The organism is Pseudomonas sp. NFR16 (assembly GCF_900108875.1).
GTDB lineage: Bacteria > Pseudomonadota > Gammaproteobacteria > Pseudomonadales > Pseudomonadaceae > Aquipseudomonas.
On the sequence record NZ_FNYJ01000004.1, the window covers coordinates 309,056 to 424,398 of the forward strand.

Annotated in this window: 91 protein-coding genes, 2 tRNA genes, 2 pseudogenes and 1 riboswitch (1 of these 96 cut by a window edge); of the genes and pseudogenes, 29 read left to right on the forward strand and 66 right to left on the reverse strand. The window is 59.9% G+C overall.

Annotated elements, in window-relative coordinates:
- Positions 1-176: 176 nt before the first annotated feature.
- The 8 genes from BMZ10_RS17515 to BMZ10_RS17550 form a co-directional block, all read right to left on the reverse strand.
- Complete coding sequence (locus BMZ10_RS17515) at positions 177-947, reverse strand: SDR family oxidoreductase (protein WP_093464982.1); 771 nt, start codon at positions 945-947, stop codon at positions 177-179.
- An 803-nt stretch (positions 948-1,750) separates the two neighbouring features.
- On the reverse strand, positions 1,751-2,467 hold the full coding sequence (locus BMZ10_RS17520; protein WP_062378956.1) for an ABC transporter ATP-binding protein: 717 nt from the start codon (positions 2,465-2,467) through the stop codon (positions 1,751-1,753).
- Complete coding sequence (locus BMZ10_RS17525) at positions 2,464-3,339, reverse strand: ABC transporter ATP-binding protein (RefSeq protein ID WP_093464985.1); 876 nt, start codon at positions 3,337-3,339, stop codon at positions 2,464-2,466. Before BMZ10_RS17525 ends, BMZ10_RS17520 begins: the two co-directional genes overlap by 4 nt.
- Positions 3,339-4,634 carry a high-affinity branched-chain amino acid ABC transporter permease LivM gene (gene livM, locus BMZ10_RS17530; protein WP_093464988.1) on the reverse strand — a complete coding sequence of 432 codons (1,296 nt, stop codon included), beginning with the start codon at positions 4,632-4,634 and terminating at the stop codon, positions 3,339-3,341. The genes BMZ10_RS17525 and livM overlap by 1 nt, the downstream gene beginning before the upstream one ends.
- 2 nt (positions 4,635-4,636) lie before the next feature.
- A complete protein-coding gene (locus BMZ10_RS17535) occupies positions 4,637-5,551 on the reverse strand; it encodes an ABC transporter permease subunit (RefSeq protein ID WP_093464991.1) in 915 nt (304 codons plus the stop codon).
- Positions 5,552-5,737: 186 nt separating this feature from the next.
- Positions 5,738-6,871 (reverse strand): ABC transporter substrate-binding protein, encoded by a 1,134-nt coding sequence (locus tag BMZ10_RS17540; protein WP_093464994.1) that lies wholly within the window; start codon positions 6,869-6,871, stop codon positions 5,738-5,740.
- Positions 6,872-7,228: 357 nt separating this feature from the next.
- Positions 7,229-8,512, reverse strand: a complete 1,284-nt coding sequence (locus BMZ10_RS17545) for an L-pipecolate oxidase (RefSeq protein ID WP_093464997.1) — start codon at positions 8,510-8,512, stop codon at positions 7,229-7,231.
- A 178-nt stretch (positions 8,513-8,690) separates the two neighbouring features.
- Positions 8,691-10,181 (reverse strand): L-piperidine-6-carboxylate dehydrogenase, encoded by a 1,491-nt coding sequence (locus BMZ10_RS17550; protein ID WP_093464999.1) that lies wholly within the window; start codon positions 10,179-10,181, stop codon positions 8,691-8,693.
- A gap of 174 nt (positions 10,182-10,355) precedes the next feature.
- Here BMZ10_RS17550 and BMZ10_RS17555 point away from each other — a divergent pair, with 174 nt between their 5' ends.
- The 4 genes from BMZ10_RS17555 to BMZ10_RS17570 all read left to right on the forward strand — a co-directional run bounded on the left by BMZ10_RS17555 (position 10,356) and on the right by BMZ10_RS17570 (position 15,027).
- Positions 10,356-11,261 (forward strand): LysR family transcriptional regulator, encoded by a 906-nt coding sequence (locus tag BMZ10_RS17555; protein WP_093465001.1) that lies wholly within the window; start codon positions 10,356-10,358, stop codon positions 11,259-11,261.
- A 378-nt stretch (positions 11,262-11,639) separates the two neighbouring features.
- Entirely contained in the window at positions 11,640-12,839 is a 1,200-nt protein-coding gene (gene pncB, locus BMZ10_RS17560; RefSeq protein ID WP_093465003.1) for a nicotinate phosphoribosyltransferase, read from the forward strand.
- A 63-nt stretch (positions 12,840-12,902) separates the two neighbouring features.
- Entirely contained in the window at positions 12,903-13,730 is an 828-nt protein-coding gene (gene nadE, locus BMZ10_RS17565; RefSeq protein ID WP_093465005.1) for an ammonia-dependent NAD(+) synthetase, read from the forward strand.
- Between the two features lie 280 nt (positions 13,731-14,010).
- Positions 14,011-15,027: a DUF1338 domain-containing protein gene (locus BMZ10_RS17570; RefSeq protein ID WP_093465007.1), complete on the forward strand. Its 1,017-nt coding sequence runs from the start codon at positions 14,011-14,013 to the stop codon at positions 15,025-15,027.
- A gap of 130 nt (positions 15,028-15,157) precedes the next feature.
- On the opposite strand, the gene azu is transcribed toward BMZ10_RS17570, so the two are convergent.
- The gene (gene azu / locus BMZ10_RS17575; RefSeq protein ID WP_093465009.1) at positions 15,158-15,604 is read right to left on the reverse strand and encodes an azurin; all 447 of its coding nucleotides are present in this window, start codon (positions 15,602-15,604) and stop codon (positions 15,158-15,160) included.
- Between the two features lie 427 nt (positions 15,605-16,031).
- On the opposite strand from azu, the gene BMZ10_RS27745 reads away from it, so the two are divergent.
- Positions 16,032-16,208, forward strand: a complete 177-nt coding sequence (locus tag BMZ10_RS27745) for a hypothetical protein (protein WP_177182151.1) — start codon at positions 16,032-16,034, stop codon at positions 16,206-16,208.
- Between the two features lie 151 nt (positions 16,209-16,359).
- On the opposite strand, the gene BMZ10_RS17580 is transcribed toward BMZ10_RS27745, so the two are convergent.
- The 11 genes from BMZ10_RS17580 to rnr form a co-directional block, all read right to left on the reverse strand.
- Entirely contained in the window at positions 16,360-17,256 is an 897-nt protein-coding gene (locus BMZ10_RS17580; protein ID WP_093465011.1) for a transglutaminase family protein, read from the reverse strand.
- Complete coding sequence (locus BMZ10_RS17585) at positions 17,256-19,757, reverse strand: circularly permuted type 2 ATP-grasp protein (RefSeq protein ID WP_093465013.1); 2,502 nt, start codon at positions 19,755-19,757, stop codon at positions 17,256-17,258. The genes BMZ10_RS17580 and BMZ10_RS17585 overlap by 1 nt, the downstream gene beginning before the upstream one ends.
- Positions 19,758-19,891: 134 nt before the next feature.
- Entirely contained in the window at positions 19,892-23,185 is a 3,294-nt protein-coding gene (locus BMZ10_RS17590) for a transglutaminase family protein (RefSeq protein ID WP_093465015.1), read from the reverse strand.
- A 296-nt stretch (positions 23,186-23,481) separates the two neighbouring features.
- On the reverse strand, positions 23,482-25,791 hold the full coding sequence (locus tag BMZ10_RS17595; RefSeq protein ID WP_093465017.1) for a YgiQ family radical SAM protein: 2,310 nt from the start codon (positions 25,789-25,791) through the stop codon (positions 23,482-23,484).
- A gap of 104 nt (positions 25,792-25,895) precedes the next feature.
- On the reverse strand, positions 25,896-27,293 hold the full coding sequence (gene dnaB / locus BMZ10_RS17600; RefSeq protein ID WP_093465019.1) for a replicative DNA helicase: 1,398 nt from the start codon (positions 27,291-27,293) through the stop codon (positions 25,896-25,898).
- 149 nt (positions 27,294-27,442) lie between these two features.
- Entirely contained in the window at positions 27,443-27,889 is a 447-nt protein-coding gene (gene rplI, locus BMZ10_RS17605) for a 50S ribosomal protein L9 (protein ID WP_062379016.1), read from the reverse strand.
- Positions 27,890-27,909: 20 nt separating this feature from the next.
- On the reverse strand, positions 27,910-28,806 hold the full coding sequence (locus BMZ10_RS17610; RefSeq protein WP_093465021.1) for a YybS family protein: 897 nt from the start codon (positions 28,804-28,806) through the stop codon (positions 27,910-27,912).
- A gap of 41 nt (positions 28,807-28,847) precedes the next feature.
- Entirely contained in the window at positions 28,848-29,078 is a 231-nt protein-coding gene (gene rpsR / locus BMZ10_RS17615; RefSeq protein ID WP_037015707.1) for a 30S ribosomal protein S18, read from the reverse strand.
- 28 nt (positions 29,079-29,106) lie between these two features.
- Positions 29,107-29,529, reverse strand: a complete 423-nt coding sequence (rpsF, locus tag BMZ10_RS17620) for a 30S ribosomal protein S6 (RefSeq protein WP_062379020.1) — start codon at positions 29,527-29,529, stop codon at positions 29,107-29,109.
- Between the two features lie 250 nt (positions 29,530-29,779).
- Positions 29,780-30,541 (reverse strand): 23S rRNA (guanosine(2251)-2'-O)-methyltransferase RlmB, encoded by a 762-nt coding sequence (rlmB, locus tag BMZ10_RS17625; protein WP_093465024.1) that lies wholly within the window; start codon positions 30,539-30,541, stop codon positions 29,780-29,782.
- Positions 30,538-33,171 (reverse strand): ribonuclease R, encoded by a 2,634-nt coding sequence (rnr, locus tag BMZ10_RS17630; protein ID WP_093465027.1) that lies wholly within the window; start codon positions 33,169-33,171, stop codon positions 30,538-30,540. The genes rlmB and rnr overlap by 4 nt, the downstream gene beginning before the upstream one ends.
- A gap of 227 nt (positions 33,172-33,398) precedes the next feature.
- On the opposite strand from rnr, the gene BMZ10_RS17635 reads away from it, so the two are divergent.
- Both BMZ10_RS17635 and BMZ10_RS17640 read left to right on the forward strand, forming a co-directional pair.
- Positions 33,399-33,485, forward strand: a tRNA-Leu gene (locus BMZ10_RS17635).
- A gap of 273 nt (positions 33,486-33,758) precedes the next feature.
- Positions 33,759-33,845: transfer RNA gene (locus tag BMZ10_RS17640), tRNA-Leu, on the forward strand.
- A gap of 174 nt (positions 33,846-34,019) precedes the next feature.
- On the opposite strand, the gene BMZ10_RS17645 is transcribed toward BMZ10_RS17640, so the two are convergent.
- The 12 genes from BMZ10_RS17645 to BMZ10_RS17700 form a co-directional block, all read right to left on the reverse strand.
- Positions 34,020-35,954 (reverse strand): methyl-accepting chemotaxis protein, encoded by a 1,935-nt coding sequence (locus BMZ10_RS17645; protein WP_093465030.1) that lies wholly within the window; start codon positions 35,952-35,954, stop codon positions 34,020-34,022.
- A 149-nt stretch (positions 35,955-36,103) separates the two neighbouring features.
- Complete coding sequence (locus BMZ10_RS17650) at positions 36,104-37,396, reverse strand: adenylosuccinate synthase (protein ID WP_093465033.1); 1,293 nt, start codon at positions 37,394-37,396, stop codon at positions 36,104-36,106.
- A gap of 53 nt (positions 37,397-37,449) precedes the next feature.
- Entirely contained in the window at positions 37,450-38,637 is a 1,188-nt protein-coding gene (locus BMZ10_RS17655; RefSeq protein ID WP_093465036.1) for an ATP phosphoribosyltransferase regulatory subunit, read from the reverse strand.
- A 293-nt stretch (positions 38,638-38,930) separates the two neighbouring features.
- Positions 38,931-39,800: a protease modulator HflC gene (hflC, locus tag BMZ10_RS17660; RefSeq protein ID WP_093465039.1), complete on the reverse strand. Its 870-nt coding sequence runs from the start codon at positions 39,798-39,800 to the stop codon at positions 38,931-38,933.
- Positions 39,800-40,975: an FtsH protease activity modulator HflK gene (gene hflK, locus BMZ10_RS17665; RefSeq protein ID WP_093465041.1), complete on the reverse strand. Its 1,176-nt coding sequence runs from the start codon at positions 40,973-40,975 to the stop codon at positions 39,800-39,802. Before hflK ends, hflC begins: the two co-directional genes overlap by 1 nt.
- Positions 40,976-41,071: 96 nt before the next feature.
- Positions 41,072-42,373 carry a ribosome rescue GTPase HflX gene (hflX, locus tag BMZ10_RS17670; RefSeq protein WP_093465044.1) on the reverse strand — a complete coding sequence of 434 codons (1,302 nt, stop codon included), beginning with the start codon at positions 42,371-42,373 and terminating at the stop codon, positions 41,072-41,074.
- 12 nt (positions 42,374-42,385) lie between these two features.
- The gene (gene hfq / locus BMZ10_RS17675) at positions 42,386-42,646 is read right to left on the reverse strand and encodes an RNA chaperone Hfq (RefSeq protein WP_093465047.1); all 261 of its coding nucleotides are present in this window, start codon (positions 42,644-42,646) and stop codon (positions 42,386-42,388) included.
- A 90-nt stretch (positions 42,647-42,736) separates the two neighbouring features.
- Positions 42,737-43,708 (reverse strand): tRNA (adenosine(37)-N6)-dimethylallyltransferase MiaA, encoded by a 972-nt coding sequence (miaA, locus tag BMZ10_RS17680; RefSeq protein WP_093465050.1) that lies wholly within the window; start codon positions 43,706-43,708, stop codon positions 42,737-42,739.
- A complete protein-coding gene (mutL, locus tag BMZ10_RS17685; protein WP_093465053.1) occupies positions 43,708-45,690 on the reverse strand; it encodes a DNA mismatch repair endonuclease MutL in 1,983 nt (660 codons plus the stop codon). Before mutL ends, miaA begins: the two co-directional genes overlap by 1 nt.
- Positions 45,687-47,126: an N-acetylmuramoyl-L-alanine amidase gene (locus tag BMZ10_RS17690; RefSeq protein WP_218147243.1), complete on the reverse strand. Its 1,440-nt coding sequence runs from the start codon at positions 47,124-47,126 to the stop codon at positions 45,687-45,689. The genes mutL and BMZ10_RS17690 overlap by 4 nt, the downstream gene beginning before the upstream one ends.
- A 2-nt stretch (positions 47,127-47,128) precedes the next feature.
- Entirely contained in the window at positions 47,129-47,599 is a 471-nt protein-coding gene (gene tsaE, locus BMZ10_RS17695; RefSeq protein ID WP_093465059.1) for a tRNA (adenosine(37)-N6)-threonylcarbamoyltransferase complex ATPase subunit type 1 TsaE, read from the reverse strand.
- Entirely contained in the window at positions 47,587-49,083 is a 1,497-nt protein-coding gene (locus BMZ10_RS17700; RefSeq protein WP_093465061.1) for an NAD(P)H-hydrate dehydratase, read from the reverse strand. The genes tsaE and BMZ10_RS17700 overlap by 13 nt, the downstream gene beginning before the upstream one ends.
- A 62-nt stretch (positions 49,084-49,145) precedes the next feature.
- On the opposite strand from BMZ10_RS17700, the gene queG reads away from it, so the two are divergent.
- Entirely contained in the window at positions 49,146-50,264 is a 1,119-nt protein-coding gene (gene queG, locus BMZ10_RS17705) for a tRNA epoxyqueuosine(34) reductase QueG (protein WP_093465064.1), read from the forward strand.
- Between the two features lie 10 nt (positions 50,265-50,274).
- On the opposite strand, the gene BMZ10_RS17710 is transcribed toward queG, so the two are convergent.
- Together BMZ10_RS17710 and orn are read right to left on the reverse strand one after the other, a co-directional pair.
- The gene (locus tag BMZ10_RS17710) at positions 50,275-50,886 is read right to left on the reverse strand and encodes a trimeric intracellular cation channel family protein (protein ID WP_093465067.1); all 612 of its coding nucleotides are present in this window, start codon (positions 50,884-50,886) and stop codon (positions 50,275-50,277) included.
- 111 nt (positions 50,887-50,997) lie between these two features.
- On the reverse strand, positions 50,998-51,534 hold the full coding sequence (gene orn / locus BMZ10_RS17715) for an oligoribonuclease (RefSeq protein ID WP_093465070.1): 537 nt from the start codon (positions 51,532-51,534) through the stop codon (positions 50,998-51,000).
- A 113-nt stretch (positions 51,535-51,647) separates the two neighbouring features.
- Here orn and rsgA point away from each other — a divergent pair, with 113 nt between their 5' ends.
- Complete coding sequence (rsgA, locus tag BMZ10_RS17720; protein WP_093465077.1) at positions 51,648-52,679, forward strand: small ribosomal subunit biogenesis GTPase RsgA; 1,032 nt, start codon at positions 51,648-51,650, stop codon at positions 52,677-52,679.
- Positions 52,680-52,987: 308 nt separating this feature from the next.
- Here rsgA and motB read toward each other — a convergent pair whose 3' ends face one another.
- Both motB and motA read right to left on the reverse strand, forming a co-directional pair.
- Complete coding sequence (gene motB, locus BMZ10_RS17725) at positions 52,988-54,025, reverse strand: flagellar motor protein MotB (RefSeq protein ID WP_093465079.1); 1,038 nt, start codon at positions 54,023-54,025, stop codon at positions 52,988-52,990.
- Between the two features lie 3 nt (positions 54,026-54,028).
- Positions 54,029-54,880: a flagellar motor stator protein MotA gene (motA, locus tag BMZ10_RS17730; RefSeq protein WP_093465081.1), complete on the reverse strand. Its 852-nt coding sequence runs from the start codon at positions 54,878-54,880 to the stop codon at positions 54,029-54,031.
- A gap of 212 nt (positions 54,881-55,092) precedes the next feature.
- Between motA and BMZ10_RS17735 the strand changes: the two genes are divergently transcribed.
- The 4 genes from BMZ10_RS17735 (at position 55,093) to BMZ10_RS17750 (ending at position 60,482) form a co-directional block, all read left to right on the forward strand.
- Positions 55,093-56,628 (forward strand): HDOD domain-containing protein, encoded by a 1,536-nt coding sequence (locus BMZ10_RS17735; RefSeq protein ID WP_093465083.1) that lies wholly within the window; start codon positions 55,093-55,095, stop codon positions 56,626-56,628.
- A 45-nt stretch (positions 56,629-56,673) separates the two neighbouring features.
- Positions 56,674-57,489 carry a thiosulfate sulfurtransferase gene (rhdA, locus tag BMZ10_RS17740; protein ID WP_093465085.1) on the forward strand — a complete coding sequence of 272 codons (816 nt, stop codon included), beginning with the start codon at positions 56,674-56,676 and terminating at the stop codon, positions 57,487-57,489.
- Positions 57,490-57,542: 53 nt separating this feature from the next.
- Positions 57,543-58,412, forward strand: coding sequence for an archaetidylserine decarboxylase (gene asd / locus BMZ10_RS17745; protein ID WP_177182162.1), 870 nt, complete (start codon positions 57,543-57,545; stop codon positions 58,410-58,412).
- A gap of 282 nt (positions 58,413-58,694) precedes the next feature.
- Positions 58,695-60,482 (forward strand): molecular chaperone, encoded by a 1,788-nt coding sequence (locus BMZ10_RS17750; RefSeq protein WP_093465089.1) that lies wholly within the window; start codon positions 58,695-58,697, stop codon positions 60,480-60,482.
- 69 nt (positions 60,483-60,551) lie between these two features.
- On the opposite strand, the gene serB is transcribed toward BMZ10_RS17750, so the two are convergent.
- Positions 60,552-61,769: a phosphoserine phosphatase SerB gene (gene serB / locus BMZ10_RS17755; protein WP_218147245.1), complete on the reverse strand. Its 1,218-nt coding sequence runs from the start codon at positions 61,767-61,769 to the stop codon at positions 60,552-60,554.
- Positions 61,770-61,899: 130 nt separating this feature from the next.
- On the opposite strand from serB, the pseudogene BMZ10_RS28345 reads away from it, so the two are divergent.
- Positions 61,900-62,628, forward strand: a pseudogene (locus tag BMZ10_RS28345) (histidine kinase); the annotation flags it as partial.
- A gap of 66 nt (positions 62,629-62,694) precedes the next feature.
- Positions 62,695-63,423 (forward strand): annotated as a pseudogene (locus BMZ10_RS28350) (histidine kinase); the annotation flags it as partial.
- A gap of 216 nt (positions 63,424-63,639) precedes the next feature.
- Here BMZ10_RS28350 and BMZ10_RS17765 read toward each other — a convergent pair.
- The 10 genes from BMZ10_RS17765 to BMZ10_RS17805 form a co-directional block, all read right to left on the reverse strand.
- On the reverse strand, positions 63,640-64,347 hold the full coding sequence (locus BMZ10_RS17765) for a PqiC family protein (RefSeq protein WP_093465095.1): 708 nt from the start codon (positions 64,345-64,347) through the stop codon (positions 63,640-63,642).
- Positions 64,348-64,527: 180 nt separating this feature from the next.
- The gene (parC, locus tag BMZ10_RS17770; protein WP_093465097.1) at positions 64,528-66,786 is read right to left on the reverse strand and encodes a DNA topoisomerase IV subunit A; all 2,259 of its coding nucleotides are present in this window, start codon (positions 66,784-66,786) and stop codon (positions 64,528-64,530) included.
- A 10-nt stretch (positions 66,787-66,796) separates the two neighbouring features.
- On the reverse strand, positions 66,797-67,279 hold the full coding sequence (locus tag BMZ10_RS17775; RefSeq protein ID WP_177182152.1) for a retropepsin-like aspartic protease family protein: 483 nt from the start codon (positions 67,277-67,279) through the stop codon (positions 66,797-66,799).
- 35 nt (positions 67,280-67,314) lie between these two features.
- Entirely contained in the window at positions 67,315-68,292 is a 978-nt protein-coding gene (locus BMZ10_RS17780) for an esterase-like activity of phytase family protein (protein ID WP_177182153.1), read from the reverse strand.
- Positions 68,292-70,196: a DNA topoisomerase IV subunit B gene (gene parE, locus BMZ10_RS17785; protein ID WP_093465103.1), complete on the reverse strand. Its 1,905-nt coding sequence runs from the start codon at positions 70,194-70,196 to the stop codon at positions 68,292-68,294. Before parE ends, BMZ10_RS17780 begins: the two co-directional genes overlap by 1 nt.
- Before the next feature lie 86 nt (positions 70,197-70,282).
- Entirely contained in the window at positions 70,283-70,849 is a 567-nt protein-coding gene (locus BMZ10_RS17790; RefSeq protein ID WP_256214529.1) for a YqiA/YcfP family alpha/beta fold hydrolase, read from the reverse strand.
- A 163-nt stretch (positions 70,850-71,012) separates the two neighbouring features.
- Positions 71,013-71,822: a 3',5'-cyclic-AMP phosphodiesterase gene (gene cpdA, locus BMZ10_RS17795; RefSeq protein WP_093465107.1), complete on the reverse strand. Its 810-nt coding sequence runs from the start codon at positions 71,820-71,822 to the stop codon at positions 71,013-71,015.
- An 80-nt stretch (positions 71,823-71,902) separates the two neighbouring features.
- Positions 71,903-72,289, reverse strand: a complete 387-nt coding sequence (locus BMZ10_RS27500; protein WP_143070305.1) for a hypothetical protein — start codon at positions 72,287-72,289, stop codon at positions 71,903-71,905.
- Positions 72,290-72,836: 547 nt separating this feature from the next.
- Entirely contained in the window at positions 72,837-73,289 is a 453-nt protein-coding gene (locus BMZ10_RS17800; RefSeq protein WP_093465109.1) for a DUF1249 domain-containing protein, read from the reverse strand.
- Positions 73,280-73,897 (reverse strand): NUDIX domain-containing protein, encoded by a 618-nt coding sequence (locus BMZ10_RS17805; protein ID WP_093465111.1) that lies wholly within the window; start codon positions 73,895-73,897, stop codon positions 73,280-73,282. Before BMZ10_RS17805 ends, BMZ10_RS17800 begins: the two co-directional genes overlap by 10 nt.
- A gap of 220 nt (positions 73,898-74,117) precedes the next feature.
- On the opposite strand from BMZ10_RS17805, the gene BMZ10_RS17810 reads away from it, so the two are divergent.
- The 7 genes from BMZ10_RS17810 (at position 74,118) to BMZ10_RS17840 (ending at position 79,757) form a co-directional block, all read left to right on the forward strand.
- Entirely contained in the window at positions 74,118-74,864 is a 747-nt protein-coding gene (locus BMZ10_RS17810; protein ID WP_093465113.1) for an RsiV family protein, read from the forward strand.
- Positions 74,865-75,098: 234 nt separating this feature from the next.
- Entirely contained in the window at positions 75,099-76,457 is a 1,359-nt protein-coding gene (locus tag BMZ10_RS17815; protein WP_093465115.1) for a DUF6861 domain-containing protein, read from the forward strand.
- A gap of 8 nt (positions 76,458-76,465) precedes the next feature.
- Positions 76,466-77,092 (forward strand): GAD-like domain-containing protein, encoded by a 627-nt coding sequence (locus tag BMZ10_RS17820; protein ID WP_093465117.1) that lies wholly within the window; start codon positions 76,466-76,468, stop codon positions 77,090-77,092.
- A gap of 83 nt (positions 77,093-77,175) precedes the next feature.
- Positions 77,176-77,637, forward strand: a complete 462-nt coding sequence (locus tag BMZ10_RS17825; RefSeq protein ID WP_177182154.1) for a polymorphic toxin type 15 domain-containing protein — start codon at positions 77,176-77,178, stop codon at positions 77,635-77,637.
- Between the two features lie 4 nt (positions 77,638-77,641).
- Positions 77,642-78,268, forward strand: a complete 627-nt coding sequence (locus BMZ10_RS17830; protein WP_093465121.1) for a GAD-like domain-containing protein — start codon at positions 77,642-77,644, stop codon at positions 78,266-78,268.
- A 188-nt stretch (positions 78,269-78,456) separates the two neighbouring features.
- On the forward strand, positions 78,457-79,065 hold the full coding sequence (locus BMZ10_RS17835; protein WP_093465125.1) for a GAD-like domain-containing protein: 609 nt from the start codon (positions 78,457-78,459) through the stop codon (positions 79,063-79,065).
- A gap of 65 nt (positions 79,066-79,130) precedes the next feature.
- Entirely contained in the window at positions 79,131-79,757 is a 627-nt protein-coding gene (locus BMZ10_RS17840) for a GAD-like domain-containing protein (RefSeq protein ID WP_093465128.1), read from the forward strand.
- 53 nt (positions 79,758-79,810) lie between these two features.
- Here the strand turns inward: BMZ10_RS17840 and cytX are convergent, their stop codons facing one another.
- The gene (gene cytX / locus BMZ10_RS17845; protein WP_093465131.1) at positions 79,811-81,103 is read right to left on the reverse strand and encodes a putative hydroxymethylpyrimidine transporter CytX; all 1,293 of its coding nucleotides are present in this window, start codon (positions 81,101-81,103) and stop codon (positions 79,811-79,813) included.
- Between the two features lie 150 nt (positions 81,104-81,253).
- On the reverse strand, positions 81,254-83,140 hold the full coding sequence (gene thiC / locus BMZ10_RS17850; protein WP_093465133.1) for a phosphomethylpyrimidine synthase ThiC: 1,887 nt from the start codon (positions 83,138-83,140) through the stop codon (positions 81,254-81,256).
- Positions 83,141-83,310: 170 nt separating this feature from the next.
- A riboswitch (TPP riboswitch) is annotated at positions 83,311-83,415 on the reverse strand.
- A gap of 166 nt (positions 83,416-83,581) precedes the next feature.
- On the opposite strand from thiC, the gene BMZ10_RS17855 reads away from it, so the two are divergent.
- A complete protein-coding gene (locus BMZ10_RS17855) occupies positions 83,582-85,021 on the forward strand; it encodes a TolC family outer membrane protein (RefSeq protein WP_093465136.1) in 1,440 nt (479 codons plus the stop codon).
- Between the two features lie 539 nt (positions 85,022-85,560).
- On the opposite strand, the gene waaA is transcribed toward BMZ10_RS17855, so the two are convergent.
- Positions 85,561-86,835 carry a lipid IV(A) 3-deoxy-D-manno-octulosonic acid transferase gene (gene waaA, locus BMZ10_RS17860; protein ID WP_093465139.1) on the reverse strand — a complete coding sequence of 425 codons (1,275 nt, stop codon included), beginning with the start codon at positions 86,833-86,835 and terminating at the stop codon, positions 85,561-85,563.
- Positions 86,836-86,849: 14 nt separating this feature from the next.
- Complete coding sequence (locus BMZ10_RS17865; RefSeq protein ID WP_093465142.1) at positions 86,850-87,734, reverse strand: LysR family transcriptional regulator; 885 nt, start codon at positions 87,732-87,734, stop codon at positions 86,850-86,852.
- 106 nt (positions 87,735-87,840) lie between these two features.
- Between BMZ10_RS17865 and BMZ10_RS17870 the strand changes: the two genes are divergently transcribed.
- The 4 genes from BMZ10_RS17870 (at position 87,841) to BMZ10_RS17885 (ending at position 91,216) form a co-directional block, all read left to right on the forward strand.
- On the forward strand, positions 87,841-88,173 hold the full coding sequence (locus BMZ10_RS17870) for a DMT family transporter (RefSeq protein ID WP_093465145.1): 333 nt from the start codon (positions 87,841-87,843) through the stop codon (positions 88,171-88,173).
- Between the two features lie 62 nt (positions 88,174-88,235).
- Positions 88,236-89,411, forward strand: a complete 1,176-nt coding sequence (locus tag BMZ10_RS17875) for an NAD(P)/FAD-dependent oxidoreductase (RefSeq protein ID WP_093465614.1) — start codon at positions 88,236-88,238, stop codon at positions 89,409-89,411.
- The gene (locus tag BMZ10_RS17880; RefSeq protein WP_093465148.1) at positions 89,408-90,217 is read left to right on the forward strand and encodes an aldo/keto reductase; all 810 of its coding nucleotides are present in this window, start codon (positions 89,408-89,410) and stop codon (positions 90,215-90,217) included. The genes BMZ10_RS17875 and BMZ10_RS17880 overlap by 4 nt, the downstream gene beginning before the upstream one ends.
- A 36-nt stretch (positions 90,218-90,253) precedes the next feature.
- The gene (locus BMZ10_RS17885; RefSeq protein WP_093465151.1) at positions 90,254-91,216 is read left to right on the forward strand and encodes a metal ABC transporter ATPase; all 963 of its coding nucleotides are present in this window, start codon (positions 90,254-90,256) and stop codon (positions 91,214-91,216) included.
- A gap of 10 nt (positions 91,217-91,226) precedes the next feature.
- Here BMZ10_RS17885 and BMZ10_RS17890 read toward each other — a convergent pair whose 3' ends face one another.
- The 7 genes from BMZ10_RS17890 to msbA all read right to left on the reverse strand — a co-directional run bounded on the left by BMZ10_RS17890 (position 91,227) and on the right by msbA (position 99,493).
- Positions 91,227-92,045 carry a hypothetical protein gene (locus BMZ10_RS17890; protein ID WP_093465154.1) on the reverse strand — a complete coding sequence of 273 codons (819 nt, stop codon included), beginning with the start codon at positions 92,043-92,045 and terminating at the stop codon, positions 91,227-91,229.
- A 66-nt stretch (positions 92,046-92,111) separates the two neighbouring features.
- The gene (locus BMZ10_RS17895; RefSeq protein ID WP_093465157.1) at positions 92,112-92,834 is read right to left on the reverse strand and encodes a hypothetical protein; all 723 of its coding nucleotides are present in this window, start codon (positions 92,832-92,834) and stop codon (positions 92,112-92,114) included.
- A complete protein-coding gene (locus BMZ10_RS17900) occupies positions 92,835-93,809 on the reverse strand; it encodes a glycosyltransferase (RefSeq protein WP_093465160.1) in 975 nt (324 codons plus the stop codon).
- Positions 93,810-93,857: 48 nt separating this feature from the next.
- Positions 93,858-95,279, reverse strand: a complete 1,422-nt coding sequence (hldE, locus tag BMZ10_RS17905) for a bifunctional D-glycero-beta-D-manno-heptose-7-phosphate kinase/D-glycero-beta-D-manno-heptose 1-phosphate adenylyltransferase HldE (RefSeq protein ID WP_093465163.1) — start codon at positions 95,277-95,279, stop codon at positions 93,858-93,860.
- A 96-nt stretch (positions 95,280-95,375) separates the two neighbouring features.
- Entirely contained in the window at positions 95,376-96,776 is a 1,401-nt protein-coding gene (locus BMZ10_RS17910) for a PIG-L family deacetylase (protein WP_093465166.1), read from the reverse strand.
- A gap of 6 nt (positions 96,777-96,782) precedes the next feature.
- Complete coding sequence (locus BMZ10_RS17915; protein ID WP_093465169.1) at positions 96,783-97,679, reverse strand: GNAT family N-acetyltransferase; 897 nt, start codon at positions 97,677-97,679, stop codon at positions 96,783-96,785.
- Positions 97,673-99,493 (reverse strand): lipid A export permease/ATP-binding protein MsbA, encoded by a 1,821-nt coding sequence (msbA, locus tag BMZ10_RS17920; RefSeq protein WP_093465172.1) that lies wholly within the window; start codon positions 99,491-99,493, stop codon positions 97,673-97,675. Before msbA ends, BMZ10_RS17915 begins: the two co-directional genes overlap by 7 nt.
- Positions 99,494-99,610: 117 nt before the next feature.
- Here msbA and BMZ10_RS17925 point away from each other — a divergent pair, with 117 nt between their 5' ends.
- A complete protein-coding gene (locus tag BMZ10_RS17925) occupies positions 99,611-100,267 on the forward strand; it encodes a lipopolysaccharide kinase InaA family protein (protein ID WP_093465175.1) in 657 nt (218 codons plus the stop codon).
- Positions 100,268-100,274: 7 nt separating this feature from the next.
- On the opposite strand, the gene BMZ10_RS17930 is transcribed toward BMZ10_RS17925, so the two are convergent.
- From BMZ10_RS17930 to BMZ10_RS17945, 4 genes are all read right to left on the reverse strand, one after another.
- A complete protein-coding gene (locus BMZ10_RS17930; RefSeq protein ID WP_093465178.1) occupies positions 100,275-101,126 on the reverse strand; it encodes a hypothetical protein in 852 nt (283 codons plus the stop codon).
- A complete protein-coding gene (locus tag BMZ10_RS17935) occupies positions 101,116-102,252 on the reverse strand; it encodes an O-antigen ligase family protein (RefSeq protein ID WP_177182155.1) in 1,137 nt (378 codons plus the stop codon). The genes BMZ10_RS17930 and BMZ10_RS17935 overlap by 11 nt, the downstream gene beginning before the upstream one ends.
- Positions 102,253-102,412: 160 nt before the next feature.
- Positions 102,413-103,543 carry a glycosyltransferase gene (locus BMZ10_RS17940; RefSeq protein ID WP_093465184.1) on the reverse strand — a complete coding sequence of 377 codons (1,131 nt, stop codon included), beginning with the start codon at positions 103,541-103,543 and terminating at the stop codon, positions 102,413-102,415.
- On the reverse strand, positions 103,527-105,284 hold the full coding sequence (locus BMZ10_RS17945; protein ID WP_093465187.1) for a carbamoyltransferase family protein: 1,758 nt from the start codon (positions 105,282-105,284) through the stop codon (positions 103,527-103,529). The genes BMZ10_RS17940 and BMZ10_RS17945 overlap by 17 nt, the downstream gene beginning before the upstream one ends.
- Before the next feature lie 306 nt (positions 105,285-105,590).
- On the opposite strand from BMZ10_RS17945, the gene BMZ10_RS17950 reads away from it, so the two are divergent.
- Positions 105,591-111,608, forward strand: coding sequence for a membrane-targeted effector domain-containing toxin (locus BMZ10_RS17950; RefSeq protein WP_177182156.1), 6,018 nt, complete (start codon positions 105,591-105,593; stop codon positions 111,606-111,608).
- A gap of 46 nt (positions 111,609-111,654) precedes the next feature.
- On the opposite strand, the gene BMZ10_RS17955 is transcribed toward BMZ10_RS17950, so the two are convergent.
- From BMZ10_RS17955 to rfaP, 4 genes are all read right to left on the reverse strand, one after another.
- On the reverse strand, positions 111,655-113,106 hold the full coding sequence (locus BMZ10_RS17955; RefSeq protein ID WP_093465192.1) for a lipopolysaccharide kinase InaA family protein: 1,452 nt from the start codon (positions 113,104-113,106) through the stop codon (positions 111,655-111,657).
- Positions 113,107-113,198: 92 nt separating this feature from the next.
- Entirely contained in the window at positions 113,199-113,954 is a 756-nt protein-coding gene (locus BMZ10_RS17960) for a lipopolysaccharide kinase InaA family protein (RefSeq protein WP_093465194.1), read from the reverse strand.
- Positions 113,951-114,685, reverse strand: coding sequence for a lipopolysaccharide kinase InaA family protein (locus BMZ10_RS17965; protein ID WP_093465197.1), 735 nt, complete (start codon positions 114,683-114,685; stop codon positions 113,951-113,953). The genes BMZ10_RS17960 and BMZ10_RS17965 overlap by 4 nt, the downstream gene beginning before the upstream one ends.
- Positions 114,685-115,343 carry the 3' portion of a lipopolysaccharide core heptose(I) kinase RfaP gene (gene rfaP, locus BMZ10_RS17970; RefSeq protein WP_093465200.1) on the reverse strand. It continues 148 nt past the right edge of the window, so 659 of the gene's 807 nt are visible here — the last part of the coding sequence; its start codon lies beyond the right edge, outside the window; its stop codon occupies positions 114,685-114,687. Before rfaP ends, BMZ10_RS17965 begins: the two co-directional genes overlap by 1 nt.

A 115,343-nucleotide genomic window follows, 5' to 3' on the forward strand; every position in this document is an offset into this window, starting at 1 on the left:
GTGTTCGACGCCTGATTCTGCGCCTCGCCCGGCCCCCTGTAGGAGCGAGCTTGCTCGCGAAGAGGCAATCACATCCGCTAAAGATTCAGCGGTTGCCCCCCCTCCTCGTAAGCAACTCACTCCCACACGAACGTACTCTGAACCCTCCCGGCGCGAGAAACGGTCGGGGAAACGGCTTACTTCTCACCGCGACTGCGATCAATTGAGAAACCTGCCCAGGTCTGGCTGACAGGCATCAGTTCCAGGCTGTTGACGTTGACGTGCGCCGGGGTGTTCATGATCCAGAAAATCGTTTCGGCGATGTCATGCGGCTGGATCGGCTCTGCGCCTGCGTAAGTCGCGTCGTACTTGGACTGATCGCCACCGAAACGCACCAGCGAAAACTCGCTTTCGCACAAGCCAGGCTCAAGATTGGTCACGCGCACGCCGGTGCCGACCAGGTCGTTGCGCAGGTTCAGCGAGAACTGCCCGACAAATGCCTTGGTACCGCCGTATACGTTACCGCCCGGATACGGATAATTGCCCGCGACCGATCCCAGGTTGACGATGCTGGCGCCGCGTCCGTAAGCGATCAGACGAGACAGCAGCGTGCGGGTGGTGTAGACGAGCCCTTTGACGTTGGTGTCGATCATCGTGTCCCAGTCGTCCAGATCGCATTTGGGCGCAGGATCGATACCCAACGCCAGACCGGCGTTGTTGATCAGGCCTCGGATCTTCGCGAACTCGGCGGGCAGACCGTCGACAGCCTTCTCGACCGCCTCACGATCGCGCACATCCAGTGTCAGGGTGTGAACCTTGGTCTGCTTCGACAACTCAGCGCTCAGCGCCTGCAGACGCTCCTCACGGCGACCGGTCAACACCAGTGACCAGCCGGCCTCTGCGAAACGGCGCGCGCAGGCTTCGCCAAACCCGGAAGTAGCACCGGTAATGAACACGGTAGAAGTCATATCGTTCTCCTGACTGAGGGTTGCGGCTTATGGGATAAGCGTTGGTTAACGCAATCTGCGTTTGATGTAGGAAAGTTCTGGAGAATGCCCGCGCGGGCGGCTCTGGATCAAGTCTTCGCGCAACCATCGTCGTACAACATGACGCAGTACAAAAAACGTACAGAAGCAGCGAAGCCTTGCAACATAAGGCCTGCACGCGGTTTTGCCCACGTTATCCACAGCCAGACTCACAAAATCCGGGGGCAACTCATTATGTTTGCATGCCCCGTCATACACAGCCTGTGGGCGACCCCCGAGAGAGTTTCGCTTGACCTGCACGGACGTATCTGACGCCTGACTGCATTCAGACCTGCTCAAGTGGACAGGATCAAGAGCCACAAGCCAGAGATTGCGCTACCTGCGGCGGCCTTTCCAAGGGTTGCGCACAGAGTTATCCACAGGCCGTCAGACACAGTGAACTGTATAAAAAACCAGCTTATCAAGCGTTGACAAACACCCTCGAAATACCGGCGGAAATCACCGATCAAAAATCAACCAACCCTCTGAAAGCCCCGTAATCAAAGGCTTGTAGCCAACTGCCACCAACTTATTCACAGTCAGTTCCACAGTAAAACTGAACAAGTCAAAACCGTGACAAAACAACCGTTTGCAGCGGCTAACTGTCGCGTTTTGAGAGCACTTCAAAATTGTTTTCCACAATTGGCTGACGCTGTGCAAAACGATGCCTCAAACCATTGGCGGAAAAACAAAACGCCCCGGGCGTAGTGCCCAGGGCGTCAGGGATCAAACCGTACAATCTGAAATCAATGCCCGCCAAGGTAGGCGTTCCGGACCTCCTCGTTGGTCAGCAGCTCCTTACCGGTGCCCGTCAGACGAATCTCGCCGTTCACCATCACATAGGCGCGATCCGACAGCTTCAACGCATGGTTCGCGTTCTGCTCGACCAGAAAAATCGTCATCCCAGTCTGCGCCAACTCACGCAGCGTGGAGAAGATCTGCTTCACGATGATCGGCGCCAGGCCAAGGCTCGGCTCATCCAACAGCAACAACTTGGGGCGACTCATCAATGCACGGGCGATGGCAAGCATCTGCTGCTCGCCGCCGGACATGGTCATCGCCCGCTGATTACGACGCTCCTTGAGCCGCGGAAACAGCTCGAACATGCGCTGCATGTCCTCGCTGGCGTACTTATCCCCAATCGGGATCGTGCCCATCATCAGGTTTTCTTCCACCGACATGTCGGGGAATACGCGGCGGCCTTCGGGCGATTGCGCGATGCCGTTGGACGCGATGTAGTGCGACGACTTGTGGGTGATGTCGGTGCCCTGATAGATGATCTGCCCGCTGGCCGCCCTTGGCTGGCCGAAGATCGACATCAGCAGCGTGGATTTACCCGCGCCGTTAGAGCCGATCAGGCTGACGGTTTCGCCCTCGTCGATGTGCAGCGATACTTTCTTGAGGGCCTGGATCGGCCCGTAGTACACGTCGATCTCTTTCAGTTCGAGGATCGGCTTACTCATACCAACTCCTCTTCATCAGCACCCAGGTACGCGGCGATCACTTTCGGATCGTTGCGAATCTGCTCCGGCTTGCCTTTGGCGATCACGTTGCCGTGGTCGAGCACGACGATATCGTCGGAAATCCCCATGACCATGCCCATGTCGTGCTCGATCAGCACGATGGTCATGTCGTGTTCATCACGCAGATGGCGAATCATGCCGCTCAGCGCTTCGGTTTCCTGTGGGTTGAGGCCTGCGGCCGGTTCGTCCAGACAGATGACCTGCGGACGCGTACACATGGCGCGGGCGATCTCCAGTCGGCGCTGCTGGCCGTAGGACAATTCGCCGGCCAGGCGGTTGGCGCAGTCCACCAGATCCACCACTTCAAGCCAGTAAAAGGCCGTATTCATGGCGTCTTCTTCGGCCTTGCGGTAGCCCTTGGTATTGAGAATGCCGGCAATCATGTTGCGATTGACCCACATGTGTTGGGCAACCAGCAGGTTCTCGACGACCGACATTTCCTTGAACAGACGAATGTTCTGGAACGTGCGCGCCAGACCCGCCCGGTTCACCAGATGCGTGCCGCCGAACATTTTGTAGAACAGACGGCTGCCGAAACGCTTGGGCGACGCGAAGTCGCTGGCGCGGAACTGCTCGCCCAGCAGCTGGATGACGTTGGTCTTCTTGCCGCGGGCGTTCAACTCGATGCGCCCGCCGGTGGCTTTGTAGAAGCCGGTCAGGCAGTTGAACACCGTGGTCTTGCCGGCTCCGTTGGGGCCGATCAGGGCGAAGATCGAATTGCGGCGTACCTCGAGGCTGACGTCGCTGAGTGCCTTGATGCCACCGAAATGCATCATCAGGTTTTCGACGGAAAGAACGATTTCGTCGCTCATCACGCGCCCTCCACTTTTGCCAGCACGCCTTTGCGTGGTTGTACGCCGGTACGGCTGATGCGAATCAGGCCACGTGGGCGCCAGATCATCATGAGCACCATCAGGATGCCGAACAGCAGCACGCGGTATTCAGCGAAGCTGCGCAGCATTTCCGGCGCGACGGTCAGCACGAACGCGGCGATCACTACGCCCACGGTGGAGCCCATGCCGCCGAGCACGACGATGGCCAGGATCAGCGCGGATTCGAAAAAGGTGAACGACGTCGGGTTGACGAAGCCTTGGTAACTGGCGAAGAACACCCCCGCCAGACCCGCCGTCGACGCACCGATGGTAAACGCCGAAAGCTTGACCAGCACGTGATTCAGGCCCATGGAGCGACAGGCGATCTCGTCTTCACGCAATGCTTCCCAGGCGCGGCCAACCGGCATGCGGGTCAGGCGGTGCTTGATGTACAGCACGGCCAGCACGACGAGGAACAGCACGGCGTAGATGAAGATGAATTTCAGGTCCGGGTTGTATTCGAAACCGAAATATTCGTGAATGGGAACGCCGCCGTCTTTGGCACGCCGACCGAACTCCAGGCCGAAGAACGTTGGCGAAGGCACCGGCACGCCGTTCGGGCCACCGGTGAACGACAGCCAGTTGTTGAGCACCAGACGAATGATTTCGCCGAAACCCAGGGTCACGATCGCCAGATAGTCGCCATGCATGCGCAAGACCGGGAAGCCGAGAATGCAGCCTGCAAACGCCGCAGCGATGGCCGCCAATGGCAATGCCGACCAGAAACCCAGGCCCAGATACTGATAACCCAGCGCCAGACCGTAGGCGCCAATGGCGTAGAACGCCACGTAGCCCAGATCGAGCAGACCGGCCAGGCCCACCACGATGTTCAGACCCAGACCGAGCAATACGTAGATCAGCCCGAGGATGACCACGGTCAGCAGGTACTTGTCGGCGAACACCGGGAAAATCACCGCGATCAGAATCATCAGCGGAATGATGAAGCGCAGTCGTGTTTTGTAGCCTGGCGGCAGTACATGCACGCCTGAACCCGAGCTTTCGAAACTCTGAGCGATGGCCACGCCCTTGGGCGTCTGCAGAAACAGACTCATGAGGAAGCGGCCGACCACTACCACGCCGACCAGCGCCGCGACGCGACCCGGTTGCATGTTGAAGCCATAGCCGTCCAGCACGATGCCGACGATGGGACCGAACACGATCAGCGCCAGCAAGCCGGCGACTACTGCGTCGATCAGGCTTTGTTTGATATCGATGGGTTTAGTAGGAGCAGACATGGTTATACCTTCGCCACGAGTGGGCGACCCAGCAGGCCTTGAGGACGGAAGATCAGAATCACTACCAGCAGGCCGAAACTGAACACGTCTTTGTAGTCAGAGTTGATCAGACCGGAGAATTGCGACTCGGCAACCCCCAGGATCAACCCGCCGAGCATCGCACCCGGCAACGAGCCAATGCCGCCCAAAACCGCGGCGGTGAAGGCCTTGATGCCGATGACGAAACCGGCGAAGAAGTCGAAGGTGCCGTAGTTCATGGTGATCAACACGCCGGCCAGCGCCGCCATGGCTGCACCGATGACAAATACGTAGGAGATGATCCGGTCAGTGTTGATGCCCAGAATCGACGCCATTTTGCGGTCCTGCTGCGTCGCGCGGCACATGCGGCCCAGCTTGGTGTACTTGATGATGTAGGTCAGTACGCCCATGCCGATGAATGCGGCAATCAGGATGAAGATCTTGGTGTAGGTGATCTGCACGAAACCGCTGCCCACTTCGAAGCGCATGGCGCCTTCGAGCAGGGTGGGAACGCCTTGCTGGCGAGGGCCCTGGGCAATCTGTGCGTAGTTTTGAAGAATCAGGGAAATACCGATGGCACTGATCAGCGGCGCCAGACGGGTCGAGTTACGCAGCGGCTTGTAAGCCACGCGCTCGATGACGAAACCGTACACACCGGTCACCACGATGGTGAAGATCAGCGTGCCGAGAATCAGGAACGGGAACGACTCGATGCCGAAGAAGGACAGCACGGCCAGGCCGATCGCTGCGAGGTAGGCGGAGATCATGTACACGTCGCCGTGGGCGAAGTTGATCATGCCGATGATGCCGTAAACCATCGTGTAACCGATGGCGATCAGGCCGTAAACCGAACCGAGGGTCAGGCCGTTGACCATTTGCTGCAGGAAAATACCATCCATCACGCACGCTCACGAACTTGAAAGGCCAACCTGGCGCATACCGGTCTGTCTCCTCGTGAGAGACAGCGGGACGGCACGATGGCAACAGAAGAAATCCGGGGCAGCGCCTGCGCAGCCCCGATTACCGGAGAGCGTCGAGTCGAGGTCCGAAGTCCGGGACACGACGCTTCCGACTAGGAGCTCAACTCACTTCTGCTTTTCGAGCTGGTGATATTTGCCGTCCTTGTCCCACTGGTAAACCACGTAGTCGGAGACTTTCAGGTCGCCTTTGGTGTCCCAGGCTTTCTCGCCCATGACGGTTTTCACCGGGTGGGCTTTCAGGAACTTGGCAGCGTCTTCGCCTTTGTTGGACTTGGCGCCGTTGAAGCCGGCGGCCAGGGCCTGAACCGAAGCGTATGCATACAGGGTGTAGCCTTCAGGCTCGTAACCGGACTTGCGGAACTGCTCCACCACAGCCTTGCTGTCTGGCAGCAGGCGCGGGTCGGCACCGAAGGTCATGTACACGCCATCAACGTATTGTGCGCCACCGGCGGTAGTGACCAGTTCGTCGGTCACAACGCCGTCGTCGGACATGAACTTGACGTCTTTCAGACCTTGCTCACGCAGTTGGCGGACCAGAGGACCGGCTTCCGGGTGCAGGCCGCCGAAGTAGACGACATCAGCGCCGGTAGAGCGGATTTTGGTGACCAGGGCGCTGAAGTCTTTCTCGCCACGGGTCAGACCTTCTTCCAGCACAGGCTTCACACCGCGAGCGGTCAGCTGTTTGGCGGTGGCGTCAGCCAGGCCTTTGCCGTAGGTGTCTTTGTCGTTGATGACCGCGACTTTCTTGGCTTTGAGCACATCGACGATGTAGTCACCGGCAACGACGCCCTGCTGGTCGTCACGACCGCACATACGGAACATGGCGCTCAGACCGCGTTCGGTAACGGTCGGGTTCGTGGAGCCTGGGGTGATCGCGATGATGCCGGCTTCATCATAGACTTCAGAAGCTGGAATGGTGGATGAGGAGCAGAAGTGACCGACGACGCCGGCTACCTTGTCCGACGCCGCCTTGTTGGCGACCGCTACGGCCTGCTTGGGCTCGCAAGCGTCATCGTATGCGGTAATTGCGATCTTCTCGCCGTTGACGCCGCCAGCGGCGTTGATCGCGTCGGCTGCTGCTTGAGCGCCTTTCATGTACTGCTCGCCAAACGAGGCGTTCGCACCGGTCATCGGGCCCGCGACGCCGATCTTGATGTCAGCCTGCGCAAAAGTAGCCGCACCCATTGCAGTAGCAACTGCGAGTGCCAGAAAGCCTTTCCTGTAAAACGTCTGCGACATGAGTTGGTGCTCCTAGGTTTTTTAATTAGCACTGCGACCACAGAGTTGCTCTGAGCAAGTGGCGTGCCATCGGTTTTTTATTCTGAAAAAAGTCATCGTTTTGTTGTTATGCGACTGATTCGAGCCCTTTTTAACTGGGCGTGCAACCGTCTAAACCGCGCAAGGTGCAACCCTGCGACATTGAAAGAGCAACCCTCCCGAATAATGCGCGCAACCGCGCCAACCTGACCTGTACAACCCTGTTGTTACAGCCTGCGTCACCGAACTGCACACCGCCGGTGCGGGGCCGCTACGGGACGCACCATTTCAGGTTAGTGGATGCGCGGCTACGCGTTGGTCCAAGACAGACATCTGGCCTCAGATGACAACTCTGAGGCACTGACCGGCATGGTATAGCGAAAAGCCAGCTTCGTACAAAGCACTGCGCAAACCAATAGCCGAGAGCGGCTGCATGTCGGCGAAAGGAATGGGCAGGACGGACCTGTCACCGGTGCACAGGTAATCGGCGAACGCTTTGCCCACCACTGTGCCGGTGGTATTGCCGCGCCCGTTGAAACCGGTGACCGCGACCAATCCTGGTGCAGGTTCGAACACCCGCAGCAGATGATCGGGCGTAAACGCAATGCAGCCCGTCCAGGTGCATTCCCACTCGACCTTCTTCAGATACGGAAAGTAGTGCTGCTGGACCCGATCGGCCCAGGCCTTGAGGAACCAGCCCGGTTTCTGATTGCCATTGCCCAGACTGCCCAGCAACAGGCGTCCGTCGGCGTCGCGGCGAATACTGCTTAACACCTGGCGGGTATCCCAGGACCCCTGGCCCCCCGGCAAAATCTGCTGAGCCGCCTCTTCGGTCAAAGGCGCCGAAGCCACCTGATAGTAATAGCCGGGGAAGAAATGCCGACGCAGCTCGGTCCACTCACCCTCGGTGTAGGCATTGGAAGCGATGACCACCTGATCGGCGAGGACCGAGCCGTTTTCCGTGATCACGCACCAGCGTTGGCCCTGTCGCTCCAGCTGCTTGACCGGCGAATGATCGAATCGCAGCCCGCCCAGTTTGGTGACGGCAGCGGCCAACCCGCTGGTGTACGCCATCGGGTTGATGGTGCCCGCGCGCATGTCCAATAGGGCCGACGTGATTTGTCGGGTGCCGGTGGCCTCCTGACAGGCTTTGCCGGTGAGCAGCTCGACCGGGGCACCGCGGCGCTTCCACTGCTCCTCGCGGCTGCGCAGGTCCAGTTCGCCTTTGCCGTTGTGTGCCATGTGCAAAGTGCCTTTGCGCGTGGCCTGGCATTCGATGCCATATTTTTCGATCAGGCTGAACACCAGAGATGGCGCGTTGCCGAGCATGGTGTTGAGTTGACTGCCGACTTTCTCACCGAAACCGGCTTCGATCTCGTCAGGCGGAATCCACAGGCCAGCGTTCACCAGTCCTACGTTGCGCCCCGAACCGCCCTGCCCCGTACGATGAGCCTCGACGATAACCACGCTCTTGCCTTGCTCGAGCAAATGAATTGCTGCCGACAACCCGGTAATCCCTGCGCCGATCACGCAGACATCAGCCGTAACCTCCCCTTTCAACGCCGACGCCTCAGGCCTCTGCGGTGTCAGCGTTTCCCACAAGCATTCTTCGTGTAACGGCATCGCACAACCTCGGAAAGAGACAACGATGATTCAAATTCGGTGTTGTTTGTTCTGACGCTATCGCGAGCAAGCTCGCTCCCACAAAGTGGATACGGCCGGAAGGTGCGCACCATTTTTTGTGGGAGCGAGCTTGCTCGCGAATAAGGTCAACGCGGCACTTTTATTGACCGCGCCTCAATCAATCAAACGTAATGCCTTGCGCCAACGGCAGTTCGCGGGAGTAGTTCACAGTAGCGGTCTGGCGACGCATGTAGCCTTTCCAGGAATCGGAGCCCGACTCACGGCCGCCGCCGGTTTCCTTCTCTCCGCCGAATGCGCCGCCGATCTCTGCACCACTCGGGCCAATGTTGACGTTGGCGATGCCGCAATCGCTGCCCAGCGCCGAAATGAACTGCTCCGCTTCACGTACGTCGGTAGTGAAGATGCACGAGGACAAGCCTTGCGGCACGTCGTTGTTCAAGCGCACCGCCTCCTCGAACTCGTCGTAGCCGACCACATAGAGGATCGGTGCGAACGTCTCGCTGCGCACCACGTCGCTCTGCTCCGGCATCTCGACGATGGCAGGCGACACGTAATAGGCGTTCGGGAACTTGTCGTCCAGCTGGCGCTTGCCACCGAAGACCTTGCCGCCTTCGCTCAGTGCCTGCTCCAGCGCTTCCTGCATGTTTTCGTAGCTTTGTTTGTCGATCAGCGGGCCCACCAGATTGCCTTCCAGCGGGTGGCCGATGCGCACTTTGGCGTACGCGGTTTTCAGGCGCTCGACGAACTCGGCCTTGACCGAGTTGTGCGCGATCAGACGACGCAGGGTGGTGCAACGTTGACCGGCGGTGCCAACGGCACTGAACAACACGGCGCGAACGGCCAGATCCAGATCGGCACTCGGGGTCAGGATCATGGCGTTATTGCCGCCCAGTTCGAGGATGCTGCGAGCGAAACGCGCGGCGATTTTCGGCGCCACTTCCCGGCCCATGCGCGTACTGCCCGTTGCACTGATCAGCGCAACGCGGGCGTCGTCGACCAGGGTTTCTCCGGCTTCACGGCCCCCGACAACGCACTGAGCAAGGTAGGGCGGAGCGTCGGAAAACTCAGCGGCAACGCGATCGAACAACGCCTGGCATGCCAAGGCGGTCAGCGGGGTCTTTTCCGAAGGTTTCCAGATCACCGAGTTACCGCACACCAGCGCCAGCGCGGTGTTCCATGACCAGACCGCCACCGGGAAGTTGAACGCACTGATCACACCCACGACGCCCAGCGGGTGCCAGGTTTCACGCATGTGGTGGCCAAGACGTTCGGACGCGATGGTCAGGCCGTAGATCTGACGGGACAGCCCGACAGCGAAGTCGCAGATGTCGATCATTTCCTGCACTTCGCCCAGGCCTTCCTGGGTGATCTTGCCGGCTTCCCAGGAAACCAGTTCGCCCAGATCGGCCTTGTGCTTGCGCAGGGCCTCGCCGAACAGGCGAATCAACTCGCCACGGCGCGGTGCAGGCACTTTGCGCCAGGCCTGAAAAGCATGTTCGGCGCGGGTGATGCGCTGCTCGACTTCAGCGGCGCCTTCCCAGCTTACCGACGCAACCTGACTGCCATCGATCGGGGTGTGCACAGGCTTGTCGCCCTTCTGATAAAGAGCAGGGTCGACGCCGAGGCGGGTGAGCAGGTCGTTTAGCATGATATCTCCTGAGGTCGGATGGGCCGTAAACGCGAATGCGCAATACTGAAGTGGGTGCGGCCATACGGTGATAGCGTCAGCCTGTAGTAATAGCTGGATGGAAGTGCCTGAACAAACGACGATTAAGCGAGATATCATTCCGTTTTTTCATGCTGACTGCGGGCAAGCCTGAATATGCTGAACAAACGCCACCTCCCCTCGGTGACCGCGCTGCAATGTTTCGAAGCGGTCACCCGCCATCTGAGTTTCACTCGCGCCGCCGAGGAGCTGAACCTGACCCAGAGCGCTGTCAGCAAACAGGTCGCGCAGCTTGAGGAACTGGTGCAGCACCTGTTGTTCCGGCGCGTGCGGCGCCGTTTGCAGCTGACGCCCGCCGGCGCGTTGTACCTGAGCGAAGTTCGCAAGGTCCTGACGCAGATGGAGATGTCGACGCATTTTCTGCGTTCCTACGGCGGCGAAACCGAAGTACTGCGTGTATCGACACCTTCAACCTTCGGGGCGCGCTGGCTTGTGCCGCGGTTGAAGGGTTGGCGATTGCGGCATCCGCACATTCATCTGGATCTGGTCAATGAACAGGAGAGCGACGACCTGGCGCAGAGTCGCTGTGACATGTCGTTCTACTTTGGCCAAGGGGCCCGTCCGGGCGCTGAAAGCGTCAAGCTGTTCAGCGAAGAACTGGTTGCCGTCTGCGCGCCTGACATCCTGCCGGACAAACCTTTCACCGATCCGACGCAATTGGCCGAACTGGTGCTGCTGCAGAACGCTCACCGACCGCAAGCCTGGCATGACTGGTTCGACAGCCAGGGCCATCAGACTGAACACAGCTATCACGGCCCGCGCTTTGAAACGTTCTACATGTGCATACGTGCGGCGCAGGTCGGCTGCGGCGTGGCGCTCCTGCCGCGCTTTCTGGTGGAAGAAGAGCTGGCTGACGGCAAGCTGATCATCCCTTGGCAGCACGCACTTCCCAGCCACGACGCTTACTACCTGGCGTACCCGGAACATGCGGCGGAAGTCCCGAAAATTCGTGTGTTCGTGGAGTGGATGCTGGAGCAGCTCAACGAGCCCACACCGCAGTGACAACTCGCGTTCGTGTCAAACACCGCAATAACAACGCACACTCGTAGGACCGGCTTCAGCCGGGAAGCAGCCGGTATGAGCACCATCGATTCTGCAGCATGCCTCCTGACGCATTCCCGGCTGAAGCCGGTCCTACAAATTGGAGCTTCGGCAGTCCACGCATAGGCGTTTCAGCCCGTGTTTATCAGGTGCACGCAATCAATGGCTGAAACATTTCTGCCCCTCTCGCACGACGACTGGCATTATGTCCGCCATCGTCAATGACAGGCTGGACGTAGTGGCAGGACGCCAATATTGCTGCTGCCACAAGGCTGTATGCGACATCGACCCGATTCCACGGCCGCACCCTGGGCGGCCGCTGCTGGCTGGAGCGACACAATGAGTGAGAGCGCTTTCGCGGATCGCATCGTGCAAAACCTGCTCGATACCGACCTCTACAAGCTGAGCATGATGCAGGCTGTGCTGCACAACTACCCGAACGTGGATGTGGAGTGGGAGTTTCGCTGCCGCAACAACGAAGATCTTCGCCCTTATCTGACACAAATCCGTCAGCAGATCGAACAGCTCTGCGATCTGTCCCTGAGCGTGGAAGAAACCGGTTTTCTGGAACGCATCAACTTCATGAAGCCGGATTTCCTGCGCTTTCTCGGCCTGTTCCGCTTCAACCTTCGCTACGTGCACACCAGTATCGAAAACGACGAACTGTGCATCCGTCTTGCCGGTCCCTGGTTGCACGTGATCCTGTTTGAAGTGCCGATCCTGGCCATCGTCAGCGAAGTGCGCAACCGCCACCGCAATCCTGAAACGCTGCTCAGTCAGGCGCGCGATCAGCTGTATCGCAAGTTCGACTGGCTGACCGCGGCCGCCACGGCTGACGAACTCGCCGAGCTGAAGGTTGCCGATTTCGGCACGCGTCGACGCTTCTCTTTTGCCGTGCAGGAAGACGTTGTCTCGGTCCTGAAAAAGGACTTCCCCGGCCAGTTCGTCGGCACCAGCAATGTCCATCTGGCGCGAAAGTTCGACCTCAAGCCGCTGGGCACAATGGCCCATGAATGGATCATGGCGCACCAGCAACTGGGGCCGCGCCTGATCGACAGCCAGATCGCCGCGCTCGATTGCTGGGTCCGCGAATACCGGGGGCTGCTGGGCATCGCCCTGACCGATTGCATCACCACCGACGCCTTCCTGAATGACTTCGATCTGTTCTTCGCCAAGCTCTTCGACGGCCTGCGCCACGACTCGGGCGATCCGGTGCAGTGGGCGGAAAAATGCATCCGGCATTACCAGAAACTCGGCATCGATCCGATGAGCAAGACCCTGGTGTTTTCCGACGGCCTGAACCTGCCCAAAGCGCTGGAAATATTTCGGGCATTGCGTGGTCGGATCAATGTCAGCTTTGGCATCGGCACCAACCTGACCGCCGACGTTCCCGGTATCGCACCGATGAGCATCGTGCTGAAGATGACTGCCTGCGCTGGCCAGCCTGTTGCGAAGATTTCCGACGAGCCCGGGAAAACGCAGTGCAAGGACCCGGAGTTCGTGTCCTACCTGCGTCACGTATTCAAGGTGCCAGCCTGAGTCGAGCACCGCTTTTCACTTTCTTGAATGCCTCTTTTTCTTCTTCCTCATGAGGAGTAAATCATGCAAGCCGTACAGCTCGAGATCGCCAGGGAACTCAAGGTTCAGGCCCCCTTCGCCACTCAGGGCGAGCTAGAAACCGAAGTTGCCCGTCGCATTCAGTTCATCAAGGACTGCCTGCAAAACGCTCGCCTGAAGGTGCTGGTGCTGGGCATCAGCGGCGGCGTCGACTCGCTGACCGCCGGCCTGATGGCCCAACGCGCCGTGAAGGAGTTGCGCGACAGCACCGGCGACAACGCCTATCAGTTCATCGCCGTACGCCTGCCGTACCACATTCAGTATGACGAGCATGAGGCCACAGCTTCGGTGGACTTCATCAATCCGGACGAACGCCACACCGTCGACATCGCGCCGTCGGTGAAGGCACTGGTCGAGCAGGTCAAAGCGTTCGAGGGTCAGCCCGACGCTGCGGTCGACTTCGTCAAAGGCAACGTCAAGGCCCGCACGCGAATGGTCGCGCAGTACACCATCGCAGGCGTACGCGGCGGTCTGGTGATTGGCACCGATCATGCCGCCGAAGCCGTCATGGGCTTCTTTACCAAGTTCGGCGACGGCGCCTGCGACCTGGCGCCTTTGAGCGGTCTGGTGAAAAACCAGGTGCGCGCGATCGCCCGCAGCTTCGGCGCGCCGGAGTACCTGGTCGAAAAAGTCCCGACGGCCGACCTCGAGGACCTCGTACCGGGCAAGCCAGACGAGGCATCCCACGGCGTGACCTATGCCGAGATCGATGCATTCCTGCACGGCCAGCCGTTGCGTCAGGAGGCCTTCGACATCATCGTCAACACCTATCGCAAAACTCAGCACAAACGCGACTTGCCCTACGCGCCGTAAGCAACCGCGTTGATTCACCCGAAACGTGCGAAAGCCGAGGAGCGAGCGGTGTCCTGGCCGCATCTCGAGGAAGGGGCCAGTCATCCAATACATTTGGGTGGCTGAGCCGTACTCCTCGTGGGCGAGTTAGCTCCCGCAGTTGATTCAGAGGATGTCAGCTCGTCGGCATGTGAGGGCATTCAATAGAAAACGGAATGAACCCGTCGTTTTTTTTCGCTTGATGGCGCTCGTCATCGCAGCTTACATAGCGTCCTGACATTCTTGCCCAGAGCCGCTATCCATGACCGCTTTCCAAGGCCTTTTCAATCTTGTTGCGTCCACCGTTGGCCAGCCCGCTGCTGACTGGCTCGAACACCGTGTCGAGGTCCCTCAGGGCTTGCAGGACTTCTCCTGGTCGCAAGACGCGATCCATCGCGTCTGGATCGCACAGGCCCTGAACCTGTGCCTGTTCCACAAGCTGGTGGAAGCCGTGCCGGACGGTCTGCGTTATGTGAACGAACAATTCGAATCGGGCCGCAAGGTGGTGTTCGACCACGGCGCGATCCGCACCGTCGACTGGGCTGACAACGGCGAACTGCCGCGAGGCCGCCTGGCGTTTTCCCGCCTGCTGGAGCCGCTGGGTTTCACCGACGTGCGCACCTATCCGCTGACAAAACTGAACATGACCGGTTGGGGCTATCGTCAGATGGACCTGCCCGAGCATATCGCGCAGTTCTTCGTCTCCGAATTGCATCCCGGCCGCCTGAGCGAAGCGTTCCAGCAGGCAGTCGGTCGCGTGGTCAGTTCAAGCCGCGACCCGCTGGGCACCGAGGACCTGAGCACCCTCAAACGTCTGCATGTCACTCGCCACTGCAGCCTGGACGAAGCGAGGCGTCTGCTACCCGGCCTCTATCGCGCCTTTGCCCGCCAACACGGCGTCGTCAGCGAAGCCGACTATCGCCAACTGCTCAGCGAAAGTGCAGAAATGGCCTGGATTGCAACCGAGGGCAACAGCTTCAACCACCTCACCGATCGAGTCGCCGATCTGGAAGCAACGGTCGAGGAACAGATTCGCCGCGAGCGGCCCATGAAGGACAGCATCGAGGTATCGGGTTCGGGACGCGTCATGCAGACGGCCTACAAGGCCTGCACCGTCAGCCGGGATCTGCTCGATGCATCGGGCACGCTCAAGACGCATCAGGTGCCAGGCTCGTTCGTTGAGTTCATCCAGCGCAAGGTCGATCCGGAAAGCGGCAAGATCGACCTGAACTTCGACAGCAGCAACGCGCAGGGCATTTTCAAGATGACGGCGTCTTGAAGACGTCAGTAACGCTGTAGGAGCACGCTCGCCCGCGATGCGTATTTGAATCCAACACATCTTCGTCGCCGGATGCATCTGTCGCGGGCGAGCGCGCTCCTGCACAGGATGAAGCCTTAGAAGGCCTGCATCACTTCAGCGTGATCGTGCCTTTCATCATGCTGATGTGGCCGGGGAACGAGCAGAAGAAGCCGTATTTCTCGGCCGGATCGAGTTTCGAGACATCGAGCGTCACCTTATCGGTTTCGCCTGCGCCAATGATTTTGGTGTGGGCGATGACACGCGCATCGCCTTCTTTCAGATATTGCTTGTCGATACCGGCGCTCAGGCCATCGGTGGCGATTGGTTGCATATCGGCTTCTTTGCTGATCACCAGGTTATGGCCCATGACGTTCTTGGGCAGGCTGCCGGAATGTTTCAGGTTGACGGTGAACTCCTTGCAGCTCTTGTCGATTTCGATGGCCTTGGTGGAAAAGGTCATCTGGTCAGTGGAGTCGACCTCGACCGAACATTCCGCCGCCAGCAAATGCCCGCTGGCCAGGGTCAGGAAGGATGCGACTACAAGCTTGCGAATCATGGTACGTCTCCTAGTGGGTACTGCTGATTTTTGTATACAAAGACTGCCCTAACTTTAAACAATTTATCAACACCTGATTATGAAACTGTTCAGAAGGGCTCTATCAGGGCCATCGAGACAATCAAGCGGCGGGCAGCACTGTGGCCTTCTATGATCGCTCTGTCACTCATCTATCAGGACGATCATCATGCAACTCAACCACTTTTTCCGCAGCCTGCTCGCGGCCTATGCCTGTGGCGCTGGCGGCGATTACGACAGCGCGCGTCAGGACTATAGCCAGTACGCCCAGGCCGGTCGCCATGCCTGACCACGCGACGCTCGCAGGTCTTTTGCCAGACAGCACATTGGCTCCGCGAAAATACAGGCCCGAGTGAGCGCCGAACTCAGGCAGAATGAACGGACTTATCGCCCGACTTGAGGACTGCCCATGGCCAAACCCAACTATTCTTTCGCCAAACGCCAACGCGATCTGGCCAAGGAGCAGAAGAAAGAGGAAAAGGCTCAACGCAAACAGGCTGAGAAAGCCGAAGCGCTGACCGAGGGTGACATGGCGGACGAACATACCGCCGAGCAGCAGCCAGGCGAAGAAAAACCGGCTGAATGAATTGATTGCAGACCGCTGACCTGCCTGCTGCGGGTCAGAAGCCCTTGCTGAATGCGCTTGTCCGCGATGGACCTGTCCGGCGATACAGATGTGCCGGACTCACCTGCGCATCGCGGGCAAGTCCGCGACTGCAACCGATATCACGCCCGCGTTACTCTGCAATCGGCATCACGGTAACCCGGACTTCGGGGTCGTGATTACCCCCTCCCAGAATCACGCCACGCAGCGGCGAGACGTCAGAAAAGTCTCTGCCCCACGCCAGACTGATGTGTTCCAGCGCAGGCTGAATGTTGTTGGTCGGATCAAAATCCACCCAGCCGAGCAACGGACAGAAAACCGAAACCCAGGCATGCGACGCGTCAGCGCCGATCAGCCGGGGCTGGCCCGGAGGCGGCTGTGTGAGCAGATAGCCGCTGACGTAACGCGCCGCCAGCCCGCGAGAGCGCAGGCACGCCAGCATCAGATGGGCAAAGTCCTGACACACGCCACGGCGCGTTTCCAGCACTTGCACCAAAGGGGTCGCGACCTGGGTCGCTTCGCTATCGAACGTGAACTCGTCGAAGATTTTCTCCATCAATGCCTGCGCGCACTGCAGCATCGGGCGCCCCGCCGGGAAGCAGCTTTCCGAGAACGCCACGAAAGACTGCTTCAGGTGCACATAGGGCGATTCGAAGCGATAACGACAGGCGTCGAGAATGTCCGGCGACATTTTCGACGCGCTGTAGGTCAAGGTGCCACGCGTGTGATCCCACGAAGCCGACTGCTGGAAATCCAGCGCGGGACGCTCCAGCACTTCGACGCGCAGTCGCGCATTGACCTGCAGTTCATCGTGGGGACGCTCGAATGCAAGGCGCGTCAGCGGATTGCCGAAGACGTCCAGCTCATCGCGGCGCGTGGTCGGTGTCGGGCTGATCTGCAGATCCTGTTCGAGGCATCGCTGCCACGGGCTGCATCTGGGCCACAGATGCGCGAGCTGCTGAGCGAGCGAAACCGGACTGTCGTATTTGTAGTGAGTGTCGTGAAGGATCTGGTAATGAGCGCTGTTCATCAGACGGACACCGTGCGCTGGCTGACATCATCGACATGGGCGAAATGGCGCAACGCCAGCCGGTCAGACACCTGACCGCTGATATCACCAACGCTTTGCAGCAGATCGGCCAGCCCGTGCAGCGCAGCCTGGACACTGCTCTCGCCGAACAGGCCATTTTCCAGGCATCCCAGATCAAACACCGCCAGACGCTGGGTCAGCACAGTCAGGCTGTTGTCCGCAGGCGCACCGAAATCGTCGTTCAGGCGTTTGAGTGATCGCGCCACCAGCTTGAGCTGGAACAGCACGGCATGCGGGTTCTGGTCATCGAGCAGCAGCAGGTCGAGCACAGGAATCAGCTGCGGCAGCGCCAGGTAACGCGAGCGGTACGTGATGCTACTGTTGCCCAGCTCAAGCAGCCAGTCCAGTGCGTCCTGATCGAACACGGCATCGCTGCGCAGAAAAGCCGCCAGCGTCGTGCTGAGGAATTGCAGGCGCTCGATGCGACGCCCGATCATCAAGAAGCGCCAGCCCTCGTCGCGGGTCATGTCATCCAGCGCGAAGCCAGACAACGCGGCCAGCGACATCACCAGCCGATTGAGAAAGTCCAGCAGCTCACCGAAGTCCGGGGCGTCGGTTTCAAGGCTCATCGCTTCGCGCTGCAGCTCGACCAGCGCCTGCCAGTTCTCGCGGGACAACTTGCCACGCACCTGAGAGGCCGCCCACTGCAGCCGCTGCAGGTTTGAACGAAGACTGAACGGCCACTCGTCGCCGAGCAACGCGGCCAGCAGACGCTCGTGCAGCGCCGTGCCTGTTTCCTCGTCCTCGCGGGGCAGCAGGTTCAACCGCTCGCCCAGTTCGACGGCGGCTTGCAGCGCAGCGGGGTCATCGCCATCGACATAACGCGCCAGCATAATGCGCAGCAGCCGCGCACTGTCGTCGCAACGTTCGCAATAACGGCCGAACCAGAACAGGTTCTCGACGACACGCGAGGGCAGATAGGGATCGCGGCGAATCAGGTCATGCACGCCCAGCGACCGGCGACCTTTCCACGGCTCGCTGCCCAGCGTCCGCTCACCCAGCACCCACGTGTCCTTGCTGGCCCCGCCGCGTTGCATCGACACCACGTCGGCATCGGCATCGGCGGCGACGCGGGTCAGCCCGCCCGGCAGCACGCGGTATCCGTCTGCCGTCGCCACGGCATAGACGCGCATGCCGATGGCACGAGGTTGCAGCTGGCCGTCCTCGCCCTGCCAGACCGGCGCGTGGGACAGCTGCGCCAATTCCTGAGCGACGTAGGCGTAGGGCCTGGCCTGCATGCGCGCGGCCAATGCCTGACGCTGACCCTCGTCAAGATCGCGACCGAAGACCGGGGCAAAACTCTGAGACGGGAAAGCCGGTTTGATCAACAGCTCAGGCAGCTTCTCAAGTGCCTGAGCGAGCACCGGCGGCTCGCCGCACCACCACGTTGCAATGGACGGCAGGAGCAATTCTTCGCCGAACAGGTGTTCATTGATTTTCGGTAGGAAACCCAGCAAGCCCGGCGACTCCAGCACGCCGCTGCCCAGCGCATTCGCCACCAGTACCCGGCCTTGACGCACGGCTTCGAGCAGGCCCGGCACACCGAGCGCGGAATCCGTACGCAGCTCCAGCGGGTCACAGAAGTCATCGTCCAGACGCCGCATGATGGCGTGCACCCGGCGCAGTCCGCTGAGGGTCTTGAGGTACACCGTAGCGTCGCGCACGGTCAGGTCACTGCCCTCTACCAGCGGATAGCCCAGCTGCCCTGCCAGGTAAAGATGTTCGAAATAGCTTTCGTTGAAACGACCCGGCGTCAGCAGCACAACCAGTGGCGCTTCGTGGCTGCTCGGCGCCTGACGCGCAAGGGTTTCTTGCAGCGAGCGGAAAAAGCCGGACAGGTGCTGCACTTCCAGATCGCGGTACAACTCCGGGAAAGCCCGCGACACGATGAGGCGGTTCTCCAGCGCGTAGCCTGCGCCCGATGGAGCCTGAGTCCGGTCGGCGGTGACCCACCAGCGTCCATCCGGCGTGCGCGCCAGATCCACCGCATACACATGCAGAAACGTGCCTTCCGGTGGCTTCATCCCTTGGCAAGGCCAAAGGAAATTGTTGTGGCCAAAGACCAGTTCAGCCGGCAGCAAACCGTCGGCAATGAGTTGCTGCGGGCCGTAGAGATCAGCCAGCACGGCGTTGAGCAATCGCGCGCGCTGGGCAATTCCGGCAGCGACCTGTTGCCACTCGTCGACCGGAATCAGATGCGGCAGCAGATCCAGTTCCCACGGACGATCTGCGCCCTTGGGGTCGGCGTAGACGTTGTAGGTGACACCATTTTCCTGAATCTGCCGGGCGAGCAATGCCTGACGCTGGATCAATTGCGCGGGCGTGCTGCGCTGCAAGTGCTCGTACAGGCGCAGCCAATGCGGCCGAACCGCGCCGCTGGCGTCGAGCATTTCGTGATAAGTACCCGCAGAAAGCGGATATCGGTCAAGCAGGTCAGGCATGGAAGGCTCGGCAGACAACTAAAGGAGTCAGATTAGCGCAGACACAATGACACGCAGAGGCTCGCTTCCTTGCGGCCGCTTGCGGTGCCGGATCGCCTGACGTTCGGGTCAGGCGATCGGTCCGGGCCGTGATCTTATCGGTGCAGACGCAGATCCAGCGTCATGGGCAGTTCATCGTTGATGGTCAGCGCAGGGACGGACAGCTTGCCGGGCGTGTGGCCGACGCGGAAGAACCGCGACAGGCGTCGGCTTTCGGCCTCGTTGGCGTTCACCGGCAGGGTCTCGTAATTGCGACCTCCAGGATGCGCGACATGATACTCGCAGCCGCCCAGAGAACGCTGCATCCAGGTGTCGAGGATGTCGAATACCAGCGGCGCATGAACCGGAATCGTTGGCTGCAAGGCGTTGAAGGGTTGCCAGGCCCGATAGCGCACGCCGGCCACGAATTCACCCACTCGCCCGGTGGGCTGCAGCGGCACGGGAACGCCGTTGCAGGTCAGCATGTAGCGCTGCGGCGGCAGACCGGTGACCTTCAACTGCAGGCGTTCCAGAGACGAGTCGACATAACGCACCGCGCCACCGGCGGCGCCCTCTTCGCCCAACACATGCCAGGGTTCCAGGGCCTGACGCAGCTCCAGTTCGATGCCGCTGACTGCGTAATCACCGACTTTGGGGAATCGAAACTCCAGATGCGCGGCGAACCACTCGGCGCGCACCGGGTAACCCGCAGCGTTGAGTTCGACGATCACATCGGCAAAATCCTGCTCGATGAAGTGAGGCAGCATGAAGCGGTCATGCAACTCAGTGCCCCAACGTGCCAGCTTCGCCGGGGCATAAGGCTCACGCCAGAAGCGCGCCACCAGCGCGCGCAACAACAACTGCTGCGCAAGGCTCATTCGCGCGTGGGGCGGCATCTCGAATGCACGAAGCTCCAGCAGCCCCAGCCTCCCCGTGGCGCCGTCCGGCGAATAGAGCTTGTCGATGCAGAACTCGGCGCGGTGCGTGTTGCCGGTCACGTCGATGAGCAGGTTGCGCAGCAGCCGGTCCACCAGCCATGGCGAACATTCCTCGCCAGGCGCTGGCATCTGTGAGAAGGCGATCTCCAGCTCGTAAAGCGAGTCGTTGCGCGCCTCATCGACACGCGGCGCCTGCGAGGTCGGCCCGATGAACAGCCCGGAAAACAGATAGGACAGCGAGGGATGGTTGTGCCAATAGCTCAACAGACTGCGCAGCAGATCAGGCCGGCGCAGGAAAGGCGAGTCGCCTGGTGTCGCGCCGCCGAGCACGAAATGGTTGCCGCCGCCGGTGCCGGTGTGGCGCCCGTCGATCATGAATTTTTCGGTGGTCAGGCGGGTCAGCCGCGCCTGCTCGTACAGGAACTCCGTGCGCTCGACCAACTCGTCCCACGTGGACGACGGCTGCACGTTGACCTCGATCACACCTGGATCCGGCGTGATGCGGAAGTTGGCCAGACGCGGATCGCTCGGCGGCTCATAGCCTTCCAGCAGCAGCGGACAATGCAGTTCCTGCGCAGTCGATTCGATGGCCGCGACCAGCTCCAGATAGGCCTCGAGCGACTGCAATGGCGGCATGAACACATAAAGCCGGCCGCCGCGCACCTCGGCACTCAACGCCGTACGGGTCAGCCAGTCGGCGGACTCGTCGATGACCGGCGCCCGCTCGGCTTCAGGGTCCGCCTGCTCGGTCAGCCCGTCCAGCCGGGATTGAAGCGCTTCACGGTCCGGCAGGTCCGGGAATTCCTGATTGGGGTCATTCGGGTGAATGTACGGATACTCGGCCGCCTTGACCCAGGGCTGCGAGGCGAGCGGAAGGCGGTAGCCCAGGGCCGAATCGCCCGGCACCAGCCGACAATGCTCGTCACGCAGATACCAGCGGCCGCTTTGCCAGCGATCATCGGCCGCCGTGCGGGCCAGTGGCAGCACGTGCCCCACGACCTTGTCGAGCCCTTGGGAAAACACTTTGTTCAGCCGCGCACGCTCGAGTTCGTCGCCGAGCCGGGAGTCTTCGGCGGTGACGTTCTGCGGCAGCGTGCCCTCGCGCCACAGATAGTAGAAGTTGTCTTCGTAAGCGGGGAACACGTAGCGCGCAGGCAATTTCAGCCGTTCGGCAACGCTGCGCAGGAAGCGCCCGGCCGTTTCGCTGTCGGCGCCGTAGTCTTCGTTCTCATCGGCAATCAAGGCGTCGTTGCGCCATACCGGCTCGCCGTCACGTCGCCAGAAGCAGTTCAGCGACCAGCGCGGCAACTGCTCGCCCGGATACCATTTGCCCTGGCCAAAGTGGACGATGCCCTTAGGCGCATAATGCTTGCGCATACGCTGGAACAGCTCAGCCGACAACGCCCGTTTCTTCGGGCCGAGCGCGGCAGTGTTCCATTCGCTGCCGTCACGATCGTCAATCGACACGAACGTCGGCTCGCCGCCCATGGTCAGGCGCACGTCATGGGCGCACAGGTCAGTGTCGATCTGACGGCCCAGCGCCTGAATCTCCAGCCACTGCTCTTCGGTATAAGGTTTGGTGACACGCGGCGCTTCCCAGATGCGCTCCACCGACATGTCATGACTGAATTGGGTTTCGCACGGTTCGACCAGACCACTGATCGGCGCTGCAGAAGACGGCTCGGGACTGCAGGCCAGCGGAATGTGGCCCTCGCCTGCGAAAAGTCCCGACGTCGCGTCCAGACCGATCCATCCCGCACCCGGCAGATAGACCTCGCACCAGGCGTGCAAATCGGTGAAGTCGACATCGGTACCAGAAGGACCGTCCAGCGCCGCAACGTCGGCTTTGAGTTGGATCAGATAGCCGGACACGAAACGCGCCGCCAACCCCAGATGACGCAGCAATTGCACCAGCAGCCAGGCGGAATCGCGGCAGGAACCGGAAGCGTTTTCGAGCGTGAACTCAGGCGTCTGAATGCCCGGCTCCATACGAATCAGATAACCGATGTCGTTGGCCAGCCGCTGATTGAGATTGACCAGAAAGTCGATGGCCGGAATCGGCGTGCGGTCGATGCTGTTCAAGTACGCCTCAAACTTCGGCGTCAGCGGGAGTTTTTCCAGATACGGCAACAGCTCGTGATGCTCTTCCCTGGCGTAGGTGAACGGGATGTACTCAGCGTATGGCTCAAGGAAGAAATCGAAAGGGTTGAACACCGCCATTTCGGCGACAAGGTCGACCTCGATGCGCAACTCGTTGGTCTTTTCCGGAAACACCAGGCGGGCCAGGTAATTACCCTGCGGATCCTGTTGCCAGTTGATGAAGTGATTGTCAGGCAGGACTTTCAGCGAATAGGACAACACACGCGTGCGGCTGTGAGCCGCAGGACGCAAGCGCACGATCTGCGGACCCAGTTCTACCGCTCGTTCGTAGCGGTAATGCGTGACGTGGTGCAAGGCAATGTGAATCGACACGGCGTGCCTCCTGCGAGCCTGGACGGTAGCGGAACCGCGCAAGACTTATGCCATCCAGGCAAGTCAGGCGCCTTCGGCGTTGATGATGCTCGCTCAGCTAAGCACAGCACCAAAATCGCGCCAGCTTCGGCGGACGGTGCAAGGGTCGCACGGAAATGAGGCGGGTGGGGTTATTTACGCGGGAACCGCCAATTTGCCGGGGGTCACGGTGCGAATCGTGGTCATTGGAGCGCAGGTGTGAAAAGGAGAAAGTAAAACGCCAGCTCGAAAGCTGGCGTATTTCACTGCGGCATCATTCAGCGTGGAAACACCGGCTGACGGGACGGTTTCTTGCTCTTGCCGCCCTTCCCGCCTTTCGCAGCGTCAGCGCGCTCCTTGGCCGCCTGCTTGTTGCGAGCAGCCGCAGCGGCCTTGGCCTCTTCACGCTTGTCCCACGGTTTGCTGCCGTCGCTGCCACGCTGGGGCAGGCCGGTATGCTGGGTGAGAATCTTAGTAGTCTTGGCGACCTTGTGGCTTCCCACCGGCGTCGAGTTCTTGCGACGCGCGCTCTGGTAGCTGTCGGTTTCCGGCTGATGCAGCGGGATCAACTGGTTTTTGCCCGGACCAATGAGGTCTGAACGGCCCATGCGCTCAAGCGCTTCGCGCAGCATTGGCCAGCCTTTCGGATCGTGATAGCGCAGGAACGCCTTATGCAGACGGCGCTGCTCCTCGCTCTTGACGATGGTGACCGCGTCGCTCTTGTACGTGACCTTGCGCAGCGGGTTCTTGCCCGAGTGATACATGGCGGTCGCACTGGCCATCGGCGACGGGTAGAACGCCTGCACCTGGTCGGCGCGGAAGCCGTTACCTTTGAGCCACAGCGCCAGATTCATCATGTCCTCATCGGTCGTGCCAGGGTGGGCCGCGATGAAGTACGGGATCAGGTATTGCTCCTTGCCCGCTTCTTTCGAGTACTTCTCGAACATGCGCTTGAACTTGTCATAGCTGCCAATGCCCGGCTTCATCATCTGGTTGAGCGGACCTTCCTCGGTGTGTTCCGGGGCGATCTTCAGGTAACCACCGACGTGGTGGGTCACAAGCTCTTTAACGTATTCCGGCGACTCAACCGCAAGGTCGTAGCGCAGGCCGGACGCGATGAGGATCTTCTTCACGCCCGGCAGATCACGGGCGCTGCGGTAGAGCTGAATCAGCGCCGAATGGTCGGTGTTCAGATTCGGGCAGATGCCAGGGAACACACACGACGGCTTGCGGCATGCGGATTCGATTTCAGTGCTCTTGCACGCAATGCGGTACATGTTCGCGGTCGGACCGCCGAGATCGGAAATGACGCCGGTGAAGCCAGGCACCTTGTCACGAATCTCTTCGATCTCACGAATGATCGAGTCATGGGAGCGGTTCTGGATGATCCGGCCTTCGTGTTCGGTGATTGAGCAGAAGGTGCAGCCACCAAAGCAGCCCCGCATGATATTCACCGAAAAACGGATCATGTCGTAAGCGGGAATTTTCTCCTTGCCGTACGCAGGATGCGGAATACGTGCGTAAGGCATGCCGAACACGTAGTCCATTTCTTCGGTGGTCATCGGAATGGGCGGCGGATTGAACCAGACATCGACCTCGCCATGCCGCTGTACCAGCGCACGGGCGTTGCCGGGGTTGGTTTCCAGGTGCAGCACCCGGTTGGCATGGGCGTACAACACCGGGTCATTACGCACTTTTTCCATGGACGGCAAACGAATGACCGTCTTGTCGCGGGTCATGCGTGGGCTCGCCAGAATCTGCACGACCTTGGCTTCATTCGGGTCTTCGACCGGCCCTTTTTCCTGCTCGATGGCGCAGGCTTGGGTGTCCTGCGTATTGACGTATGGGTTGATGATCTTGTCGATCTTGCCCGGACGGTCAATGCGCGTGGAGTCGACCTCGTACCAGCCTTCCGGCGTGTCGCGACGAATGAACGCCGTGCCGCGCACGTCGGTGATGCTTTCGATCGACTCACCATAAGAAAGACGATTGGCGACCTCGACGATGGCCCGCTCGGCGTTGCCGTACAGCAGGATGTCAGCGCAGGCGTCGATCAGGATGGAGTTGCGGACCTTGTCCTGCCAATAGTCGTAATGCGCGATGCGACGCAGGGAGGCCTCGATGCCGCCGAGCACGATCGGCACATTTTTGTACGCTTCCTTGCAGCGCTGGCTGTAGACCAGGCTGGCGCGATCGGGACGCTTGCCCGCCATGCCACCCGGCGTATAGGCATCGTCCGAACGGATTTTCTTGTCGGCGGTGTAGCGGTTGATCATCGAATCCATGTTGCCAGCCGCGACGCCGAAGAACAGATTCGGCTCGCCCAGCTTCATGAAGTCGTCTTTGGATTTCCAGTCCGGCTGAGCAATGATGCCGACACGAAAGCCTTGCGACTCCAGCAGCCGGCCAATGATCGCCATGCCGAACGACGGATGGTCGACGTAGGCATCGCCGGTGACGATGATGATGTCGCAGGAATCCCAGCCAAGCTGATCCATTTCTTCCCGGCTCATCGGCAGGAAAGGCGCTGGCCCGAAACATTCGGCCCAGTACTTCGGATAGTCAAATAACGGCTTGGCTGCTTGCATGTCGATGACCAGTGTTCGTAATCAGGGAGGCGAGTTTCTCGTGGAAAATCGCGGGCGCGGAGAATAGCACAAAAAATAACCAATTCCGACCATTCGGCTAGGTTTTACTCGTCATCATCAAAGTTGTAACTGCCCGGCGCCAGGTTCTCGAAGCGCGTGTATTTACCAATGAAGGCCAGCCGCACGAAGCCGATCGGACCGTTCCGCTGTTTACCGATGATGATTTCAGCGATGCCCTTGTGCTCGGTCTCCGGGTGATACACCTCATCCCGGTACACGAACATGATGACGTCGGCGTCCTGCTCGATCGCTCCGGATTCACGCAAGTCGGAGTTGACCGGCCGCTTGTTCGGGCGCTGTTCAAGCGAGCGGTTCAGCTGAGAAAGGGCGACCACCGGGCAGTTGAACTCTTTGGCCAACGCTTTGAGGGATCGCGAAATTTCGGAAATTTCGTTGGTCCGGTTGTCACCACTCGAGCCCGGAATCTGCATCAGTTGCAGGTAGTCGATCATGATCAGCCCGACATCGCCATGCTCGCGCACTAGGCGCCGGGTGCGCGCCCGCATCTCGGACGGGCTGATGCCTGCGGTATCGTCGATGAACAGTTTGCGGTCATTGAGCAGATTGACCGCCGACGTCAGCCGCGGCCAATCGTCGTCGTCCAACTGACCGGAACGCACCTTGGTCTGGTCGATACGCCCGAGCGAAGACAGCATACGCATGATCAGCGATTCACCTGGCATCTCAAGCGAGTAGACCAGAACCGCCTTTTCGCTGCGCAACACCGCGTTCTCGACCAGGTTCATCGCGAACGTGGTCTTACCCATCGACGGTCGTCCGGCGACGATGATCAAGTCCGAAGGCTGCAGGCCGCTGGTCTTCTCGTCCAGATCGGTGTAACCGGTGGACAGGCCGGTGATGCCCTCGCCCAGGTTAAACAGCGTGTCGATGCGATCGATGGCTTTGGTCAGCAGATCGTTGACGCCGACCGGCCCGCCCGTCTTGGGCCTTGCCTCGGCGATCTGGAAAATCTGCCGCTCGGCCTCATCGAGGATCTCCTCCGCGGTGCGCCCTTCGGGATTGAACGCGCTGTCGGCAATCTCGTTACTGATGCCGATCAACTGACGCAACGTCGCGCGCTGGCGCACGATTTGGGCGTAGGCCTTGATGTTGGCGACCGAGGGAATGTTTTTCGCCAGTTCCGACAGATAACCGAGACCACCGACCTGAGAAGTCTGGCCTTCTTTGTCCAGTTGCTCGGACAGCGTCACGACGTCGATTGGCAGGTTCTGATCAGCCAGCTTGGCGATGGCGCGGAAGATCAGACGGTGGTCATGACGATAGAAGTCGCCATCCGAAACCTGATCCAGCACGCGTTCCCAGGCGTTATTGTCCAGCATCAGACCACCGAGCACGGCCTGTTCGGCCTCGATGGAATGCGGAGGCACCTTGAGGGCAGCGGTTTGCAGATCGTATTGCTCGGGAGCGGAAATATCGTTCATGGCCACACGGAATCAGGGGGTTTGAATCAGGATACTCAGAAATGACAAAGGGCACGACCTGCGAACAGGATCGTGCCCAATGCTAACCGGCTGACAAGCGCGTCGCCAACCGGTCAGACGCCCGCACCGAAGCGCGGGAATCGAACGGCTTAAGCAGCCACCACAACAACGCGAACGGTAGCTTCAACATCGCTGTGCAGGTGCACGGCAACGTCGTATTCGCCGACGTTACGGATGGTGCCGTTCGGCAGACGAACTTCAGCTTTGGCAACTTCGACGCCGGAGGCGGTCAGTGCATCAGCGATGTCGTGAGTACCGATCGAACCGAACAGCTTGCCTTCGTCACCAGCAGTGGCAGTGATGGTCACTTCCAGCTCAGCCAGTTGAGCAGCGCGAGTTTCAGCAGAAGCTTTCTTCTCGGCAGCGGCTTTTTCCAGCTCAGCGCGACGCTCTTCAAACGCAGCCAGGTTGGCAGCGGTTGCAGCGGTGGCTTTGCCGAAAGGCAGCAGGTAGTTACGACCGTAGCCAGCCTTAACGTTTACTTTATCGCCCAGGTTGCCCAGGTTGGCGATTTTTTCCAGCAGGATGAGTTCCATTTGGTAATAACCTCTTAACTTTAACCTTCACCGTTCGCAGAACCGTCATCGGCATCTTTCGACGCCAGCCGGCCGCGAAAATCAATCAGGCTGTCGACAATGGCAAACACCACCAGCAACGGATAAATCAGCTGCATGAACAGCAGAAGCGTGACGTACAACCCCACCAGCCAGAAACGGGTCAGGCGCTTTGCAGCCACCAGACCGTGAATCAGAGCCAGCCCCGCGAACATCAGCGGCACGCTGCACAACGGTGTCAGCATCGCCAGTTGCGGACCGAAGTTCGGCCCCACCAACATGCACACCAGCAGCACCAGCATCGGTGCCCGCGGGAGTCTCAGGCTGCGAAACTCGCGACCGAAACCACCCGGGTTATACAACAGCGCCTGCCAGTAACGCCCAAGGATCAGGCATACCACGCTGACGATCTGCAACAACGCTGCGATCAGGCCGTTAAGGACCGGCGTAATCAATGCTCCCAGTCGCGCTCGCTCTTCTACCGACATCTGTTGGTAGACATCACCGAAGACATGGGGCAGGAGTTTCTGCAACTCCCCCGCCATGGCTTCGATGGGCTCGCGGAAAACCGCTCCCAGAATCACTGCGTACAACAATCCCGCCACTACGCTGACCAGCAGCACGCGGACCCAGGACTCGCTGGCGCGCAACACGGCCGCCAACCCCCATGAACCCAACAACACCATCAGGGTGCGAGGTTCACCGAAATACCACCAGACCAACGCCGGTAGCAGAGCCCAGGCGAGAACGCTCAAGGCGTCACTCAACCCGCGTCGCAGGAGCACCAGGCACCCTGCGGCAGCACTCAACCAGAACAACAGCGGCAACGCCGCACATCCCACCACTACGAGAGTGGCTTGCACGCGGCCGCGCATGATGAATTCAGCCAAGGCGCGCATGCGATTTATCCCTTACTGCTTTTTGTCGACTGAACCTGGTCTCAGCGGCCGTGGCTGTCGGTGTAGGCCAGCAGGGCCAGGAAGCGGGCGCGCTTGATAGCGGTAGCCAGCTGACGCTGATAACGAGCTTTGGTACCGGTAATACGGCTAGGAACGATCTTGCCGGTTTCAGATACGTAGGCTTTCAGGGTGTTGAGATCTTTGTAATCGATCTCCTTCACATTTTCAGCTGTGAAGCGGCAGAATTTACGACGACGGAAGAAACGTGCCATGTAATAGGCTCCTCAAAAGGTCCGTGGATTACTCGTCAGCGTTATCGCTGTTGTCGCTGTCATCACTGTCAACGCCTTCAGCGTCGGAGTGCTCAGGACGGTCGCGACGCTCACGGCGCTCACTGCGGTTTTCTTCAGCCTTGAGCATTTCGGACTGGCCGGTAACGGCTTCGTCGCGACGGATGACAAGGTTACGGATCACGGCATCGTTGTAACGGAAGTTGTCTTCCAGCTCGGCCAGAGCCTTGCCAGTGCACTCAACGTTCAGCATCACGTAGTGAGCCTTGTGAACATTGTTGATTGCGTAGGCCAGTTGACGACGGCCCCAATCTTCCAGACGGTGGATCTTGCCGCCGTCTTCTTCGATCAGCTTGGTGTAACGCTCAACCATGCCGCCGACTTGCTCGCTCTGGTCCGGGTGAACCAGAAAGATGATTTCGTAATGACGCATGAATGCTCCTTACGGGTTGTAGCCTGCCGCCAAAGCGGTCAGACAAGGAGTGAATAACACTGGTTTATCTTGCACAGGGACAGGCACAAGAGCGCCTGCCATGACAGCAAGGGGCGCAATTGTAGAGAAGCACCAGAGGCGGCGCAAGGAAATTGGTGATTATTTGAACAAAGGCAGACTTGAGCCGTAAGCCGCAAGCGACAAGCTGATCGCGGGTGGAGTCAGCATGCCGCTTGCTGCCTGAAACTCGCTACTTGCGCGAAGCGGCGGCCTTCACGCTGCGCTGGCGCATGGCTTCGAACAGGCAGACGCCGGTCGCCACCGACACATTGAGGCTGCTGACACTGCCGGCCATTGGCAAACGAACCAGATAATCACAATGTTCGCGGGTCAGTCGGCGCATGCCCTTGCCCTCGGCGCCCATGATCATGATGGTCGGACCGGTCAAATCCTGCTGATACAGTTCCTGCTCGGCCTCACCGGCCGTGCCGACGACCCACAGACCGCGCTGCTGAAGCTTTTCAAGCGTGCGCGCGAGGTTGGTGACCGCGACCAGCGGAATCACTTCTGCCGCACCGCAAGCGACTTTGCGCACCGTTGGCGTCAGCGTTGCGGACTTGTCCTTGGGCACGATCACCGCCAGCGCACCGGCCGCATCGGCGGTGCGCAGGCAGGCGCCGAGGTTATGCGGGTCGGTGACACCGTCCAGCACCAGAATCAGAGGCGCGCCTTCCGTACGATCCAGCAACTCGTCCAGCATCGCCTCACCCCAGACCTGGCTCGGACTTACGTCCGCCACCACGCCCTGGTGAACACCTTCGACCCAGGCGTCCATCTCACGACGCTCGGCCTGCCCGACGGAAACCCGGTTCTGAGCAGCAAGATCAATCAAGACCTGAACCCGCGGGTCGCTGCGCCCCTCAGCCAGCCAGATCTGCTTGACCCGCTTGGGATGGTGACGCAACAACGCTTCTACGGCATGCACGCCGTAGATTTTTTCCAACGCACTCATGACTTGGCCTTAGGTTTGCGCACTCCGCCGCTCTTCGCAGCAGGCGCCGAGCCCGATTTCGGCGGGCCCTTACGATGTTTGCTCGGTTTTGCCGTCTTGCCTGCCGGAGCGGAGTCACTCCTTGGCGGCTTTCCCGACGATGCCTTGCTACCGCCCTTAGCTTCTGCCAATAAGGCTTTCTTCAGTTCCCGACTCTTACGGACTTCAGCGTTTTTCGCGGCGGCATCACTGGGGCGGTAGGCCTCGACGACCGGTTCCTTGTTGGCACTGCGGCGACTCGGACGGGACGCGGTGGCCTTTTCCTTTTCCTTCTCTTTGGGCTGCTGGGCGGCAACGGGCTCAGCCGCTTTGCGCTTGCGACCGACCGGAGCGCTGGTCGTCTTCTCGGACATCTCGAAGTCGATCTTGCGCTCGTCCAGGTCAACCCGCATGACGCGCACTTCGACGGTATCTCCCAGTCGGAAGCTACGGCCGCTGCGTTCGCCTGCCAGACGATGATGAACCGGATCGAAATGGTAGTAGTCGCCCGGCAATGCCGTGACGTGGACCAGACCCTCGACGTAGATGTCGGTCAATTCGACGAACAGGCCGAAGCCGGTCACAGCCGTGATCACGCCCGGGAACGACTCACCTACACGGTCTTTCATGAACTCACACTTGAGCCAGTTCACGACATCACGCGTGGCCTCGTCAGCACGGCGTTCGCTCATCGAGCACTGCTCGCCCAATTGCTCCAGCACCGCCTCGTCATAAGGATAAATGCGCGCTTTGGGAATGGTCGCAGCGCCTGCGCGGCGAACGTGCGGCGTTTCCTGCTTGGAGCGAATCACGCTGCGAATCGCGCGGTGAGTCAGCAAGTCCGGATAACGACGAATCGGCGAAGTGAAGTGGGTATACGCCTCGTAATTCAGGCCGAAGTGGCCGTTATTGTCCGAGCTGTACACTGCCTGACTCAACGAGCGCAGCATGACGGTCTGGATCAGGTGGTAATCCGGACGATCCTTGATGGTTTCAAGCAGCGCCTGATAATCCTTGGGCGTCGGACCGTCTTTGCCTTTGTGCAGCGACAAGCCCAGTTCGCCAAGGAACGCGCGAAGTTTTTCCAGACGCTCAGGCGGCGGACCATCATGAACGCGATAGAGGGCCGGAATTTCATGCTTCTTGAGGAATTCGGCAGTCGCCACGTTCGCCGCCAGCATGCACTCTTCGATCAGCTTGTGGGCATCGTTGCGTGTAGTTGGACGGATTTCGGCAATCTTGCGCTCGGACCCGAAAATGATCCGGGTTTCCTGAGTTTCGAAATCGATTGCGCCACGAGTGTGACGAGCGCCCAGCAGCACCTTGTACAGCGCATACAGCTGTTTGAGATCGGGCACGACCTCGCTGTACTCGCCGCGAAGCTGCTTGGCTTCGGTTGTTTTCGGGTGTTCAAGAATCGAGCTAACCTTGTTGTAGGTCAGGCGCGCATGGGAGTGAATGACCGCTTCGTAGAACACGTAATCGGTCATTTCGCCGGTCTTGGAGATGGTCATCTCACAGACCATCGCCAGACGATCGACGTGCGGGTTCAGCGAGCAAAGACCGTTCGAGAGCTGCTCTGGCAACATCGGCACCACGCGCTCGGGGAAGTACACCGAGTTGCCGCGCACCTGGGATTCGGCGTCCAGCGCCGAGCCGATCTTCACGTAACTGGAGACGTCGGCAATTGCCACGTAAAGCTTCCAGCCACCGGAGAACAGCCGCAGTTTGCCCGGCTTGGCTTCGCAATAAACGGCGTCGTCGAAATCGCGGGCGTCTTCGCCATCGATCGTGACGAAAGGCAGGTGGCGCAGATCGACGCGATGCTCTTTGTCTTTCTCCTCGACTTCCGGCTTGAGCCTGGCGGCTTCTTTGAGCACAGCCTCAGGCCAGACGTGAGGAATGTCGTACGTACGCAGCGCGACATCGATTTCCATGCCAGGCGCCATGTAGTTACCCACGACTTCGACCACATCGCCTTGCGGCTGGAAGCGTGGCGTTGGCCAGTGGGTGATCTTCACCTCGACGAACTGGCCGATCTTGGCATCGGCATTGCGACCGGGCGTCACCAGCACTTCCTGCTGGATTTTCGGATTGTCCGGCACGACGAAACCGATCCCGCTCTCTTCGAAATAACGGCCGACCACGGTTTCGTGGGCTCGGGAGATGACCTCGACGATAACGCCTTCGCGGCGCCCCCGGCGATCCAGGCCCGAAACCCGAGCGAGCGCCCGGTCACCGTCGAACACCAGACGCATCTGGGCGGGGCTCATGAACAGGTCGTCGGAGCCGTCATCAGGCACCAGGAATCCGAAGCCGTCACGGTGACCGCTGATGCGGCCCAGGATCAGATCGAGCTTGTCGACAGGGGCGTAAGTGCCGCGGCGCGTATAGATCAGCTGAGCATCGCGCTCCATGGCGCGAAGACGGCGGCGCAAGGCCTCGATCTGATCTTCAGTCGTCAGGCCAAATTCTTCCACCAACTGCTCGCGGGCCGCTGGGGATCCGCGCTCGGAAAGGTGCGCCAGAATCAGCTCACGACTAGGAATGGGGTTTTCGTATTTTTCCGCTTCACGAGCGGCCTCGGGATCGAGGGACTGCCAATCGGCCATTAGAATGAGTTCACCTTATCTGTATGCAATTAGTTTGGCATATACCAGATTGAAACGCGAAGACAGCATTTGCTGAGACATTTCGCTATTTCAAAAAAAATTTCATCTCGGGGGTTTACAGCCCCCAAACTCATCCGTAAGATGCGCCCCACAACGACGGCACTGCCACGTTGTAGTTGAAAATCAAGCGACTTTTTGAAGAATTAGTCGAATGAAATCAACGCCTTGCCCAGATGGTGAAATTGGTAGACACGCCAGCTTCAGGTGCTGGTGACCTTACGGTCGTGGAAGTTCGAGTCTTCTTCTGGGCACCAATTTAACGAAACCGAGCCAAGTGCTCGGTTTTGTGCTTTCTGCGGTTTGAAAATTTTATCGCCGCCGGAAAACAGCCCTGAGCGTAGATCAGTTCCCCTTCCTTGTCTGCGACAGCAATCGAATGCCATGGGCGAGACCTCCTCGTTGGAGATACTGGTCTGTCTGCTCGGGCCATTAAAATTCCGCTTCAAACACTCAACCTGCAACGCTCGATCGATATTTCGAAAAATTCAGTTGCATTGAAACGAAAAATCTAATTAAATCAGCGCCATGCCCAGGTGGTGAAATTGGTAGACACGCCAGCTTCAGGTGCTGGTGACCTTACGGTCGTGGAAGTTCGAGTCTTCTCCTGGGCACCAAATCAAACGAAACCGAGCCAAGTGCTCGGTTTTGTGCTTTCTGGAGTTCGGGATTTAGCAACTGACGCTCGCCTCATCTGCAGGCCGAGCGTGCTCGCGATCGCCCCGCACCCCAGCCTGATGTACGGCGATTGCGAGCGAACTGACCCTTGCACGTAGTCGACCAGAACCGGATCAGGCGCGGAATTGCCCCAGGCTCGCTTTCAGCTGTGCTGCCAGTCTGTCCAGCGTCTTGCCACTCGCCGTCGTCTCGACAACTGCCTGCGCCGCTTTCTCGGCCTGGGCATGGATCACTTCCACGCGCCCTCTCACCGCCTGCGCCCCCTTGGCCTGATGCTCAGCCGCTCGGGTCGCCAGCCCGATGGCGGCGTGCACCTGCTCGACCGAAGCCTGAACCGTTTGCTGCAGCCGCGCGCTGTCACGCAGTACCGCCAGCCCTTCCTTGGCCTGACGACCCGCCAGGCCAATGGTCGCGACCGCCTCTTTCGCGCCAGACTGCAGCTTGGCGATGTGTTCCTGAATATCACCGGTCGAGCTTTGCGTCTTGCTCGCCAATGCGCGGACCTCATCGGCTACCACGGCGAACCCGCGCCCGGTCTCGCCCGCTCGAGCCGCCTCAATGGCAGCGTTGAGCGCCAGCAAGTTGGTCTGCTCAGCGATGCCGTGAATCACTTCCAACACCACCTCAATCTGCTCGCTCTGTTGCGCGAGGCGCTCAATGACCTGCGCCCCGGTTTCAACCTGACCGGCCAGCGCCTCAATCAGATTGCCGACTTGATTGGAGGTGCGCGTGTTCTCGTCCGTCGCCTGACGAATATCGATCACCTGACGCAAAGCCGCTTGCATGGCCTGGCTTTCCGCTTGTGCTTCGTCGGCCATCTGCGACAGAGCCTGAAGACTCGCCGCCACTTCGTCACGTTGCAGCTCGGCAGCGGCATCCGCTCCGGCATTGCGCTTGCTCATCGCACCGATCTCTACACCCGTCTGCTGAGCGACGTCGCCCGCCTCTCGCACGATCGGTTGCAGCTTATCGACGAAGCGGTTGACCGCTGCCGCCATTTCACCGATTTCGTCGTTGCTGTTGAGCTTCACGCGCTTGGTCAGATCGCCCTCACCGGCGGCCAGATCATCCAGCGCGCGGTTGAGCAATTGCAGCCGCAGCACCACTCGGCGCCCGAGAACGATCGCCAGCGCTATCAACACACCCAAGCCCACCAGCGCCAGACCGACGCCGATTCTCCAGCGCAACGTCGAGGCCGCTTCCTGCACCGCCGAACCGGTATTGGTCGCCATCGCGGAAGCGGACGACTGCGCGTTTTGCAGGCGCGAACGTAACGCCGCCGAGCTTTCAGTCGCAGCCCCACCCAGACTGTCGGAAACCAATTGTTCGCCACTGCCGATCAACGCCGTGAAGCGCTTGTCCAGCGCTGCGAGGTTGTCTTCCACAGCACGGGTCGAGACGCCCATGCGCACTTTGCCGATTTCCACGCCATTGGGGCTGATGGACGCTTCGACGTAGTAAACGGAAGGATCTTTTTGCGCTGCGTTCAGGACCTTGTCCATCGCCCGCTCGCCCTCGCCTTTGGCCAGGAGCGCCTTGATCGATTCGTTCTCACGGTTGAGGTAACGGGTGAGGTGTTCGCCCTGCGCGTCGTCGTAGACGACAAACAGCACGTTGGGATTGCGTTGAGCGCGCCGGGCAAATTCCGACAATGTCGGCGTGTCCCCATCCCACATCGCGCGCGGGGCGACGGCAGCGAGAAGCTCGGCCATGTCGGTCGCCGAATCCTTCAAGTCCTTTTCCAGCGTCGTACGCAGTTGACCCTGCTCGTCCTTCAGACGGGCGGACAGGCCTGCGCTCAATCGCTGACGCGTATTGCGCGATAACCCTTCCAGACTGGATGTTACGTCGCGGCTCGCCTGCTCCAGTTCCCCGGACAAGTGTTGCGAATCTACACTCAGGCGCGTAGCCAGATCGGCCTCAAGCGCAGTGACTGTGCTCCGGGTAAGGGCGACCGCCACCAACACCTGCACCAAAAGGGCAATGCCGAGGGCGATGAATACGGGCCGCAGCAAGCGGCTGCGCAGAAGAGAAAGAACGGCCGACACAGGAGATCCCCCACAACAAACGCCATTAAAATGATGGCATCTTTTATGACGGTATTTACAGCAAGGGTCGTGCCGTTGTGCAGAGTTATATCGAGCGGGCAAAACAAAGGGCCGCCTAAGCGACCCTTCGTTTGTATTTCAACGACTTATCAAGCGAACGGGTGACGCAGAACGATGGTCTCGTTGCGATCCGGGCCCGTCGAAATAATGTCGATCGGGGCGCCGACCAGTTCTTCCAGGCGCTTGATGTAGGCTCGAGCGTTGGCAGGCAGCTCTTCCAGCGTCTTGGCGCCCAGGGTGGATTCCGACCAGCCCGGCACCTGCTCGTAGACAGGCTCCAGACCAATGTAACTGTCGGCATCGGTCGGAGCATCGATCACAGCACCGTTTTCGTTCTTGTAACCCACACAGATGTTGATGGTTTCAAGACCGTCCAGCACGTCCAGCTTGGTCAGGCAGATGCCTGAGATGCTGTTGACGTCGATGGCGCGACGCAGGATGACGGCATCGAACCAGCCGCAACGACGGGCACGGCCGGTGGTCGCACCGAACTCGTGACCACGCTTGGCCAGGAAGGCACCCACGTCATCGAACAGTTCGGTCGGGAACGGACCGGAACCGACGCGAGTGGTGTAAGCCTTGGTGATGCCCAAGATGTAATCGATGAACATCGGGCCCACACCGGAACCAGTGGCGATACCGCCAGCCGTGGTGTTGGAGCTCGTGACGTACGGGTAGGTACCGTGGTCGATGTCCAGCAGCGAACCTTGAGCGCCTTCGAACATGATGTCTTTGCCGGCGCGACGCATTTCATGCAGCGCAGCGGTGACGTCGAGCATCATCGGCTTGAGCAGTTCGGCGTATTCCATGCACTCGTCGAGCGTCTTCTGGAAGTCGACCGCAGGCTCTTTGTAGTAATTGACCAGTACGAAGTTGTGGTAGTCCAGCAGTTCGCCCAGCTTGGCGGCGAAGCGCTCGCGATGGAACAGATCACCGATGCGCAGGCCGCGGCGTGCAACCTTGTCTTCGTAAGCCGGGCCGATGCCACGACCGGTGGTGCCGATCTTGTGCTCGCCGCGGGCTTTCTCACGCGCCTGATCCAGTGCGACGTGGTAGGACAGGATCAGCGGACAGGAAGGGCTGATGCGCAGACGCTCGCGCACAGGAATGCCCTTCTCTTCGAGCTTGTTGATTTCACGCATGAGTGCGTCAGGCGCCACGACCACACCGTTACCGATCAGGCACTGCACGCCTTCGCGCAGCACACCGGACGGAATCAGGTGCAGAACGGTTTTCTCGCCATCGATCACCAGGGTGTGACCGGCGTTGTGGCCGCCTTGATAGCGAACTACCGCGGTAGCATGTTCGGTCAGCAGATCAACGATCTTGCCTTTGCCCTCATCACCCCATTGGGTGCCCAGGACTACGACATTCTTACCCATAACACTTGTCCTCATTCACGCAAACTGGTGCCGGCTGCCGCCGACTGGAAAACTCAAGAGGCCAGCGGCATTACCTGCCAAAGCTCGCCGTGCTGAATCAATTGCCGATCACAGTCGGCTTCTTTCGCTGCCTGAACCTGCTGGCCCGGCAATGCCTGAACGACGCGCTCACCTTCGCCGCGCAGCTGACAGACCTTCTGCCAGAGCGCCGCATCGGTACTGTCGGGCATCCAGATACCGCCAGACGGCAACTCGATCTCTGCCCGCCCCAGCGTGACCAGGGTCTTCAGATCGGTGGAAAAGCCCGTCGCCGGACGCGCGCGCCCGAAGTCCGCACCGATGTCATCATAGCGACCACCTTGTGCGATCGACTGACCGACACCCGGCACGAAGACCGCAAATACAACGCCTGTATGGTAGTGGTAGCCGCGCAACTCACCCAGGTCGAAGTACAACGGTAGCTCAGGAAAACGCGTCGACAGACGTTCGGCGATCTCCAGCAGATCATCCAGCGCTTCGAGCACCGGCCCTGGCGCCGCTGCCAGACGCTCGCGCGCCTGCACCAGCACTTCACGGCCGCCACACAGGCCGACCAGCGAACGCAGCATGCCGGCCAGATCCGCCGAGAGACCTTCGGTCAGGGCGATGACTTCATCGATGGCCTTGCGCTGGAGCGCATCGAACAGCTGCTGTTCGACTTCGCCGGACAAGCCTGCCGCACGGGCCAGACCTCGATAGATGCCGACATGCCCCAGATCCATGTGGACGTCGGGCACGTCCGCCAGTTGCAACATTGCCAGCATCAGGCTGATGACTTCGACGTCGCTGCTCGGGCTTGCATCGCCATACAACTCGGCGCCCAACTGAATCGGGCTGCGCGAGGATGACAGTGCACGTGGTTGCGCGTGCAGCACGCTGCCGGCATAGCACAGACGACTCGGACCTTCGCGACGCAGCGTGTGCGCGTCGATGCGGGCGACCTGCGGCGTGATGTCCGCCCGGAAACCCATCTGCCGACCCGATTGCGGATCGACCACCTTGAAGGTGCGCAGATCCAGATCCTGGCCAGCACCTGTGAGCAGTGATTCGAGGTATTCGATGTGCGGGGTTACGACGAACTCGTAGCCCCAGCTTTGAAACAGATCCAACACCTGACGACGCGCCACTTCTATGCGCGCAGCTTCCGGCGGCAGTACTTCTTCGATGCCATCCGGCAGCAGCCAGCGGTCAACCGTTGCCATTACGCCTTTCCCCTATGATCCGGGCGGCCAACCCCTCGGGGCGAGCCTTGAGTGAAGCAGACAGCATTCTGCGGGCGCCAGACCGGAAACAACCCGATGCCTTGTGCGCCGCAGCGTTGCGAACACTGTCCTCGAAAAAACTGCCGCGCACGAATCACGCCACGGCCAATCAATCGTGTAGACGCAAAAAAGCCGGGAATTTCCCGGCTGCCGCATCATACACACGTTTTAGCGCGCGATCACCCCGCCAGACAGTTTTGCCGCCCGGCGGGGGCATCGTTCGCGGGTCGCGATTACGGCTTGGCTTTCTCCAGATAGCGGAAAAACTCGCTGCCCGGATCGAGCACCATCACGTCGCTCTTGTTGGCAAAGCTCTCGCGGTAGGCGCGCAGGCTGCGATAAAACGCGTAGAACTCCTGGTCCTGACCATAGGCCTTAGAGTAGATCGCGGCGGCTTGTGCATCACCGTCACCGCGCGCCTCTTCGGACTCGCGATAGGCTTCAGCCAGCAGCACACGACGCTGACGATCGGCATCGGCACGGATGCCTTCAGCCAGCTCGTTACCCTTGGCGCGATGCTCACGCGCCTCACGCTCACGCTCGGTGCTCATGCGCTCGAACACGCTGCGGTTCACTTCCTTCGGCAGGTCGATAGCCTTGACCCGGACGTCGATAACCTCGATGCCCAGCTCTTTCCCGGCCATCGTATTCAGCGACGCCGTGATATCGGCCATCAATGCGTCACGCTCACCCGATACCACTTCGTGCAGGGTGCGCTTGCCGAACTGGTCACGCAGACCGGATTCCAGACGGCGCGACAGACGCTCATCGGCGATTTGCTTCAGGCCCGATGTCGCGGTGTAGAAACGCTCAGCGTCCTTCACGCGCCATTTGGCATAGGCATCGACCATGACCGCTTTCTTTTCCAGCGTCAGGAAACGCTGAGTCGGTGCATCGAGGGTCAGCAGGCGGCCGTCGAACTTGCGCACCTGGTTCACGTAAGGAATCTTCACGTGCAGGCCCGGTGGAACATCGGCCTGAACCACTCGACCGAACTGCAGCAAAACTGCCCGCTCGGTCTGGGCAACGATATAGAAGCTGTTCCACGCAACGACTGCCAGCACGACACAGACGATCAGGGCGACCAGAGATTTATTGCTCATCAGCGAGTCTCCCTAGTGCGCGTGTCGCGTTGCTGTTGCATGTCCGCGGCCCGAGAGCCCGGATCGACTACGGTCGCTGCTGCGCCGGTAGACGGAGCAGAGCCAGTGCGGCTGCTTTCGATCATTTTGTCCAATGGCAGGTAAAGCAGGTTGTTCTGACCCTTGTCGCCGGTCACGAGCACCTTGCTTGTGTTGCTGAAGACTTCTTGCATGGTGTCCAGATACAGACGCTCGCGAGTGACTTCGGGAGCCTTGCGATACTCGGAGACGAGCTTGGTGAAACGATCTGCCTCACCCTTGGCACGCGACACCACTTCATCGCGGTAACCGTTGGCGTCCTCGACAATGCGCTGAGCCTGACCACGAGCCTCTGGAATCACACCGTTGGCGTAGGTTTCGGCCTGGTTGCGCGAGCGTTGCTCGTCTTCACGGGCGCGGATCACGTCATCGAACGCTTCCTGAACTTCACGCGGTGCCGCAGCGCTCTGTACGTTCACCTGAGTCACGGTGATGCCGGTGCGATACGTATCGAGGAAACGCTGCAAGCGCTCCTTGATCTCGCTGGCCATCAACTCACGACCTTCGGTGAGCACCTGATCCATTGCGGTAGAACCGACAACGTGGCGCAGTGCACTTTCAGTTGCATGCTGCAGACTGACTTCAGGCTGATCCACGTTCAGCACGAAATCCTGCAGGTTGGTGATCTTGTACTGCACGGTCAGAGGCACCTCGACGATGTTTTCGTCTTCGGTCAGCATCTGGCCCTGCTTGCTGTACGCACGTTCGCGCGTCACGTTTTCAAGATATTTGCGATCGAATGGCGGGAAATAGATGTTCAGACCCGAACCGACCGTTTCGTAGTATTTGCCGAAGCGCAGGACAACGGCCTGCTCCTGCTCGTCGACCACGTAAATTGCGTTGTAGAGCCAGATCGCAAGCAGCACGACCAGACCGATGCCGAGCAGGCCGAAGCCACCGCCCTTGCCCGAACCGCCGCCACTACCGCCGCCGTCACCACTACGTTTCTTGCCACCACCGAACAACCCATTCAGGCTTTCCTGCAGCTTTCGGAAGGCCTCGTCGAGATCTGGTGGCCCCTTGCGGTCGCCGCCCTTGCGCTTGCCACCCCAAGGATCCTGATTATTCGAGTTGCCACCCGGCTCATTCCAAGCCATAGCGCTCTCCATCTGATAAAGCAAAGACGCGCCCGCGGCGCGCCGACCAATGCTACAGAATGCCCGTCAAAGCAGCACAACCGCTTTTTCAGGCTTTTATTGCAAAGTGTGTTGCTCGATGAATTCCAGCGGCTGCAGTCCTTCGCGACTCACCAGGCGATTGAGTTCAACTCGGGGTAAACGCACAGCCAACAGGCTCTGGCCTTCTTCATCATGCTCTTCGCTCTGTACCGCACCCAACTGGAAAAACTGGGCGCGCAACCGGGCGAAGCGTTGCGACAGGCGCAAAGTTCCAACGAACAGGTCGTTGCCCAGCAATTCGGCAATCGCTTGCCGAAGCAGATCCAGACCACGACCGTCACGAGCAGAAACCCAGACCCGCTGCGGCTTGCCATCGGCATCGCGTTGTATCTGGGGCTCGACCCCTTCGAGCAAATCGAGTTTGTTATACACCTCGAGCATCGGCAAGTCCTGGGCACCGATCTCGCCCAGCACCACCATCACCTGCTCGATCTGCTCCATGCGCTCAGGCTCGTGAGAGTCGATGACATGCAGCAGCAAATCCGAATTGCTCGACTCTTCGAGCGTAGCCCGAAAGGCCTCGACCAGCTTGTGCGGCAGATGGCGGATAAAACCCACCGTGTCCGCGAGTACGATCGGGCCAAGGTCGTTGAGCTCGAGGCGACGCAGGGTCGGGTCGAGCGTTGCGAACAGTTGGTCAGCAGCGTAGACGTCAGAATCGGTGACCGCATTGAAGAGGGTCGATTTGCCGGCGTTGGTATAACCGACGATGGAAACGGTGGGAATATCGGCCCGTGAACGACCGCGACGCGCCTGATCACGCTGGCTGCGGACTTTCTCAAGCCTGCCCTTGATCTGACGCAGACGAACCCGCAACAGACGACGGTCCGTTTCCAGCTGGGTTTCACCCGGTCCACGCAGGCCGATACCGCCGCCCTGACGCTCGAGGTGAGTCCAGCCGCGTACCAGACGGGTGCTCATGTGCTCAAGCTGAGCCAGTTCGACTTGCAGCTTGCCTTCATGAGTGCGCGCGCGCTGGGCGAAGATGTCGAGAATCAGGCCCGTACGGTCAAGCACGCGACACTCGAATACTCGCTCGAGGTTGCGTTCCTGACTGGGTGTAAGGACATGATTGAAAATGACGATATCTGATTTCTCGGCTTTGACCAGATCGCGCAGTTCCTCGACCTTGCCGCTGCCTACCAGATATTTGGCCGTTGGCCGATGCCGTGGCACGTTGACGAATGCGACGATATCGGCGCCTGCCGAAAGAGCCAGTTCCCGGAACTCCTGCGGATCTTCGCGCGCCTCAGGGTCCTGACCATCCAAGTGAACGAGGATGGCCCGTTCACCACCACCGTGGCGCTCAAAGAACAAAGCAGACTCCTATCAGGCGTTACCTGGCTCTGCGTCAGCCTGGTCGGATTCGGACGCGCTAGGCAGACGAATAGGACGAACCGGAACGACGGTAGAGATGGCGTGCTTGTAAACCATCTGGCTGACAGTGTTCTTCAGCAAGATCACGAACTGGTCGAAGGACTCGATGGTGCCTTGCAGCTTGATGCCGTTTACCAGATAAATCGAAACCCCAACCTTTTCTTTACGCAAAGTGTTCAGGTAAGGGTCTTGTAGCGAATGCCCTTTTGACATGTGCCGCACTCCTTTAAGGATCAATAGAATAAATTCGAAAACATCGGCTTGGGCCGTTACCCCCCAAGGATAGACGGCTATTGCAAGGACTCAGCTCAATATGGAGACCGATCCCAGGTATTTCAAGGCGCGTGGCAGATTGTCGCAAGCCAGGCTGTCCAACCAGTGTAAATCTTCCCAGCTTCGCAACCAGGTGAACTGTCTCTTGGCCAACTGGCGCGTGGCGATGATGCCGCGTTCCTGCATCTGGTCATGGGTCAGTTTGCCGTCCAGATAGTCCCAGACCTGGCGATACCCTACAGCTCTTATAGACGGTAAATTCGAGTGAAGGTCCCCTCTCGAACGCAGCGCTATAACTTCTTCCACGAATCCCTCATCGAGCATTTGCCTGAAACGAAGAGCGATCCGGTCATGCAACACCTTGCGATCCGTCGGTGCTATCGCGAGATTTGCGACAGTATAGGGCAATTGATGACGCCCCGAAGCGCTAGCTTGAGCAGTTTGCGCACTTTGTTGCTCGCGATGTGCGGTCATGCTCATCCCGCTGACCCGATAAACTTCCAGCGCCCGAACCAGACGCTGCGGATCATTGGGATGAATTCTTGCCGCCGACACCGGATCGACGCTCGCCAGCTCATCGTGCAACGCCTGCCAGCCACGACTGGCCGCCTCGGCTTCCAGTTGTGCACGAACCTGAGCGTCAGCTGCCGGCATGTCCGCCAGGCCTTCCAATAGAGCTTTGAAATACAACATGGTGCCACCGACCAGCAGGGGAATTTTCCCTCGAGCGGTGATTTCAGCCATCGCTTCCAAAGCGTCACTGCGAAAGTCCGCGGCCGAATAACTCTGCGACGGGTCGAGGATATCGATCAGCCGATGTGGATACTTGTCCAAAAGCGCTTTTGAAGGCTTTGCCGTGCCGATGTCCATGCCGCGATAAACGAGCGCGGAATCGACGCTGATCAACTCGCAGGGCAGCACTTTGGTCAGCTCGATGGCCAGGTCGGTCTTGCCAGCGGCAGTCGGCCCCATCAAAAAGATGGCCGGAGGAAGAGCACTCATCAGCGACCGCGCAAAAATAGTTTGTCGAGGTCGTCCAGGCCCAACTGGGTCCAGGTCGGTCGTCCATGGTTGCACTGGCCACTTCGCTCAGTGTTTTCCATGTCGCGCAGCAGGCCGTTCATTTCCGGAATCGCCAGACGCCGGTTGGCCCGCACGGCACCATGGCACGCCATCGTTCCTAGCAGCTCGTTCATGTGAGCCTGCACCCGGTCACTGGTGCCGTATTCCATCAGGTCAGCGAGAACGTCGTGCACCAGCCGGTTTGCCTCGGCCTGCTTCAACAACGCCGGGATCTGTCGGATCGCCAGGCTCTCGGGACCGAGACGCTGCAATTCGAAACCCAGCTGCTGGAAGGTGGCCATGTGCTCTTCAGCGCAATCGGCCTCACGCTGACTAACGGCGATGGACTCGGGCACCAGCAACGGTTGCCCGCTCAAGCCTTCGCTGGCCATCGCGATTTTCAGGCGCTCGTACATGATCCGCTCGTGGGCGGCGTGCATGTCGACCAGCACCAGGCCGTGGGCGTTTTCAGCAAGGATATAGATGCCTTTAAGCTGCGCGAGCGCGTAGCCAAGGGGCGGAATATCGCCCTGAGACTCGGGCAGATCAACGCGCGTGCCGGGCTCGGGGTTGGCCGGAGTACCCGGCAATGGCGCAAAAAACGTGCTGTAGGCGGCGCGCGCCTCTTCGGCCGGCAACACCGACGCCGGACGCGGCGTGTACTGGTATTGATAACCGGCGCCACTACCTGAGCTGCTTGCTCCAGTGGGTGGATTCCAGGCCGGACCCTGCGGAGTCTCGAGCACATTATTGGCCAGACGCATCTCGCCTTGTGGGCCGAACTCGCCAGCCTCTGGCCCGCTGGGGCGGACAAGCGCAGTGACCGACGTGGTCCCCGCCAGTTGATCCTCGGGGCGTACATCGCCCAGCGCACGGTGCAAGGTCCCGTAAAGGAAATCGTGAACCATGCGGCCGTCACGGAAGCGAACTTCGTGCTTGGTGGGGTGAACGTTGACGTCGACGACGGCTGGATCGACCTCGAAAAAGAGCACGAAGGTCGGGTGGCGCCCGTTGAACAGCACATCGCGATAGGCCTGACGCACCGCGTGGGCAACCAGCTTGTCTCGCACGGCCCGGCCGTTGACGAAGAAATACTGCAAGTCCGCCTGACTTCTGGAGAACGTCGGCAACCCGACCCAGCCCCAGAGTTTCAGGCCGTTGCGTTCAACCTCGATCGGCAGCGCCTGCTCAAGAAAGCCCGGCCCGCACACTGCCGACACACGTCTGGCGCGGGCAACATCATCACGGGCCTCGTGCAGGCTGAGAATGGTCTTGCCGTTGTGGCGCAGGTGAAAAGCCACATCGAAGCGCGCCAGCGCCATGCGCTTGATCACTTCCTGCAAATGATCGAATTCGGTCTTCTCAGCCTTGAGAAACTTGCGCCGCGCGGGAGTGTTGAAAAACAGATCGCGCACTTCCACCGACGTACCCACCGGGTGCGCGGCTGGCTGGACGCGGGAAGCCATGTCGCGGCCTTCGGTCTCCACCTGCCAGGCTTGATCGGCGTCACGGGTGCGCGAGGTCAGTGTCAGGCGCGCCACGGAGCTGATCGACGCCAGCGCCTCGCCGCGAAATCCGAGGCTCATCACACGCTCAAGGTCTTCGAGCTCGCGAATCTTGCTGGTGGCGTGCCGCGCGAGGGCCAGTGGCAGATCGTCCGCCGAAATGCCGCCGCCGTCGTCGCGCACGCGCAACAGCTTGATACCCGCCTGCTCGACGTCGACATCAATGCGTCGCGCACCGGAGTCCAGACTGTTTTCCAGCAGTTCTTTGATGACCGATGCCGGACGCTCGACCACTTCACCGGCAGCGATCTGGTTCGCAAGCCTTGGGCTGAGCAATTGGATACGGGCAGCTTCGGCCGCATTGTCGGCGCCGGAGGAAACCTCGAAGCCTTGATCGTCCAGCAGCAGGTCGGTCATGGCTCACCCGCCAGTTCTGCGCTCGGAATCTTTAGTTGCTGCCCGACTTTCAATTCGTCCGAACTCAGATTGTTGGCGTTGCGCAGCGCCGCCATGCTCATGTCGTAACGCACGGCAATCATGCTCAGCGATTCGCCGGAGCGGACTGTGTGCTCGCGCGGCCCCATCGCCAGCTTGCCGTTGTCCCGCAGCCAAGCGATGTAGGTGCCTTGCGGAGGATTCTGCTGGAAGAACTGCTTCACGCCTGCGGTGATCGAGCGGGCCAGCGCCTGTTGGTGACTTGCTCCTTCAAGTTTGTTGGCCTCGGCAGCGTTGGAAATAAAACCGGTTTCGACCAGGATCGACGGAATGTCAGGGGACTTCAGCACCATGAACCCTGCCTGTTCCACCCGGGACTTGTGCAGCGACGTGACGCGGCCGATGTTGGTCAGCACTTTCTGCCCTACATTAAGGCTGGAGGTCAGCGAAGCGGTCATGGACAGGTCCAGCAACACGCCGGCAAGCATCCGGTCCTTGTCATCCAGGCTCACAGCGCCAGCACCGCCGATCAAGTCGGAACGGTTTTCACTGTCGGCCAGCCAGCGCGCGGTCTCGGACGTTGCGCCGCGCTCGGAGAGGGCAAATACCGAGGCGCCGAACGCTGCAGAAGACGGCGCGGCGTCGGCGTGAATCGAGACGAACAGGTCGGCACCTTTGGCGCGGGCGATCTCAGTGCGTTTGCGCAACGGAATGAAGTAGTCGCCAGTGCGGGTCAGTTCAGCGCGATAGCCTTTCTCGGCGTTGATCTGACGCTGCAACTCTTTGGCGATCGCCAGCACGACGTTCTTTTCTTTCTGACCACGCCCCCCGGAGGCGCCCGGATCTTCACCGCCGTGGCCGGCGTCGACCACGACTACGATGTCGCGCTTGCCATTCGGCACTGGAGGCAGCTTGATTTCCGGCTTGGAGGGGCTGACCGGCACGGCTGGTGTCGCCGGCGCCGACGTGGCGGGCGTGTCGGCAACGGTCGGCGTCGGGTTGGCATCGGCCGGATTGTCATACAGGTCGACCACCAGGCGATTGCCGTACTGCTGGTTCGGGGCCAGCGTGAAGCTTTTCGGGGTCACGGCTTTCTTCAGGTCGATGACCACGCGCAGGTCGTCCGGCGTACGCTGGGCAGACCGCATGCTGGTAATCGGGGTGTTGGCGGTCGGAATGTTGAGCGAACCACCCAGCGTGGCGCCGTTGATGTCAATGACCAGACGATCCGGGGACTGGAGCGTGAAAACACTGTGCTGGACCGGGCCAGACAGGTCGAACACCAGTCGAGTGTTATCCGGAGCGCGCCATAAGCGGACACTTCGTACCTGTGTAGCGGCCAACGCGTCGACAGCCAATGTCGTCAGCAACAGTCCTATCACAGTAACCAGCGCGCGCATGCGCATACCTAACCCCATATCTATTTGATTTCCAAAGCCAAAGCGGCACACCACTTCTCGCCGCGCGAGCTTTTCGGGCTTAAGGTCAGCGCTCGACCTTCCGCGTGCGGCCTAATGGTAATGATCAGGTCAGGCTTTGGCAAAAAGCCTGCACCCAAATCAGGCCACTCGATCAAGCAAAGCGCTTCTCCTTCGAAGTAGTCGCGTATGCCGAGGAATTCTAGCTCTTCTGGATCAACAAGTCGGTAAAGATCAAAGTGATACGCGCGATTTCTCCCGATTTCGTAAGGTTCTACAAGCGTGAACGTCGGGCTTTTTACCGCGCCAACGTGACCCAGGCCGCGGATGATTCCGCGCGACAATGTCGTCTTGCCAGCCCCGAGATCGCCTTGAAGAAAAATAATCCCATTGCTTTCAGTGACTTGGGCGATTCTCGCACCAAAGTGGGTCATGGCCTCTTCACCGATCAGGTGCAGGGTTAACTCAGACACGGTTGTTGCTCCTCCAGAAGCTGACGAATAACAGGAATCAGATCAGCGGCAGCCAGCCCGCGCCCGCTCGCTCCGCACTTTTCTCCGGCCAGCGCATGAAGCCAGACACCCAGACACGCGGCGTCGAAAGGGGCCATTTTCTGCGCCAGCAATGCCCCGATCACCCCGGCCAGAACGTCACCCAGCCCGCCTGTCGCCATCGCCGGATGCCCGTGATCGGCCAACGCGAGTCGTCCGTCCGGGCTGGCGATCAGACTGCCGCTGCCTTTGAGCACGCAGACCGCATTGAATTTCTTGGCCAGCGCTTTCGCCGCTGCGGGGCGATCACTCTGGATTTCCCTGGTGCTCACGCCTAACAAGCGCGCAGCTTCGCCGGGATGAGGCGTGATCACACAGTTTTCTGGCAGCTTCACCTGTCCGGACGCGAGCTGGTTCAAGGCGTCGGCATCCCATACTTGCGGCCGATCGGCATTGGCGGCAGCGGACAGAAGCGCCCGCCCCCAACTGTGTTGCCCAAGGCCTGGGCCGACCACCAGAACAGAGGCCGGCTCGATCAACCCGTGAAGCTGGTTGGCTGAGCTGACGCCTGCGCTCATCACTTCAGGGAAACGCGCCAGGGCGGCAGTGATGTGCTCAGGCCGGGTCGCCAGCGTGACCATGCCTGCACCACAACGCAGGGTGCTTTCAGTGCTCAGTAACGCCGCGCCGCCAAAACCCAGATCGCCGCCAATCACCAGAACACGCCCGTACATGCCTTTGTGCGCAGTGCGTGGGCGCGCATCGAGTTTCGGTAGATTAAAGGTGTCCAGCCGCGTGACGATGGCCTGCGCCTGCGCAACGACATCGGCGTCCGCTTGCAGATCATCGAATACCAGCTCACCGACCACATCCGGCGCATCGCCCGTGAAGAGCCCGATCTTGAGACCGATGAATGTCACGGTGAGGTCGGCACTTACCGCCTGCCCCAGCAGCCTGCCAGTGTCTGCACACAATCCAGACGGGATGTCGACCGCCATGACAGGCAGACCGCAGTCATTGATGGCCTGGATCGCCTCGCTGTACGGCGAACGAACGTCCCCTTTGAGCCCGGTCCCCAGCAGCGCATCAACGACAATCCCGACAAGCGCCTGCTGCTGCCAGCCCTTGATCTCGACGCCTGCTGCTCGCGCTTCTTTATAAGCAGATTCGGCATCTCCGTTCAGCGCCGAAACATCGCCCACTGCCAGCACACTGACCTGCCAGCCGGCTCGTTGAGCCAAAACAGCAATCAGATAGCCGTCACCGGCGTTGTTGCCATGCCCTGCCATCACGGTCAGTTGCCTGGCATCCGGCCATCGGCGGCGCAGTGCACGCCAGGCGGCATGGGCGGCACGCTGCATCAGCTCGAATCCGGGCGTGCCGGCGGCGATCAGGCGCGCATCGAGGTCGCGCACCTGCGCGGCGCTGTACAGTGCGTCGGGAAATGGGGGTTTGCTGTGCAACATGCGTCTTTGAGCTCCGATGTCTGGCAGAATTATACGCACCTGCGCCCCGGTGTCCTCTTTGCATGTCCGCGATAACTGTAGATCCATCCACAAACTCAGCGCCGCTCACGACGGCCGAGCTGTCCGACCTTGCTCGATCGATCAAGGACTGGGGCCGCGAGCTCGGCTTCCAGCAAATCGGCATCTCGGGGCTGGATCTGGCGGAACATGAGCAGCACTTGCAGCGCTGGCTTGAAGCCGGGTATCACGGCGAGATGGACTATATGGCAGCTCACGGCAGCAAACGTTCGCATCCCGACGAACTGGTCCCGGGGACGCTGCGGGTCGTTTCGCTGCGTATGGACTATCTGCCCGGCGATACTGAGATGGCTCAGCGCCTGAGTCAGCCGGAGAAAGCCTACGTCTCTCGCTACGCCCTGGGGCGCGACTATCACAAACTGATTCGCAAGCGGGTCCAGCAGCTGGCCGAGCGCATCCAGCAGGCCATCGGCCCATTTGGTTTCAGGGCCTTTGTCGACAGCGCGCCCGTGCTGGAAAAAGCCATCGCAGAACAGGCCGGACTCGGCTGGATCGGTAAAAATACATTGGTGCTCAACCGCAAGGCAGGCAGCTATTTCTTTCTGAGCGAGCTGTTCGTCGACCTGCCGCTGCCGGTGGACGCTCCCCACGCCACTGAGCATTGCGGCCGTTGCAGCGCATGCCTGGACATATGCCCGACCAATGCCTTCGTCGGGCCCTATGTGCTGGACGCCAGACGCTGCATCTCTTACCTGACCATCGAATTGAAAACCTCGATCCCGGAAGAGCTGCGCGCCCTGATCGGCAATCGAGTATTCGGATGCGACGATTGCCAGATCGTCTGCCCTTGGAATCGTTTCGCCCGGCCGACCGATCAGAATGACTTCAAACCCCGGCACGGGCTGGACAACGCTGAGTTGACCACGCTGTTTTTATGGGATGAAACGACCTTCCTCAGCAACACCGAAGGCTCGCCATTGCGACGCGCGGGTTACGAGCGCTGGCTCAGGAATCTGGCGGTCGGGTTGGGCAACGCACCGTCGAGCATTCCGGTGATCGAAGCGCTGAAAGCACGACTGGCCTATCCCTCGGACATGGTGCGCGAACATGTGGAATGGGCGTTGCGCCAGCATGAAGCCCGGCAGAACGCTGCAACGATGTAGGCCCGCTGCATCAATGCCCATCTTTGTAAATGAACTTGGGCATTTCCCAGTGAAAACGAATGGCCAGTAAGCGCAGCAGCAGCCCGCCGAACAAGGTGATGAGGGTGCCCTGCTCGATGGGCAATCCCCATTGCTGGCACGCGATGAAACACCACGCGGCGGCAAACGAGACGCTGGCGTAGAGCTCACGACGAAAAATCAACGGGATGTCGTTGCAGAAGATGTCTCGCAAGATGCCGCCGAACACACCCGTGATGACGCCGCTGACCGCGGCCACCAGCAGGCTCAGCCCCATGTCCAGCGCGGTCATGCAGCCGATGAGCGTGAACGCCACCAATCCAAGCGCATCAAGCACCAGAAACAGCGAGCGCAAATGACGCATCAGCGGCGCGATGAAGATGGTCACCAGCGCCGCAACGCTGGTTAGAATCAGGTATTCCGGGTGTTTGACCCAGGTAAGCGGGTAGTGCCCCAGGAGCACGTCACGCGCTGAACCGCCGCCCAGTGCGGTGACGCACGCGATCAGCACGACGCCGAACCAGTCCATGCCACGACGTCCGGCGGACAAGGCGCCGGTCATGGCTTCAGCGGTGATGGCGATCAGGTAGAGCATCAGCAGCATGGCGGCAGTCCCTGCGAAAAGAGGGGCAGTCTAACCACTGCGCCGGAGCACCAAAAGAGGGCAACGACGCAGATGTCGCTTGGGTGGCATCCTGCAGACGCGGGGCTGAGGTCAGACTTTGATGAAGTGTTCGCGGTAGAAGCGCAGCTCGGCGATCGATTCTCGAATGTCGTCCAGCGCCAGATGCGTGCTGCCCTTTTTGAACTTCAACTCAGGCGACCAGCGTGCCGCCAGTTCCTTGAGGGTCGAGACGTCCAGGTTGCGGTAGTGGAAATAGTTTTCCAGCGTCGGCATGCGTTTATAAAGGAAGCGGCGGTCCTGACAGATGCTGTTGCCGCAGATCGGCGAGCTGCGTTCCGGCACCCATTGCTTGATGAAGTCCAGGGTCATCGCTTCGGCTTCTGCCGTGGAAATTTTGCTGTCACGTACCCGTTGGGTCAGGCCCGAGCCGCCGTGCTGACGCGTGTTCCACTCATCCATGCCGTTCAGAAGCTCATCGCTCTGATGAATGGCGATCACCGGACCTTCTGCCAGCGTGTTCAATTCGCTGTCGGTGATGATGGTGGCCATCTCGATGATGACGTCGTTATCCGGGTCAAGACCGGTCATTTCCAGGTCGATCCAGATCAGGTTCTGCTTGTTCTGCATAATTCGGCTCCTCAACGTAGGCGCGCAGTTTAGCTCAGGCTGGCATGCTAGACTCCCCCGCGCTTCACTCTTCGGATGCTTTACGCATCATATAAATGGAACACTGAACACCCATGGCCAAACGCCAACTTAACCGCCGCCAGAACTGGCGCATCGAAAAGATTCAGGGTGAGCGCGCCGCGCGTGCCGCCAAACGCGAATCTCAAGCACTGGAGACACTGGAAGGCGGCGATCTGGGCCCTGAACAGACAGGCCTGGTCATCGCGCATTTTGGCGTGCAGGTGGAAGTCGAGGCCCAGGAAGGTGAGTTGAGCGGGCAGGTATTCCGCTGCCATCTGCGGGCAAATCTGCCGGCGCTCGTCACCGGTGACAGAGTGGTCTGGCGGGCTGGCAATCAGGGCATTGGCGTCATCGTTGCGCAGCTGCCCCGCACTACCGAACTCTGCCGCCCCGACACGCGCGGCCAGCTCAAGCCGGTCGCGGCAAACGTCGACCTGATCGTGATCGTCTTCGCGCCGATGCCCGAGCCCCATGCCAACCTGATCGACCGCTATCTGGTTGCAGCCGAACACGCCGGCATTCGTCCGCTGTTGCTGCTGAACAAGTTCGATCTCATCGATGAGCAAAACGCTCCGGCGCTGAATGCCCTGCTGGCGGTTTATCGCACGCTCGGCTATCCGGTGCTGGAAGTCTCGGCGCATCACGGCAACGGCATGCAGCAGTTGCAAGACCAGCTCGACGGCCATATCAGCGTGTTCGTGGGCCAGTCAGGCGTAGGCAAATCATCGCTGGTCAACAGCCTGCTGCCGGAAGTCGGAACAAGGGTCGGCCCCCTGTCGGAGTATTCAGGGCAAGGCACACACACCACGACCACCGCACGCCTTTTCCACTTTCCGCGTGGCGGCGATCTGATTGACTCGCCCGGTATCCGTGAGTTTGGCCTGGGCCACGTCAGCCGTGCCGACGTCGAAGCAGGCTTCATCGAATTCAACGATCTGCTTGGCCGCTGCCGCTTCCGCGACTGCAAGCATGACCGCGAACCCGGCTGCGCGCTGCTCAAGGCGCTGGAAGACGGCCGCGTGCAGCAGCAACGTATGAACAGCTATCGATCAATCATCGCAAGCTTGCCCGAGAGCAGTTACTGAAGCCAAGACGTGAGCGTCTCAATGCGCCCTTTGCCGGCCAACTGCGGGAAAAGCTCGGGCGTGAAAGCCTGATTTTGCCCACCCTCTTTTGAGGGGATGAACCGACCCTACTCGCGAGCAAGCTCGCTCCCGCGGAGGGGAAAGCCGCTGTAGATGCGGCGCCCACGAATCCGCCTTCGCGGGCAAGCGCGCTCCTACAGTGGGGGCAACAGCTTGGGATGTGGAGAAACCTGGTTTCAGCCAGCCGAGATCCGGTGGGAGTGAGCTTGCTCACGAAGAGGCCGGGCCAGGCGACCTCTGCGTCAGAGTCAGTTCTTGGTTTCGTCGATCTTCAACTGGCCTTGATCGAAGATGTTCAGCTTTTGACGGATTTCGTGCGGCTGGGCGTAGGCCTGTGGGTCTACGGCTGGCGCACTGATGGATGCGCCAGGTTTGCCGGCCGGAGCCGTCGGTGAGGCGGGAGCAGGTGCGGCGTCCGTTTTGGGCGCTTCGCCTGCGTTCTGATCGCCTTCAATACGACTCTGCGCTTTTTTGGTCAGGACCACGATGTCGATGCGGCGGTTGATCGGGTTTTCCGGCCGGTCCTTGTCATACAGCGATGACGAGGCGTAGCCGACGACGCGCGCCACTTGCGGATCAGGGTAACCTCCGGCCACCAGGGCACGCCGCGCAGCGTTGGCCCGGTTGGCCGACAGTTCCCAGTTGCCGAAGCCGTTGTTGCCGACATAAGGCGTTGCGTCGGTGTGACCACTGATGCTGACCTTGTTCGGCACCGCCTTGATGGTGTCTGCCATCGCCAGCAGGATGTCTTCGAAATACGGTTTCAGACGCGCACTGCCGATATCGAACATCGGGCGGTTTTCAGCATCCATGATCTGGATGCGCAGGCCGTCCTGCGTAATTTCAAAGAGGATCTGGTCCTTGAACTTCGCCAATTGCGGGTTCTCGTTGACCTTGGTCTGCAGCTCTTGCAGCAGCATTTCCAGACGCTCCTGCTCGACCTGTTCGGCCGCAGAATCCTGTTTGTCGGCATCGACAGGCACGCGATCCGGTGCGGGTGTCGACTTGACCTCAGGGTTGAGCGTCTGGTCAGGCGACATTTCCGGGGAGCCGCCCAGGTCAATGACGTAGGGCGATCCGCTGTCGGAGAAGCCCACAGGGTCTTTGAAATAACCGGCAATGGCGATCAATTGCTCAGGCGTGGCCGAGGACATCAACCACAGCACCAGGAAGAAGGCCATCATTGCCGTTGCGAAGTCGGCGAAGGCGATTTTCCAGGCGCCACCGTGGTGCCCTCCGCCAAAGCGCTTGACGCGCTTGACGATAATCGGCTGATTATTTTCCATGGATCAACGACCGCGAACAGCTTGTTCCAGCTCGCTGAAGCTGGGGCGATGGGCGGGATACAGGACCTTGCGACCGAACTCTACGGCCAGTGACGGCGGCACACCCGAAGCGGACGCCACGAGCGAAGCCTTGATCGCTTCGAAAACGTTCATTTCTTCCTTGGCATCGTGCGCCAGGGAAGTGGCCAGCGGGCCGAAGAAGCCATACGCCGCGAGAATACCGAAGAAGGTACCGACCAGTGCCGCACCTACGTGCATACCGATCGCGGCCTTGTCGCCGGAACCCAGCGATGCCATGGTCACCACGATACCCAGTACCGCCGCGACGATACCGAAACCGGGCATACCGTCAGCTACGCCGGTCACGGCATGGGAAGGATGCTCGAGCTCTTCTTTCATGCTCAGCAGTTCCATGTCGAACAGCCCTTCGAGCTCGTGCGGCGCCATGTTGCCGGACGACATGATGCGCAGGTAATCGCAGATGAATGCGATCATCTTGGTGTCTTTCAGAATGCTGGGATATTTGGCGAAGATGGGGCTGTTTTCCGGTTCTTCGATATCGCCCTCGATCGCCATCATGCCTTCGCGGCGGCTTTTGTTGAGGATCTCGTAGATCAGCCCCAGCACTTCCAGATAAAAAGCGTGGGTGAAGCGTGAACTGAACATCTTCAAGGATTTCTTGATGACGTGCATGGTCATGTAACCCGGGTTCGCCTGCAAAAATGCGCCGAACGCCGCACCGCCGATGATCAATACCTCGAAAGGCTGGATCAGCGCAGCGATTTGACCGTGGGAGAGTACGTAGCCGCCGAGGACGCTCGCGAAAACGACGATGATGCCGATAATTTTTGCCATAGAGAAAGATTACTTACTTAAGTCGGGTTCAAGGTCATTGTGCGAGAAGCGTTCAAAACTCTTGTTCTACTTATCGGCATGAGTGCGCCAGACTATAGTCAAATCAAGCGAAAATCCTGACTGGCGTCTGATCCGGGCACCCCGACGCGAAGGCCATCATGATGCCATTATTCGACATTGATCAAAACCACCCAGCCGTATGGGCCTTGTGAATGCACTCTGAAAAAGCCTCGTCGCTCCCCGTCCCGCAAACACTCGAAAACTGGATCAGGCAGCTCGATGGACTGGCCTTGCCGGTGCCAGCGCTTGCCCACGGCAAAGTGCAGGCAGCACTGACGGACAGCCGTCGTTCCCTGCGTGACATCGCCGACCTGATGCAGGACAGCCCGGCACTGGTGCTCAGCGTCTTGCGCGAGGCCAATCTCCACACCGGCGGCCTGACAGAACCTGCTGAAAGCCTTGAAGTGGCGCTCAATCGCCTGGGACTCGCTCGCACCGAAACGCTGCTTGCGCGCTTGCCCAGCGCGCAACTGCAGGACATTCCTGTAGCGCTGCGCCAACTGCAACTGATCAGCCAGCACGCCACGCAACAGGCTTACGGCCTGTTCGCCAACCAGCTTGCGCGTCTGTGGCAGGACATCCATCTAGGCAGCCTTTTGTTTCTTTCGCCTCTATGGCCAATGGCGTTGGCTCACCCCAAGCTGCTGGAAGAATGGGAGCTGAGGGTCATTCACAAGGGCGAGTCGGCCAAAACGGTGGAAAAAGCCCTGTTTGGCGTGCGCCTGCTGCACCTGTGCCAGGCGCTGGCTACCCATTGGCGTCTGCCGATCTGGGTCACGCAGGGCTATAACCTGCTGATCAGCGAGCAGCGCAATCTGGTCAAGGTGCTGCGAATCGCCCACGAGAACGACGATCCTCTCAAGCAGCAACAGCAACTGGACGCCGACCTGCCCTTGCGCCGCTGGCTCAATCAGCCGGCCAACACCATCCTGCTGGCGAACGGCCTCGCGCTGTCGGCGCAACAGGCCTGGGACACACCTCACAACCTGCGCTGGCAGCTGTTGACCAGCCTTTATCTGCAACAGCCTTTGATGGATTTGCAGCAACAGGTGCACCAGAACGCGGCCGCCAGCGGTCGTCAACATGCGGCGCCAGGCGTCTGGCACCCGGCTGAAGCGCTGTTGTGGCCATGGGATGCGCGCAGAGTCCACAAAGGTCTGCTGCCCGCCTCACCTCCCACTCCCGAAGCTTTGCAAGTGTGGCGCAAACTCTGCGCGGACCTGCTCAAGGAACCCAGCCTGTTCACCAACGCGATGCACCTGACGACCTTCGCCAGAGACGCATTGGTCGCCTGCGGCATGCAACGGGTGGCGCTGCTGATGATCGATCGCAAGACCGACAGCCTGCGCGTGCATCAGATCGCCGGCCTGGATAAATCGGCCGCCGCCCTGCTCGTCCCCTACAAAGACAGCACAGTGTTGCAGCGCCTGATGGCGCAGGCCACTCAGCTGCGTCTGACGCCAGGCAACAACGCGCAGTTTTCGGCGCTGATGCCGCCGCAGTTGCGCAACCTGTTCAGCGGCGAGAACTTGCTTGTTCGCTCGCTCGCAAGCAATGGACGCGTCGTGATGCTGGTGGTAGCCGATCAAGGCGGCGGGCTGTTCTCGGAAATGTCAGTGCAAGCATTCGGTAAAACCGGGCAGTGTATCGAGAAGGCTCTGACCACCTTTAGCCATCGCAATGGTTGATGGCTGAGCTACAATTCGCCTCTTTTTCCGATCTGGAGACCTTACATGTCTGCCTTCTCAAGCTTGCCACTGGTGATCGAGCCCGCAGATCTGCAGGCACGCCTCGGCGCTTCAGAGCTGATTCTGGTCGACCTGACCAGCCCCGCCCGTTACGAGGCCGGCCACCTTCCCGGCGCCCGCTTCGTCGACCCCAAACGTACGCAACTGGGGCTGCCGCCCGCGCCGGGCCTGCTGCCGACTCATGCGCAGCTCGAAGCGTTGTTCGGCGAACTTGGCCATAACCCCGATGCGGTCTATGTGGTCTACGACGACGAAGGCGGCGGTTGGGCCGGACGTTTCATCTGGCTGCTGGATGTCATCGGACACTCGAAATACCACTATCTCGACGGCGGACTGCTGTCGTGGCAAGCCGAAGGCTTGCCGCTGACCACGGAAGTACCTGCTCTTGCCGGTGGACCGGCTCCGCTGACGCTGCATGACGAACCCACCGCCACCCGCGAATACCTGCAAAGCCGCCTCGGCGCTGCGGATGTGGCTATCTGGGACGCACGCGGCCCGACCGAATACTCGGGCGAGAAAGTGGTCGCGGCCAAAGGCGGTCACATTCCGGGTGCCGTAAACTTCGAATGGACGGCGGGCATGGATCAGGCGCGCAGCCTGCGCATTCGCAAGGATATGCCGCAAATCCTCGAAAGCCTGGGCATCACGCCAGATAAAGAAGTCATCACTCATTGCCAGACCCACCATCGCTCCGGCTTCACCTATCTGGTGGCCAAAGCGCTGGGCTATCCACGCATCAAAGGCTATGCCGGATCGTGGGGCGAATGGGGCAATCATCCGGATACACCGGTCGAGAAATAACGGGCCGCCCACTTGGCGTCGCAGCGCTTCTCCCTTTTTCAAACGCTTTAGGAATCTTGATGAAACAGCGTCTGTTCATTCTTTTTCAATACCTGCTTCCTCACCATCTGCTGTCGCGGCTCGCCGGCTGCGTGGCTGAATGCCGCGTGCGCTGGTTCAAGAACGCATTCACGCAATGGTTCGCACGCCGATACCAGGTCGACATGTCCCAGGCTCAAGTGGAGGACGTCACGGCGTACCAGCACTTCAACGACTTCTTCACGCGGGCGCTGAAACCGGGGGCTCGCCCTCTGGACCAGACGCCGGGCGCGATCCTCTGCCCCGCTGACGGCGCCGTCAGCCAACTGGGCCCGATCGAGCACGGGCGGATTTTTCAGGCCAAAGGCCACAGCTACAGCGTGCTGGAGCTGCTCGGTGGCGATGCGCGCCTGGCCGCGCCATTCATGGGCGGCGAGTTCGCCACCGTTTATCTCTCGCCGAAGGATTACCACCGCGTGCACATGCCGCTGGCCGGTACGCTGCGTGAGATGGTTTACGTGCCGGGTCGTCTGTTCTCGGTCAACCAGACCACTGCTGAAAACGTTCCGGAGCTGTTCGCCCGCAATGAACGTGCAGTCTGCCTGTTCGACACCGAACGTGGTCCGATGGCCGTGGTGCTGGTGGGTGCGATGATTGTGGCCTCCATCGAAACAGTCTGGGCCGGGCTGGTTACGCCACCGAAACGCGAGCTCAAGACCTTCCGTTACGATGAGGCTGCACGTGCGCCGATTCATCTGGAGAAGGGCGCCGAAATGGGTCGCTTCAAACTGGGCTCCACTGCCATCGTGCTGTTCGGGCCGAATCAGGTGAAATGGGCCGAAACGCTGGCGGCAGGGTCGCCCGTGCAGATGGGTCAGGCAATGGCACTGCCGACACAGGCGTGATTCTTGCGTAAAAAAAATGTTGAAACGCTTTTTTGGCGCTGCTCGGCCTTTCGTCGACAGCGCCGATGCGCTTCACAATTCAGATGGATCGGCCGCGCGACAATGTCACTTTGATATTAAAGCTGCGATGTCGAGCTGATGCTGCTAAAGTCGTTCATCGGTGTTGTAGGAAACTTCGTTTTCAATTGACGTAAACTTGCTCGTTTCGCTCGGCCAACGTGCCCTTCGCACCGTTGAAATCGCCGCCGACCGTGCCGGTAGTTGTTGGAGTTTGCCTGTCACATGAGTAATTTAAGTCTTCCTCTGTTGTTGCGCGCACCTGTGCCGACGCAGTCGAGCCTGTCGTTCTGTGACGCGACCCCAAAAGACCTCAGGCGCTGGATCGCCACGCTGCCCAAAGCGAACCTCGGCGAAATGGCCCGCCAGCTGTATCAAGGCTTGGGCGAGCTCAACCAACTACTCACCCCCAGCGACAACCGCATGCAACTGCTTGAGCTGCTGCGCCCGGAAGTGTCGTTCGTGTGCAAGCATCTGGAGCGGCATTTCCTCAACCAGTCCGTCGTACTGGAAGAGCGTCCTCGCAAGGTCGCCAACCTGTGTCAGGCCCTGCAGAACCATCTGGCGATCGGCTATAAACAGATCATCGCCCGTGTCGCGCCCAGGCTCAGCAGAGACCGCATCCCGCTGCTCACCACCGCATTGCAGCGGGCTTTGCACTGCCTGAACGGGCCATTGATCCGCGCCAACCAGCTTTACTGTCCGGTGCAGGACGGCTTGTGGCTTGAGCTGCACCAGATCTACCAGATCGCGCGTCAGCACCAGTTGCACAATATTCCGGTTGCCGACAATCAGGCTCACCACACGCACACGCTGACTGTCGAACAGACTTACACGGTGGCCCTGTTGATGGGTTGCTCTCGCTGCAATCAGATGCGTCAGCACAACATCGGCAAGCTCGCCGACGCACTGGACGCGTGGAGTTCGATGGTCACGCTGCAGCAGCCGCTGGTCGAGGGCTCCAGCCTGTATGCTGTGTCGCCGAGTACCGACACCGCTCCACGCTACACCTCGCTGTACGCCGAAGATCAACGCGGCAATCTGCTTGGCATCGACCCACGCCCTTTGTCCGCCGCGCTGCTGCGCTATATTGAAACGCCCGTCGAGCAGCGATCGCAGTCCTATCTGCACGTGCCACCGGGTTTGTCTGCGGATGTACTGCAACATCTGGCCGCTGCCTGGGGAGACGTTTCAGAACGGGCATTCCAGCGCACGCCGGGCCAAGGCACGCTGACGGTCTGCGTTGGCATGAGCGCCTTGCATTACTTCGTCGGCGGCCAGAAGTGCTTCAGTGATCTGTTGCAGGTAGCCGCGGTGAGCAAAACGGCCGAATACACGCTGCAACCGCTGGAGCCGACTCGGCACGACCCGTGGGCGCAAGCCGTGGATGTGCAACGCAGCGGCACGTCGAACACCATGCTTCCGTTTGAAGAAATCGAATATCAGCGTGAAGAAACAGAAGCCAGCGCTGCCGCCGATGCGCAGAAGAGCTTCCCGACGTACAGCCTGCACATCGTCAATCACAGCCCCGGTGGTTATTGCCTGGCCTGGCCCAAGGAAGTCCCCGACCAACTTCAGGCCGGAGAGATGATCGGCATTCAGGACCATGGCCATGGCTGGAGCATCGCGGTAGTGCGCTGGGTTCGCCAGGTGCGCAGTGGTGGCACACAAATGGGTGTCGAATTGATCGCGCCGTTCGCGCAGGCCTGTGGCATGCAACTGCTGCGGGCCGAGCAGAGCAGTCAGTACTTGCGCGCGCTGTTGCTTCCGGAAGTGCGCGCCATCGATGTTCCGGCAACGGTGGTCGCCCCTCGCCTGCCGTTCGACGATGGCTGCAAGGTCATGATCAACACCAGCGGAGAGGAACGTCGGGCCAGCCTGAGCAATCGTCGGGCGACGACCGGCAGCTACAACCAGTTCGAGTATCAGATGCTCGAAGGGCCGAAGAAGAACGTCGCACAGAACGAATCCGCGCCGGAACAGGAATTCGATTCGCTCTGGACGGTGCTGTAATCCCCTACCGCTCCCCTCAAACCGTGCGCGCGCATCCGCAGGTTTGAGGGATAGCCGATCAGCAACGGTCTACGCGTTTCGCCCTTCCCGGTCGCGGAAGCCGAGCAGATAAAGCACACCATCGAGCCCCAGCGTCGAGATCGCCTGCCTGGCCGACTGCTTGACCAGCGGCTTGGCCCGGAATGCCACGCCCAGTCCGGCAATCGCCAGCATCGGCAGGTCATTGGCGCCGTCGCCGACGGCAATGGTCTGCTCAAGGCTCAACCCTTCCTTGCTCGCCAGCTCGCGCAGCAGATCCGCCTTGCGCTGAGCGTCGACGATAGGCTCGACGGCAACGCCGGTGCATTTGCCGTCCACGACTTCAAGCTCGTTGGCGAAGATGTAATCGATGCCCAGCTTTGCCTGCAACTGACGGGCAAAATAGGTGAAGCCTCCCGACAGAATCGCGGTTTTGTAGCCCAGACGCTTAAGCTCGGCAAACAGTGTTTCGGCGCCCTCGGTCAGACGCAGCGATGCGCCGATTTCGTCCAGCACCTTGATGTCCAGCCCTTTGAGCAGCGCCAGGCGCTCCTTGAAGCTGGCGCGAAAATCCAACTCGCCGCGCATGGCGCGCTCAGTGATTTCGGACACGCGCTCGCCAACGCCGTGAGCCTTGGCCAGCTCGTCGATGACTTCGGCTTCGATCAGCGTCGAATCCATGTCGAACACGGCCAGACGACGATTGCGACGGAAAATGGAGTCCTGCTGGAAGGCGATGTCGACGTTCAGCTCCTGAGCCACATGCAGGAATTCCGCGCGCATCTGCTGAGCGTCGGCGGGCTCGCCACGCACGGAAAACTCGATGCAGCCCTTACCCTTGTCACTTGGCATGTCCAGCGGCATCCGGCCGGAGAGGCGGTCGATGCGGTCAATGTTCAGGCCGTACTTTTCGGTGATCGAACTGACCGTCTGCAATTGCTCGGCCGTGACCTTGCGGGTCAAGAGCGTGACGATGTGCCGGTCCTTGCCCTGGTCGTCGACCCAATGCTGGTAGTCGTCTTCGCTGACATGAGTGAACAAGACCTGTTGGCCCAGTTCGTCGGCCTTGACCTGAACCTGATCGAGTACCGTCGCGCCGCTTTCGGTGTCCGGAATCTCGACAAGAATGCCGAACGACAGCGTGTCATGGATCACTGCCTGACCAATATCCAGAACATCGACGCCACCCTGGGCCAACACGCCGGTGATGGCCGCAGTGAGACCCGGACGGTCTTCACCGGTGATGTTTATCAGGACAATTTCGCGCAAGGCGCACCCCCGCAGTGGAAAAAAACCGCATTCTACTCACTTTCAGTGACCACCGGGCACAGCGAGCGCTTTGCCGCTACTGGGTCGCTCGCTATACTGCGCGGCAACTTCTCCAAGAGAGCCGTGCTCAGTGAACCGGCCCACGCCAGTAAAAACCGATAATTTCTTCTTGCTGATCTTCCGGGCATTGCGTCATCGACGTGTACCGATTGCTTTGCGCATCGCCAGCCACAACGTGATTCTCGTCGCGCTGGCGCTGGTGATCTACGCCTGCGTGATGGGGTTGCAGTTCAAGCAAGCCATGCACGAACAGGCGGACGCATTGGGGCAGGCCCTGACCACGCAAACAGCGACCTCCGCGACAGAGCTGCTGGTGTCCAACGACATCCTCAGCCTCAACGTGCTGCTGGGCAATCTGGTCAAAAACCCGCTGGTCGCTCACGCCGCTATTTATAGCGTGGACAACCGCATTCTTGCCGAAGCCGGCCAGCGCCCGAAAAACGGCCTGCTGGGCGAAGCCGAAGGGCTCTACGAGATCAAGGTCACATTCCAGGATGTCGTCGCGGGCACCCTGCGCATCAGTCTGGACATGACTCAGTTCCAGCAACCGCTGACCATCAGCCTGCAAAGCATGGGCATTCTCGCGGGTATTCTGCTGGCGCTGGCATTGGCGCTCAGCCTGCGCCTGGGGCGTCACATTTCCACGCCCATGCTGCAATTGCGCATGTGGTTGCGTTACATCGATCCCTACACGCCGGCAACAGATCGTCAGGATGAAATCGGCGATCTGGCTCGCCAGCTCAAGGCATCTTACGCACCGCCTGAGCCGGAACCGGAGCCAGTCCCTGAGCCCGAGCACGCCGATGATGACAGCTCGCCCGAATTCGACGCCAGCGATCTGGGTGATCACGATTTCGACGATGCGCCCAAGCCGCGCGCCACGGCGATCCCTGCACGACGTATCGTTGCCGAGGAAGACGAAGAGGACGAAGACGATCCGTTTGCCGATCTGCGCGACGACTCCGCGGTGGCCCAGAAGCCTGCGCCGCGGCCGATGCTCCCGGTCGTTCCTTCACAGCCGCAATACAGCGCAGTGCTTGCCGTGCAGTTGGGCTCTCAGGAACAATTGCGTCGCCTGCCACGCGCCCGCTTGACCGAGCTGCTCGAGCGTTATCGCGACTGCATCGATCAGGCTGCTTCGCTGTACGACAGCGAGCTTCACACGCTGAATGACGGCAGCTCGCTGATGGTGTTCAGCACCCAGGACAGCGGCGATGATTACCTGACCAATGCCATCTGCTGTGGCGAGCTTCTTCGTGCATTGAGCCACGCCTTGCAGATTGAAGTCGCAGACAGCGGCATCACCCTGCAATTGCAGCTCGGTCTGACGCTGGGCGAAGGCCTGCACGGCATGAACCAGATCGACCTGCTGTTGACCGAAACCGCGCAGGACGCATTGGCGCTGTCGCAACACAGTCGCAACCTGCTGCTGGTGGAACGCAAGATCAGCGAAGACCACACCATTCGTCAGCGTGCTCGCATTCGCCCCATCGCCAGCCCGGAAGGTGCCAGCTGCGTCGAACGCCTGATGGAGCCCTATCCATCGATGCTCGAACGCCAACTTGCGCGCATGCACGAGGCGCGCAAGGTCTGATACCCGGTCGGGCGTGCGCAATCCGTTGTAGGAGCGCGCTTGCCCGCGAACGCGATATCCCTCCAACGCTGCGGCGACTGACACCACGCATTCGCGGGCAAGCGCGCTCCCACAAACGGTCAGCGGCGAATGGATATATACGGTTTCGATCTTGACGAACTGTATGCCACCCACAAAAAAGCCCGCATCACTGCGGGCTTTTTGTTTGCGCCTGGATCAGAAGCGGAACACTTCAAGATCGGTGCGAATCGGGGAAGCCATTGGAATCTTTGGCTTGTCTTGATCGGTTCGGGTCTTGGCCGGTTGGGCGGCCTTTCTCGGTTCGTCTGCAACCAGCGGCTGGCTGGCAATCGGCTTCACCGCCACGCTCAATTGATCGGCCAGACGCTGCAGCAATACGCCTTGCGCTTTGACCTGAGCAGCGGAGGTGCCGGCATGCGGCTCTTCAAGGTGAACCAGTTTGCTGTCGCGAACGGTGCCTCGGCGATCCAGCAGACGCCATTGCGCATCGAGCACCGCAGGCTGGTTCTCGCCCGAATCCAGACGGGTGATCGACAGCACGACTTGCACATCCGGCGTGAAGTTGGCTGCAGCCGGCGCCATTACCACGCGCTGGCTATCAAGCTTCCAGGCCAGCTGGCGAAGCAACAGCTGATCGATATCCGCCGACAGACTGCCCGCCCACCGACCGTCCGTCGAAGCCGTCAGACTGCCGTCCGGCTGGCGCTGCAGTAATGTTTCCCGTTGCAGATAATCGGCAACGGCAACCGGACCCAGCAAAACTGCGACTCCGGCACTTTGTTTCGGTTGCCCAGGTTCGCCGCTGTCCAACTGATAGAGCGAAGTGGGTTGATGAACGCTGCATCCGGCCAAACCTAAAACGCCAGTCAACAACAGAACAACAGGAACGCGTAGAAAATTCATCATTCCGTCCAAGTGGGCACCCAAGGCGCGCCACGATGTCAAATACTCAAGAAACCATGAAGGCACTCAGCCACGCCTGCACCTCAAGACGTCATATCATCCGTGAATATGCGCGATGACTCCAGCGATTCTGCGTCGATCTTCGTGACGAAACGAAGATCGGACGCTCAAATCAGCTTCTTAAGCACCAGTTTCCACCAACAGGGCATCCACGCGCTGAAATCCACGTGGTAGCTTATTGCCACGTCTTCCGCGCTCGCCTTTGTAATGTTCCAGATCGTCAGCTTTGAGAGAAAGCGTACGTTTGCCAGCCTGCAGCACCAGAGTGGCGCCTTCCGGAATCACCGCCAGGTCGGTCACGAATTCTTCTCGGCTGGCAACGCGTTCGCCAGGAATGCCGATGATCTTGTTGCCTTTACCCTTACCCAGCTGCGGCAGATCGGCAATTTTAAACACCAGCAGGCGGCCCTCGGTCGTAACCGCCGCCAGCCAGTTTTGCTCCCGATCTGGCACAGGACGCGGCAAGATGACCTTGGCACCCGTCGGCAGGCTCAACAGCGCCTTGCCCGCCTTGTTCTTCGCCTGCAGGTCCTCACCCTTCACAACGAAACCGTAACCGGCGTCGGAGGCGATCACGTACAGCGCGTCATCATCGGGGAGCAGCACGCATTCGAACGTCGCCGCAGGTGGCGGCGTCAGGCGACCGGTGAGTGGATCGCCCTGGCCTCGAGCAGAAGGCAGCGTATGCGCTGCCAGCGAATAGCTGCGCCCTGTCGAGTCGATGAACACAGCGAACTGATTCGAACGCCCCGCCGCTGCTGCCTTGAATCCGTCGCCTGCCTTGTAGGAGAGCCCTGTTGCGTCGATGTCATGGCCTTTGGCGCAACGCACCCAGCCTTTTTCTGACAGCACGACCGTCACCGGCTCAGTCGGCATGAGCTCGTTTTCTGACAACGCCTTGGCCTCGGCACGCTCCACGATTGGCGAGCGGCGATCATCGCCATAGGTTTCGGCGTCCGCGATCAGTTCGGAACGCACCAGCTTGCGCAACTTGGTCTCGCTGCCCAGCAGAGCCAGCAGCTTGGCCTGTTCCTTGAGCAGTTCATCCTGCTCGCCGCGCAGCTTCATTTCTTCCAGACGCGCCAACTGACGCAGCCGGGTGTCGAGGATGTAGTCGGCCTGGATCTCCGAGAGCTCAAAACGGGCAATCAGCTCGGCCTTCGGATGCTCGGCGGTGCGGATGATGTGGATCACTTCGTCCAGATTCAGGTAAGCGGTCAGCAAACCTTCCAACAGGTGCAGGCGCTTCTGCACCTTGTCCAGACGGAATTGCAAGCGACGACGCACCGTGTTGATGCGGAATGTCAGCCACTCAGACAGCAGCGCCTTGAGGTTCTTGAGCTGCGGCTTGCCGTCCAGGCCGATGATGTTGATGTTCACCCGGTAGCTGGATTCAAGCTCCGTAGTGGCGAACAGGTGTTGCATCAGCTCTTCAGGATCGACGCGATTGGAGCGCGGAATGATCACGATGCGGCATGGGTGCTCATGATCGGACTCATCACGCAGGTCCGCGACCATCGGCAGCTTCTTGGCCTGCATCTGCGCGGCGATCTGCTCCAGCACCTTAGCGCCGGAAACCTGATGCGGCAGCGCGGTGACCACGATGTCGCCATCCTCGACACGGTAAACGGCACGCATGCGTACCGAGCCGCGACCACTTTCGTAGATCTTCAGCAGGTCGGCGCGCGACGTGATGATTTCGGCTTCGGTCGGGTAGTCCGGCCCTTGCACGTGCTCACACAGCTGCTCGATGGTGGCCTTGGGCTCATCGAGCAAACGCACGCAGGCAGACGCGACTTCACGCAGGTTGTGCGGCGGAACGTCGGTCGCCATGCCCACGGCGATACCGGTGGTGCCATTGAGCAGGATATTCGGCAAACGTGCTGGCAATACCGCCGGTTCGTCCAGCGTACCGTCGAAGTTGGGAACCCAGTCAGCGGTGCCTTGACCGAGTTCGGTCAGCAGCACTTCCGAATAGCGCGACAGGCGCGCCTCGGTGTAGCGCATGGCCGCGAACGACTTGGGATCATCCGGCGCACCCCAGTTACCTTGACCATCGACCAGCGTGTAGCGATAGCTGAACGACTGAGCCATCAGCACCATGGCCTCATAGCACGCGGAGTCACCGTGCGGGTGGAACTTGCCGAGTACGTCACCGACCGTGCGCGCCGATTTCTTGTGCTTGGCGTCGGCGTCCAGGCCCAGTTCGCTCATGGCGTAGACAATCCGCCGCTGCACGGGCTTCAAGCCATCACCGATGTGCGGCAAGGCGCGGTCCATGATCACGTACATGGAATAGTTGAGGTAGGCCTGTTCGGTGAAGTCAGCCAGTGATCGGCGTTCTACGCCATCCAGGCTGAGGTCAAGGGAGTCGCTCATGCGGGCCTCATCATTTTGTCGTCTGACGCAGCAGCAATGTGCCGCCGCGCTGTGTGAATTCGAGTTGTTTGATGGCGCTCATGCCCAGCAGCACCTGCTCACCGTCCAGGCCGGGCACCACCAGGGCGCGCACATTGCTCAAGACGATGTCGCCAATTTGCAGCCGCTGCAGCGTGGTCCGGAATGCCTCGGTGCGGCCATTGGCCGTACTCACCTGAACCCGCTCGCCACGCTCCAGGCGCAACGTGTCCGCCACTGGTTCGGGAATGGCGACATTGGTCGCTCCCGTGTCGAGCATGAACTGTACCGGGTGCGAGTCGATCTGCCCGCTCATGACGAAGTGCCCCTGACGGTTGCTCGTCAACTGCACTTCGACATAGCCATCACCCTGCCGTGAAGTAACGCTGGTGTTCGGGTTTTCCTGTCGCTGCTCCCAATCGCCGAAAAAACGCGTGGCCAGAAACAGCCCCGCAGCCCAGACGATGATCAGCATGAGACGCCCGGCGCGTCTGCCGGGTGGTGCCTGTGTCAAGGCTTGCCGCCCCAGCCACCGGCTGGCGCAGCGAAGCGCCAGACGATCGGACGCTTTTCTCCGTCGGCGCGAGCGCCAAAGTTATTGTCGACCCCGACCCATGCACCGCTGTCATCGATGACCAGCGCTTCGGTCAGGCCGTATTTCTGGTCATACAGGCGATTGGGTTGCAGCGCTTCCTTTGCGAATGACCAGCACGCTTCGAGCTGCCCGGTCTCCAGAGAGCGTCGGCAGATGCGGTAGGCCGCGCGCTCAAGCGCGAACAACTTGCCCTTGTACAACGAAATGTCCGCAAAGTCTTTGCCAACGGCCTTCCCGCCCACTTGCGGCGGCAGAATGTCATTGCCAGACTCGACCCGCAGAATACAGCTCGCATCACAGGCCCAGCCGTCTTTACCAAGGCGCGCCGTCAACAGACCTCGCTTGTCACGCTCGGCGGCCAGCCATAACTGATCGCCTGCCGGATTGATCGCGATACCTTCGAAAATCGCATTGAAGTGCTGCAGCATCCCTGCCGACTGTGCTTCCTTGACCAGCTTGCCCGGCAATTCCAGCCAGACCGGCGCCCCGTTGACAGGTACCTTGAGCACCGTGGCGTAAGCCTCGCTGACCAGATACCGGTTGCCGGCGGCATCGCAGCTCACGCCCTCGAAATCCAGATCGCCCCCACGAAGAATCGCCGAGGCCTTGGCCATCGCACGCAAGGTCGAAGACAGCCCGCTGTCTGGAATCGGCGGAATCTCGATCACCTGGCCACGGGCTTTCCAGACCGTCGCCGAGGTGTCGAGGCTGTACAGCAAGGTGTCATCGCGGTCGGAAACCGTCCACAACACGCCATTGCACGACGCCAGCCCCGACAGATTGCCGCCGATCATGTCGTCGACCGGGTGCTCGGACAACAATTTCAGTTCGGGCAACGGTGCGGCGAAGACTGGGGCAGCGAGCAACAACAGGGCTGCAAACCAGGCTCGCATCAGACCAGCACCTCGGCAAGGTTGCCCTTGGATTCGAGCCAGGTCTTGCGGTCGCCTGCACGTTTTTTTGCCAACAGCATGTCCATGATTTCCGAAGTGGCCTCGAAATCATCCAGCGTCAGCTGGACAAGACGACGGGTGTTCGGGTCCATGGTGGTTTCACGCAGCTGCGGCGGGTTCATCTCGCCCAGACCTTTGAATCGCGTGACCTGAGGCTTGCCGCGCTTCTTCTCGGCCACCAGACGATCGAGGATGCCATCGCGCTCAGCCTCGTCCAGTGCGTAATAAATGTCTTTGCCCAGGTCGATGCGGTAAAGCGGCGGCATTGCGACGTACACGTGGCCGGCGTCGACCAGCGGACGGAAATGCTGCACGAACAGGGCGCACAGCAAGGTGGCGATGTGCAGGCCGTCGGAGTCGGCATCGGCGAGGATACAGATCTTGCCGTACCGCAACTGGCTCATGTCCGCCGCGCCTGGATCAACCCCGATGGCGACCGCAATGTTGTGGACTTCCTGGCTGGCGAGCACTTCGCCACCATCGACTTCCCAGGTGTTCAGAATTTTGCCGCGAAGCGGCAGGATGGCCTGAAACTCCTTGTCCCGCGCCTGCTTGGCCGAGCCGCCGGCAGAGTCACCCTCGACCAGAAACAGTTCGGCGCGCATCGGATCCTGGCCGGCGCAATCGGCCAGCTTGCCCGGCAGCGCCGGACCTTGAGTGATGCGTTTTCGCTCGACTTTCTTGCTTGCCTTGAGTCGGCGTCCGGCGTTGTTGATCGCCAGCTCCGCCAACTGCATGCCCATTTCAGGATGAGCGTTGAGCCACAGGCTGAATGCGTCCTTGACCACGCCGGAGACGAACGCCGCCGCCTCACGAGACGACAGACGCTCCTTGGTCTGGCCGGAGAACTGGGGCTCTTGCATCTTCATCGACAGAACGAACGCGATCCGCTCCCAGACGTCTTCCGGCGCCAGTTTCACGCCACGCGGCAGCAGATTGCGGAACTCACAGAATTCGCGCATGGCATCGAGCAAGCCCTGGCGCAGACCATTGACGTGAGTACCGCCCTGCGCGGTCGGGATCAGGTTGACGTAGCTCTCCTGAACGCTGTCGCCGCCCTCAGGCAGCCAGAGCAACGCCCAGTCGACGGCTTCCTTGTTACCCGCGAATGAACCACAGAAGGGCTCGTCGGGCAGGCGCAGAAACTCGTTCACCGAATCCTGAAGATACGAGCGCAGCCCGTCTTCGTAATGCCACTCGACTTTCTCGCCGGTGCCCTTGTCCTCGAAGCTGACCAAGAGGCCCGGGCACAGGACAGCCTTGGCCTTGAGCACGTGCTTGAGGCGGCTGACGGAGAATTTGGGACTGTCGAAATATTTCGGGTCCGGCGCAAAAAAGACGCTGGTGCCTGTATTGCGCTTGCCCACTGTGCCGACGACGGCCAGCTCGCTGGCCTTGAAGCCATCGGCGAAGGTCATTTCATATTCGTTGCCGTCGCGCTTGACCCGCACCCGCACTTGGGTGGAGAGCGCGTTGACCACGGAAATACCCACCCCGTGCAGACCGCCGGAGAACTGGTAGTTCTTGTTGGAGAACTTACCGCCCGCGTGCAGCTTGGTGAGGATCAGTTCGACACCGGAAACGCCTTCTTCCGGGTGGATGTCCACTGGCATGCCGCGACCGTCATCGGCCACTTCAAGAGAGTTATCGGCGTGGAGAATGACCTGCACCGATCTGGCGTGCCCCGCCAGCGCTTCGTCGACGCTGTTGTCGATGACTTCCTGCGCCAGATGGTTCGGCCGCGTGGTGTCGGTGTACATGCCCGGCCGTTTGCGGACCGGGTCGAGGCCCGAGAGGACTTCGATGGCGTCTGCGTTATAAGAGCTAGCGCTGGGATTGGCCATGGGGTCTCGTCATCAAGTCGTTCATGAAATTTCGGAGTGACACTGTTCTACATTGTTGTTTCAGCACATGCGTCGATCCGGCCGGGCTACAGCACCGACAGATCGATCGCCTGGAGCAGTTCTGGCGCGAAACCGGCAAATCCGAGCAGAGCGGGCAGTTTCGACGCGAATCCTTGAAAACCATGATCGCCCCCGGCCTCGATGCGTAACGCGCAAGCTCGGTAAAATGCCTGCGCGCGACGATAATCCAGAGTTTCATCGCCGGTCTGCAGCCACACCTGGATACGCTGAGGATCTTGCGGGGCCGGCACTTCGAGCTCTGCCAGCGCTGCCACGTGATCGTGCGTCAGCTCCCAGCTCTCGCCGGTATATAGATTTTGTTGGGTGCCCAGAAAGCCGTCGAACAACTGATGCGGATTCACCGCCGGGTTGATCAGCACGGCCTTAAGGCCATGACGCTCCGCCAGGTGAGTCGCATAGTAGCCGCCGAGCGAGCTGCCGACCAGTAATGGCCGCCCGCCCAGTTCTTCGATGGCGTTCTCAAGCTGGGCCACTGCCTGACGCGGATGATGGTGCAGCTCTGGCACCCGCAACTGCTCGCTCAAACCCAGGGTTTTCATCAACTCAGCCAGCTGTGTGGCTTTTTTCGACATCGCCGAGCTGTTCAAGCCATGTATATAAAGAAGCGTCGGGTGATCCTGGTTCACGCGGTTATCTCCAGATGCAGCGCATCAACACGCAAAGCCACGCAGTTTACAGGGACAACCCAGGGAAAACTCGTTTGTTGATCAACCGCTGAGGTTCGAAGCATTTCCATCAATAACCGGCACCACTGAGGTCGACTTCGAACAGACTGGGGTCAATCCGCGATACGCCGGTTTCGATCAGGCCGTCATCGTGCAGCCGCAACCAGCGATATCCCGGCGCCAGCGCGTCGAGCTTGAAATCCTCACTGTCGGGCGCGAACTGAATACACGTGGACGGCGACGCCATCAACCTCAAGCCGTTACGTTGCTGATCGTATTCCTGATGCACGTGGCCCCAAAGCAGCGCCCGAGCCTGAGGAAAGCGTTCCAGCACGGAGAACAGAGCCTCGGGGTTACGCAGTCCGATCGGCTCCATCCACGCCGCGCCAATGGGCACCGGATGATGGTGCAGGCAGACCAGATGATGACGTTGCGGTGCTTCGCTCAACGCCTGAGCAAGCAATTGCAGCTGTTTGTCTTCCAGATAGCCCGGCACGGAGCCCGGAACGGCAGAGTCCAGCATCGTGATACGCCAGTTTCCAACGTCCACGACAGGCTCAAGAAAGTCACTCTGCTGAGCGGCGATCGCCATTTCCCGAAGTTCGTCATGGTTGCCAGGCAGCCAGCGTTTGGGCGCGGACAGGCGCTCACTCGACTGGCGAAACGCCTGATAAGACTCGACGGAGCCGTCCTGAGACAAATCGCCCGTGGCGAGCACCAGGTCGATCGCCGCCTGTTCGGCCAGCACCCGATCAACGACGGCGCTCAGGCTGTCGCGCGTGGCCATGCCCAAGAGCTTGCCGTCCGCTTCAGCGAACAGGTGGCTGTCCGACAGTTGCACCACCAGGACGGAGGACGAATTCAGAGGTGTGCTCGGCAATGGCCATCTCCTTGAGCGGGTATGGCCGGATTATGGTGGCTGGAGCGCCGACGGGCAAATGCCGAAGTGAGGGCTAGCTCTCAGTTGTGGTGCTTGTGAGCTGAAGTCTTTCGGCGCAGGGCAGATCTCTTGAAGAGGCTGTCGAGGCCGTAACCGCCCAGCAGCAAGCCTATACCCCCACCTAAAAGCAGCCAGCCCAATATATCTTCGTAACTTCCCGGAGTCGAAAAATACATCAGCGGGAATATAGGAAGATGAGACCCCGCAAATAAGCCTGCAACCCCACCTAACGACCACCCCCAAGAAATGTAGCTCGACAAATATGCACCCAGCGCAAACCCTCCAATAAAGGAGGACCATTCCGACGCCAATGTAAGAGGTTCCGGGGAATAAAAAATCAAATCCGTAAAAAACTGGACCACCAGACCAGACCATATCCCATAAACCAAAACCTTTACGATGCTCACTTCCACAATCTCGGACAGTTGGTCACGCTGACCTCACTCACCCCACCAGCCGATAACACTGCTTCAACGAAACTCACGCAGTTATTGGGGACTAACAGCCAGTACCATATCTCTACGCTCAACGCTTCAATCTTCCGTTGCGCGCTCTCGGGATCCGGGACGTAAACCTTGCGTCTGAATATCTCGTTTTTCCCTCCCTCTTGCACGTATCTCTTATAATCAGTCTCAGTTAAATGATAAGGCCGATTCCACTTATCTATGTGAAAGTAATTATACCCAACCCTCAATAGCGAATGCCCGCAATAATTGGGACCGTCGCCTGAAACAACCACAACCCAGGTGTCATTCCAATTAAACGGAATCGCATCGCAGGAATAAAGATGAGTTCCAAGATAAGCCATAGCACGACCTCAAACAAAAGATCGTGCAAACCTAGCTCCAGGAGCGCTGAAAAATAAAGCCAAATCCCAGCGCAGCGAAAATTTCAGAAACAGCCTACAAGGCCGGAAGACTTGAGCGTTAAGCTAGCTGGAAAGAGCCTACAACTTCAGCGCACCGACTCAAACTCATGCCCACACGCCAGGCAGTGACTCAACCATTCCCCCAGGAACAGATTGAGTTGGGCCTTTTCATCGGGCTGATGCATGTCGGCGTTGGGGTAAGGATAAATGCCCTGAAAACGCCGCGCGTGTTCGGCGCCGATGACTTCGGCCATGCGCGCGTCGTGATAGACCTGGACTTCCAGCACAGGCACCGGCAGCCAGGGCAGGCTGTGCTCTTGGCGCACCTGTAGCGTGGTGGTGTAAGGACAGTCGAGTATGACCTCGACCGCCAGCACGCCCAGCATCTGATCGCCTTGCGTGACGGCGACCTTGCGTGAGCGCTGTGCATTGCGCATATCGGGTAGCAAACGCATCAAGCGAGCGTAGTTCGCCTCGCAGGCTGCTTGCAGCCCGGCAAGGTCGACACGATAGCGCTCGCGCAGAAGATTCAAGACCATAGCCCCCTTATCTCGGCGCGATTGAGCGCCAGCCATTGTATTGCGATGATAGTTGCCGCATTGACGATGCGTCCGTCTTTCACAGCCTGCATGGCATCTTCGAAGGACCAGACCGACACACGGATGTCTTCGGCTTCCTCTTCCAGGCCATGCAGACCACCTGCGCCTTCACTGTCGCACTTGCCCAGGTAGAGATGAACGAATTCGTTGCTGCCTCCGGGCGAAGGGAAATACTTGGTGATCGGCCAGAGTGCCTCGAAGACAAGCCCAGCTTCCTCCTCTCCCTCACGGTGAGCAACCTGTTCAGGCTCCTCTTTTTTGTCGATCAGGCCCGCAACCATTTCGATCAGCCAGGGGTTGGGATACTTGCCCACCACGCCCACCCGGAACTGCTCGATCAGCACGACCTGATCGCGCTTGGCATCGTAAGGCAGCACGCAGACAGCGTCGTGTCGGACAAACAGCTCGCGCTTGATTTCCGGGCTCATGCCGCCGTCGAACAGTTCGTGGCGCAGGTGCAGTCGATCCAGCTGGTAGAACCCCTTGAAGCAGGTTTCGCGCTGAGTGATCTCGTGCTTCGTCGGTATCGATTTCGGGGTATCAGTCATACTTTTCTCACTGCTTGAGCACCTGTGTCCTGGCCCATCCTAACGCGCTGCTGCGCTGGATGCAGCCCTTTGAGTTGGCAAATCCGGCCCTCAGGGTAGACGACAGCAACCGAAAGGTTCTCTAATCCGCCCAGTGGCGAACTGATTGCGCCACCCGTAGTCGAAGCTGGTTGCCGTTACATCCGAGTGATGGCCCTTTATGCCAATGCCAAGGATCAACATGTCGTTTCTGAAGATCATTTCACTGGCCTGCCTGGCCCTGATACTGGGCGCCTGCCAAAGCCTCTTCCAACCCAATCTGCGCAGTCCGCTGACCGTTCAGCGTGACGCCTCCGAACTGATCAAGCCCGGCTGCACCACAGACGATTGCCCGCTGGTAAACATCGACACCGTACATTTCCCGGACGAGCCCAAACTGGATGCAATCGTTCAGCGCACGCTCTTGCAATTGACCCGCAGCGACACCGACGGTCCCGTTCCGCCAACGATCAAGGCGTATCAGGAGCAATTCTTGAGCCGTGCCCAGGCGCGCAACAGCAGTTACCTTCAAGCCAAAGTACGCGAGCAGCATGACGGAATCGTCGTCGTGGAGCTGTCGAGCTACCTGGATACCGGTGGCGCTCACGGCAATCCGGGCCGTGCGTTCATCAACTATTCACGCCAGCAGCAGCGCGTGCTGACGCTGGCCGACATGCTGGTACCGGGCCAGGAAAGCGCGTTCTGGGAAAAGGCCGAACTGGCGCATCAAGCCTGGCAAGTGAGCACCAAGCTGGACAAGGACGCCGACTTTCAGAAGATGTGGCCATTCAAGCGAACTTCAAACGTCGCCCTGACGTACGGTGCCGTCATTCTGAAATACCCGGTGGACACCATCGCACCCTATTCGATGGGTCACATCGAGCTGAAGATTCCCTATCCGCAGCTTAACGGGATCATCAAGCCTGAGCTGTTTCCGGGCCGCAGCTGATCGTCTGAACGCAAGCCGGTTGCTGAGAACGCGCCGGCTTGCCTCGTAATATCCCCTCTCAAATAACCACCTTATCTATATTCAGTTCCTACATACACTTTCATACACATCCTCCAAGCTTTAAACATTCCCACCCTCAAACTTCCACCATTACTAAACTCCTTGTTTATTGACGCCTCACTCGCCTAATCATTAAGTTCCGCCCTGATTTCTTAGAACTGTCAGGGAGACGGGATGCGCTTATGGAACTTGCTGCCTTCGTGGTTTGAAATTGAAGATCGCCTTAGGCTTGAAGTTCAAAGCAGCGGCTTGGGCGACTTTCGAAATTACCTGAATGAGCAAGCGCCTTCCGTCGAACTTGTTCTGCGCCGCGTCGACAACATCAGAACTGCCTTTTATCGCGCCGAGTTTGAAGCCAGCGCATTACTGCGGCAGCGATTCGCAGATATTGAAATATCCGACGTGCTCTCTGATCTGATGGGCGTTGTCGGCGACATGGCCATGATCATCGTCGGCAGCATCCTGGCCGGAGGCGCGATGGGTGCGGGGGTAGGCGCCCTGGCGGGTGGCGTAGGCGCGGGGCCAGGCGCATTCGCCGGCATGGCTGTCGGGTTGCAAGCCAGCAGCTGGATTCTGGGCGTACTGGGGCTGGCGTCGGTCGCCGAGTTTTTCGTCCAAGGCCTGCCCGCGCTGCTGGACCACTACGTGCGCGGTATTCAGGTCGCATGGGGCGGGACCCAAGGCAACGAAGGGCTGAACCCGATTTCACAGGACGACCCGTGGGTGGTCGACCAAGCGGCACACCATATCGCCCGCGGGCATACCGAAGTGGTGATCCTGCTGCTCGGCGCAGTGGTTGAGTACCTGACCCGAGGCCGCGGCAACATGTCGGTACTCGCCGGTCAGATGCGCGCCAGCAGCAAAGGCGCGCGGCTGGCGCAGTGGATGCTCAAGCATGAAGAGGGCCTCAAGGGGCGGCCTGACTTGCAGCCTGCCAAGGCTGGAACGAGTAGCTCGACCACACCGGAGCCTAGGTTCGACAGCCATCGGGAGACCGATCGACCGGGCGGGAAGAAACCGCTGGGCATGCCGGAATACAAGGTGCCATGCTTTAACGCGAGCAACCTGCATTACAGCAAGATTCCCGAGTTCGACAGGCAACTGGTGGGACAGGAAAGAGGCCTGAATGACCTGACCGTGGATGAGTATTTGCGCGGGCGGGAGGCGTTTAAGGCTGGGGAAAAGGTTAGGGATCCGAGGGTGGCGAAGAAAGCGCGCGAAAACCTTGCGGTCAACCTGACCCAGAAAATCAGCCGAAAACTGCGTAAGCAGGGGCTTTCTGAGCAACATGCTGACAAGTTGGCTGCGACATTGACTAGGGAAAAACTGAGGACGCTCGCGGCCCTTCACAATCCTGATCTCTTCGCAGGAGGCAAAGATTTTATATCTGACTTTGGAGACCGGTCGGTAAACGCCAGCATCGGAGCGCAATGGCGTCAGCGAATTGAGGGGCTTGATGCTTTGGCAAATAAAGTCAGCTTGAACAATCGTGCTACGACGTTAGTCAATGCCAAACTGGAACGCTGTAACTAGAGGTAACTATGGAAGAGTACTACGAATATTTCCTTGAAAAACTGGGCCCTGCGCTGGAGAGAAGAGAGGTACCTCTATCATCAGTGGAAAAATACGCTGAGAAACTCCCTCACCAACTCCTGAAGCAGTGGGGGGAGCACGGATGGAGTGGCTATGCCGAGGGACTTTTCTGGACCGTCAATCCTGCGGAGTATCAGGAAGTGATCCGCTCATGGCTGGATGATTCAGGAATCCCCGATTCCGGCTTTTATCACACGATCGCCAGAAGTGCTTTCGGCGACCTTTACCTTTGGCATGAGAAAACAGGGAATTGGCTGGACGTAACGGCCCCCTACGCACGCTTTCATAAAACCCAAGAGGTAGTGCAAAGCGATGAATTCAACGACGAAATCGCGCTATTTTTTGCAAGTCGTAATCGGGAGTCTAATGATCTTGACGACCTATTCCAACAAGCTCTAAAAAAACTCGGCACGCTACAACCCGATGAAATGTACGGTTTCGTACCTGCCCTTGCCCTCGGCGGCCCGGCTGATCTGAAGCATCTGCAGAAGCTCAAAACCATCGAGCACCTCACTTTTCTTTCACAACTCGCGCCGCTGACGGATTGGGGATTCCCGGACCTTGACTCGCTTTGAGTCCTCGTCGGGATTGAGCCTGGTTGGTTGTTTTGGCCCCGCCCGCTGGTTTAACGCCGCACGTTGGGACCGAATGCTGGCGCTTGTGCAAGATCCCGGAGTTCGACAGGCAACTGGTGGGACAGGAAAGAGGCCTGAATGACCTGACCGTGGATGAGTATTTGCGCGGGCGGGAGGCGTATACGGCTGGGGAGAAGGTGAGAGATCCGAAAGTGGCTAGGAGCGCCAGAAAGGCCTTGGAGGATCGCTTCATTAAAGACGCGATGGGAAAAATGGAGCTAAACGGCACTCCGCTGATGGAGGCAAGACGCGCGGCGAAGACCATCGCGCGAGAGAAGATGAGCGCCCTTGCCGCATTGCATAACCCCGATTTATTTGCGGGAGGAAAAGATATCGTTTCTGACTTCGGAGATGCGCGAGTCAATTCAAGTATCGGCGCTCAGTGGCGAGGCCGAATAGATGGCCTGGACAACGCTGCGAGCAAAATGGGCGTAGATATGCGTGACGGCGCCAAAATCACCGCAAGACTTGAACGGTGTAGATAAGACCATGGACGAATATTATGTTTGTTTGATTGAAGAAGTGGGTCCGGAAACATACAGAAGAGAAGTTCCCATATCATCTATAGAAAGGTATACGGGGATACTGCCTCGGCAATTATTATCGCATTGGCATCGCTATGGCTGGAGTGGCTATGGAAATGGAGTATTTTGGTGCGTCAATCCAGCCGAGTACGAGGTAGCTGTGCGTTCATGGCTGTTGGAGTCGGGCATTCCAGATCCTGACACCTACCATGTGATCGCAAGAGGAGCATTTGGTGACATTTATTTGTGGCAGCAAAACACCGGAAGCTGGCTAACAATTAATTCCGTTTATGCTAGATACATGCAGTCTACTCGACATATACCCACCGAACGCTTTGATGACGAGATCAAAATGTTCTTTGCGTCATTTGATCACGCTTCGAATGACTTTGAAGATCTGTTTGAAAAAGCACTGACAGCACTCGGCCCGCTACAGCCCGACGAAATGTACGGCTTCGTACCTGCCCTCGCTCTCGGCGGCCCGGCCGATCTGAAGCATCTGCAGAAGGTCAAAACAATCGAGCACTTAACCTTCTTGTCCCAGCTCGCACCTCTAACGGACTGGGGGTTTCCGGATCTTGATAGCCTTTAATTGATCCGAAAAAAATGGATTGAAGCTCGCCGCGGGATAACGAAACGATGCAGCTTGGACCGATCCATTTCGACTCGACTGAGCGTTGGCAGGCATTCTGCTTATGCAGGTGCCGAGGCGATCATTTAAATCCCGGCAAAACTCCGCTCACCGCGCCGGACAGCGTATTTCGAGGGATGCATAAACTAATGGACGATTTTCTTAATGTATTCCTAACCGAATTTGGTGCGCCCTTCTACCGAGCAGAGGTGCCGATATCGAGTATCGCGAGATACAGGAGACGGCTTCCTGATCAGCTGCTGAGTTATTGGGAGAAGTACGGATGGAGCGGCTATGCGGATGGCCTTTTTTGGACCGTAAATCCTCAGGAATTTGAGCCCATCGTCACAGAGTGGGTAAAACAAAATCCAACAATCGTCGTCGATAGCTATCATGTCATCGCTCGTAATGCGTTTGGTGACCTCCATTTGTGGGGAGAAAACACTCAGACTTTCTTAATGATCGACGCCTGCTGGGCGCGCTACTCCTATATGCGGTCAAACGTATCAAAGGACAGGAACATCTCGACGTTCTTCGCGATTCTTGATCGTGAACATTGCGATCCCTTAGCGTTCTTCGACGCCGCGAGGAAGCGCCTGGGGAGACTGAAACACGATGAAATGTATGGATTTGTCCCGGTGCTGGCGTTGGGAGGCTCGGCTCAAGAGAGATCAATTGAAGTGGCCAAAATTATTGAGCATCTTTTATTTCTCTCGCAAATTGAGCCACTGAGGCACATCGGCCTAGAAGATATTTAGCGAGTTCTCGCTGGGCGGATTAACGCTCCCTGTAAACGACGAAGGGAGTGTAAGTATGAGGCCAAATGGAAGAGTATTTCGAATATTTTTTAAAAAAAATGGGCCCCTCTGTGCATCGAAGAGAAGTCCCCCTTTCCAAACGTGAAAAATACAAAGATAGACTTCCGCCCCTGTTGATTTCTCATTGGGAAAAATACGGCTGGAGCGGTTATGGTGACGGAATATTCTGGACAGTCAATCCTGCCGAATACGATGTTTTTATCTCGGACTGGCTAGTTGACTCCGGTATCAATCAGCATGATCAATTTCACGTTATCGCACAAAGCGCCTTTGGCGATCTGTACTTATGGCAAGAAAAAACGGGCAGCCGTTTAACGATCTGCTCGGTGTATGCCCGTTACTCACTTCGAAAAACTAATTCGGTTGCTATCAATCCGGATATAAGCGTGCAGTCTTTCTTCGCCTCGAAAAAGCCGGAGAATAATGATTTAGAAGGGCTCTTCTGCGAAGCGCTGAAAACACTTGGCCCACTACAACCCGACGAAATGTACGGCTTCGTCCCAGCCCTCGCTTTCGGCGGCCCGGCCGACCTAAAGCATCTGCAGAAGCTCAAAACCATCGAGCACCTCACTTTTCTGTCCCAGCTCGCACCTCTGACGGATTGGGGATTCCCGAACCTTGACTCGCTTTGAGTCGTTTGCCCGGATTGAGCCTGGTTGTTCTGTTCCAGGCCCAGTTCACCGAGTTACTGACGCAGGTCAACACCGAGTGCAGATGCCTGTCCGCGTGCCAGTATCATCTGCAACACGCCAGCGACGACGAGCGCTGGCAGTGTTGCGCCGACATCCGGATAAAGATTGGCGAGCAGATGGTAGGTGAAAATCCCGCCGAGCCACGCCAGCAAGGTCAGCCAGCGCAGACCGGTCGTCGCGGCGCCATGGCTGCGACGGCGCAGGATGAAGTGATCCACCAGCACCACGCCGAACAGCGGCGCGAACACCGAGCCGATCAACAACAGGAAGTTCTGGTACTGCGCCAACGGGGCGAAGCACGCGATCAACGTGCAGATGATGCCGATCGCCAGCGCCAGATGTTCAACCTTGGCCTTCAACAGAATCCCGCTTGAAACGGCAGCCGAATGAATGTCGGCGAACGCATTTTCCGATTCATCCAGCAGGATCAGCAACAGCGGAACGCCCATCCCTGCACCCGCCAGCGCCAGCAATAACGCATTGGCTTCGCCACTGGGTGCGAACGCGAGGGTGTAGGCGACGCCCAACGTCATCAGCCAGAAATTGCCGATGAAGAACCCCAGGACTGTCCCGCCGAATACGCCCGTCGCGCGTTTGCCGAAACGGGAGTAATCGGCAATGAGCGGCAGCCAGGAAAGCGGCATCGCAATGGCGATATCGAAGCCAACCGCAAAAGGCAGCGAACCATCGCCGGCCCGGGACCAGAGCGCGGCCAGATCAGCTTTGGCGAACAGATTCCAGGTCAGCCACGCGCACGCCGCGAGCAGCAGCCAGATGCCCCACTTGCGCAAAATCTGCCGCACGAATGTGAGCGGCCCACTGACCGCGAGCAGGGTTGCCAGGCCGCCGAACAGCAGCGTCCACAGCAGCGGACTTGTCCACAGACTGCCTTCGCTGAATGCCCCGGCAGCGAGCAAACTGGCCGCGTCGCGCATGACGATGATTTCGAACGAACCCCAACCCACCAGTTGCAAGAGGTTGAGAATCGCCGGCACGCCCGCGCCTCTGGTGCCGAGGCTGAGCTTGAGCGCGGCCATCGACGACAGGCCGGTGTCGCTGCCGATTACGCCGACAGCCGCGAGCAGCAGGACGCCCACCAGAGTGCCCAGGACGATCGCGAGCATCGAGCCAGACATGCCGAGCCCCGGCGCCAGCAACGCACCGGTTTGCAGCACCATCAGGCCGATGCCGAGGGAGAACCACAGGGAAAACAGATCGCGCCCGCCGAAAACCCGCTTGCTGGCGGGGACGGGAATGTCGGGTGAGTAAGTGCTGGGTGTGTTCACGTCGCAATCTCAATTGTTTAAACGACGATCATTCCCACGCTCTGCGTGGGAATGCCGCACGGGGTGCTCAGCGCCCCTTGACGCAGAGCGTCAAGAAGGGCGTTACCACGCGTAGCGTGGGAACGATCAATCAACAGGGGTAAAACCCCGTCAGACCTTTTTGTAAAGCTGACTGCCTTCCTGCCTGAAGCGCTCGGCCTGTTCGCGCATACCTTCGGCCACAGACAGATCAACCGCCTCGATCTTCTGATTGGCCGCGTATTCGCGCACTTCCTGGGTGATCTTCATCGAGCAGAACTTCGGCCCGCACATGGAGCAGAAATGCGCGACCTTCGCCGAGTCCTTCGGCAGGGTTTCATCGTGATAGGAACGGGCCGTATCCGGATCAAGCCCAAGGTTGAACTGGTCCTCCCAACGGAATTCGAAGCGCGCCTTGCTCAAGGCGTTGTCCCGAATCTGTGCGCCCGGGTGCCCTTTCGCCAGGTCAGCTGCGTGGGCCGCGATCTTGTAAGTAATGATCCCGGTCTTCACGTCATCCTTGTTTGGCAGCCCCAAGTGTTCCTTGGGCGTGACGTAGCAGAGCATCGCGCAACCGAACCAACCGATCATGGCAGCGCCGATACCGGACGTGATGTGGTCATAGCCGGGGGCGATGTCGGTGGTCAGCGGGCCGAGCGTGTAGAACGGCGCCTCGTCGCAGCATTCCAGCTGCTTGTCCATGTTCTCTTTGATCAGTTGCATTGGCACATGGCCCGGGCCTTCGATCATGCACTGGACGTCATGCTTCCAGGCAATCTTGGTGAGCTCGCCAAGGGTCTCCAGTTCGCCGAACTGCGCTTCGTCGTTGGCGTCGGCAATCGATCCCGGACGCAGGCCATCGCCCAGCGAGAAGCTGACGTCGTAGGCCTTCATGATTTCGCAGATTTCATCGAAGTGGGTGTAAAGGAAGTTTTCCTTGTGATGCGCCAGACACCACTTGGCCATGATCGAGCCGCCACGGCTGACGATCCCGGTGACGCGCTTGGCGGTCAGCGGCACATAGCGCAGCAGCACGCCGGCGTGGATGGTGAAGTAGTCGACGCCCTGCTCTGCCTGCTCGATCAGCGTGTCGCGGAACAGCTCCCACGTCAGGTTTTCAGCGACACCACCGACTTTTTCCAGCGCCTGATAGATCGGCACCGTGCCAATCGGGACCGGCGAGTTGCGAATGATCCACTCGCGGGTTTCGTGGATGTGCTTGCCGGTGGACAGGTCCATCACCGTATCCGAGCCCCAGCGAATGCCCCAGGTCAGCTTCGCCACTTCTTCCTCGATGGACGATCCCAGCGCGCTGTTGCCGATATTGCCGTTGATCTTCACCAGGAAGTTGCGGCCGATGATCATCGGCTCCAGTTCCACATGATTGATGTTGGCGGGGATGATCGCGCGGCCTCGGGCGATTTCTTCGCGCACGAACTCGGGGGTGATCTCGTTAGGGATGCTCGCGCCGAAGCTGTGGCCGGCATGTTGCTGCTTCAAAAGACCGGCAGCGCGAGCTTCCTGTAGCTTCATGTTCTCGCGGATGGCGACGTATTCCATCTCGGCGGTGATGATGCCCTGACGCGCGTAATGCATCTGGCTGACGTTGGCCCCGGCCTTGGCGCGGCGCGGGTTGCGCACGTGGGCGAAGCGCAATTTGGTCAGCTCGGCATCGGCCAGGCGCTGCCGGCCGAAATCGGAACTCAGGCCATCAAGGCGTTCAGTGTCGCCACGGTCATTGATCCACGCCGAGCGTACGTCGCCCAATCCTTTGCGCACGTCGATGATGACGTTGGGGTCGGTGTACGGGCCCGAGGTGTCGTACACACAGACTGGCGCGTTGATCTCGCCACCGAAGTCGGTGGGGGTAATGTCCAGGCTGATTTCCCGCATCGGCACGCGGATGTCCGGACGCGAGCCCTGAACGTAGATTTTCTGCGAACGGGTGAACGGCTGAACCGACCCCGAATCGACCTGGGCGGACTCACTCAGATTGGCGTTTTTTAGTGTTGTACTCATCACGGGCTCTCCAGACATCATCCAGCGGCGGATTGATTTGTCGGAGCATGAGCCTGATTCGAACGGACGGATGCACCCTGGAATAGACACGGATGCTGAGAATCGATAGACGAGGACTGTTCAGAATTTGAACAAAACGACCCCGGACGACACTCAAGAGGACTCGCCGGGAGACGAGAAATCTTGTTCCCTACGCAGGCGCTAACCTGATCAGGTTCAACGGGATCCGGATTATCCGATCTCAGCCTCATAGCAAGGCACCCCGACAAGAACGGCGTCAGTCTAGACGTCGCGTGTGGCAAACGCCAAGCGCGGAATTCAAACACTTGTTAAATGGCTGTTTTGCCGGATTGTTGTCGACATCGTCCGGAACTACACTCGCTACGCGACGCCAAAGCCATCGGACCAAGATTTGGCGACAACAACTACTAGGGAATGTCTATGCTGCGCAACCTTTCACTGGCCATTGCCGTGTCGTGTGCTTCGAGTGCGATGGCCGGGGCAGCTGACTTGCCACTGCCGACCAAGACCGGTCTGGTGAGCGTTTATCAGGAAGCGGTCAACAACAACGCCGACCTGGCGGCCGCGCGCGCCAGCTACGACGCGCAGAAAGAGATTGTGCCTCAGGCTCGCGCAGGCCTGCTGCCGAACATTTCGGGCGGCGCCGACATCAACGACACTCGCACCAAAATCGACGAACCCTCTGCCGTGATCAACCGCAGCGGTACGGTCTACCGCGCGACCCTGAGTCAGCCGATCTTTCGCGCCGATCGCTGGTTCCAACTCAAGGCCGCCAAGAACGTCAATGAACAGGCCATGCTCCAACTGTCGGCAACCGAGCAGAACCTGATCCTGCAAAGCGCCGAAGATTATTTCGCAGTGCTGCGCGCCCAGGACAATCTGGCCTCGACCAAAGCTGAGGAAGCCGCGTTCAAGCGTCAGCTCGATCAGGCCAACGAGCGGTTCGATGTCGGGCTTTCGGACAAGACCGACGTGCTTCAGGCGCAGGCCAGTTATGACACGGCCCGCGCAGCACGCATCGTTGCCAAGCGTCAGGTGGATGATGCATTTCAGGCGCTGATTACCCTGACCAACCGGGACTACAACTCGATCGAAGGCATCGTTCACACGTTGCCGGTGCTGGCGCCGACGCCTAACGACGCCAAATCGTGGGTCGATACGGCGACCCAACAGAACCTCAACCTGCTGGCCAGCAATTACGCTGTCAGCGCTGCGGAAGAAACGTTGCGCCAGCGCAAGGCCGGTCATGCGCCGACAGTCGATGCCGTGGCGCAGTACGAAAAAGGCGACAACGACCCGCTGGGCTTCACCAATCCCAACTACACCGGGCAAAGCTTTCACGGCAGCGTCGAGCAGCGCACCATCGGCCTGCAGGTGAACATCCCGATCTACAGCGGCGGCCTGACCAGCTCGCAAGTCCGCGAAGCCTACGCCCGCCTCGGCCAGTCCGAACAGCAGCGCGAAGGGCTGCGCCGCCAGGTGGTGGAAGACACCCGCAACCTGCACCGCGCGGTGAACACCGATGTGGAGCAGGTGCAGGCGCGCAAGCAGTCGATCATTTCCAACCAGAGCGCGCTGGAAGCCACGGAAATCGGCTATCAGGTCGGCACACGCAATATCGTTGACGTACTGGATGCGCAGCGTCAGCTCTACGCCTCGGTGCGCGACTACAACAACACGCGCTACGACTACATCCTCGACAACCTGCGCCTGAAACAGGCCGCTGGCACCTTGAGCCCCGGCGACTTGCAGGATCTGTCGCGCTTCCTGAAACCGGACTACAACCCGGACAAAGATTTCCTCCCGCCTGATCTGGCGAAAGAAGCCGCGAAGAACTTCGAAAGGCCGACCGAGCGATAATCAGACGTCAGACCCGCAGGATCGAGGTCTGGCGCTGGATAAGCTACGGTGGATAGTCAGCCTTCGCGAGCAAGCTCGCTCCTACAGGATTTGTGTCTGGCCGGATAATCCGGCAATGCCCGGAGAATCGTGTGGGAGTGAGCCAACTGTCTTGAACTTTCCCTTCGATCAACGGCGTGACACTCGACGCCTTCCCGGCTGAAGCCGGTCCTACAAACCTGCAACGTCCGTAGGACCGGCTTCAGCCGGGAAGAGATCGGTTCAGGCTGTGGAGATGCAGGGTCTGGGAATCAGCCTTCGCGAGCAAGCTCGCTCCCACACGTTTTGTGTCTGGCCGGAGAATCCGGCAATGCCCGGAGAATCGTGTGGGAGTGAGCCAACTGTCTTTAACTTTCCCTTCGATCAACGGCGTGACACTCGACGCCTTCCCGGCTGAAGCCGGTCCTACGAACCTTGCAGCGTCTGTAGGACCGGCTTCAGCCGGGAACAGGCAGGTGCATCCGGCGGGGATGCAGCGTCAGAACCCGGTTGCCACGGAATCAGTGCAGCAAGCGGCCGATACCGTTCAGCAATTTCTGCAGCGCGCCCTGATTGGCTTTCATCACCGCCAGCCCTGCATCGGCCATGGCCTTCGCGGCTTCGGGATGTTCGATCAGTCGCTTGACCGCTGCAGCCAGGGCTGCCGAGTCGCTTGCCTCCTCCAACGCTCCCGCACCGCGCAGCATCGCGGCAATTTCGAGGAAGTTGAACAGGTGCGGACCGCTCAACACCGGTTTATCCAACGCCGCTGGCTCGAGCAGGTTATGCCCGCCATTGGGCACCAGACTCCCGCCGACGAACGCGATGTCCGCCAACGCATAGAGAAACAGCAGTTCGCCCATCGTATCGCCAACGAGCACCGACGTTGCCTGCGTAACGGGATCGCCCGTGGAGCGTCGGACGCTGGAAAACCCTTGCTGGCGCGTGAGTTCGAACACGCTGCCGAAACGCTCGGGATGACGCGGCACCACGATCAGCAAAGCGTCGGGGTGCGATTGCATCACGTCGCGATGGGCGGACAACACCACTTCATCCTCGCCGGCATGGGTGCTGGCTGCGATCCATACCGGGCGCTGAACAAGCCCCCAGGCCTCACGCTGTTGCACCGCGCGCTCCAGCAGTTGCGGATCAATCGTCAGATCGAACTTGATCGAGCCCGTGACGACCACCGACTCCGCACGCGCGCCCAGATCGAGAAAGCGCTGAGCCTCGACCTGCGTCTGTGAGGCAATCAGGCTCATCTCGGCGAGCATCGGCCGCGTAAGCCTGGCGAACCGTGCGTATCCCCGCGCCGAACGTTCTGACAACCGGGCGTTGGCAAGGACCGTCGCTATTCCGCGCTTCGCGCACTGATGGATGTGGTTGGGCCAAAGCTCTGTTTCCATGATCACACCGATCTTCGGCTGGACATGATCAAGGAAGCGCGAAGCCGCCCACGGGAAGTCGTAAGGCAGGTAGCAATGCTGCACGCGCGGCTCGTTGGCGAACATCGACTGAATGCGCTCGGAGCCGGTCGGGGTCATGCAGGTGATGGTCACCGGAAGCTGCGGGTATTGCGTCAGCAGCGCTCGAATCATGGGGGCTGCAGCAATACTCTCGCCCACCGATACGGCATGAACCCAGATACCGCCACGCTGCATGGCAGGCAGCCCAAAGGCGAAGCGCTCACCGATTCGTTGCGCGTACGCAGGCGCCTTGCGGGCACGAAGCCAGAGGCGCAGTGCAATAAAAGGCAGTCCAAGATGAAACAGGAAGGTGTAGAGAGTTCTATTCATGGGCGCGGAGTTTATCAGCCAATGGCCTTCAAATGATGAGTGAAACATTCGGCGAGCCAGCGCGCGGCAGGCCCGAGTGGCTCATCGCGTCGCCAGACCATTTCCACCACCAGCGCCGGCGGCGTCCATTCGCTGCTCAGCTCGATCATCTGATTTTGATAGGCCGGATATTGCACCACGTGTCGCGGCAGCCAGGCCCAGCCTAGTCCTCTCATCAGCAGTTCTGCCATGGCGTAGAAACTGTCGGCGCGCCATACCTGCGGGCTCAATTGCTCGCCACCGGGGTAACCGCTCTGCTGCGGCGTAATGAGCAGCTGTCGATGCCGCGCCAACTGCTGGCGCGTAACAAGCGGCTGATCCGCCAACGGGTGACTGGTTGCACAGACCGTCACCATCTCGACGCTGCCCAGCGCTCGCCGCTCCAGGGCTTGAGGCATCTGTTCATGATGGAACAGCAGACCGAGATCGGCGCGACGCTCCAGCAGTTTGCGTGCAACGTCGCCCTGGGCGCCGCTGGCCAGTTGCACCTCGACACTCGGAAACCGATCGTCCAGCGCCTCAAGACTGTCCAGCACCGGCTGATAAGGCATGGCCTCGTCGAGCGCCAGACGCAGGCGCGCTTCCTGACCCCGCATCAGCGCCAGCGCCCGGCCATCCAGTCGTTCACACTGGCGCAGCAGCTCCCGGGCTTCTTCCAGCAACGCACTGCCCGCTTCGGTGAGACGCGGCTGCCGGCCACTGCTTCGGTCGAACAGACTCACTCCCAAGTCGGATTCGAGCATTGCGATCGCGCTGCTGACCGCCGACTGCGCGCGTTTCGAGGCGCGCGCCACGGCAGAAAACGAGCGCTGCTCAGCGACGCTGACGAATAGCTGGATTTGCTCGAGACTCCACTGCATCAACTACAACCTATCAGCCAGTCAGATAGGTAATGACTTTACCGCATCTGGGCAACGCCTAGAATGGGCTCAGGAATCAAGAACGTTTGTCACTGAGAGTCTCGCCATGCCTGCTTACTACCTGCTCGCCATTGCCATCTGCGCTGAAGTCATCGGTACCGTCTCGATGAAGGCAGTCAAGGGCTTCAGCACCCCGCTGCCGTTGCTGCTCGTCATCGTTGGCTACGCCGTCGCCTTCTGGATGCTGACCCTGGTCGTGCGCACCATTCCGGTGGGCGTTGCCTACGCGGTATGGGCGGGCATGGGCATCGTCATGGTGAGCATTGCGGCGCTGTTCATTTACGGACAGAAACTGGATCTGCCCGCCATCGCCGGCATGGGCCTGATCGTCGCGGGCGTGGTGGTCATCCAGCTGTTCTCGAAAACGGCGGGTCATTAAAGAGGTCATTGAAAAGCGGCTTCCCCTATAATGGCCACTTCGATTCGCCATTCGAGGTGCGCATGTCATCCGCTATTTCCACTGACGTCCTGATAGTCGGCGCTGGCGTTGCCGGGCTCTGGCTCAACGCACGTCTGCGCCGGCAGGGCTTTTCGACAGTCGTGGTGGAAAACGCCAGCCTTGGCGGCGGGCAGACGTTCAAGTCTCAAGGGATCATTCACGGTGGCGCTAAGTACGCGTTGCACGGCGCACTGTCCGGCGCCTCGGAAGCCATTGCCGACATGCCTCGGCGCTGGCGTGAGGCACTCGCTGGCAAGGGCGAACTGAATCTGTCCGGCGTACGCCTGCTGTCTGAAGCCCATTATCTGTGGTCGCCAGGCACCATCGCAGGCAATCTCACCAGCTTTTTCGCGAGCAAAGCCGTGCGCGGCCGAGTCGATCAGGTGAAGGGCTCGGAACTGCCGCCAGCGCTGCAGAGCCCACGCTTCAAGGGCAAGGTTTATCGCTTGGCCGAGTTGGTCATCGACGTCCCGAGCCTCGTTGAAAACCTGGCCCGGCTTGCCGGCGACAGCCTGCTGGCCGGGGCCCTCATCGAACCGTTGCGTCACGAAGGCGAACTGGTGGGCTTGCGTGTAGACGGTCGCGACATCCACGCCCAGCGCATCGTGCTCAGCGCGGGCGATGGCAATGCCGAGCTGCTGGACGCCCTCGGCGTGAGCCATCCAGCCATGCAGCGTCGTCCGCTGCACATGGTGCTGGTCAAGGGCCCGACGCTCAAGCCGCTGTATGCGCATTGCCTGGGCGGCGGGCCGAAGCCGCGCATTACCGTGACCACTCACCCCGCAGCGGACGGCCAATGGGTGTGGTATCTGGGCGGCGATATTGCCGAGGCCGAAGGTGTCGCGCGCGACCCGGTGGAGCAGATCGCCGCTGCGAAAAAAGAACTCACGCAGCTGCTGCCATGGGTCGATCTCAGTCAGGCGCAATTCGCCACGCTGCGGGTCGACCGCGCAGAACCTCAGCAGACCGGCCTCGTGCGCCCGGACAACGCCTTCCTCGACGTACAAGGTCGGCTGATGGTCGGCTGGCCCACCAAGCTGGCGCTGGCGCCTGACTTCGCCGACCGCGTGCTGGCGTCTCTGTCCCGTGACGCCATTCACCCGATCCCGCAACCCACGCACAGCGACTTCCCCAAGCCGCCGCTCGCCACTCCTGTCTGGGATCTGCTGCTGCCATGAAAACCCTGCACGACTTGCATCGCCCGCTGGGCAATCTCGGCATCCATGTGTCACCGATCGGCCTGGGCACGGTCAAGCTGGGCCGTGATCAAGGTGTGAAATACCCTAACGGCTTCACGATCCCTGATGATCACGAGGCACAGATGCTGCTCAAGCTGGCGCGGGATCTGGGCATCAACCTGATCGACACCGCCCCTGCCTACGGACGCAGCGAGGAGCGGCTTGGCCCTTTGTTGCGCGGGCAGCGCCAGGATTGGGTGATCGTCAGCAAGGTCGGCGAAGAGTTCGAAGCAGGCCAATCCAGCCACGACTTCAGCGCAGCCCACACGCGGCTGTCGGTGGAGCGCAGCCTCAAGCGGCTGGAAACCGACTTCATCGATCTGGTGCTGGTGCACTCGGACGGCAACGACCTGCACGTACTCACTGAGTGCGAGGTTTACCAGACGCTGGCCGACCTCAAGCGCGAAGGCAAGATTCGAGGCTTCGGTTTTTCCGGCAAAACCGTCGAGGGCGGATTGCGAGCGTTGCAGGACGGCGATTGCGCAATGGTCACCTACAACCTCAACGAGCAAGGCGAAAAGCCGGTCCTCGACTACGCTGCTGCTCACGGCAAAGCAATACTGATAAAAAAAGCGCTGGCGAGCGGGCACGTTTGCCTGAGTCCCGGTGTCGATCCTGTGCAAGCCAGTTTCGAGCTGCTGTTTGGGCATCCCGGCGTCACTGGTGCTATCGTCGGGACGATCAATCCGCTGCACCTGGCCCATAACGTGGCAACCGCCGCCGCCGTGATTCGTCGCCAAGCCTGAACCGGGCGGCCGACCCCAACGCAAGAAGGAGCCGATATGCCGCGAACGTTGATTCGGAAAAACCCCAGCAACTTCAAGACCCTGCCGTTGTTTGTCGAAGCCACTCCCGAAAGCCTCAGCTACCAGAGCGTCGGGATGCCGCTGAATTTTGCCCAGACCCTCTCTCGCCGCCGCAAGATAGAAGTGGACAACAGCGAGCGCTTTTCCACGGAGCTCGCCAATCTCGGCGTCTCGGTGCGCCTGACGCTTAATTGGCAGAACCGCGATTACTGGGTGCTCGTGCGCCAGCGTCGGCAGGATCGCGGCGATGTGGTGTTGAAGCTGATTTCCGGATATGTCCCTGCGCACGAGCTGAATCTGCCGCTGCACACGGCCATTCAGGAAGTGGCCGAAGAATGCCTGATCGAGACGCCGCAAGGCTGGTTGGGCGGCCGCTTCAACGACACCTGGCTGCCGGCGCCCTACGCCGCAGCCCTGCATTACCGCGAAGCCATGCCGTTTCGCCTGAGCCCGCTTTCGGGTGCCGCTCGCCCGGTACGCTGCGGCAGCATGACCCTGATCGAACGCCCTCGCGCGTATGTGCACCTGCCTACTGCGTCGCTGCAACTGATCTACGACATGCGCCTGGAAGTGCCGAAAGAGGCGCGGCCGCTCAGTCTTTTCCACGTCGATGAGAGCCTCGAGAACGACCAACTCGTTGCGCGACTCAACCGCAGCAAACCCGACCTGTACTTGATGCCGCTGGAAAATGGCGCGCCGCTGCCTCAGCTGTTCACCCTGAAAAACGACAAGCTTTCACCGGCCGGCACCCGAGGCCTTTATCTGGCAGAGAGCTTTGCCGCGCAGGATGGCTGGGTGGTGCGCGACGAGCGCATTCGCTGGAAAGACTGGATCGTCCAGCAAGGGCTGGCGCCCGGCAAGAAAACCCGCTCGCCCATGAAGCGGCTGCGGGTGAAAGCGCGCCAGCTCGTCAGGAAGATCCGCGAGCTGAAGGGTTAACGCGGGGCGTCTATTGCTCCGGCACGTCTCGGAGTCGTCGATCCAGAAACGTGCGCACGCGCGCGAAGGCGTGGAAGTAGCGATTCTCGCGCTTGCCCATGCCACGTTTCGGCGAGAAGGACTCGTCCGCATATGCGCCAGTGATGCGAACACGTGAAGCAGTGGTGTTCATCAGGCACACCTTGGCGCCGGCTTGCTGAAGGACAAATTTGAGCAGCCGCTCGGAATGCAGCTTCCTTCCCGTGGCCTCGCAGAAGGCGAATATACGTTCGATGCGGTTGCCGTAGGCTTTGTAGACATCTCGTCCACAAATCGCGAAGCGGTCATTCAGGCCGCCCCACCATTGCCAGTCCGGAATGTAGACGTTCATGCGACGCGCCAGCGGGCGCTTGAATACGTAAGCCGGCAGCGGCTTGTGGTAGAAATTATCCGGGCGGGCGAACACCACGAAGTCTGGCTCGAATGCCTCGACCATCGCCGTCACTTCGCGCAGGGAATTAAGCTGATAGATCAGATTGCGTAACGAAACGTGCTCATCGCCCCACGTGTCGCCCTGCTCTTTGACGCGCTCGAAATCCCAGCGGTCAAGCACACCGTCCGTGAAGTCAAGCCGACCAGACATGCCTTGGAAAACGGCATAATTGTCGGCATCAAGCGCAGCCGCTTCACCCGAGCGCGGGTTGTGAACTTCGTCGATTTTATAAAGATGATAGAAACAGCGAACCTCAGCAGTCGAGGGCAACTGCGCGAGGATGTTTTCTTCAATGGACGGGAAGCAGATCTCGGAATTACGAGGAATCCCGAAGAACGCGACTGCGATTTTCAACACGTCATTTCACTCCGCCAACCCATCCATGTCCCACACTCAGCGCTTTCAGATATAAACGTGAGCCACTCATTTGAGGCGCAGGATTTTCTGCCACCAGGCGCGCGGTTGCAACGCGATACGGACCACGTCCGACTGCATCAGCCACTCGCGCTCATACTCCCAGGCGTGACCACTCCAGAGTTTTCCCGCCTCATTGGAAAAACCCAAGGTCAATAACTCGAATGAATAGCCGTGGTGCTGACGCAGCCAGTCCAGCAATACCAATACGTTGAAGCCCGTGGACGGCCCGACATAACGCTTACCTCCCGGACGTTCGACCGGGTAGTTCCAGAGCGCAGGCAGTGGAATGCGATCGTGATACAACGCTACATCGGGCAGCGGGCTGATGTGTCCTGTACAACCCACCAGCAGGGTGAAACAGCGGGCCTGTGGGTGCTGCATCAGCCGATTGATCTCAGGCCGCGGGGGCAGGCCAAAAAAATACCGGTCCGGCCCGTTGAAACCATGCACGAACAGGTTGACCGTCGTGGGGGTCAGCAAGTCCGCTTTGATGCACTGATTGAACGTCACGACGGTGTCGTTGGCGTCAAGGCCAAGCGCTTCAACGTCCGCGTGGCGGATGGCCGGATTATTGGCGACGAGTATAACGCGAGCGCTGCGACGCAGACTCTCTTGCAGCCTGAGAGGCAGGATGCCGAGCACGTCCTGATGCCCGCCCGGAAGTTGCTCCAGATCCAGCGAATCCCGATCCAGCGAGTCCCGAGCTATCGGGTCTTGTTGCTCCACCATTCAGCCGGCCACCTTCATCCCGTAGCGCAGTTTTGCCCAGAGACGGGCGATCATACCGGGCGGCGTCCAGGGGCGCATGTCGGCCTGTATCGCTGCGGCCAGATCACGGCCCACACGTGTGAATGAATAGCGGGTTTGCGCAAACGCCTGGCCGTTGCGGGCAATGGATTCGGCGAGTTCAGGGTTGTCTTGCAGCCACTTGAGCTTTTCCAGCGCTTCGCTTTCCGAGCGATACAGCACAACGTTATGCATATCCCGGAAGCCGAGCAGATCATCTTCCTCGCCCTGACTCCACGCCAGCAGAACGCAGCCGCAGGCCATGGCCTCGAAGTTCTTGATCATGAACTCGCCCATGCCGATGTCAGCACTCACGAAGATACGAATGCGGTTGAGCATGTGCAGGTAGTCTTTGCCGGATTCAGTGCGCGTTACCAGCATGCCGGTCTGGGCCGCCATGCGTTCGAGAAAGGCTTTGCGGCGGCCGTATTCGGTGCTTTTCAGACTGCCCAGAAAGCCAAGCGGTATGTCTCGTTCAGTCTCGGTATTGCACAGCATCGCGTCGTCGTACCCTTTGGAGACGAACACCGCGTCGATGCCTTCATCGCGAAAACGACGGGCCACGACGCTGCCCGATACGATCACGCGGGACCACGGCAGTCGGCTGTAGAGCGCCGAATAACGGCCGCGGTATTTACTCTCGGGCATGTAGTTCTGATAGGCATCGTGTTCAAGGAACACCAGGCCCGGCACGCATTTGAGCACCGGAACCTGTGGGGCGAGACGTTTCAGTCTGGAGAAAATCACCACGCGATCAAAGCGTTGATAATCAACCGACGCCAGAAACGTCCCCAACTTCAGCTGCTGAGCCTTGCTGAGGCGATAGATGATGCACTCGTCACAATGGTGCTGCACGATCTCGTACAGGCGGTCCAGTATCACGCGCTGCTCATCCATCACCACCAGCATGACTCTCATCGAACTGCCTTACCTTAAAATTCGCCAAAAGGTGCAGTAAAGCCGAAGTCAGCGGCTCCGGATTTTCTCCACGATCGCTGTCGTCGAACTGTTCTCCACCAACCCAAGCACTTTGACCGTTCCGCCATAGGCAGTGACGATGTCAGCGCCCACGACCTGATCGACCGAGTAATCCCCTCCTTTGACCAGCACGTCCGGGCGGACATGGGTCAGCAGATTCTCGGGAGTGCCTTCTGAAAAGCTGACCACCCAATCCACTGCGCCAAGGCCTGCAAGCACCGCCATGCGACGATCGACGCTGTTGATCGGCCGACCCGGTCCTTTCAGGCGACTGACCGAGGCGTCGTCATTCACTGCGACGATCAGCCGGTCTCCCTGCGCCCTCGCCTGCTCCAGATAAGCCACATGGCCTGCGTGGAGAATGTCGAAGCAACCGTTGGTGAAAACGATCTTTTCGCCATGGGCGCGGGCGTCATCGGTCGCAAGCAGCAACTGGTCAAGCGTCAGCACGCCGCGCTCGGAACCCTCCGCCCGCTGGATCGCGCGGCGAAGCTCTGGCGCGCTGATGGCCGCCGTGCCCAGTTTGCCTACGACGATACCGGCTGCCAGATTCGCCAATGCGACGGCATGCGGCAGGTCTTCTCCTGCCGCAATGGCGGCTGCCAATGTGGAAATCACGGTGTCACCCGCGCCAGTCACATCGAAAACCTCGCGTGCGCGGGCAGGCAGATGAAGAGCCGAATGGTCTGGACGCAACAGGGTCATGCCGTGTTCGCCACGAGTGACCAGCAATGCGCCAAGCTCCAAATCAGCCATCAGACGGGCACCTCTGGCCACAAGTTCCGCTTCGTCGGAACAATGTCCAACGATAGCTTCGAACTCGCTCAGGTTAGGTGTGATCAGCGTGGCGCCACGATAGATCGTGAAATCCTTGCCTTTGGGGTCAGCCAGCACGGGAATGCCGCGCTCGCGGGCGGCCTGAATCAGCACCTGATGGTTTTTCAGGGCGCCTTTGCCGTAGTCGGACAGCACCATGACTTTCACACCGTCGAGCAACGCGTCGACTTCCTGGCTGAGTGCAACAGGGTCGGTGGTGAACGACTCTTCGAAATCGATCCGCAGCAGCTGCTGATGGCGGCTCATGACGCGCAGTTTGACAATGGTGGGCTGGTGCGCGATGCGCTGGAAGCAGGCATTCACACCGGCGGCCTTCAGACTGTCGGTGAGGCTGACGGCCGCTTCGTCCTGACCGGTCACGCCGACCAGCGAAGCCTTGGCACCAAGCGCTGCAATGTTCAGCGCGACGTTGGCTGCGCCACCCGGACGGTCTTCGATCTGATCGACCTTGACCACGGGAACAGGCGCTTCAGGGGAAATTCTCGACGTTCCGCCATGCCAATAGCGGTCGAGCATGACGTCGCCGACTACCAACACTGGTGCCTGATCAAAACGCGGCATGGACAACTTCATCGAACAACCCGTAGCTGAAATGGACAAGGGCGGAATCTTAGCACAGCCTGTATCGGACGGCGCTCAGCTCCCGGGAATTGCCCTGTGTGACCCGTTTCAGTCGGCGAAAGGCCGCACCATGAACACCTCATGGCGACGCACGGCCTTGCGGAAGAACTCGTCTTCGCCCGTCGCAGGCCATTGGCGGCCGACCAGCACGCGCTGGATCCAGCGCCGCGCCAGCCGCTTGAACGGCGGACGCCCCTGCAGATCGTGCTGCATGGCCAGCGCCATCGCTTTGTCCATCTGCGTCGACGCGTCCAGCGAGGGGCTCCAGAGGCTGTCGCTGGAAGTCTGGTAAACAAACGGCGGCAACGCTACGCCGCTACCCGCCCGCCCCATCGGCCAGCGATCGTTATCGTGGAGGTGATTGGCGTAAAGCAGCGCGACCGACGGTTTCCAGGTGCTCTGCGCAACGGCCTGATACAGCGCCTGCGTCGTCGCGACGTGGTCGGCATGGGGGTCGAGCTCTGGGTGCGGCATCACAATGACTTCTGGCTCGAAACGCTGGAGCAGCGCCACCAGATCGGCCACCAGATTGTCCCAGCAGGGTTTTCCATCCGCGTCGCCCGGCAGCGCGAACGGATTGTGGCGGCGCGCCGTGCGGATATCGCTCTCCTGCGACTCTCGCGACCCGAAGGATTGTGTGGGCGCCTCGCGCATCGCGGGCAATTGCAGGCAGTAGTAACCCAGTTGCACGCAGCGGTCTTGCGCGACGCCACCCCACAGCGGAACCGCCAGGCTGTCCCAGGTCCGCAGACGCCCCTTCAACCGGGCCGCTTCAGCCGGGCTCAGGCCCAGCCGCTGATAGCCCTCGGCCTCGATCTCGCCTTGCGTCAGGGTCACGATGGTCGGGTCGATCGTCTTGCTGTACAGCCCGAATGCCGCCAGCTCGGCGTCATCGGCATGAGGCGCCAGCACCATGACGCGCTTGTCGGCGTAATCCGGGTGACTGAGGACGTAGAGTTTCGTCGGGGTCGAGACGCGGCAGTGATGCCCTTCAAGCCGCAGACCGTCAGCCACCAGCGCTGCGTGCTGCCCGGAAAGATTCAGATAGCGCTTGCCACGCGCCCCCCGCTCGAACTCCTGTCGGTCGTCGCCGACGCTGACATAAGGATCGACCCAGCGCCCAAGCCACGTGCTTCGCAGCTCAAGCTCGAGCACCAGCGTCTGCCCCGCTTCCACGGCCGAGTCGAGGCGCAAGGTGCCGTTGACCAGGCTGACAGGGCGAACGTCGGTATCAGCAGGAAACGTATAGAGGTAGTCGCTCGCCGGCGAATAGAAAAGGTGATCCGAGAACCACGCCTCGTGCGCGACCCAGCAGACGACCAGCAGGATCGGAACCCACCACCAGGCGATGAACAGGCCGGCGGCAACGAGAGCTGCCAGGATGAACAGCATCGACACACGCTTGGCGCGTCGATGCTTTTTAAGGAGTGCTTGTTTATGCCCGCTCATGTGGGATCAGACCTTGTAGACCGGCACCGTCCGGCACCAACGATCTTTATATTCGCGGTCGGAACGCCCGAAAGAATAGCGCAGCGGTTTGTCGAGCGATCGGGCGTCGGACCAGGCGCTTTGCGTGTTGACGTAACTCAGCACGCTGCCAGGACTCAATGCCTGTTGTTGAGGATCGACGCCCCCGTTGACGTACTCGACTGACACCCAGTTGGGCGACTCGACGCGATACAGCACCTGAATCGCGATCGCCCGGTCGTCGAGCATGATCACCGACCCCGTCATGAACTCACGCATCAGCGTGAACACATCGCCCAGATGCGCTTTGCCGGGCACTTCGAAGTTCCAGCGGGCCTGAAACAGCCGCTCGTACATCGCCGCAAGCTCAGCAGGTGTGAAATCCTGCACGGGACGCAATACCGCACCCGCCTCCTCGAGCAAACGCTGCTCGCGACGCTGGTTGTAACGAAATTTCTTCGAGTAATCCTCAGGCTCGCGCGCAAGGGCCAGGCTTTCGGCCTGCGGCTTGAGCGTTGTGACAAAAGGCAGATTCAGCTCCGAGACGTAGCTCATGCGCTGGCGCACTGGCACACGAACGTCTTGCGCAACGGGGAGGATGACCTCTGCGTTGCCGAGGTCGAAAAATCCCCGCTTGCCCTGCTGCTTGAGCACTTTTCTAGACAGCGCCAGATCTCGCCCCCAGCAGGCGACGGCAGCAATGATGTCACCATCGGCCTGCCAGCCCAGATACCTGACGGGTAGACCGACCAGCCCTGCGAGACGTTCGATCACCCGAGGATGGGTCGCCACGCTGCCGCCAAACCGGCTCCATGCCTGCTCGTAGGCAGCTGCATCGATAACCGTCCAGCCTCGTTCACGCCAGAATCGCAACGCATTCAACATGCATCGATTACCTGACCGGCGTTGCTGGCGGGCTCATCTTCGAACTGTTTGGCGTGCAGACGCGTGTAATAACCGTTTTGTGCCAGCAGAGAGGCGTGCGTCCCGCGCTCGACGATGCGGCCTTCATCCATGACCAGAATCAGGTCGGCCTTCTCGATGGTGGTCAGACGGTGCGCAATCACCAGCGTGGTCCGCCCTTTCATGACCTTGTCCAGCGCGTGCTGGATGTGGCGCTCGGACTCGGTGTCCAGCGCCGATGTAGCTTCATCGAGGATCAACAGGGGTGCGTTCTTGAGCAGCGCGCGGGCAATCGCCAGGCGCTGACGCTGACCACCGGACAGCAAGACACCGTTCTCTCCAACCAGCGTCTGGTACTTCTGCGGCAGCTTGTCGATGAACTCATCGGCAAAGGCGTCCGCCGACACCTGCTGAATGTCGGCCAGCGGCGCCCCTGCCAGATCACCGTAGGCGATGTTATTGGCGATCGTGTCGTTGAACAGTGTGACGTGCTGCGTCACCAGCGCGATATGCCGGCGCAGGTTGCGCAGCGTGTAGTCTTCGATCGCAGTCTCATCGAGCAGAATCTGGCCTTGGCTATGATCGTAGAAGCGCGGGATCAGACCGGCCAACGTGGATTTACCGCTGCCTGAACGACCGACCAACGCAACCATCTGACCCGCTTCGGCAACAAAACTGACGTCATCCAGGACGCGTTTTTCCGTGCCAGGGTAGGTGAACGACAGGTTCTTGACCTCCAGCCGGCCGCTGACGTGTTCACGCTCAACGGTACCGCTGTCCTGTTCAGGCGTTTCGTCGAGCTGTTCGAAAATGCTTTCGGCCCCGGCAACGCCCTTCTGAATGGTGGAACTGACCTCGGACAACTGGCGGATTGGCTTGGGCAGCAAACCGGCCATGGTGATGTACGCCACCAGATCGCCCGCTGAAGAGTCACCGCGCAGATAAAGCACCAGAAACATCACGATGGCCATGCCGGTGTACGTCACCAACTGCAGCATCGGGGTGTAGACCGCGCCCGTCTTGGTCATCGTCAACTGTTTCTTGGTGTTGCTGCGGCTCGCCTTTTCAAAGCGGCCTTTTTCGTAATCTTCCCCGCCGAAACTGCGCACGACGCGATAGCCGTGGATGGTCTCGGACGCCACGTGGGTGACGTCGCCCATCGCGACCTGAATCTTCTTGCTCTGTTTGCGGAATTTGCGGCTGGTGCTGTTCACCATCACTGCGATGAGCGGCAGGATGGCCAGCATGACCAGGGTCAGCTCCCAGTTCATCCACAGCAACGCGCCGAACAGGAAAATGACCGTCATGCCTTCGCGGATGACAACCTTGATGGCGTCGGTCGCGGCCCCCGTTACCATGGTGACGTTGAACGTGATGCGGGAAATCAGGTGCCCGGAGTTGTGGTTGTCGAAATACCGGTTCGGCAACGTCAGCAACTTGTTGAACAGCACCAGACGCAGATCGTGCACCAGCCCCAGTGAGACTTGCGCCAGAAAGTAGTTGCCCAGATAGGAACCTGCGCCCTGCCAGATGGCGATCAGGACGATCATCAAGGGCACGGCCTGCAACAGTTGAAGGTCGCCCAGGTAGGGCACACCGGGAAACAGTCGCGCCTCTGGATTGGCCAGACCGTCGACGAAATACTTGAGGATGTAAGCGAGCATCGGCTGGGTCGATGCGAAGATCAGGAAGCCCACGATACTCAGAACGAACAGGCCGATATACGGCCTGACGTACGTCAGCAACCGGAAATAGATGGCCAGAGTGGATTTGCCGCGAGGTTCAGGACTGCTCATGGGGATCCGCGATAAAAAATGAGTCGGCTATCTTAACACAGCTCTCCGAATGGCGAGCCGGGGAGCCAAGCCCGCCCGAGTCGGGTAAGATGGCGAATTTTTCAGGTAGTGGAACTGATGCACTCGATGAAACACAGCGACTATCTGGCCTTGCGAGAAAACGCGACAGTGCTGGAAGCCGATGGGTCGGGAGACAAGGTCCTGCTGCTCGCCGATGGCGACATCCTCAAGCTGTTCCGTCGCAAGCGCCTGCTGAGCTCGGCACTGCTGTTCCCTTATGCCAAGCGCTTCGCCGACAACATTGCTGCCCTTGAGCGACGGCAGATTCGCTGCCCGCGCATGGTCGACACATACCGCATCGGCAGCATCAAAAGAGATGCCGTGCGGTATGAACCACTGGCGGGAATGACCCTGCGGCAGGCCATCAAGCAGAATAACGAAGGCGATGCCTTGCGCGCCAAGCTGGGCGCCTTCATCGCACGGCTGCATGACCAGGGCGTTTACTTCCGCTCTTTGCATCTGGGCAACGTCATTCTCACGCCCGATAACGCACTCGGCCTGATCGACATCTCGGACATGCGCTGCCAGAGCCCGTCGCTGAGCCGCAGCAAGCGGTTGCGCAACTTTCAGCATCTGCTTCGTTACAAGGAAGATCGCGCCTGGCTGTTGGGCGAGGATGCCGGCGCGACATTCCTGAACGCTTATATCCAGAGCCTTGAGGCCCCGATCCGGAGCCCGCGCTTCGTCTCAGACCTTCAGGCCATGCTCGGCTGACACGACGTCAGCCGCGTGGCAGCAGCTCATCAAGCTGCTGGACGGTCAGTTTCGGCACGACACTGTGGGGCAAGCGGCTTTCCAGCGACAGATTGAACACCTGCAAGCCGGTGCGCGGCGCAATCTTTTTTGCCATCAGCTCAAAGCTGGGCAAGATGTACTGCTCGAAATCCTCATCCAGGCTGCTCGGCAGCGCAGCCTGACCCTGCTCGTAGAAACGCCCGCCCTGCTGACGCAAATCCACGCCGATCAGAAACGCCTGGCGAAACCCCAGATGGCAAGACAACTGAAGCCCTGCAAAAGGGATGGTCCGGCTGCCAAAATAGCCCCGCGCCAGATTCAGGCTGAACCCGATCCGGTTAGGCTTACGCCGCAACAGCGAGAAGTTCGAGATCAGCTCAGGATCGTGACGAATTGACCAGGCATACGCGCGATCGGAGAGGATCGGTTTGCGGTCGCTGCGATTGACCCGCTCCAGCAGGTAGACCTTTTTGCCCTGCAGAGCCGTGCGGTCAGCCGCGTGAATCTGCTCGAGCACGTCCAGACTCATTGCCAGACGCTCGCCATGAAGCGCGCCCTTGATCGCAAGTTCCGGGCGCCCCATGACGAAGTTAGGATCGTCGCAGAGATAGAAGAAGGGGCGGATGCCCTGCTCGATGCACCGCAGCACGGAGCCATTCATGGCAATGACCGGACAGTTCCGATGATCATGCAGCGGGAAATGGCTGGCAGACGGACCTGACGCGAGCAGGAACACCGGCCCGCTGAAGGCGTCGCGCACCGTCACAAAATCCTGGAGCTGCAACTCCAGATCCGGCGCGATCAGCCAGCGGGCATCGCCCCTGCTCTCAACCTTCACGGTGCGCAACCTCCCTCGACACAGCGATGGCCCCGGCGAGCGGGAGCCACAGCCACATCCACACAAGTCCCGGCGTGCCAATGAACGTGTGCAGCTCAACCACCATGACAACCGCAATGCCTGCAAGCAGTGCGATCCAGAGTCCCGCCTCTTTCGAACGCGCCAGCGCACGGGACAGACTGACCGCAGCGAATGCCATCGCGATCACAAGCAGGGCCAGACCGACGATACCCAGCTGATAGAGCACTTCGAGATAAAGGCTGTGGGTGTTGCCGACGATTTGCCCTGTGTGCAGGCGCACCTGACCCAGCGCCGTGCCCGCGCCTCGGCCAAACCACCAGTGATCCGTCAGACGCGAAAAGATCATGCTCCAGACTTCATTACGCCCGGTGACGCCTCGCACGTTCACTTCGAACATCAGCTCCCGGAAGCCCAGAATCGCAATCGCCACGATACCGACAGCAATGGCGATCAACAGGCTGCGACGGACCTTGCCTTGAGTCATCACACAGACCAGCAGCAGACAGCCGGCCGCACCACCCATCCACGCGCTGCGGGCAAACGTGAAATAGAGGTACACGGCCAGAACGGCGCAGCACAGCAGCCAGAAGAGGCTTTCGCGGCGCTTTTCAGCCGTCAGCATCAGCCACGCGCCCGCGATCAGGAAGAAGGCATAGTGCATACCTGCCACGATGGTATTGCCGAAATCAGCGACATTGATCACGCCAGAGGTGGCCAGCTTCATTTCCCGGTAACCAAACTTGAAGGCGCCGTGGCTCATGAGATTGACCATCGAAAACAGCGCAAAGCCTGTCGCGAGACAGACGCCGATCTGCATGATGCGCGTCCAGTTAAGGACGGACTGCGGCTTAATCGCGCTGACCGCTGCGATAAACAGGCAGATAAGCACCAATCGACGCGTGGACTGAAAGTTATCCCCGGAAAAGAAGCTGTTCAGGAACATATAGCCGAACAGCACCGCCATCGCGATGATCAGCGGATTCAGCGACAGCGAACGACGGCTGAACAGCCCGAACGAAGCGAGCAGCGACAAGAGCAATGCGATGCGGATGAACGACGCCCACGCACTCGATGTGCCCGGCCACCAGAATGAACCGAGGAACATGGCAAGTATCGCAAGAGCAGCAAAGAGTGATGAGCAAAAACGAAAGCGAGACGACCAAATACTACTGACCATTACAAATCCGATAGATCAACTTGAAAGCAATACGAGCCCGCACTGACGGTGAACTCGTCCATGGTTCTTTTAGCCAGTTAAAAGCGGGTTACATATCCGGCAGACTATCGGTGACTTGGGGCAAGCGCCAGAAGACCTTGCGCACGGCATCATCCGAAAAGGTGTCGTGCAGACGCTGCATCATCAACAAAGCACAGGACTGTCGCTGCTCGGCATCCAGCCGCGACAGATGCACCAGGCCCTGAGCCAGATGCTCGCCATCGCCCAGAGGAAAGAGAATGCCCACACCTTCGACGACTTCCTTTGCCCCGCCGCAGGCCGTCGCAATGAGTGGCACGCCGGCGACCATGGCCTCGAGCAGCACCATGCCGAACGGCTCATGATCCGAACTCAGGGCAAACACATCGAACGCCTTGAAATAGCGACTGGCCTGGGGCACTTGCCCCAATAGCATCACCTGATGGCCGATACCCAGCTCCATTGCCAGCTCTTTGAGGTCCTGCTCCAGCCGTCCGGTACCGAGAATAACCAACTGGCTGTCGGCCGGAAGATTCGGCAATGCCTGAGCGAACCCGCGCAGCAGCGTGGCCTGATCCTTGTCCGGATGCAGCCGTCCGACGTTGCCGACGACCCAAGCATCCTGAGCGAGCCCAAGTGCTTCGCGGGCCTGTTCACGGGGCAACAGCGTAGTCGCGAGCCCGTCCACGTCGATGCGGTTATAAAGCGTCTGAATTCGGCCGGTCGGCCATTTCGGCAGAGCTTTTCGCAGATCATCACGCACAGCATCGGACACCCCGAGAAGGCTCAGGCGCATGCGGAACAGGTGCGCGAACAGCTTGCGGCTGCGTCGGGTGTAGTCACCGTAGGCGTGATGTACGCCGATCACCGGCAAACCGGTGGCTAACAGTGCGATATAAACCGGTTTGAAACGATGAGCGATGCAGAAGACAAAATCCCGCGAAGCAGCGATCTTCCGCAGATCACGAATGGCGCCCAGCTTCAGGCCGCGAATGGCCCTGGAGCTGTACTCCATGAACAGCACTTCGTCCGAGGCGCAGGCGGATGCCACCTCAGGGTCAGCGGCTCCGGTCAGGAATACCGTGGTGACACGGTATCCCTTGCCTGCGAACAGGCTGGCATATTGCCGGGCGCAGTCCAGAAACGGCCCGTCATAGCCGTGACAGAACTGCAGAACATGGCGCTCAGCCGAGCGTGTCATAAGCGTCTGCGCCGTCTTTGACCACCAGGATGTCTTCCATGATCAGGTACTGCAGGTCCGAGCCGAAGAACATATTCAAGGCGTCGGTCGGCGAGCAGATCATTGGCTCGCCACGACGGTTCAGCGAGGTGTTGAGCGACACGCCGTTGCCGGTGAGGTTCTCCAGCGCTTTCATCATGTCGTAGTAGCGCGGATTGTATTCGCGCTTGAGCACCTGGGCGCGAGAAGTGCCGTCTTCATGGACGACTTCCGGAACGCGGGTCTTCCACTCTTCAGCCACTTCGAACGTGAACGTCATGAAGGGCGCCGGGTGATCGATCTTGATCATCTGTGGAGCGACGGTGTCGAGCATCGACGGGCAGAAAGGCCTCCATCGCTCGCGGAACTTGATCTGATGGTTGATGCGATCGGCCACGCCGGCCACGCTTGGGCAACCGATGATCGAACGACCGCCGAGCGCGCGTGGACCGAACTCCATACGTCCCTGGAACCAGGCCACGGGATTGCCATCGACCATGATCTTTGCGATCTGCTCGGGCATGTTCTCGAGCTTGCGCCATTTCGGCTGGCTCGGATGGCGCGCGCAGGCGGCAATGACATCTTCGTTGCTGTACGAAGGGCCAAGGTATACGTGCTCCATCTTCTCGACTGGCACGCCACGAGCATGGGACACGTACGCAGCGGCGCCGACAGCGGTCCCGGCATCACCGGAAGCAGGCTGCACGAACAGTTCTTTCACCTCGGGACGCGCGATGATCTTCTGGTTGAGCTTGACGTTCAGCGCGCAACCGCCCGCGAAGGCAATCTTGCCGGTTTCCTTGAGGATGTCGCCCAGATAGTGATCCATCATCTGCAGCGCCAGCTTCTCGAACAGCGCCTGCATGCTGGCGGCGTAATGGATGTAAGGCTCGTCGGCGATGTCGCCCTCACGTTTCGGGCCCAGCCACTCGATCAGCTTCGGCGAGAAATAGAAGCCCTTGCCCTTCTCTTTGTAACGACGCAGGCCGATGACGTTGGCGTACTCGGTGTTGATGACCAGTTCGCCGTTCTCGAAACTGGCCAGACGCGAGAAGTCGTACTTGCTGGCGTCGCCATACGGCGCCATGCCCATGACCTTGAACTCGCCATCGAGCATCTCGAAACCGAGGAATTCAGTGATCGCACCGTACAGGCCGCCCAAGGAATCGGGATCGTAGAATTCCTTGATCTTGTGGATCTTGCCGTTTTCGCCATAGCCGAAGAACGTCGTGGCGTATTCACCTTTGCCGTCGATGCCGAGGATCGCGGTCTTCTCTTGAAAGCCGGAGCAGTGATAAGCGCTGGAGGCGTGTGCCAGGTGGTGCTCGACCGGTTCGATCTTGATCTTCTTCGGGTCGAAACCCAACTGCTCCAGGCACCAGATGATCTTGTTGCGATAGCGCTTGTAGCGACGGTTACCCATCAGGATGGCGTCGAGCGCACGATCCGGGGCGTACCAGTAACGCTTGGCATAGTGCCAGCGCGCCTCACCGAACAGGCTGATCGGGGCAAACGGGATGGCCACGACATCGACGTCCGAGGGCTTGATGCCCGCCTGCTCGAGGCAGAACTTGGCCGATTCGTACGGCATGCGGTTCTTGGCATGCTTGTCGCGAACGAAACGCTCTTCTTCGGCAGCAGCAATCAGCTTGCCGTCGATGTACAGGGCTGCGGAAGGATCATGGCTAAGGGCGCCGGACAGGCCAAGGATCGTCAATGCCACTAGGGTCTAGCCTCTTCAGTCTGCATGCAGGCGTCATGCGCCTGACAAATAAGGTGTGCCTGGCGCGAGTGCGGCGGGCAGCTAAAGGGCGGGATTATAGCGTAACGGCGCCGGATTTGGTCGCGGGTAAATGAAGCGTGTTGCGATCTATTCAGATGGGTGTCACCGCACAGCCTGGCCCACGCGATAACTATTTAGCACCTCACCCCATCAGCGTTCTGATTGATTCGAAGCTCAACGAATCGACGGGCCCGGCGCCCGGCTCTGCGACCCTTCGCGGAGTTCATGACAGGAACGCAATACGCCATGGAAACACAGACATTCAATCCGCCCGCGCTCGATCGCCTGACGACGCTGTCCAGGATATTTGAAGCCGAGCTCGATCATCTGCCTGCGGCCAGTACCAGTACGGATGACCCGATCGGGATAACGCCAACGGAGCAGGTCGATCATCTGAACGCGCGCATCGCGCAGTTCTGGAGCCAGGCCAGTGCCCGGGACATTTCGCGACGTGAATTATTTGTGACGGGGCTCGAACTGGCCCTGCGCGACGATGTGTCATTGAGCATCGAGGAAGGCGAGTTGCACGCCGATTATCAACGCTGCCTGCCGGGGGCTGACGAGCAAGCGCGCGTCGAATTCAGCTCGTTGCAGTTGCAGATCGACGAAGGACGCTGGATCGAGATCGCCGGCGCGATCATCTCCACCGCAGAGAACGGCCAGACGTTGCTGTCCTTGCCGGGGCAAAGCGGTGAAGGCTTCACTTCAAAACAGGCGATGACGGACGAGCTGACCCGACGCATCAACCATCCCGTTCTGCGCCTGCCTTTGCTGCGCACGCTGCCGGAAAGCACTCGCGACGCCTGGTCGGGCATTCAGGCCGAGGGCGACCTCTTCCTGGAAAACTGGACTGCCTCGGACTGGCGGCTGACACGCATCAAGGGCTCGGCCTTCGACTACGCCTTCGACCGCCTGCTAGACAAGCAGCGTGGCGACATCAACGAACTGTTCGCAACGAGCGCCGTGGGCACCGAGGCCTTCGCCGCGCGTCTGGATGCCCTGATGCGCATGCCGAAATCCTGGGGGCCCGACGGCATGATCGTAGCGATCGAACATCGCCGCTGGCTGCGCAGTGAACGCCAAAGGTGGCCGGACTGGCTGAAAATGGCAACGGTCCAGGAACGTCAGCACTATGCCCGCGCGCTGGAGGAAACCGGCCAGGCGATCAGCGTGCTGACCAGTGTAATGGGCGACGCGGCTTCGCCAGAACATTACGCCCGCAGCCACCTGCGCGCACGCATTGCCAACGACCTGGGTCATGACGTCGATCCTGACCAATTGCGCTTGTCGACCCAGCGCCCGCTGCCCGGCGTGGCGCAGACCTACACCAACAGCCGCTCGCTGACCCAGCTCGGGCTGATCGGCTTGCACCCCGGCGACTCGTTGGCGGGGTCGAGCTTTCTGACTGAAACGCAGGTCACGCTGAACGGCCGCCCGCTCACGTCGAGTCACGAGCGATTGACACTCGCGTATCTGGCGAAGCTCATCGACGAACTGGATCTGCGCAGAGCGTTTGGGCAGGCACAACGGCAGATCTACGGCTCGGAAACGACTCAGCGACAGATGCGCGAGGTCATGCATCGTCAACTGTTGACCCACGGCTATGCTGCGGCGCTTCAGGGGCATCTTTCGCCAGGCGGGTATGCGCTGATCGAGTCCTTGAATCCGGCGACCACGGCGCCAAAAAATCACAACGTCACGATCCAGCGACTGGTGCTCAACGGACGCGATACACTGGGCGGCGTTCTGGTGCTGCGCACGCTCAACGACGCGGGCGAGCTCGACAGCCTGATGCTGTACGCGGCGGACATTCCGCGTGCTCAGCGCTTTCAACACTTCACCAGTGAACGCCAGCTGCTCAATGAACTGGTGAGCTGGAGTCGCAGCACGGAGTTGAGCGAGTTTCTCGTGGCCCACGTCGCGCCAACGCATCAGGCTGCGCTGGCAACCCAATTGCAACGGTTGGCTGAGCTTCCCGCACCACCCGATAATTTCGTCAGCTACTCGACCTGTCCCGATTATGACGCCGGCCTGCGCGGGCTGGTGTCGGCACACATACAAATGAAGCTGGCCGAGCAACGTCAGCACACGCCCGACTGGTACTTGAATGCCTCGAAGGAACAGCGCCAGCAGTTGGTGGCGCTGGAGGATGCCCTTGTTGCCGCGCGCTCACGCTACGAGGCACAGGCCCACACTCAGGTACCGGATTTCGAGGCGTTCGTACACGACCACGCTTCACGGAAGATCAACGAATTGCTGGGGCTGCCCGACGGTACTGTCGATCCTGATCAGCTCATCATCTCCTCTCCCCGAGAAACCCTGACTTACACGCGCATGTTGCGTGACGGCTATGACGACAGCCTGGGCATGCTCACGCCCACCGCCGACACCACGGCATCGTTCAACGGCCCTGCCGGTGTGGACCTGAGCATGCTGACCCCGAGCAAAGTCGCTCGCTCTGTGCACGGTCAATGGGTGCTCGACAGATATGTGGAGAAAATCCGCAGCCAACTGCTCGATCCTCAAAGCGAAGGCTACGCCTGGCGCAGACGCCAGAGCCTGCTGCTGACGCAACTGCAGATGAGCGCCGATGCATTGCGCAGCCTGCTCAAAGGGCAGATCGATGTCGGGCAGCATCAGTGGCTGAGCCGCACCTTCGAAAACCTGCATTCGACTGATCCTGTCCTGCGCGCCCGTTTCCCGGTTTACCCGCTGCAACTGAAAGTCGATGTGCTGGCGGTCGCCGTGAAGGTTGAAACCCTGCAGGGCTGTTACCTGCTGCGCCCTGAAGGTCCGGGCGCAGCGTCGCAGGCTTTGCTCTATACACCGCAGGCGCCGGACGGATACGCGTTTCGCCCACTCGAATCGTTCAGCAACACCTTGCTGCGCGACGGCATGGGCGACTACTACCTCAAGCGCGGTCGTGCTGGCGCCGGGCGTTCATTGGCGTTCGCACTGGCCGACCTGAAAAAGGGCAAAGGCATGGCGCCCGCCTTCGCGGATCGGCCTCTGACCGATCTGCACGATGTGTGCTTCAACCACATCATCGAGCGCAAGATTGCCGATGCACAGGCCACGACTACCGGGCGCGCCGACATGCTGGCCCGGCTGATCTGGAGCAGCGTGGAGATGGTCGCAATCGTGCTGACCCTGCCCTTTCCGCCAGCGAGCTTCGCAGTCGGCATGGTCATGGCCGGCGTCGACAGCTATCGCGCATTGGCAGCGTTGCATGAGCGCGACCATGAAACCGCAAGTCTGTATGTCCTCAGCGCATGGCTGAATGCAGCAGGTTCGGCGGGCGACCTGTACTCTGGAATGAAGGGCCTGGGCGGCGTGCTGAAACGCGTCGCGCGCAGCGATCAAGCTATCCCCACATCCAGCCTGCCGGGCGTTAAAACCCAAGGCCCTCTCACACCGGTGATCGTGCAGGATGAAGTGTTCTGGACGGCTGCTTCCAAAACCCGTCGTCACGCGCCGCTGTACCGTACCCATGCACTGCGGCCGGACACTCTGCAGCCCACCGGTCATTTCGCAGAAACCGACGTCAGCGGAACCTGGAAAGCCTTGCAGCAAGACAACGCGAACCCCGCTTACGTCGTGAACGTGTCGCTGGCCGAAGGCACGCGCCTTGATGCTGCCCATGCCCAGGGCGTGACGATGCTCCGCGGCAAGTGTTACATCTCGATGCACGACCAGGTTTTTCAGGTCCAGTACGACGCCAGCATCCGTATCTGGCAGATCGTGGATCCGGGTAATCCGTTCGCCTTTTTCGGCAGGCAGCCGGTACGACGCAACGAGCAAGGCCTGTGGGAAATCCTTGAGCCGCTGAAGTTGCGCGGCGGCGTCCTGCCCGTCTATCAGTCGCTTGACGAGACCGCTGCAGGACTGACCACTGCCGCGAGCAGCGTGAGCGATTATGAGATGCCCGAAGCCCTGCAGCCTTATGTGTTTGGCATCGTCAGCGTCCGACAGGCCGAGAGCTACAGCGACAGCACCGGCCATCTTCGCTTCATGTTCGACGACATTTTCCTGGCCGGGCGCGAAACCTACTCCACGCTGCGTCAGAACCTGTACCGCGACGCAGCGGCGTTCTTCCAGCAGCCCGTCCTGAAGACCAAGCCAGAGCTGCCCCAACTGGAGGGCGACCCCTCCGTCGAAGCTTTCTTGAAGGCGGCGCTCAAGGACACCAATGGTCTGGTGATCGGCGAGGCGCCGACGCTGATCGCCAGCAAACAGCTGCTGATCGACAACATGCCGCTGCTTGCCGAGCAGAAAATCGAGGTGCTTTATCTGGAGCATTTGCAGACCGATCAGCACGTGCACAAGCTGCAGAAATACAAAGCGCTGGGGAGCAAGACCCGCAGCGGTTCGCATCAGCTCAAACACTATCTGGACACCGTCAACGATGGTGCGCTGAAGAGCCGCAGCGACAAATACGATTACTACCACGTGATCAAGGCCGCCCATCGACACGGCATCGAGGTCAAGCCGTTCAGCTCCTCGGTCAGCTATGACTACGCCGACAGCGAGGTGAGCGCGGCACTGGGCGACCCGCTGGCGCAGCACAAGATGTCAGCGTTTTTCGGCAACAAGGTCATCAGCGATGACGTTCAGGCTCAGCCTCAACGCCGCTGGATCGCGCTGCTCGACCATCGGATCGCAAACAACTGGCAGCAGCAGCCAGGCATCAGTGAGCTGCAGGGGGTAATCAGTCTTCGTGTCGTCGAGGTGCCGCAGGGCCAGGCTCAACTGATTGCCCGCGACATTGACGATGCCCTCGGCGCGACACAGACCCGAGGCGATTTCCGGGTAGAAATCCCATGCGCCCACGTCACGCCGACGGCAGGCACGAGCGCCGCGGCAGCAGAGCCTTCGACGGCACTGGATGATGCGCTGTACAACTTGCTGGAGCGCCGCTCGCCTCTGGAATGGGGTCTGGACCCGCAGCGCAAATCCTTCGTCTCGCAGCGCAAGCTGGCGGCCAATCTCTACGCCGGTGAACACGGTTTCCAGTGGCATGCCGACGGTTACTGGGCGCGAGCGCAGGCTTCCCAATGGCCGAAGGACCCGGCACTCAACGCCATTCAGATATCGTTGATCGATGACAGCTATCAGCTACCTGCGACCATGCGACCAATCTTTCATGAGCTCGCCTACTTCCGGCATCGGGGCCTGAACCCGAACTACTTCTTCCCGGAAACCGAGCTGGCAGAGGTTCGCAATACGTTTTTCGAACTGGCCGCCTCGCTGCAAAAAAGCGCCCGCGAGGTGCTGTCCGCCAAGTTGCCCGCTCGCGTGGCCATGCCGGACATCAAGGCTGACACGCCAATCAGCATGTTTCTGGAAGAGCTTTACGAAAACACTTCTGGCGTTGTCATCGGCGAATCCCATGGCGCGATTGCGAGCAAGCGCCTGATCCTGGACAACCTGGAGTATCTGTCGAAGCAAAACGTGAAGACGCTTTATATGGAGCATCTGCTGACGGACCTGCATCAGGCTGACCTCGATCTGTTCGCCGAAACGGGCTTGATGAGCAAGACCCTGCTGCATGACATCAAGGCCATGGACAAAGGCTTCCGCACCGACAAGGAGGGCGTCTATACCTTCGAGAACCTGTTGCTGCAAGCCCGACGCCACGGTGTCGAGGTTCGTGCGATCGATTGCGCAGCTTCCTACTTCATCCGCAACCTCCCAACGACGTCCGGCTCGACGCGCCAGCAGGTGTTCAGCTATTTCGCCTCACGAACGATCCGCAGACATCAAAGCGTCATGGGGGCGCACAAATGGATAGCGCTGGTCGGCAATTCACACGCCAACACCTTCAAGAACAGCGTGCCCGGCATTGCCGAACTGGAGCGCGCCATCGGTGTGCGCGTGTTGGACGTAGCGTCAGGCAAAGGCCGAGGCATCATGCTCGATCCCGGCGAAGACGTGAGTCAGGGCATCGCGAGCGGGCAGGTGTTTCTCAAGAACGATTTCAGGGTTGAAATCGAGCTCAAGCCCCGCGCGCAACTGGCGGTTCCGCTCGGCGATCGCCTCTATAATCCCGGCATGTTCTTGCTGGAACAGAGCGATTCGGCGCACCCGATGATCATCCATCGCTCTCGGGACAGAACGCTCAAGCGAACGCCTGTGCGACTCAATGGCGAAGGCAAGTTTTACATCGAGCGAGACGCCTGGCCTAAGGTGCATCTCAAGCCCTTCGATGACCTCGCGTCGCTGACTGACGCACTCGTGCAGATGAAACTCAAACACGTGGCCTGAGCGTGAACGGGCGCGATTCACCCTGCGGTGAGTCGCGCCCTCAGGCTTATTCGAGGGTTTTCGAGACGGTGGGAATACGCTGCTCCAGCAATTGGTGCAGCGCGCTGTCGGCGGGCCAGTTGCGCATGAAACGCGCGCGATCCCTGGCGAACGCAGCGGCGAATGCACTCTGGGAGCCGTGCTGACACATGGCGTCCAGATCGATCAACGCCCATCGATCCTGCTGCCAGAACACGTTATGCCCTTTCAGATCGCCGTGGCTGATGCGTTCACGAATCAGCTGTGCAAACAGCGTGTCCAGCGCCTGCAACTCTCTTTCGGGAGCATCTGCATTAGCCACGTAGGGCGCGAACCGCTCGATGATGTCGGGCCCCGGCAGGTGCTCGGTTATCAGATACGCTTTGCGCCGCAGCCAGAAAAACCGCTGCTCCAACAGCGCGAGCGGCCTGGGCGTTGCAATGCCGAGAAACATCAGCCGATTGCCTTCACGCCATGAATGCCAGGCACGGCTGGGCCGCCAGAACCGCTTGAGCCAGTGCGCGAAATTCTTGATGTTGTAACGCTTGATCACCAGGGCCCGCCCTGCGACGTCGGCTCTTGCCACGCTGGCCGCGCCACCGGTCTTGTACAGATGACCGCTGTCGATCAGCGCATCAGCGTTGTCGAGCACCGGCAGCATCGCGGCTTCTTCCTCGCGGCGGATTGCGCGCAAGGCAAACGGCCCGTCTTTCACGGCGAAGAGGCTGCATTCCCGGCCGATCTTGGTCAGATAATCCTTCAGCCGCCAGCTGCGTACTTTGTCGATCTGCTTCTGCAGGGCCTCGACCGGCAGACCGTGTTCGCCGTTGCTCAGCAGGTAGTAGACGAGCAATTCTTCAGTAAAGGGTTCCAGCGATTTAGGCAGCTGGGCGAAGAACACGCCGAGGTTTTCCAGCACTTTCTGCCGGGACAATGGCTTGCCAGCCTCCTCCACACGAATACCCGCGCCGTCGATCAAGTACAGCTTGCCGTCCTGACGCAGCAGGTTGTCCAGGTGAAGGTCTTCCTGCCAAAGCCCCTTGGCGTGCATCTGGCCGACTGCGGTTAACGCGTCACCCAGCACGGCTTGCTGTTCATCGGCCAGCGCTGGCAGATGTTCCACCGCCGTCCACGCCTCGCCCAGGCTTTGAGCCTGATTGAGAAACTCGAACAGCAGCCAGCCGCCCTCGCCGTCCTCGAGCCCGTCGGCGAGCAGCAACGGGGTGGTCAGGCCCTGCGCAGCGAGCAACTGGACACCGGCGCGCTCGCGCTGAAAATGCCGGGGCGCCTTCTGGCCGACCAGCAGTTTGGCCAGCACCGGCCGGCCCCGCCAGATTCCCGCGCCCACATAACGCTGGCCCGGCAGGACGCGCAGCAGGCTCAACAGCTGTAATTCGGCCGGACCCGCAGCGTCGGCCAGCGCAATGCTCATTGGCAGCGCTGGCGTGCGACCGGCGTTTTTCAGTTCAGACAAACGCATCGGCGCCCTCTTTCATCAGCTCGACCCCTAATCAGTGGCCCATCAGGCACGCAGCTCACTGTCACAGACCTGCATGCCAATCCAAATCCTGCTTACCGGCCGCTGCGCTTATGACTGCCTCGTTTCGCCAGCCGCTGCCACCATGCATCGACCAGTCCGCTGTCGCCGGGGGCCTGAAGGTAGGCGGACAGCATTTCGCGGATCTCGGCCTCATTCCAGACCGGCGCCCGACGCAGCAATGGCTCGATGTCCTTGACCCGATCACGCTGGCCGAAGATCGACTTGCGGGTTTTCTCAAGATCGATCAACTGCGCCAGATAGGCGCCGCCACGGGCCTTGAGGAAAATATGTTTGGGGTAAAAACAGCCATGCACCTGACCCGCCTGATGCAGCGTACGGGCCAGCGTGCCACACGCCTGCAGAATCGCCAGGCGCTGGGTCGCGGTCAGGTCGTTCCACTGCTGCAGCAAAGTATCCAGATCGGTCCAGCCGTCCAGCGCGCGGGTCATCAGGATTGCGCGGCGCTCGCCGTCGATCTTCTTCTCGCCGTAGAACACGGCGTGCAGCGCCGGGATGCCGAGCTTCTGATACAGGCTGATATTGCGAAACTCGCGGGAGAACGAAGGCTCGCCCAGCGGGTGATGCAGCGTGCGCGTCAAGTAATTGCTCTGGCGCTTGAGGTAGTAACCGGAGCCTTCCAGCTCCAGCCGGAATACGCTGCTCCAGCCGCCGCGTCCGGTATTGGGCTCGTCCACGGCATCGAGTTCGACATCCCACAGCGAATCGAAATCAGCCAGACCATGACGCTCGAGCAAGCCTCGGTCGGCGTCTGCGATGAAAACACTCATTCACGCCCCTCGAAAAAACCGACGATATGACGGATGCGCTTCTTGTCCGAATCGTTCAAGCGTTCGCGCCCGCGATACTGCAGATAAAAGCGCAGACGCTGAGTCGCGGAAAGGTGATATTTGGCGACTTTGTCCAGGCAGGCCAGATCCTTGGTGATGCGATAACGCAACATGAAGCTGACCCAGAACGCGCCGTTGGGGCAGTCGATCAGGAATACGGTCGATTGGTCGTCCACCAGCAGATTGCGCCACTTCAGGTCATTGTGGGTGAAGTGGTGGTCGTGCATCGTCCGGGTATAGCGCGCGACCTGCCGGCTGATGGCGTCGACCCAGGCGCGGTCATGCAGGCGAAGATCCTTGTGTTTGGCCAGATCGGACAGATCCTCGGTGCGCGGCAGCTCGCGGGTGATCAACGCGCCGCGATCATAAGCGGCGCCATTACGCTCCAGTCCCCAGGCCACGACTTCGGCGGTCGGAATGCCCCATTTGGCGAAACGCTTGAGGTTCTGCCACTCGGACTTGACCCGTGGTCGGCCCAGGTAACGGCGCAAACCCTTGCCTGCCGCCACATAGCGTTTGACGTAGTAGTTCACGCCGTTGCGCTCGACCCGAATCACTTCCGACAGCGGATCACGCGTCAGGCGCTCGCCTTTGAGGGCGAATACGGCGTCCAGCGTGCCGAAATCGTCAGCGAGCTCAGCGTAGGCAGATTCAAGATTCCAGCCCGCCATCAGAGCGCATCCCCATAGCGCAGTTTGCGCTGATACAGCTTCTCGGCCTTGCCCTCCAGCCAGCTGAGCAGCGCAGACTCTTCGGCCAGAATCCTGCGCAGCGGCTGCTGAAAGTAGCCCTTGAGAAAGCGCAACTTGTCGCGGCGCGTCAGGCCGATATCCATCGCTGAAAAATACAGCGCCGCCAGATCCTTGTTGCGCCAGCGCATCGGGATCGCAGAGCGGGTCTGGGCACGGTGCAGGTCGATGACCGACAGCCTGAAGTCTTCGGGCGTGACCGGCTTGTCGGTGTGCAGCAGGAAATGGCAGATGTAGCAGTCGCGATGATTGACCCCGGCGCGATGCATCATGCCGACCAGCCGCGCAACCTCGGCAATGTAGGCGCGCTTCATCCGCGGCTCTGGCGGCTCGTTGCGCCAGTTGATGCTGACGTCTTCCAGGCTTTCGGTCGGTGCCAGCTCCTCGGTGATGATGAACGAATGCTGGGCGGCAGGATTGTTGCCGCGCTCGCCGTAGGCCACGGACGTCATGGTGGGCACGCCGACTTCATGCAAACGGTTGATCGCCTGCCATTCCTGGCCGGCGCCGAGCACCGGCAACTTGGCCGACAGAAGATTCTTCGCCACTTCGCCCCAGCCGATGCCGCGATGGATTTTGA

Bases quoted from the DNA above. Each gene is read 5' to 3' on its own strand.
- BMZ10_RS17570 (WP_093465007.1), top strand. From the start codon at position 14,011: ATGACCGCTTTCCAAGGCCTTTTCAATCTTGTTGCGTCCACCGTTGGC.
- thiC (WP_093465133.1), bottom strand. From the start codon at position 83,140: ATGAGTACAACACTAAAAAACGCCAATCTGAGTGAGTCCGCCCAGGTC.
- BMZ10_RS17805 (WP_093465111.1), bottom strand. From the start codon at position 73,897: ATGACTGATACCCCGAAATCGATACCGACGAAGCACGAGATCACTCAG.
- BMZ10_RS17950 (WP_177182156.1), top strand. From the start codon at position 105,591: ATGGAAACACAGACATTCAATCCGCCCGCGCTCGATCGCCTGACGACG.
- BMZ10_RS17820 (WP_093465117.1), top strand. From the start codon at position 76,466: ATGGAAGAGTACTACGAATATTTCCTTGAAAAACTGGGCCCTGCGCTG.
- BMZ10_RS17840 (WP_093465128.1), top strand. From the start codon at position 79,131: ATGGAAGAGTATTTCGAATATTTTTTAAAAAAAATGGGCCCCTCTGTG.
- BMZ10_RS17585 (WP_093465013.1), bottom strand. From the start codon at position 19,757: ATGCCTGACCTGCTTGACCGATATCCGCTTTCTGCGGGTACTTATCAC.
- msbA (WP_093465172.1), bottom strand. From the start codon at position 99,493: ATGAGCAGTCCTGAACCTCGCGGCAAATCCACTCTGGCCATCTATTTC.
- BMZ10_RS17650 (WP_093465033.1), bottom strand. From the start codon at position 37,396: ATGGGTAAGAATGTCGTAGTCCTGGGCACCCAATGGGGTGATGAGGGC.
- hflC (WP_093465039.1), bottom strand. From the start codon at position 39,800: ATGAGCAATAAATCTCTGGTCGCCCTGATCGTCTGTGTCGTGCTGGCA.
- BMZ10_RS17550 (WP_093464999.1), bottom strand. From the start codon at position 10,181: ATGCTAAACGACCTGCTCACCCGCCTCGGCGTCGACCCTGCTCTTTAT.
- BMZ10_RS17800 (WP_093465109.1), bottom strand. From the start codon at position 73,289: ATGGTCTTGAATCTTCTGCGCGAGCGCTATCGTGTCGACCTTGCCGGG.
- rplI (WP_062379016.1), bottom strand. From the start codon at position 27,889: ATGGAACTCATCCTGCTGGAAAAAATCGCCAACCTGGGCAACCTGGGC.
- BMZ10_RS17765 (WP_093465095.1), bottom strand. From the start codon at position 64,347: ATGAATTTTCTACGCGTTCCTGTTGTTCTGTTGTTGACTGGCGTTTTA.
- miaA (WP_093465050.1), bottom strand. From the start codon at position 43,708: ATGAGTGCTCTTCCTCCGGCCATCTTTTTGATGGGGCCGACTGCCGCT.
- hflK (WP_093465041.1), bottom strand. From the start codon at position 40,975: ATGGCTTGGAATGAGCCGGGTGGCAACTCGAATAATCAGGATCCTTGG.
- BMZ10_RS17955 (WP_093465192.1), bottom strand. From the start codon at position 113,106: ATGCGTTTGTCTGAACTGAAAAACGCCGGTCGCACGCCAGCGCTGCCA.
- BMZ10_RS17875 (WP_093465614.1), top strand. From the start codon at position 88,236: ATGTCATCCGCTATTTCCACTGACGTCCTGATAGTCGGCGCTGGCGTT.
- rnr (WP_093465027.1), bottom strand. From the start codon at position 33,171: ATGGCCGATTGGCAGTCCCTCGATCCCGAGGCCGCTCGTGAAGCGGAA.
- azu (WP_093465009.1), bottom strand. From the start codon at position 15,604: ATGATTCGCAAGCTTGTAGTCGCATCCTTCCTGACCCTGGCCAGCGGG.
- rlmB (WP_093465024.1), bottom strand. From the start codon at position 30,541: ATGAGTGCGTTGGAAAAAATCTACGGCGTGCATGCCGTAGAAGCGTTG.
- BMZ10_RS17735 (WP_093465083.1), top strand. From the start codon at position 55,093: ATGCACTCTGAAAAAGCCTCGTCGCTCCCCGTCCCGCAAACACTCGAA.
- BMZ10_RS17520 (WP_062378956.1), bottom strand. From the start codon at position 2,467: ATGAGTAAGCCGATCCTCGAACTGAAAGAGATCGACGTGTACTACGGG.
- BMZ10_RS17935 (WP_177182155.1), bottom strand. From the start codon at position 102,252: ATGTTCCTCGGTTCATTCTGGTGGCCGGGCACATCGAGTGCGTGGGCG.
- pncB (WP_093465003.1), top strand. From the start codon at position 11,640: ATGAGTGAGAGCGCTTTCGCGGATCGCATCGTGCAAAACCTGCTCGAT.
- motB (WP_093465079.1), bottom strand. From the start codon at position 54,025: ATGGAAAATAATCAGCCGATTATCGTCAAGCGCGTCAAGCGCTTTGGC.
- BMZ10_RS17855 (WP_093465136.1), top strand. From the start codon at position 83,582: ATGCTGCGCAACCTTTCACTGGCCATTGCCGTGTCGTGTGCTTCGAGT.
- rsgA (WP_093465077.1), top strand. From the start codon at position 51,648: ATGGCCAAACGCCAACTTAACCGCCGCCAGAACTGGCGCATCGAAAAG.
- BMZ10_RS17900 (WP_093465160.1), bottom strand. From the start codon at position 93,809: ATGAGAGTCATGCTGGTGGTGATGGATGAGCAGCGCGTGATACTGGAC.
- BMZ10_RS17690 (WP_218147243.1), bottom strand. From the start codon at position 47,126: ATGGGGTTAGGTATGCGCATGCGCGCGCTGGTTACTGTGATAGGACTG.
- BMZ10_RS17750 (WP_093465089.1), top strand. From the start codon at position 58,695: ATGAGTAATTTAAGTCTTCCTCTGTTGTTGCGCGCACCTGTGCCGACG.
- BMZ10_RS17610 (WP_093465021.1), bottom strand. From the start codon at position 28,806: ATGCGCGCCTTGGCTGAATTCATCATGCGCGGCCGCGTGCAAGCCACT.
- BMZ10_RS17965 (WP_093465197.1), bottom strand. From the start codon at position 114,685: ATGGCGGGCTGGAATCTTGAATCTGCCTACGCTGAGCTCGCTGACGAT.
- BMZ10_RS17815 (WP_093465115.1), top strand. From the start codon at position 75,099: ATGCGCTTATGGAACTTGCTGCCTTCGTGGTTTGAAATTGAAGATCGC.
- BMZ10_RS17540 (WP_093464994.1), bottom strand. From the start codon at position 6,871: ATGTCGCAGACGTTTTACAGGAAAGGCTTTCTGGCACTCGCAGTTGCT.
- hldE (WP_093465163.1), bottom strand. From the start codon at position 95,279: ATGAAGTTGTCCATGCCGCGTTTTGATCAGGCACCAGTGTTGGTAGTC.
- BMZ10_RS17870 (WP_093465145.1), top strand. From the start codon at position 87,841: ATGCCTGCTTACTACCTGCTCGCCATTGCCATCTGCGCTGAAGTCATC.
- mutL (WP_093465053.1), bottom strand. From the start codon at position 45,690: ATGACCGACCTGCTGCTGGACGATCAAGGCTTCGAGGTTTCCTCCGGC.
- BMZ10_RS17700 (WP_093465061.1), bottom strand. From the start codon at position 49,083: ATGTTGCACAGCAAACCCCCATTTCCCGACGCACTGTACAGCGCCGCG.
- BMZ10_RS17915 (WP_093465169.1), bottom strand. From the start codon at position 97,679: ATGTTGAATGCGTTGCGATTCTGGCGTGAACGAGGCTGGACGGTTATC.
- BMZ10_RS17525 (WP_093464985.1), bottom strand. From the start codon at position 3,339: ATGAGCGACGAAATCGTTCTTTCCGTCGAAAACCTGATGATGCATTTC.
- livM (WP_093464988.1), bottom strand. From the start codon at position 4,634: ATGTCTGCTCCTACTAAACCCATCGATATCAAACAAAGCCTGATCGAC.
- BMZ10_RS17775 (WP_177182152.1), bottom strand. From the start codon at position 67,279: ATGCTGATCATCGTCTGGGCTGCGGGGCTGTTTCTGGCCACGCGTTTT.
- orn (WP_093465070.1), bottom strand. From the start codon at position 51,534: ATGCAGAACAAGCAGAACCTGATCTGGATCGACCTGGAAATGACCGGT.
- BMZ10_RS17960 (WP_093465194.1), bottom strand. From the start codon at position 113,954: ATGAGTGTTTTCATCGCAGACGCCGACCGAGGCTTGCTCGAGCGTCAT.
- BMZ10_RS17885 (WP_093465151.1), top strand. From the start codon at position 90,254: ATGCCGCGAACGTTGATTCGGAAAAACCCCAGCAACTTCAAGACCCTG.
- motA (WP_093465081.1), bottom strand. From the start codon at position 54,880: ATGGCAAAAATTATCGGCATCATCGTCGTTTTCGCGAGCGTCCTCGGC.
- BMZ10_RS17810 (WP_093465113.1), top strand. From the start codon at position 74,118: ATGTCGTTTCTGAAGATCATTTCACTGGCCTGCCTGGCCCTGATACTG.
- BMZ10_RS17780 (WP_177182153.1), bottom strand. From the start codon at position 68,292: ATGCGAGCCTGGTTTGCAGCCCTGTTGTTGCTCGCTGCCCCAGTCTTC.
- BMZ10_RS17835 (WP_093465125.1), top strand. From the start codon at position 78,457: ATGGACGATTTTCTTAATGTATTCCTAACCGAATTTGGTGCGCCCTTC.
- nadE (WP_093465005.1), top strand. From the start codon at position 12,903: ATGCAAGCCGTACAGCTCGAGATCGCCAGGGAACTCAAGGTTCAGGCC.
- BMZ10_RS17545 (WP_093464997.1), bottom strand. From the start codon at position 8,512: ATGCCGTTACACGAAGAATGCTTGTGGGAAACGCTGACACCGCAGAGG.
- BMZ10_RS17865 (WP_093465142.1), bottom strand. From the start codon at position 87,734: ATGCAGTGGAGTCTCGAGCAAATCCAGCTATTCGTCAGCGTCGCTGAG.
- BMZ10_RS17880 (WP_093465148.1), top strand. From the start codon at position 89,408: ATGAAAACCCTGCACGACTTGCATCGCCCGCTGGGCAATCTCGGCATC.
- BMZ10_RS17925 (WP_093465175.1), top strand. From the start codon at position 99,611: ATGCACTCGATGAAACACAGCGACTATCTGGCCTTGCGAGAAAACGCG.
- BMZ10_RS17910 (WP_093465166.1), bottom strand. From the start codon at position 96,776: ATGAGCGGGCATAAACAAGCACTCCTTAAAAAGCATCGACGCGCCAAG.
- dnaB (WP_093465019.1), bottom strand. From the start codon at position 27,293: ATGAACGATATTTCCGCTCCCGAGCAATACGATCTGCAAACCGCTGCC.
- parE (WP_093465103.1), bottom strand. From the start codon at position 70,196: ATGGCCAATCCCAGCGCTAGCTCTTATAACGCAGACGCCATCGAAGTC.
- BMZ10_RS17790 (WP_256214529.1), bottom strand. From the start codon at position 70,849: ATGTCGAAAAAAGCCACACAGCTGGCTGAGTTGATGAAAACCCTGGGT.
- rpsR (WP_037015707.1), bottom strand. From the start codon at position 29,078: ATGGCACGTTTCTTCCGTCGTCGTAAATTCTGCCGCTTCACAGCTGAA.
- hfq (WP_093465047.1), bottom strand. From the start codon at position 42,646: ATGTCAAAAGGGCATTCGCTACAAGACCCTTACCTGAACACTTTGCGT.
- rpsF (WP_062379020.1), bottom strand. From the start codon at position 29,529: ATGCGTCATTACGAAATCATCTTTCTGGTTCACCCGGACCAGAGCGAG.
- BMZ10_RS27745 (WP_177182151.1), top strand. From the start codon at position 16,032: ATGGCCAAACCCAACTATTCTTTCGCCAAACGCCAACGCGATCTGGCC.
- BMZ10_RS17595 (WP_093465017.1), bottom strand. From the start codon at position 25,791: ATGCAAGCAGCCAAGCCGTTATTTGACTATCCGAAGTACTGGGCCGAA.
- BMZ10_RS17830 (WP_093465121.1), top strand. From the start codon at position 77,642: ATGGACGAATATTATGTTTGTTTGATTGAAGAAGTGGGTCCGGAAACA.
- BMZ10_RS17655 (WP_093465036.1), bottom strand. From the start codon at position 38,637: ATGGCAACGGTTGACCGCTGGCTGCTGCCGGATGGCATCGAAGAAGTA.
- BMZ10_RS17710 (WP_093465067.1), bottom strand. From the start codon at position 50,886: ATGCTGCTGATGCTCTACCTGATCGCCATCACCGCTGAAGCCATGACC.
- BMZ10_RS17940 (WP_093465184.1), bottom strand. From the start codon at position 103,543: ATGACACGCTCGGCTGAGCGCCATGTTCTGCAGTTCTGTCACGGCTAT.
- BMZ10_RS17555 (WP_093465001.1), top strand. From the start codon at position 10,356: ATGCTGAACAAACGCCACCTCCCCTCGGTGACCGCGCTGCAATGTTTC.
- BMZ10_RS17535 (WP_093464991.1), bottom strand. From the start codon at position 5,551: ATGGATGGTATTTTCCTGCAGCAAATGGTCAACGGCCTGACCCTCGGT.
- BMZ10_RS17515 (WP_093464982.1), bottom strand. From the start codon at position 947: ATGACTTCTACCGTGTTCATTACCGGTGCTACTTCCGGGTTTGGCGAA.
- rhdA (WP_093465085.1), top strand. From the start codon at position 56,674: ATGTCTGCCTTCTCAAGCTTGCCACTGGTGATCGAGCCCGCAGATCTG.
- BMZ10_RS17895 (WP_093465157.1), bottom strand. From the start codon at position 92,834: ATGGTGGAGCAACAAGACCCGATAGCTCGGGACTCGCTGGATCGGGAT.
- queG (WP_093465064.1), top strand. From the start codon at position 49,146: ATGTCCGCGATAACTGTAGATCCATCCACAAACTCAGCGCCGCTCACG.
- BMZ10_RS17580 (WP_093465011.1), bottom strand. From the start codon at position 17,256: ATGAACAGCGCTCATTACCAGATCCTTCACGACACTCACTACAAATAC.
- parC (WP_093465097.1), bottom strand. From the start codon at position 66,786: ATGAGCGACTCCCTTGACCTCAGCCTGGATGGCGTAGAACGCCGATCA.
- waaA (WP_093465139.1), bottom strand. From the start codon at position 86,835: ATGAATAGAACTCTCTACACCTTCCTGTTTCATCTTGGACTGCCTTTT.